101 protein-coding genes, 1 tRNA gene and 1 riboswitch are annotated in these 114705 nt (G+C 71.9%); of the genes, 48 read left to right on the top strand and 54 right to left on the bottom strand.

Going from position 1 to position 114705, the window contains the following annotated elements; translation table 11 throughout:
• The first annotated feature begins 131 nt into the window (after nt 1–131).
• The 4 genes from ACXN5W_RS06895 (at nt 132) to ACXN5W_RS06880 (ending at nt 4367) form a co-directional block, all read left to right on the top strand.
• Entirely contained in the window at nt 132–1157 is a 1026-nt protein-coding gene (locus ACXN5W_RS06895; protein WP_473157307.1) for an ATP-binding cassette domain-containing protein, read from the top strand.
• Nucleotides 1154–1924: an ABC transporter permease gene (locus ACXN5W_RS06890; protein WP_473157306.1), complete on the top strand. Its 771-nt coding sequence runs from the start codon at nt 1154–1156 to the stop codon at nt 1922–1924. The genes ACXN5W_RS06895 and ACXN5W_RS06890 overlap by 4 nt, the downstream gene beginning before the upstream one ends.
• 155 nt (nt 1925–2079) lie before the next feature.
• Entirely contained in the window at nt 2080–2760 is a 681-nt protein-coding gene (locus ACXN5W_RS06885; RefSeq protein ID WP_473157305.1) for a response regulator transcription factor, read from the top strand.
• A complete protein-coding gene (locus ACXN5W_RS06880; RefSeq protein ID WP_473157304.1) occupies nt 2757–4367 on the top strand; it encodes a sensor histidine kinase in 1611 nt (536 codons plus the stop codon). The genes ACXN5W_RS06885 and ACXN5W_RS06880 overlap by 4 nt, the downstream gene beginning before the upstream one ends.
• Here the strand turns inward: ACXN5W_RS06880 and ACXN5W_RS06875 are convergent.
• From ACXN5W_RS06875 to ACXN5W_RS06855, 5 genes are all read right to left on the bottom strand, one after another.
• Nucleotides 4351–4677: a DUF1416 domain-containing protein gene (locus ACXN5W_RS06875; protein ID WP_473157303.1), complete on the bottom strand. Its 327-nt coding sequence runs from the start codon at nt 4675–4677 to the stop codon at nt 4351–4353. The genes ACXN5W_RS06880 and ACXN5W_RS06875 overlap by 17 nt on opposite strands.
• A gap of 2 nt (nt 4678–4679) precedes the next feature.
• Nucleotides 4680–5528 (bottom strand): sulfurtransferase, encoded by an 849-nt coding sequence (locus ACXN5W_RS06870; RefSeq protein WP_473157302.1) that lies wholly within the window; start codon nt 5526–5528, stop codon nt 4680–4682.
• A gap of 205 nt (nt 5529–5733) precedes the next feature.
• A complete protein-coding gene (locus ACXN5W_RS06865) occupies nt 5734–5811 on the bottom strand; it encodes an Ms5788A family Cys-rich leader peptide (RefSeq protein ID WP_342745687.1) in 78 nt (25 codons plus the stop codon).
• 198 nt (nt 5812–6009) lie between these two features.
• Complete coding sequence (locus tag ACXN5W_RS06860; RefSeq protein WP_473157301.1) at nt 6010–6789, bottom strand: LmeA family phospholipid-binding protein; 780 nt, start codon at nt 6787–6789, stop codon at nt 6010–6012.
• Between the two features lie 58 nt (nt 6790–6847).
• On the bottom strand, nt 6848–7852 hold the full coding sequence (locus ACXN5W_RS06855; protein WP_473157348.1) for a hypothetical protein: 1005 nt from the start codon (nt 7850–7852) through the stop codon (nt 6848–6850).
• 610 nt (nt 7853–8462) lie between these two features.
• Here ACXN5W_RS06855 and ACXN5W_RS06850 point away from each other — a divergent pair.
• The 7 genes from ACXN5W_RS06850 to pstB all read left to right on the top strand — a co-directional run bounded on the left by ACXN5W_RS06850 (nt 8463) and on the right by pstB (nt 15871).
• The gene (locus tag ACXN5W_RS06850; protein WP_473157300.1) at nt 8463–9182 is read left to right on the top strand and encodes a winged helix-turn-helix transcriptional regulator; all 720 of its coding nucleotides are present in this window, start codon (nt 8463–8465) and stop codon (nt 9180–9182) included.
• Nucleotides 9183–9384: 202 nt separating this feature from the next.
• Nucleotides 9385–10464 (top strand): polysaccharide deacetylase family protein, encoded by a 1080-nt coding sequence (locus ACXN5W_RS06845; protein WP_473157299.1) that lies wholly within the window; start codon nt 9385–9387, stop codon nt 10462–10464.
• 93 nt (nt 10465–10557) lie between these two features.
• Nucleotides 10558–11541, top strand: a complete 984-nt coding sequence (gene mshD, locus ACXN5W_RS06840) for a mycothiol synthase (RefSeq protein WP_473157298.1) — start codon at nt 10558–10560, stop codon at nt 11539–11541.
• Nucleotides 11542–11756: 215 nt separating this feature from the next.
• The gene (pstS, locus tag ACXN5W_RS06835; protein ID WP_473157297.1) at nt 11757–12860 is read left to right on the top strand and encodes a phosphate ABC transporter substrate-binding protein PstS; all 1104 of its coding nucleotides are present in this window, start codon (nt 11757–11759) and stop codon (nt 12858–12860) included.
• Between the two features lie 49 nt (nt 12861–12909).
• Nucleotides 12910–13992: a phosphate ABC transporter permease subunit PstC gene (pstC, locus tag ACXN5W_RS06830; protein WP_473157296.1), complete on the top strand. Its 1083-nt coding sequence runs from the start codon at nt 12910–12912 to the stop codon at nt 13990–13992.
• Nucleotides 13989–15074: a phosphate ABC transporter permease PstA gene (gene pstA, locus ACXN5W_RS06825; protein WP_473157295.1), complete on the top strand. Its 1086-nt coding sequence runs from the start codon at nt 13989–13991 to the stop codon at nt 15072–15074. The genes pstC and pstA overlap by 4 nt, the downstream gene beginning before the upstream one ends.
• A gap of 20 nt (nt 15075–15094) precedes the next feature.
• The gene (gene pstB / locus ACXN5W_RS06820) at nt 15095–15871 is read left to right on the top strand and encodes a phosphate ABC transporter ATP-binding protein PstB (protein ID WP_473157294.1); all 777 of its coding nucleotides are present in this window, start codon (nt 15095–15097) and stop codon (nt 15869–15871) included.
• 93 nt (nt 15872–15964) lie between these two features.
• Here pstB and ACXN5W_RS06815 read toward each other — a convergent pair whose 3' ends face one another.
• Both ACXN5W_RS06815 and ACXN5W_RS06810 read right to left on the bottom strand, forming a co-directional pair.
• Complete coding sequence (locus tag ACXN5W_RS06815; RefSeq protein WP_473157293.1) at nt 15965–16879, bottom strand: GNAT family N-acetyltransferase; 915 nt, start codon at nt 16877–16879, stop codon at nt 15965–15967.
• Between the two features lie 166 nt (nt 16880–17045).
• The gene (locus ACXN5W_RS06810; protein WP_473157292.1) at nt 17046–18230 is read right to left on the bottom strand and encodes an epoxide hydrolase family protein; all 1185 of its coding nucleotides are present in this window, start codon (nt 18228–18230) and stop codon (nt 17046–17048) included.
• A gap of 63 nt (nt 18231–18293) precedes the next feature.
• Here ACXN5W_RS06810 and ACXN5W_RS06805 point away from each other — a divergent pair, with 63 nt between their 5' ends.
• Nucleotides 18294–19250, top strand: a complete 957-nt coding sequence (locus ACXN5W_RS06805; protein ID WP_473157291.1) for a helix-turn-helix transcriptional regulator — start codon at nt 18294–18296, stop codon at nt 19248–19250.
• Between the two features lie 55 nt (nt 19251–19305).
• On the opposite strand, the gene ACXN5W_RS06800 is transcribed toward ACXN5W_RS06805, so the two are convergent.
• A complete protein-coding gene (locus tag ACXN5W_RS06800) occupies nt 19306–20169 on the bottom strand; it encodes an NUDIX hydrolase (protein ID WP_473157290.1) in 864 nt (287 codons plus the stop codon).
• A 169-nt stretch (nt 20170–20338) separates the two neighbouring features.
• On the opposite strand from ACXN5W_RS06800, the gene ACXN5W_RS06795 reads away from it, so the two are divergent.
• Nucleotides 20339–21307 (top strand): Gfo/Idh/MocA family protein, encoded by a 969-nt coding sequence (locus tag ACXN5W_RS06795; RefSeq protein WP_473157289.1) that lies wholly within the window; start codon nt 20339–20341, stop codon nt 21305–21307.
• Nucleotides 21308–21419: 112 nt separating this feature from the next.
• Here ACXN5W_RS06795 and ACXN5W_RS06790 read toward each other — a convergent pair whose 3' ends face one another.
• The 3 genes from ACXN5W_RS06790 to ACXN5W_RS06780 form a co-directional block, all read right to left on the bottom strand.
• Nucleotides 21420–22424 carry an anion permease gene (locus ACXN5W_RS06790; protein ID WP_473157288.1) on the bottom strand — a complete coding sequence of 335 codons (1005 nt, stop codon included), beginning with the start codon at nt 22422–22424 and terminating at the stop codon, nt 21420–21422.
• A gap of 4 nt (nt 22425–22428) precedes the next feature.
• Nucleotides 22429–23055: a DUF47 domain-containing protein gene (locus tag ACXN5W_RS06785; RefSeq protein WP_473157287.1), complete on the bottom strand. Its 627-nt coding sequence runs from the start codon at nt 23053–23055 to the stop codon at nt 22429–22431.
• 185 nt (nt 23056–23240) lie between these two features.
• Entirely contained in the window at nt 23241–24209 is a 969-nt protein-coding gene (locus ACXN5W_RS06780; protein ID WP_473157286.1) for a PPK2 family polyphosphate kinase, read from the bottom strand.
• A gap of 125 nt (nt 24210–24334) precedes the next feature.
• On the opposite strand from ACXN5W_RS06780, the gene sigJ reads away from it, so the two are divergent.
• Nucleotides 24335–25345 carry an RNA polymerase sigma factor SigJ gene (gene sigJ, locus ACXN5W_RS06775; protein WP_473157285.1) on the top strand — a complete coding sequence of 337 codons (1011 nt, stop codon included), beginning with the start codon at nt 24335–24337 and terminating at the stop codon, nt 25343–25345.
• 109 nt (nt 25346–25454) lie between these two features.
• Here sigJ and ACXN5W_RS06770 read toward each other — a convergent pair whose 3' ends face one another.
• Nucleotides 25455–25958: a DUF402 domain-containing protein gene (locus ACXN5W_RS06770; protein WP_473157284.1), complete on the bottom strand. Its 504-nt coding sequence runs from the start codon at nt 25956–25958 to the stop codon at nt 25455–25457.
• A gap of 138 nt (nt 25959–26096) precedes the next feature.
• Between ACXN5W_RS06770 and ACXN5W_RS06765 the strand changes: the two genes are divergently transcribed.
• Together ACXN5W_RS06765 and ACXN5W_RS06760 are read left to right on the top strand one after the other, a co-directional pair.
• Nucleotides 26097–26324 (top strand): DUF2188 domain-containing protein, encoded by a 228-nt coding sequence (locus tag ACXN5W_RS06765; RefSeq protein WP_473157283.1) that lies wholly within the window; start codon nt 26097–26099, stop codon nt 26322–26324.
• 190 nt (nt 26325–26514) lie between these two features.
• Nucleotides 26515–28569: an ATP-dependent DNA helicase gene (locus ACXN5W_RS06760; protein WP_473157347.1), complete on the top strand. Its 2055-nt coding sequence runs from the start codon at nt 26515–26517 to the stop codon at nt 28567–28569.
• A 103-nt stretch (nt 28570–28672) separates the two neighbouring features.
• Here ACXN5W_RS06760 and ACXN5W_RS06755 read toward each other — a convergent pair whose 3' ends face one another.
• Nucleotides 28673–30013 carry an AI-2E family transporter gene (locus ACXN5W_RS06755; protein ID WP_473157346.1) on the bottom strand — a complete coding sequence of 447 codons (1341 nt, stop codon included), beginning with the start codon at nt 30011–30013 and terminating at the stop codon, nt 28673–28675.
• 187 nt (nt 30014–30200) lie between these two features.
• On the opposite strand from ACXN5W_RS06755, the gene ACXN5W_RS06750 reads away from it, so the two are divergent.
• On the top strand, nt 30201–30539 hold the full coding sequence (locus ACXN5W_RS06750; RefSeq protein ID WP_473157282.1) for a GroES family chaperonin: 339 nt from the start codon (nt 30201–30203) through the stop codon (nt 30537–30539).
• 67 nt (nt 30540–30606) lie between these two features.
• Here ACXN5W_RS06750 and ACXN5W_RS06745 read toward each other — a convergent pair whose 3' ends face one another.
• A complete protein-coding gene (locus ACXN5W_RS06745; RefSeq protein ID WP_473157281.1) occupies nt 30607–32229 on the bottom strand; it encodes a PrsW family intramembrane metalloprotease in 1623 nt (540 codons plus the stop codon).
• A gap of 4 nt (nt 32230–32233) precedes the next feature.
• Nucleotides 32234–33739 (bottom strand): FUSC family protein, encoded by a 1506-nt coding sequence (locus tag ACXN5W_RS06740; RefSeq protein ID WP_473157280.1) that lies wholly within the window; start codon nt 33737–33739, stop codon nt 32234–32236.
• Nucleotides 33740–33932: 193 nt separating this feature from the next.
• Here ACXN5W_RS06740 and ACXN5W_RS06735 point away from each other — a divergent pair, with 193 nt between their 5' ends.
• Entirely contained in the window at nt 33933–35327 is a 1395-nt protein-coding gene (locus ACXN5W_RS06735; protein ID WP_473157279.1) for an FAD-binding oxidoreductase, read from the top strand.
• Between the two features lie 58 nt (nt 35328–35385).
• Here the strand turns inward: ACXN5W_RS06735 and ACXN5W_RS06730 are convergent, their stop codons facing one another.
• Nucleotides 35386–37209: a glycerol-3-phosphate dehydrogenase/oxidase gene (locus ACXN5W_RS06730; RefSeq protein WP_473157278.1), complete on the bottom strand. Its 1824-nt coding sequence runs from the start codon at nt 37207–37209 to the stop codon at nt 35386–35388.
• Nucleotides 37210–37289: 80 nt separating this feature from the next.
• Here ACXN5W_RS06730 and ACXN5W_RS06725 point away from each other — a divergent pair, with 80 nt between their 5' ends.
• Nucleotides 37290–40001 carry a S8 family serine peptidase gene (locus ACXN5W_RS06725; RefSeq protein WP_473157277.1) on the top strand — a complete coding sequence of 904 codons (2712 nt, stop codon included), beginning with the start codon at nt 37290–37292 and terminating at the stop codon, nt 39999–40001.
• A 365-nt stretch (nt 40002–40366) separates the two neighbouring features.
• On the opposite strand, the gene ACXN5W_RS06720 is transcribed toward ACXN5W_RS06725, so the two are convergent.
• On the bottom strand, nt 40367–40960 hold the full coding sequence (locus tag ACXN5W_RS06720; RefSeq protein WP_473157276.1) for a hypothetical protein: 594 nt from the start codon (nt 40958–40960) through the stop codon (nt 40367–40369).
• Between the two features lie 715 nt (nt 40961–41675).
• On the opposite strand from ACXN5W_RS06720, the gene ACXN5W_RS06715 reads away from it, so the two are divergent.
• On the top strand, nt 41676–41876 hold the full coding sequence (locus ACXN5W_RS06715; protein ID WP_473157275.1) for a hypothetical protein: 201 nt from the start codon (nt 41676–41678) through the stop codon (nt 41874–41876).
• Between the two features lie 112 nt (nt 41877–41988).
• Here ACXN5W_RS06715 and groL read toward each other — a convergent pair whose 3' ends face one another.
• The 3 genes from groL to ACXN5W_RS06700 all read right to left on the bottom strand — a co-directional run bounded on the left by groL (nt 41989) and on the right by ACXN5W_RS06700 (nt 45395).
• Nucleotides 41989–43611 (bottom strand): chaperonin GroEL, encoded by a 1623-nt coding sequence (gene groL, locus ACXN5W_RS06710; RefSeq protein WP_473157274.1) that lies wholly within the window; start codon nt 43609–43611, stop codon nt 41989–41991.
• Nucleotides 43612–43942: 331 nt separating this feature from the next.
• A complete protein-coding gene (locus ACXN5W_RS06705; RefSeq protein ID WP_473157273.1) occupies nt 43943–44800 on the bottom strand; it encodes a hypothetical protein in 858 nt (285 codons plus the stop codon).
• Between the two features lie 391 nt (nt 44801–45191).
• Entirely contained in the window at nt 45192–45395 is a 204-nt protein-coding gene (locus ACXN5W_RS06700; RefSeq protein WP_203864050.1) for a cold-shock protein, read from the bottom strand.
• A gap of 546 nt (nt 45396–45941) precedes the next feature.
• Here ACXN5W_RS06700 and ACXN5W_RS06695 point away from each other — a divergent pair.
• Nucleotides 45942–46079 (top strand): hypothetical protein, encoded by a 138-nt coding sequence (locus ACXN5W_RS06695; protein ID WP_473157272.1) that lies wholly within the window; start codon nt 45942–45944, stop codon nt 46077–46079.
• A gap of 20 nt (nt 46080–46099) precedes the next feature.
• The gene (locus tag ACXN5W_RS06690) at nt 46100–46555 is read left to right on the top strand and encodes a GNAT family N-acetyltransferase (RefSeq protein WP_473157345.1); all 456 of its coding nucleotides are present in this window, start codon (nt 46100–46102) and stop codon (nt 46553–46555) included.
• 93 nt (nt 46556–46648) lie between these two features.
• Here ACXN5W_RS06690 and paaN read toward each other — a convergent pair whose 3' ends face one another.
• Nucleotides 46649–48322 carry a phenylacetic acid degradation protein PaaN gene (gene paaN, locus ACXN5W_RS06685; protein WP_473157271.1) on the bottom strand — a complete coding sequence of 558 codons (1674 nt, stop codon included), beginning with the start codon at nt 48320–48322 and terminating at the stop codon, nt 46649–46651.
• Nucleotides 48323–48559: 237 nt separating this feature from the next.
• On the opposite strand from paaN, the gene ACXN5W_RS06680 reads away from it, so the two are divergent.
• Complete coding sequence (locus ACXN5W_RS06680) at nt 48560–49096, top strand: hypothetical protein (protein WP_473157270.1); 537 nt, start codon at nt 48560–48562, stop codon at nt 49094–49096.
• Nucleotides 49097–49234: 138 nt separating this feature from the next.
• Here ACXN5W_RS06680 and ACXN5W_RS06675 read toward each other — a convergent pair whose 3' ends face one another.
• The 3 genes from ACXN5W_RS06675 to ACXN5W_RS06665 all read right to left on the bottom strand — a co-directional run bounded on the left by ACXN5W_RS06675 (nt 49235) and on the right by ACXN5W_RS06665 (nt 53411).
• Nucleotides 49235–50257, bottom strand: a complete 1023-nt coding sequence (locus ACXN5W_RS06675; RefSeq protein WP_473157269.1) for a GNAT family N-acetyltransferase — start codon at nt 50255–50257, stop codon at nt 49235–49237.
• 468 nt (nt 50258–50725) lie between these two features.
• Complete coding sequence (thrC, locus tag ACXN5W_RS06670; protein WP_473157268.1) at nt 50726–52027, bottom strand: threonine synthase; 1302 nt, start codon at nt 52025–52027, stop codon at nt 50726–50728.
• Nucleotides 52028–52037: 10 nt separating this feature from the next.
• Nucleotides 52038–52168: riboswitch (SAM riboswitch) on the bottom strand.
• Nucleotides 52169–52277: 109 nt separating this feature from the next.
• Entirely contained in the window at nt 52278–53411 is a 1134-nt protein-coding gene (locus ACXN5W_RS06665; protein WP_473157267.1) for a DMT family transporter, read from the bottom strand.
• Between the two features lie 90 nt (nt 53412–53501).
• Here ACXN5W_RS06665 and ACXN5W_RS06660 point away from each other — a divergent pair, with 90 nt between their 5' ends.
• Together ACXN5W_RS06660 and ACXN5W_RS06655 are read left to right on the top strand one after the other, a co-directional pair.
• Nucleotides 53502–53825, top strand: a complete 324-nt coding sequence (locus ACXN5W_RS06660; protein WP_473157266.1) for an ArsR/SmtB family transcription factor — start codon at nt 53502–53504, stop codon at nt 53823–53825.
• Nucleotides 53826–53929: 104 nt separating this feature from the next.
• Nucleotides 53930–54547 (top strand): hypothetical protein, encoded by a 618-nt coding sequence (locus ACXN5W_RS06655; RefSeq protein WP_473157265.1) that lies wholly within the window; start codon nt 53930–53932, stop codon nt 54545–54547.
• A gap of 89 nt (nt 54548–54636) precedes the next feature.
• Here the strand turns inward: ACXN5W_RS06655 and ACXN5W_RS06650 are convergent, their stop codons facing one another.
• Complete coding sequence (locus ACXN5W_RS06650; protein WP_473157264.1) at nt 54637–55527, bottom strand: ABC transporter permease; 891 nt, start codon at nt 55525–55527, stop codon at nt 54637–54639.
• Entirely contained in the window at nt 55527–58466 is a 2940-nt protein-coding gene (locus tag ACXN5W_RS06645; RefSeq protein ID WP_473157263.1) for an alpha/beta fold hydrolase, read from the bottom strand. Before ACXN5W_RS06645 ends, ACXN5W_RS06650 begins: the two co-directional genes overlap by 1 nt.
• A gap of 389 nt (nt 58467–58855) precedes the next feature.
• Here ACXN5W_RS06645 and ACXN5W_RS06640 point away from each other — a divergent pair, with 389 nt between their 5' ends.
• The 6 genes from ACXN5W_RS06640 to ACXN5W_RS06615 are packed head-to-tail and all read left to right on the top strand — an operon-like array spanning nt 58856 to nt 65574.
• Nucleotides 58856–60160: a hypothetical protein gene (locus ACXN5W_RS06640; RefSeq protein ID WP_473157262.1), complete on the top strand. Its 1305-nt coding sequence runs from the start codon at nt 58856–58858 to the stop codon at nt 60158–60160.
• On the top strand, nt 60147–63266 hold the full coding sequence (locus ACXN5W_RS06635) for a sensor histidine kinase (RefSeq protein ID WP_473157261.1): 3120 nt from the start codon (nt 60147–60149) through the stop codon (nt 63264–63266). Before ACXN5W_RS06640 ends, ACXN5W_RS06635 begins: the two co-directional genes overlap by 14 nt.
• The gene (locus ACXN5W_RS06630; RefSeq protein WP_473157260.1) at nt 63266–63739 is read left to right on the top strand and encodes a roadblock/LC7 domain-containing protein; all 474 of its coding nucleotides are present in this window, start codon (nt 63266–63268) and stop codon (nt 63737–63739) included. Before ACXN5W_RS06635 ends, ACXN5W_RS06630 begins: the two co-directional genes overlap by 1 nt.
• Nucleotides 63736–64203 (top strand): DUF742 domain-containing protein, encoded by a 468-nt coding sequence (locus tag ACXN5W_RS06625; protein WP_473157259.1) that lies wholly within the window; start codon nt 63736–63738, stop codon nt 64201–64203. Before ACXN5W_RS06630 ends, ACXN5W_RS06625 begins: the two co-directional genes overlap by 4 nt.
• Nucleotides 64181–64822, top strand: a complete 642-nt coding sequence (locus ACXN5W_RS06620) for a GTP-binding protein (protein ID WP_473157258.1) — start codon at nt 64181–64183, stop codon at nt 64820–64822. Before ACXN5W_RS06625 ends, ACXN5W_RS06620 begins: the two co-directional genes overlap by 23 nt.
• A 35-nt stretch (nt 64823–64857) precedes the next feature.
• The gene (locus ACXN5W_RS06615; RefSeq protein WP_473157257.1) at nt 64858–65574 is read left to right on the top strand and encodes a hypothetical protein; all 717 of its coding nucleotides are present in this window, start codon (nt 64858–64860) and stop codon (nt 65572–65574) included.
• Nucleotides 65575–65742: 168 nt separating this feature from the next.
• Here ACXN5W_RS06615 and ACXN5W_RS06610 read toward each other — a convergent pair whose 3' ends face one another.
• Together ACXN5W_RS06610 and ligD are read right to left on the bottom strand one after the other, a co-directional pair.
• Nucleotides 65743–66237: a GNAT family N-acetyltransferase gene (locus ACXN5W_RS06610; protein ID WP_473157256.1), complete on the bottom strand. Its 495-nt coding sequence runs from the start codon at nt 66235–66237 to the stop codon at nt 65743–65745.
• 256 nt (nt 66238–66493) lie between these two features.
• Nucleotides 66494–67816, bottom strand: coding sequence for a non-homologous end-joining DNA ligase (ligD, locus tag ACXN5W_RS06605; RefSeq protein WP_473157255.1), 1323 nt, complete (start codon nt 67814–67816; stop codon nt 66494–66496).
• Nucleotides 67817–68229: 413 nt separating this feature from the next.
• On the opposite strand from ligD, the gene ACXN5W_RS06600 reads away from it, so the two are divergent.
• Nucleotides 68230–68442 carry a hypothetical protein gene (locus ACXN5W_RS06600; RefSeq protein ID WP_473157254.1) on the top strand — a complete coding sequence of 71 codons (213 nt, stop codon included), beginning with the start codon at nt 68230–68232 and terminating at the stop codon, nt 68440–68442.
• Between the two features lie 74 nt (nt 68443–68516).
• On the opposite strand, the gene ACXN5W_RS06595 is transcribed toward ACXN5W_RS06600, so the two are convergent.
• From ACXN5W_RS06595 to ACXN5W_RS06580, 4 genes are all read right to left on the bottom strand, one after another.
• Nucleotides 68517–68957: a DUF3263 domain-containing protein gene (locus tag ACXN5W_RS06595; RefSeq protein WP_473157253.1), complete on the bottom strand. Its 441-nt coding sequence runs from the start codon at nt 68955–68957 to the stop codon at nt 68517–68519.
• Nucleotides 68958–69136: 179 nt separating this feature from the next.
• Nucleotides 69137–70150, bottom strand: a complete 1014-nt coding sequence (locus tag ACXN5W_RS06590) for an ABC transporter permease subunit (RefSeq protein ID WP_473157252.1) — start codon at nt 70148–70150, stop codon at nt 69137–69139.
• Nucleotides 70147–71148, bottom strand: coding sequence for an ATP-binding cassette domain-containing protein (locus ACXN5W_RS06585; RefSeq protein WP_473157251.1), 1002 nt, complete (start codon nt 71146–71148; stop codon nt 70147–70149). Before ACXN5W_RS06585 ends, ACXN5W_RS06590 begins: the two co-directional genes overlap by 4 nt.
• A gap of 154 nt (nt 71149–71302) precedes the next feature.
• The gene (locus tag ACXN5W_RS06580; protein ID WP_473157250.1) at nt 71303–72088 is read right to left on the bottom strand and encodes a DeoR/GlpR family DNA-binding transcription regulator; all 786 of its coding nucleotides are present in this window, start codon (nt 72086–72088) and stop codon (nt 71303–71305) included.
• A 196-nt stretch (nt 72089–72284) separates the two neighbouring features.
• On the opposite strand from ACXN5W_RS06580, the gene ACXN5W_RS06575 reads away from it, so the two are divergent.
• Genes ACXN5W_RS06575 through nagA form a run of 3 tightly spaced genes read left to right on the top strand, consistent with a single transcriptional unit; the run spans nt 72285 to nt 75252 of the window.
• Nucleotides 72285–73217: an SIS domain-containing protein gene (locus tag ACXN5W_RS06575; RefSeq protein ID WP_473157249.1), complete on the top strand. Its 933-nt coding sequence runs from the start codon at nt 72285–72287 to the stop codon at nt 73215–73217.
• Nucleotides 73214–74131 carry an ROK family protein gene (locus tag ACXN5W_RS06570; RefSeq protein ID WP_473157248.1) on the top strand — a complete coding sequence of 306 codons (918 nt, stop codon included), beginning with the start codon at nt 73214–73216 and terminating at the stop codon, nt 74129–74131. Before ACXN5W_RS06575 ends, ACXN5W_RS06570 begins: the two co-directional genes overlap by 4 nt.
• Nucleotides 74131–75252, top strand: a complete 1122-nt coding sequence (gene nagA, locus ACXN5W_RS06565; RefSeq protein ID WP_473157247.1) for an N-acetylglucosamine-6-phosphate deacetylase — start codon at nt 74131–74133, stop codon at nt 75250–75252. Before ACXN5W_RS06570 ends, nagA begins: the two co-directional genes overlap by 1 nt.
• A gap of 63 nt (nt 75253–75315) precedes the next feature.
• Here the strand turns inward: nagA and ACXN5W_RS06560 are convergent, their stop codons facing one another.
• The 3 genes from ACXN5W_RS06560 to ACXN5W_RS06550 all read right to left on the bottom strand — a co-directional run bounded on the left by ACXN5W_RS06560 (nt 75316) and on the right by ACXN5W_RS06550 (nt 78548).
• Entirely contained in the window at nt 75316–76566 is a 1251-nt protein-coding gene (locus ACXN5W_RS06560) for an APC family permease (RefSeq protein ID WP_473157246.1), read from the bottom strand.
• A gap of 513 nt (nt 76567–77079) precedes the next feature.
• The gene (locus tag ACXN5W_RS06555) at nt 77080–77697 is read right to left on the bottom strand and encodes a DUF3455 domain-containing protein (protein ID WP_473157245.1); all 618 of its coding nucleotides are present in this window, start codon (nt 77695–77697) and stop codon (nt 77080–77082) included.
• 68 nt (nt 77698–77765) lie between these two features.
• Entirely contained in the window at nt 77766–78548 is a 783-nt protein-coding gene (locus ACXN5W_RS06550; protein ID WP_473157244.1) for a phosphatase PAP2 family protein, read from the bottom strand.
• 133 nt (nt 78549–78681) lie between these two features.
• Between ACXN5W_RS06550 and ACXN5W_RS06545 the strand changes: the two genes are divergently transcribed.
• The gene (locus tag ACXN5W_RS06545) at nt 78682–79890 is read left to right on the top strand and encodes a DUF4032 domain-containing protein (protein WP_473157243.1); all 1209 of its coding nucleotides are present in this window, start codon (nt 78682–78684) and stop codon (nt 79888–79890) included.
• A gap of 118 nt (nt 79891–80008) precedes the next feature.
• On the opposite strand, the gene ACXN5W_RS06540 is transcribed toward ACXN5W_RS06545, so the two are convergent.
• The 9 genes from ACXN5W_RS06540 to ACXN5W_RS06500 all read right to left on the bottom strand — a co-directional run bounded on the left by ACXN5W_RS06540 (nt 80009) and on the right by ACXN5W_RS06500 (nt 92132).
• Complete coding sequence (locus tag ACXN5W_RS06540) at nt 80009–80977, bottom strand: NAD-dependent epimerase/dehydratase family protein (RefSeq protein ID WP_473157242.1); 969 nt, start codon at nt 80975–80977, stop codon at nt 80009–80011.
• On the bottom strand, nt 80974–82278 hold the full coding sequence (locus ACXN5W_RS06535; protein WP_473157241.1) for a nucleotide sugar dehydrogenase: 1305 nt from the start codon (nt 82276–82278) through the stop codon (nt 80974–80976). Before ACXN5W_RS06535 ends, ACXN5W_RS06540 begins: the two co-directional genes overlap by 4 nt.
• A 43-nt stretch (nt 82279–82321) precedes the next feature.
• Complete coding sequence (locus ACXN5W_RS06530; protein WP_473157240.1) at nt 82322–83197, bottom strand: glycoside hydrolase family 191 protein; 876 nt, start codon at nt 83195–83197, stop codon at nt 82322–82324.
• 5 nt (nt 83198–83202) lie between these two features.
• A complete protein-coding gene (locus tag ACXN5W_RS06525; RefSeq protein ID WP_473157239.1) occupies nt 83203–84096 on the bottom strand; it encodes an NAD-dependent epimerase/dehydratase family protein in 894 nt (297 codons plus the stop codon).
• The gene (locus tag ACXN5W_RS06520; protein WP_473157238.1) at nt 84093–84821 is read right to left on the bottom strand and encodes a sugar phosphate nucleotidyltransferase; all 729 of its coding nucleotides are present in this window, start codon (nt 84819–84821) and stop codon (nt 84093–84095) included. Before ACXN5W_RS06520 ends, ACXN5W_RS06525 begins: the two co-directional genes overlap by 4 nt.
• A gap of 9 nt (nt 84822–84830) precedes the next feature.
• The gene (locus ACXN5W_RS06515) at nt 84831–86261 is read right to left on the bottom strand and encodes a hypothetical protein (RefSeq protein WP_473157237.1); all 1431 of its coding nucleotides are present in this window, start codon (nt 86259–86261) and stop codon (nt 84831–84833) included.
• The gene (gene pelF, locus ACXN5W_RS06510) at nt 86258–87739 is read right to left on the bottom strand and encodes a GT4 family glycosyltransferase PelF (protein WP_473157236.1); all 1482 of its coding nucleotides are present in this window, start codon (nt 87737–87739) and stop codon (nt 86258–86260) included. Before pelF ends, ACXN5W_RS06515 begins: the two co-directional genes overlap by 4 nt.
• Nucleotides 87736–89970, bottom strand: coding sequence for an Agd3-related carbohydrate-binding protein (locus tag ACXN5W_RS06505; protein WP_473157235.1), 2235 nt, complete (start codon nt 89968–89970; stop codon nt 87736–87738). The genes pelF and ACXN5W_RS06505 overlap by 4 nt, the downstream gene beginning before the upstream one ends.
• Before the next feature lie 356 nt (nt 89971–90326).
• Entirely contained in the window at nt 90327–92132 is a 1806-nt protein-coding gene (locus ACXN5W_RS06500; protein WP_473157234.1) for a potassium channel family protein, read from the bottom strand.
• A 148-nt stretch (nt 92133–92280) separates the two neighbouring features.
• On the opposite strand from ACXN5W_RS06500, the gene ACXN5W_RS06495 reads away from it, so the two are divergent.
• Entirely contained in the window at nt 92281–92772 is a 492-nt protein-coding gene (locus ACXN5W_RS06495) for an MSMEG_6728 family protein (RefSeq protein WP_473157233.1), read from the top strand.
• A gap of 83 nt (nt 92773–92855) precedes the next feature.
• Complete coding sequence (locus ACXN5W_RS06490) at nt 92856–94442, top strand: FAD-dependent oxidoreductase (RefSeq protein WP_473157232.1); 1587 nt, start codon at nt 92856–92858, stop codon at nt 94440–94442.
• Here the strand turns inward: ACXN5W_RS06490 and ACXN5W_RS06485 are convergent.
• Nucleotides 94375–94608 (bottom strand): hypothetical protein, encoded by a 234-nt coding sequence (locus ACXN5W_RS06485; protein ID WP_473157231.1) that lies wholly within the window; start codon nt 94606–94608, stop codon nt 94375–94377. The genes ACXN5W_RS06490 and ACXN5W_RS06485 overlap by 68 nt on opposite strands.
• Nucleotides 94609–94870: 262 nt before the next feature.
• On the opposite strand from ACXN5W_RS06485, the gene ACXN5W_RS06480 reads away from it, so the two are divergent.
• Nucleotides 94871–95527 (top strand): hypothetical protein, encoded by a 657-nt coding sequence (locus tag ACXN5W_RS06480; protein ID WP_473157230.1) that lies wholly within the window; start codon nt 94871–94873, stop codon nt 95525–95527.
• 239 nt (nt 95528–95766) lie between these two features.
• Entirely contained in the window at nt 95767–96372 is a 606-nt protein-coding gene (locus ACXN5W_RS06475) for a hypothetical protein (RefSeq protein ID WP_473157229.1), read from the top strand.
• A gap of 322 nt (nt 96373–96694) precedes the next feature.
• Here the strand turns inward: ACXN5W_RS06475 and ACXN5W_RS06470 are convergent, their stop codons facing one another.
• The gene (locus tag ACXN5W_RS06470) at nt 96695–96937 is read right to left on the bottom strand and encodes a hypothetical protein (RefSeq protein WP_473157228.1); all 243 of its coding nucleotides are present in this window, start codon (nt 96935–96937) and stop codon (nt 96695–96697) included.
• Between the two features lie 565 nt (nt 96938–97502).
• On the opposite strand from ACXN5W_RS06470, the gene ACXN5W_RS06465 reads away from it, so the two are divergent.
• Nucleotides 97503–97643 (top strand): hypothetical protein, encoded by a 141-nt coding sequence (locus tag ACXN5W_RS06465; RefSeq protein WP_473157227.1) that lies wholly within the window; start codon nt 97503–97505, stop codon nt 97641–97643.
• A 75-nt stretch (nt 97644–97718) separates the two neighbouring features.
• On the opposite strand, the gene ACXN5W_RS06460 is transcribed toward ACXN5W_RS06465, so the two are convergent.
• A tRNA-Thr gene (locus tag ACXN5W_RS06460) sits at nt 97719–97795 on the bottom strand.
• A 364-nt stretch (nt 97796–98159) separates the two neighbouring features.
• Here ACXN5W_RS06460 and ACXN5W_RS06455 point away from each other — a divergent pair.
• Nucleotides 98160–99251, top strand: coding sequence for an ABC transporter ATP-binding protein (locus ACXN5W_RS06455; protein WP_473157226.1), 1092 nt, complete (start codon nt 98160–98162; stop codon nt 99249–99251).
• 183 nt (nt 99252–99434) lie between these two features.
• On the opposite strand, the gene rlmB is transcribed toward ACXN5W_RS06455, so the two are convergent.
• Nucleotides 99435–100571: a 23S rRNA (guanosine(2251)-2'-O)-methyltransferase RlmB gene (gene rlmB / locus ACXN5W_RS06450; protein ID WP_473157344.1), complete on the bottom strand. Its 1137-nt coding sequence runs from the start codon at nt 100569–100571 to the stop codon at nt 99435–99437.
• Nucleotides 100571–101986 (bottom strand): cysteine--tRNA ligase, encoded by a 1416-nt coding sequence (gene cysS / locus ACXN5W_RS06445; protein WP_473157225.1) that lies wholly within the window; start codon nt 101984–101986, stop codon nt 100571–100573. Before cysS ends, rlmB begins: the two co-directional genes overlap by 1 nt.
• Before the next feature lie 68 nt (nt 101987–102054).
• On the opposite strand from cysS, the gene ACXN5W_RS06440 reads away from it, so the two are divergent.
• The gene (locus tag ACXN5W_RS06440) at nt 102055–102702 is read left to right on the top strand and encodes an IclR family transcriptional regulator (protein WP_473157224.1); all 648 of its coding nucleotides are present in this window, start codon (nt 102055–102057) and stop codon (nt 102700–102702) included.
• 36 nt (nt 102703–102738) lie between these two features.
• Here the strand turns inward: ACXN5W_RS06440 and ACXN5W_RS06435 are convergent, their stop codons facing one another.
• Both ACXN5W_RS06435 and ACXN5W_RS06430 read right to left on the bottom strand, forming a co-directional pair.
• The gene (locus ACXN5W_RS06435; protein WP_473157223.1) at nt 102739–103746 is read right to left on the bottom strand and encodes a fibronectin type III domain-containing protein; all 1008 of its coding nucleotides are present in this window, start codon (nt 103744–103746) and stop codon (nt 102739–102741) included.
• 271 nt (nt 103747–104017) lie between these two features.
• Nucleotides 104018–105418, bottom strand: coding sequence for a class II fumarate hydratase (locus tag ACXN5W_RS06430; RefSeq protein ID WP_473157222.1), 1401 nt, complete (start codon nt 105416–105418; stop codon nt 104018–104020).
• Nucleotides 105419–105727: 309 nt separating this feature from the next.
• Between ACXN5W_RS06430 and ACXN5W_RS06425 the strand changes: the two genes are divergently transcribed.
• A complete protein-coding gene (locus ACXN5W_RS06425) occupies nt 105728–106246 on the top strand; it encodes a hypothetical protein (protein ID WP_473157221.1) in 519 nt (172 codons plus the stop codon).
• A gap of 62 nt (nt 106247–106308) precedes the next feature.
• Here the strand turns inward: ACXN5W_RS06425 and ACXN5W_RS06420 are convergent, their stop codons facing one another.
• The 3 genes from ACXN5W_RS06420 to ACXN5W_RS06410 form a co-directional block, all read right to left on the bottom strand.
• Nucleotides 106309–107979, bottom strand: coding sequence for a fumarate hydratase (locus ACXN5W_RS06420; protein ID WP_473157220.1), 1671 nt, complete (start codon nt 107977–107979; stop codon nt 106309–106311).
• Nucleotides 107980–108140: 161 nt separating this feature from the next.
• Entirely contained in the window at nt 108141–109568 is a 1428-nt protein-coding gene (locus ACXN5W_RS06415; RefSeq protein ID WP_473157219.1) for an outer membrane protein assembly factor BamB family protein, read from the bottom strand.
• 180 nt (nt 109569–109748) lie between these two features.
• A complete protein-coding gene (locus tag ACXN5W_RS06410) occupies nt 109749–110243 on the bottom strand; it encodes an Lrp/AsnC family transcriptional regulator (RefSeq protein WP_473157218.1) in 495 nt (164 codons plus the stop codon).
• A gap of 128 nt (nt 110244–110371) precedes the next feature.
• Between ACXN5W_RS06410 and hppD the strand changes: the two genes are divergently transcribed.
• The 4 genes from hppD to ACXN5W_RS06390 all read left to right on the top strand — a co-directional run bounded on the left by hppD (nt 110372) and on the right by ACXN5W_RS06390 (nt 114604).
• Nucleotides 110372–111586 carry a 4-hydroxyphenylpyruvate dioxygenase gene (gene hppD / locus ACXN5W_RS06405; RefSeq protein ID WP_473157217.1) on the top strand — a complete coding sequence of 405 codons (1215 nt, stop codon included), beginning with the start codon at nt 110372–110374 and terminating at the stop codon, nt 111584–111586.
• Nucleotides 111587–111755: 169 nt separating this feature from the next.
• Nucleotides 111756–112832, top strand: coding sequence for an RDD family protein (locus ACXN5W_RS06400; protein ID WP_473157216.1), 1077 nt, complete (start codon nt 111756–111758; stop codon nt 112830–112832).
• Nucleotides 112829–113938: a histidinol-phosphate transaminase gene (gene hisC / locus ACXN5W_RS06395; RefSeq protein WP_473157215.1), complete on the top strand. Its 1110-nt coding sequence runs from the start codon at nt 112829–112831 to the stop codon at nt 113936–113938. Before ACXN5W_RS06400 ends, hisC begins: the two co-directional genes overlap by 4 nt.
• A gap of 111 nt (nt 113939–114049) precedes the next feature.
• Nucleotides 114050–114604 carry a hypothetical protein gene (locus ACXN5W_RS06390; RefSeq protein ID WP_473157214.1) on the top strand — a complete coding sequence of 185 codons (555 nt, stop codon included), beginning with the start codon at nt 114050–114052 and terminating at the stop codon, nt 114602–114604.
• Nucleotides 114605–114705 lie beyond the last annotated feature (101 nt).

Genomic DNA, 114705 nt, shown 5'->3' with positions numbered 1-114705 from the left:
GAGTTTCCTGAGGATCGTCCGGCGCTCACCGACGCCGCCGCCCGGTCAGCGGGGCTCCGGTGGTGGCGAACACACAGAGAACACCCAGATCCGGCGCCGACCGCTCAGGTCGCCGACTCAGGCTGCCGGGCATGATCGAGCTGCACGGCGTGACCAAACGGTTCGGCCCGACGCCGGCCGTCGACGACCTGACCGTCCGGATCCTCCCCGGCCGGGTCACCGGCTTCCTCGGCCCCAACGGCGCCGGCAAGACCACCACGATGCGGATGATCCTGGGCCTGCACCGGCCCAGCGCCGGCACCATCCGGGTCGGTGGCCGGCGGTACGTCGACCTGCCCACCCCGCTGACCGAGGTGGGCTCGTTGCTCGACGCCCGGGCGGTGCACGGTAGCCGGACGGCGTACCACCACCTGCTGTGCCTGGCCCAGAGCAACGGCATCGGCCGACGCCGGGTCGGCGAGGTGCTGGATCAGGTCGGGTTGTCGACGGTCGCCCGCAGGCGGACCCGGACCTTCTCGCTGGGCATGAGTCAGCGGCTCGGCATCGCCGCGGCGCTGCTCGGCGACCCGGCGGTGTTGATCTTCGACGAGCCGGTGAACGGTCTGGACCCGGAGGGCATCCGCTGGCTGCGCGAGCTCACCCGAGGGTTGGCGCACGAGGGCCGGACGGTCCTGCTCTCCAGCCATTTGATGAGCGAGATGGCGTTGACCGCCGAGCATCTGATCGTGATCGCCCGGGGCCGGCTGGTCGCGGACACCGACCTCGACGGGTTCGTCTGGGCCAACGCCGAGCACACCATGCTGGTCCGGACGCCGGAAGCCGACCGGCTGGCCCGTGGCCTGACCGCGGCCGGGGCGGTGGTCGACCAGCGGCCGGACCGCGCGCTGGTCGTCTCCGGCATGGACGGTACGGCGATCGGGGAACTGGCGATGGCGCACTCCGTACCGCTGTCCGAGCTGACCCCGCAGCAGTCCTCACTGGAGGACGTCTTCATGGCACTGACCAGGGAAGGCGTCCAGTTCGCCGCCCGCGACACGGCACCGACGACCAACCGCCCGGCGCCGGCGTCCAACAGCGCGGCAGCGGCGTCCAACGGCGCCGCGGAATTCGGCGGTACGAGGGCATCCGGCGCGACGACGACGGGAGGGCAGCGGTGAATCTGCTGGCGTCCGAGTGGACGAAACTGCGCAGTCTCCGCTCGACCGCGTACACCCTGGGGGTCAGCGTGCTGCTGGCGGTGGGGCTCGGCGCGCTCCTGAGCCGGGCCGGCGCGCTGCGGTATCCCGGCCTGACCCCCGCGCAGCAGGCCGCGTTCGACCCGACCGCGGTGAGTCTGCAGAGCTTCATCCTGGTCCAGCTCGCCGTCTCGGTGCTCGGGATCCTGGTCATCACCGCCGAACACGCCACCGGCATGATCCGGACCAGCCTGGCCGCCGTACCACGCCGAGGCCGGCTGCTGACGGCGAAGGCCGCCGTGTTCGCGGTGCTGGCCCTGCTCACCGGTACGGTCGCCGGACTCGGCTCGTTCCTCGCCGGCCAGGCGGTGCTGGCCGCGAACGGCGCCCCGCACGTCGGACTCGGCACCCCGGCGGCCGCCCGGGCGGTGTTGGGATACGGCCTGTACCTGGCCGTGGTGGGACTGCTCGGGGTGGCGGTCGGCGCCCTGGTCCGGGCCACCGCAGGAGCCGTGTTCGTGCAGGTCACGATCACACTGCTGGTTCCGATGTTCTCCCCCGCGCTGCCGGACGTGCTGGCCCGTTGGGTGACCCGGTACTCGCCGGCGATGGCCGGCGGCCAGATCATGACGACGCTGCCACCGGATCCCCTGCACCTGGGTCCGTGGTCCGGCTTCGGGCTGCTCTGCCTTGAGGTGGCGGCGGTGCTGGCCGCCGCGTACGCCACGTTCCGGGTCCGCGACGTCTGATGCGGCTCCCGGCGGTCGGGCCCGGGCTGCGGTGGCTGGCCGGAGGCCGGTCGTGGGAAGCGTGACAGTCAGTCTCCGGTCCGTCAGCAGCGCCGCTGAGCTGGCTTCGGGGACGTCCTGGGCAAGTACGGTATGGGCCGGGGGAGGTGGTGCGGATGCAGCGGCTCCTGGTCGTCGACGACGAGCCGACCGTCCGTGAACTGCTGTCGGCCACGTTGCGCTTCGTCGGGTTCCGGGTGGTCTCCGCCGGAACCGGGGCGGAGGCCGTCTCGGCGGCCGGACGGGAGCCCCCCGATCTCGTGCTGCTCGACGTGATGCTGCCGGACGCCGACGGCTTCGAGGTCGCCCGCCAGCTCCGCGACGCACCACGAACGGCCGGCCCGGTACCGATCCTGTTCCTGACCGCGCGGGACGCCCCCGAGGACAAGATCACCGGGCTGTCGGTGGGCGGCGACGACTACGTGACCAAGCCGTTCGACCTGGAGGAGTTGATCCTGCGGATCCGGGCCATCCTGCGCCGTACCAACGGTTCGGGGGCCGCGCTCGTCGTCGGTGACCTGGAGTTGGACCCCGACGGCCACCAGGTGCTCCGGGCCGGCCGGCCGGTCCGGCTGTCGCCCACGGAGTTCAAGCTGCTGCACTATCTGCTCCGGCACACCGACCGGGTGGTGTCCAAGGCCGACATCCTCGAGCACGTCTGGCGGTACGACTTCGGCGGTGACGCGAGCATCGTGGACACGTACATCAGCTACCTGCGCCGCAAGGTGGACTGGGCCGAGCCACGGCTCATCCACACCGTCCACGGGGTCGGGTACGTGCTGCGGCGGCCCCGGTGACGGCGGCCCGGCCCCGGGTCGTCGCGCGGCTGTCGCTGCGCGCCCGACTACTGTCCACCTGTGCGGCCCTGCTGGTGACCGGTTTGACGCTCAGCGGGGCGGTGATGCTGTCCAGCCTGCGCGGGCACCTGGTGGACCGGGTGGACAGCCAGCTCCGACCGGTGGCCACGCTGCTGTCCCGGCTGCCGCCCGGGATCTTCCGGGCCAACCCGCCCGGCGACGCGGGCACCGACCTCACCCGGAACATCGACCTGGTCAACACCGGTTACGCCGCGTACCTCGATCCGAACGGGTCGGTCCAGCTCGCTCTGAGCACGCCCGGCCGGCCGGCGGGTTCGGAGCCGGCGCTGCCGCACCTGGACTCGGCCGCCGTGCTCGCCCGGGCCGGCGGCGTGTTCGAGGTGCCGGCCCGGGACGGTTCGGGGCGGTGGCGGGCGGTGGTGCTGCCTCGGAGCGGTTCGGAGGAGTCCGCCGACGGCGGAGCGGTGGTGGTGGCCAACTCACTGGACCAGGTCGACCGGACCATCCACGGGCTGGTCCGGACCTTCGTACTCAGCGGGGGCGGGCTGGTGGTCCTGCTGACCCTCGTCGGGTGGTTCGCGATCCGGGCCGGACTGCGGCCGTTGCGGCGGATCGAGCGGACCGCCGCGGCGATCGCCGCCGGCGACCTGACGCACCGCATCCCGGTTGACACCGGCCCCCGGACCGAGGTCGGTCGGCTGTCCACCGCGCTGAACGGCATGCTCACCCAGCTCGAACGGGCCTTCTCGGCCCGCGCCGACTCCGAGGCGCGGCTGCGCCGGTTCGTGGCGGATGTCAGCCACGAGCTGCGGACCCCGCTGTTCGGCATCCGTGGCTTCACCGAGCTGTACCGGATGGGTGGCCTGCCGACCCGGGCGGACGTGGACCGGACCATGGAACGGATCGAGCACGAGTCCGGCCGGCTGGCCAGGCTGGCTGAGGACCTGCTGCTGCTGACCCGACTGGACGAGGACGCGCGGCTGCACCCGACCCCGATGGATCTCCGCTCGCTCGCGGCGGACGCCCGGCACGACCTGACCGCGCTCGATCCCACCCGCACGGTCCGGCTCACCGGCCCGGACGGTACGGGGAACCCGGGCAGCGCGCCGGTCCTCGGTGACGAGGCCCGGCTGCGCCAGGTGGTCAGCAACCTGATCGGCAACGCGGTCCGGCACACCCCGGCGGGTACGCCGGTGCGGATCGCGGTCGGCACGCTGGGCGAGGTCGCGATCCTGGAGGTCGTCGACCGTGGCCCGGGACTGACCGCCGAGGCGGCCGAGCGGGTTTTCGAGCGCTTCTACCGGGTGGACAGGTCCCGGAGCCGGTCCGACGACAGCGGTGCCGGGCTGGGACTGGCCATCGCGCAGTCGCTGGCGGTCGCCCACGGCGGTCGGGTGGAGCTGCGGACCGGTCCGGGTGCCGGTGCCGCGTTCCGGTTGGTGCTGCCGGCCGCCAACCCGGACGACCCCGCCACCGGACCGGACGATTCCGCCACCGGATCAACCGGTACGTCCGGTTGGCCCGCCGTCACCTCGGGCGAGGCGACGGCGGACCGGGTCGGACGACGGGTCAGCCGCCGACGGTGACGCCAACCTCGTTGACGCCACGGGCGGCGTTCACCGCCGTGTCGCCGTTGCCGTACCGGGACAGCGCCCGCAGGGTCCAGCTGCCGGGCGCGGCGAAGAACCGGAACTGTCCCGCCGGTGAGGTCACCACCTCGGCGGTGAACTCACCGGTGGCGTCGAGCAGCCGGACGTACGCACCGGCCACGGCCTCGCCCGACTCGGCCCGGACGATGCCGGTGATCACGGTTTCCTTTTCCAGATCCAGGCTGGCCGGCAGTGGCGCGGCCTGATCGGGCGCTGCGCAGCCGGCCGCGGTCGGTAGTGTCGCCACGGTCACACCTCCCCGGGCTCGTCGCCGAGCGCCACCGGCACGCCGACCAGCGAGCCGTACTCGGTCCAGGAGCCGTCGTAGTTCTTCACGTTGCGGTGCCCGAGCAGCTCCTGGAGCACGAACCAGGTGTGCGAGGAGCGCTCGCCGATCCGGCAGTAGGCGATGGTCTCCCGTCCGTCGTCCAGGCCGGCGTCCGCGTAGATCTTGCGCAGCTCGTCGTCGGACTTGAAGGTGCCGTCCTCGTTGGCGGCCTTCGACCAGGGCACGCTGATCGCGGTGGGTACGTGCCCGGCCCGCTGCGCCTGCTCCTGCGGCAGGTGGGCGGGGGCGAGCAGCCGGCCCGCGTACTCGTCGGGGGACCGGACGTCGACGAGGTTCTTGGTGCCGATGGCCGCCACGACCTCGTCCCGGAAGGCCCGGATGGTGGTGTCCGGCTCCTGCGCGACGTACCGGGTGGCCGGCCGGGACACCGGGTCGGTGACCAGGGCGCGGGCGTCCAGCTCCCACTTCTTGCGTCCGCCGTCCAGCAGCTTGACGTCGCGGTGGCCGTAGAGCTTGAAGTACCAGTACGCGTAGGCCGCGAACCAGTTGTTGTTGCCGCCGTACAGGATGACCGCGTCGTCGTTGCCGACGCCCCGCTCGGACAGCAGCGCCTCGAACTGCGCCTTGTTGACGAAGTCCCGGCGTACCGGGTCCTGCAGGTCGGTCCTCCAGTCCAGCTTGATGGCGCCGGGGATGTGCCCACCGTCGTAGGCCGAGGTGTCCTCGTCGACCTCGACGAAGACGACGCCCGGCGCGCCGATGTTCTTCTCGGCCCAGTCGGCCGAGACGAGCGCGGTGTCGCGACTCATCAGATCACTCCTTGGGGGTCAGGATGGTGGTGGTGAGTCAGCGCGTGCCGGGCCGGTGTTCCGACCGGTGCCGGCGTGCGCGGGACCCAGGACGGATAGATCACGGGTTCGTGCGACGGCGCCGGTGCCGGGATGCGGTACGGGGATGGGGAACGGGACCCCACGTGCCGATGGCCGCGTCAGGCGGCCGGAATCGGTCGCGCCGTCAGCTGACGGGGCGACACAGGCAGGTGGCCACGCGGCACAGGTCGACCGCGCGCCGCTTGGTGAGGAAGGTCCCCATGAAACCGGAGCCTACCAGCGAGACCATGCTCCGCCCTACCCTCAACCACCATCCGGGAGATGGTGACCCCCGCCACCAGCACCTCGATCATGCCCGGGTCCGGGCGGGAGGGTGCGGGCGCACGGGAAGGTGCGGGCGCGCGAGAGGGTGCGGGCGCGCGGGAAGGTACGGCGCGCGGAGCGGTGGGAACGGCGGGGGTCAGCCGGAGACGGAGCGGAGCGGGACGTTCTCGGCGTCGGCCGTGACGGCCAGCCCGTCGGTCTGGGCCTTGACCTCGGATACGGATAGCTGGAACGGCAGCTTGGGCAGCGGGATCTTGATGGAGATCTGGTTGGCGTAGTTGCGCAGGGCCGCCTGGGCCAGCGGGATGTTCGGCAGCTCGTCGGCGGTGAGGTCGGTGAAGCGTACGGAGACCTGGCCCTTGTCGACGGTGAGTTCCGCCGCGCCGCGCACGGTGAACTTCTGACCGAGCACGTCGACCGGAGCCGTGACGGCCAACTTGCCGTTCTGCTCGGCCAGCTTGAGGCCGGGGCGGTTGATGAGCTTGGCGACGCTCTCGTACGAGATGGTGCCGGTGCCGTGGACGGTCCCGGCCGTCACGTCGCCGGAGCCCGAGCGCAGCGTGTCGAGCGGGGCGTTGACGTTCCGGGCGTCGATGTCGACCCGGGGCAGGCTGACCCCCCTGCCGTTCACGTCGTTCAGTTCCATCGAGATGGATTCGTACCGCCCGGCCAGCACCTGGGTCAGGAACGGGAAGCCGCCCACCGACACCGACTTCACCTGTGCGGTGGCGTCCTGCTTGGCGACCTCGGTGCGGACCCGCTCGGCGATGGCCCGCTCGGCGAAACCGGCGGCCACCCGGTCGGCCACCACGAGCAGGCCGACCACCACGACGAGCAGGACCAGCAGCCCGATCAGGAACCGGCGTCCCCGTCGCCGTGGCCGTGGTCGCTCCTCGTACGCATAGCTGTCCGCCACGCCGACTCCCGTCCTCGTCCCGGTCGGGTGCCTGTTACCCGAACGTGGCTCGATTGAATCAGAGGAAGAACATGGTTACCGCATACGCGATCGGCACCGCCAACGCGAAGCCGCCGAGCGGTCCCTGCATGTGCCGGGCGAGCCACATCGTCGGCGCGTCCCCGGCCATCTGTCGACCCGCCTCGGCGTACCCGACCGCGAGGTCGGCCAGCACGGCGGCACCGGCGGCCACCAGACCGATCACAGCCGAACCGGTGGGATGGAAGCCGACAAGGTAGATGCCGGTCACGGCCGCCGCGAGGGTGCCGACCATCGCTCCGAGCACCACCCCGGTCGCCCCGCGCGGGACCTGGGGCGCCAGCCGGGGCCGGGGCAGCACCGCGTCGGCGAGCCGCGCCACCACCAGGGCCACCGCCGCCGAGCCGAGGCAGACGAAGATCGCCTGGGTGCCGCCCGGCTTGCGGCTGAGCACGATGAGCGTCCCGAACGCCACCACCCCGATCACGATCAGCAGGGTGGCGCCGAGCGACTCGGTGACCCGGGTCCGGTCGGCGGGTCGTACCAGCTGGCCGAGCACCGCGATCGCCAGCCCGCCCGCCGCGACGTAGCCGAGCGGCGCCAGCACGGCCAGCGTCGGCAGCACCGCCGCCGCGTCCGCGCCGGCCGCGACCAGCACGCCGACGCCCGCGACCAGCGGGAGCGCGGGCGGGCGCATGGCCATCGTCCAGGCCAGCACATAGAGCACCTGTACGCCGAAGACGACGATCGCGAAGGGCAGCCGGTGACCGGGCCCGGCGGTGTGCACCCCGAGCACCAGGCCCACGCCCAGCAGCGCGGCGAAGCCGGCGACCGACAGCGCGAGGGACCGGCGTACCGGCACCACGACCGGCTCGTCGGCGCCGTCACCGGACTGTCCGGCGTCGTCCTCCCGGCCCGTGGAGCCGGCCGCCGCGTCGTCCCGACCGGGACGTCCGGGACCGCTGCGGTGCCCGGCGGACTCGCCACGTCCCGGCTGCCCCGGCACCGTCGCCCAGGGCTCGTCCCGGCCCGGGCCACCGGTCACCGGCCCCCGGCCCGGTCCACCGGCCTGACCGGGCCCACCGGCCTGGCTGGGTCCACCCGCCCCGCCGGGCGCACCGGTCTGGCCGGGTGCGGGGCGGGGCACCCCAGCCTGGCCCGAACCACCGGACCGGTCCGGGGCGCTCGGCTGGCCCGGGGTGCCGGAGCGACCCGGGGCGCCCGGTTGACCCGGGGTGCCGGGTCCGGGTGGGCGCCGGCGCGGGTCGCCGTACGGCGGATTCGGCCCCGGTCCGGCGGGGCGACCCCGGGGGTCCCGGTCGGGTTGGGGGCCGACGCGCTGCGACCGGTCACCGTCGGGCTCCGGTTGCCGGCCGCGACCGGTCTCGGATGGCGTGGAGGGGAACACGCCCCGATCGTGCCAGACCAGCGGCGCAACACGCCGGCCACGGTTTCAGCCAGGAAAATTATCGTGACGATGTAGCAACCAACCAGCGCATTCTGGGCACATTGCGCGGAGGCAGGGCGCGATCGATCCGCTAGGCTCGCATCACCTGCCCGTCAATGCAGCCGGGACCGACGGGTCGCATCCGCCGGACACGGCCCGATGCGACAGTCTCGGCGAGGCCCACCGGCCCGCCCGGACGGAGGTGACTGTGCAGATTCTCCTGCTGGTGACCGCGCTGCCCGGCGATCCATCCGCCGTGTTGCCCGCGCTCGACCTGCTACCCCACGCGGTGCGTACCGCACCCCGGGACGTCCGCACCCTGGTGTCCGGGCCCAGCCCGGACGCCGTGCTCGTGGACGCCCGGTCCGACCTCAGCGACGCCCGCGCCACCTGCCGGATGCTCCAGGCCACCGGCCTGGGCGTGCCGCTGGTCGCGGTGGTCACCGAGGCCGGCCTCATCGCGGTCAACGCCGACTGGGGGGTCGATGACGTCATCCTCGCCGGAGCGGGACCCGCCGAGGTGGAGGCCCGGCTGCGGCTCGCGATCGGCCGGATGACCGCCTCGGCCACCGCCACCAGCGGACTGGTACGGGCCGGTGAGCTGACCATCGACCCGGACACCTACGCCGCCCGGCTCAAGGGCCGGCCACTGGACCTGACGTACAAGGAGTTCGAGCTGCTGCGCTTCCTCGCTCAGCACCCGGGCCGGGTCTTCACCCGCGACCAGTTGCTGCGTGAGGTCTGGGGCTACGACTACTTCGGCGGCACCCGGACCGTGGACGTGCACGTCCGGCGACTGCGGGCGAAGCTCGGCTCCGAGTACGAGTCGATGATCGGCACCGTGCGGCAGGTCGGGTACAAGTTCGTCCTCCAGTCCGTCCGATCGCTGACCGAGGTGGAGGTGGAGCAGGCGCCCGCGTCGGTCTGACCGCGCGCCAACCACCACCACATCCGAGGGCCGGATTTGCCGGATTTCCCTCTTTTGTGGCTCTTGCCGGCAAAAGAGGGAAATCCTACGTTCCTCCGTTTAGTGCGCCATAGGCTGACCCCGAACCGGCAGTACGGACCGGGCGGGGGCAGCCAGGCGACTGGCGTGCGTCCGCCGGTCCCGGCGACACGGGGGCGCGAGGATGAGGTCAGCTGCGGCGGTACGACTCTGCACCCTGGTCGCCCTGGTCGTCGTCGGTGCGCTCGGCACGGTGTACGCGATCGGCCGCTCGATCGGCGCCAGCCGACCGAGCGACGCCGGTCACCCGGTCAGCGCGAGCCGAAGCCACCCGGTCGACCCGAGCCGACCAGCGGGGTCCGGGCAGCGGGACGCCCGCCCGCCTCGGACGGCCGTCCCGCCCGCCACCGACGCCCCGGAGATCCGCGTCGACAACCGGCCACCGCTGCCCGCCCAGCCGAGCGGCGCGGCCGGTAGCCGGTGGACCACCGGAACCAGCCGGGTGGCACTCACCTTCGACGACGGCCCCGATCCCACCTGGACCCCGCAGGTGCTGGCGATACTTCGGACGTACCACATCAAGGCGACGTTCTGCATGATCGGCCGGAACGCCCAGGCGTACCCGGCGCTGGTCCGGGCGGTGGTGGCCGACGGCCACACGCTGTGCAACCACTCCTGGACCCACGACCTGACGCTGGGCCGCCGCACGGCCGCCGTGATCCGGGCGGACCTGTCCCGGACCAACGCGGTGCTCACCGCCGCCGCCCCCGGCGCTCGGGTGAAGTACTTCCGCCAGCCGGGCGGCAACTGGACGCCCACCGAGGTCCAGGTGGCCCGGGAACTCGGGATGACCTCGCTGGGGTGGGCCGTCGATCCCCGGGACTGGTCGCGGCCCGGCTCCGACACCGTCATCCGAGTGGTGCTGGACGGGACCGAATCGGGCTCGGTGGTCCTGATGCACGACGGTGGCGGCAACCGGGAGCAGACCGTGGACGCGCTGGCGACCATCCTGCCGAACCTGTCGGACCGGTTCGAGCTGGCCGCGCTGCCGACCTCGTACCAGACCGCGGTCTACGCCGCCGCCGCGACCACCGGGCCACCCCCGCCGACCACCGGGACCACGACGGTCACCGGGTCGCCCCCCGCCACCACCGGGCCGGCGCCCGCCCCCGCCGAGTGGACGGAGCCGGCGAGCCAGGCGGGGCAACCGGTGAGCGCAGGGCCCGCCTGGCCGGCCGAGCCGGCCCGACCGCCGGGGCCGTGAGGCCGACCGGCCGGCGCGAACCGGCTCCGAGGTCACGGTCACGCGGATGTCCACGCGACCGGTGACCCGCTGCGCAGGCGATACGGTGGAGAGATGACCAGGGCAGCCTCGTCGGACGACATCCGGGTTTCCCGCACCGCCCGACCCGAGCCCGCGGACGTCCGCGCCGTGCTCGCCCTGGCCGAGGCCGCCGGGACCAGCGACGGCGCGGCGCCGCTCTCCGAACAGGTCCTGCTGTGGCTCAGCAACGGCGACAAGGCCGGCGCCAGCCATCTCATCGCGCGGTCACCGAGCGGTGATCTGGTGGGTTACGCCCACCTCGACGCCGAGCCCGGGCGGGACAGCGTGGTCGCGGAACTCGTCGTACATCCGGACAGCCGGCACCGGGGCCTGGGCCGGGCCCTGGTCGACGCCGTGCTCGGCGCGGCGGCGGGGTCGGTGGCCGGGCACGCCGCCGGCCCGGACGGCGGGACCAACCTGGACCTCTGGGCGCACGGCGATCACCCGTCGGCCGCGGCCCTCGCCCTCGATCTCGGTTTCCGGCGCAACCGGGTGCTGTGGCAACTGCGCCGGCCGCTGGCCGGCGCGCTGGCTGAGCCGGCCCTCCCGCCCGGGGTGGTGCTGCGCCCCTTCGTGCCCGACGCCGACGAGCCGGCGTGGCTGGCCGTCAACGCCCGAGCCTTCGCCGACCATCCCGAGCAGGGCCGCTGGACGATGGCGGACCTGCGCGCCCGGATGGCCGAGCCCTGGTTCGATCCGGACGGCTTCCTGCTCGCCGTCGCGGAGTCGGACGGCCGGCTGCTGGGCTTCCACTGGACCAAGGTGCATCCACCGGCCACCGACCGGGGCGAGCCGATCGGCGAGGTGTACGTGCTGGGTGTCGACCCGGACACCCACGGCACGGGGCTGGGTCGGGCGCTGTCCCTGGCCGGCCTGTGGCACCTGCGCTCCCGTGGCCTGCGCCGGGCCATGCTCTTCGTCGACGAGTCGAACACGGCAGCCATGGCGCTCTATGCCCGGCTCGGATTCGGGCGGTGGACGGCGCACGTCACCTACCGGCGCGCCCTCCCCCAATAAATCCGGATATACCTCCATAGGGGCGTACGAGTTCACGTAACGGACAACTTACCCTCAGCCGTCTGTGACCTATTCGGCCGGACCTGTTCATCTCGCGTTCACCCGCGTCCGGCAAACCGTCCACCTGGCCCTCCTAACTTGCGTCGTAGCTGGTCAGCGACCAGTGCCCGGGACCCCTCCCGGGGGAATCGACCATGTGAAGGGAAACCCCTCAGGTGAAGCTCCAGCGGCACGGCGCCCTTGCCTGCCTCGCTATGACCGCGGTTCTCGCGCTCAGCGCCTGCGGCTCGGACAATAACGGAGGAAGCGGTTCGCCCGCGGCCTCCGGTTCCGCTGCGGCGGACTGCGCGACCGGCACGATCAACGCCCAGGGCTCCTCCGCCCAGAAGAACGCGATGGCGGAGTGGATCAAGTCGTACCAGCAGAAGTGCTCGGGTCTGACGATCAACTACGAGCCCTCCGGCTCCGGCGCCGGTGTCCAGGCGTTCACCGCCGGCACCGCCGACTTCGCCGGCTCGGACTCCGCGCTCAAGCCGGAGGAGAAGCCGAAGGCCGACGCCCGCTGCGCCGGTGGCGAGGCCGTCGACCTGCCCATGGTGACCGGCCCGATCGCGGTCACCTACAACGTGCCGGGCGTGGACAGCCTGCAGCTCAAGCCGGCCACCATCGCCCAGATCTTCGCCGGCAAGGTCACCAAGTGGGACGACCCGGCGATCAAGGCCGACAACGCGGACGCCAAGCTCCCGTCGGCGACCATCCAGACGGTCCACCGCAGCGACGAGTCGGGCACCACCGACAACTTCACCAAGTTCCTGTCCAAGACCGCCCCGTCGGACTGGACCTTCGGCAACGCCAAGATCTGGAAGGCGCCGGGCGGCACCGGCCAGGCCAAGTCGGACGGCGTCACCAACTTCGTGAAGAGCACCCAGAACTCGATCACCTACACCGAGCTGTCGTACGCCGAGAACGCCGGGCTGAAGATGGCCAAGCTGCAGAACGGTGCCGGCGAGTTCGCCGAGCTGACCGCGGAGAACGCCGGCAAGGCCGTCGCGGGCGCCAAGGTCAGCGGTCAGGGCGACGACCTCGCGCTGTCGATCGACTACAGCACCAAGGAGGCCGGCGCCTACCCGCTGGTCCTGGTGACCTACGAGATCGTCTGCACCAAGGGTCTGCCGGCGGACAAGGGCAAGGCCATCAAGGGCCTGCTGACCTACACCGCCAGCACCGAGGGCCAGCAGGCACTCAGCGACCTGGGCTACGCCCCGCTGCCGGAATCGGTCCGCACCAAGGTGGCCGACGTCGTCAGCAAGCTGGCCTGAACCACCCCCACCCCGTTGTCCAACCCTTCGTTACGGAGCGAGCGAGCAGATGGGTGACATCCCCCGCTCGGCCGACGCCGCCACCGGCGGGCCTGCCGTGACCATCGGTCACGACCGGCCCGCCGGTTCGGCGCGTACGGCCGATTCCCCCTCGACCGGGAACGGCCCGGCTGCCTTCGGCGGTGGCGGTGGCGCGCTGCCCCGCCGGCGAAGGTTCGGCATGGAGACAACGTTCCGCCTGCTCAGCATGTCGGCCGGCGCCGTGGTGCTGATCACCATCGCGGCCATCGCGATCTTCCTGGTCAGCAAGGCCATCCCGGCGCTGCGGGCCGACACCGAGAACTTCTTCAGCTACCCGGGCTGGGACCCCAACGCCGACCAGCCGAAGTTCGGCATCGGGGCACTGGCCTTCGGCACCGTGCTCTCCTCGCTGCTCGCCCTGCTCGTCGCGGTGCCGATCGCGCTCGGCATCGCCCTGTTCCTCAGCCACTACGCGCCACGCCGGCTGGGCAACGCGCTCGGCTTCCTGATCGACCTGCTGGCCGCCGTACCGAGCGTGGTCTACGGGCTCTGGGGCCGGGACTACTTCGTCCAGCCCGTCACCGACCTCTCGACCTGGCTCAACAAGTACTTCGGCTGGCTCCCGATCTTCGGCGGCGACGGCCCGTTCGGCCGTTCGGTGCTGCTCGGTTCGCTGGTGCTGGCCATCATGGTGCTGCCGATCGTCACCTCACTGTCCCGCGAGGTGTTCCGGCAGACCCCGACGGCCAACGAGGAAGCCGCGCTGGCCCTCGGCGCCACCCGGTGGGAGATGATCCGCACCGCGGTCCTGCCGTACGGCCGGCCCGGCGTGATCGGCTCGATCATGCTCGGCCTGGGCCGCGCGCTGGGCGAGACCATCGCCCTCGCCCTGACCCTCAGCTTCGCGTACAACATCTCGTTCAACCTCATCGAGAACGGCGGCAACTCGATCGCGGCCAACATCGCCGTCAAGTTCGGCGAGGCCGGTGACGTCGGCCGGGGCGCGCTGATCGCGTCCGGCCTGGTGCTGTTCGCCATCACGCTGGTGGTCAACATGACCGCACGGGCGATCATCTACCGCCGCCGCGAGTTCACGGAGACCGCCGCATGACCACGATGTCCCCTCCCCTGCCCGCGCCGGGCCAGTCCACCGACCTGCGCGGCCGCCGCCTGCCGGTGGTGGCCGTGCTCGGCATCGCGGTCGCGGCGCTGGCCGTGGCCGCCGTCATCGTCTACGGCACCGGCATCGGTGGCGCCGTCCTGGTCCTCGTCCTCGGCCTGGTGCTGCACCTGGTCGGTACGTACACCGCCAGCCGGGTGGTCGAGGATCGCCGGAAGGCCCGCAACCGGATCTGGACGACGCTCATCCACAGCGCGTTCGTGCTGGCGGCGCTGCCGCTGATCTCGGTGACCTGGACCCTGCTGAACAAGGGTCTCGACCGGTTCGACGGCAACTTCTTCCAGACCTCGATGAACAACATCGGGCCACGCGACCCGAACGGCGGCGCGTACCACGCCATCGTCGGGACGCTTGAGCAGGTCGGCATCGCCACCCTGATCACCGTGCCGCTCGGCATCCTCTGCGCCATCTACCTCGTCGAGTACGGCCGCGGCCGGTTCGCGTTCGCCATCCGGTTCTTCGTGGACGTGATGACCGGCATCCCGTCGATCGTCGCCGGCCTCTTCGTACTGGCCTTCTGGGTGCTGATCGTGTCGCCGCACCTGACCGCCAGCGGCCAACCGGGCTACTCGGGCTTCGCGGCCGCGCTCGCGCTGAGCGTCCTCATGCTGCCGCTGGTGGTCCGCTCCTGCGAGGAGATGCTCCGGCTGGTGCCCGCGCCGCTGCGCGAGGGTGCGTACGCCCTGGGCGTACCCAAGTGGAAGACGATCCTGCGGATCGTCCTGCCCACCGCGCTGCCCGGCATCGTCACCGGCGTGATGCTGGCCATCGCCCGCGCTGCCGGCGAGACCGCGCCGGTCCTGCTGGTCGCCGGCGGTACGGCGGCGATCAACTTCAACCCGTTCGAGAACAACCAGTCGTCGCTGGCGCTGTTCGTCTACCAGCAGGCGGGCGAGGCGTCGAAGTACTCGCCGGCCCGCGCCTGGACGGCCGCGCTCACCCTGGTCGGCCTGGTCCTGATCCTGACGATCGCGGCGAAGTTGCTCGCCCGCCGCAACCGGCTGAGCCGATGATCACCCGAGAGAGGTCCACCATGGCCAAGCGAGTCGAAGCCTCCAACGTCACCGCCTACTACGGGTCGTTCAAGGCGATCGAGAACATCAACCTCACCGTCGAACCGAAGAGCGTCACGGCGCTGATCGGTCCGTCCGGCTGCGGCAAGTCGACGTTCCTGCGTTCGATCAACCGGATGCACGAGGTGCTGCCCGGTGCGCGGGTCGAGGGCCGGCTGACCATCGACGATCAGGACATCTACGACCGGGACGTCGACGTCACGGCGGTCCGCCGGACGATCGGGATGGTCTTCCAGCGGCCCAACCCGTTCCCCACCATGTCGATCTTCGACAACGTGGTCGCGGGGCTCAAGCTCAACGGCGTACGCAAGAAGTCCGTGCTGACCGAGGCGGCCGAGCGGGCGCTGCGTTCGGCGAACCTCTGGGACGAGGTGAAGGACCGGCTGGCCAAGCCCGGTGCCGGCCTGTCCGGCGGTCAGCAGCAGCGGCTGTGCATCGCCCGGACCATCGCGGTCGAACCCCAGGTCGTGCTCATGGACGAACCCTGCTCGGCGCTCGACCCGATCTCCACGCTGGCGATCGAGGACCTGATGTTCAAGCTCAAGGACGAGTTCACGATCATCATCGTCACGCACAACATGCAGCAGGCGGCCCGCGTCTCCGACCGGACGGCCTTCTTCTCGATCGACCGCACGGGTGAGCCGGGCCGGCTCATCGAGTACGACAACACCCAGAAGATCTTCAGCAACCCGAGCCAGCGCAAGACCGAGGACTACATCACCGGCCGCTTCGGCTGACCCCCTGAAAGGAAGGGCACCTTGTTATCGCTTTTCGTATAGGAAGGGCCCCCTCTTACGGTCTCAGCGGCGGGGCCGGGCGCTTGACGTCGGTCAGCCGGCGGTGAGTTGCTTCTTGTGGACGGTCGAGCTGCGCCGCACCGTCATGCCGACCCGCTGGTAGAGCCCCAGCGCGCCGGTGTTCGAGTGCGTCCACAGCGCGCAACTGGGCTGCCCGGCGCGGTGGAACGCGCGGAAGGCGTGCCGCAGGAGCAGCCGGGCGATGCCCGCGTTGCGCTGGTCCCGGCGCACCGCGACCCGCTCCACGTACCCCTCGCCAAGCTGCGGGTCGTCCACCGAGAGCACCGCGCCGACCAGTTCGTCGCCGGCGAACGCGAGCGGCGACATCCGCGGCGCGAAGGTCGCCCGCCCGACCGTCGTCATGGCCCATTCCTCGTACGACTTCCGGCGCTGCTGCCACTCGTCGAAGGCGTCCTCGATGAGCCGGTGAACGGCGCGCGCGTCGCCGGGCCGGAACATCCGGACCGTGATCCCGGCGGGCGGCTCGGGCAATTCGGGCTCCGCCGTCAGGCCGATCGCCAGCAACCACGCGGTGACCGTGGGCTCGAACCCGTGGGACCGCAGCAGCGCGGTGGCCGCGAGGTCCCCGTCCGGGACGATCTGCGCGAGCTGGGGCGTACCCGTCTCGCGGGCCCGCCGTTCGATCCAGTCCAGCAGCGCGGTGCCGAGCCCTCGACCACGATGCTCCGGGTGTACGTCCGCCTCGGAGCGCCGGTTGACCCAGGCGCGGGCGACCAGTTCGCCGGAGCTGTCGTACCCGAGCACCGTGTCGGCGGCCGGGTCCAGCCCGGGCCGGGCCAGATCGGCGGCGATCGTGTCGGCGTCGGTCTCCACCCGGCCGTACCTGTCGAGTTCGCACGCCGCGACCAGCCGGTGGATGGCGGGTACGTCAGCGGCGTCGGCGGGTCGTCCGGCATAACCAGCCGGCCAGTATGGCTGCTCGGGCATCCCGAGAGCCTGGCGCGGACCGACGCCGTTGTCGACCTGATTAGCCGGCACCCGGCGCCGTTCAGGTTGCTCGGTGCTCCTGCCGGCGCCGGGTGCCCGGCCCGGTGCCGGGGCTGTTAACAGGGGGCCCCTGCTATACGAAAAGCGATAACAGGGTGCCCTTCCTTTACAGCGCTCGGTAGAACTGGCGCAGGTCGGCGACGAGCAGGTCCGGGGCGTCGTGTGCGGCGAAGTGGCTGCCCCGGTCGTACACGTTCCAGGACACGATGTTGGCGTGGTCCCGTTCGGCGAACGGACGGACCGACTGGTAGTCCCAGGCGAAGTTGGCCAGACCCAGTGGCACGGTGGTCGGCCCGGTCGGCTCGGCGCCCCGGCCGTTGGCCTTCTGGGTCGGTGAGACCGCCACGGCGTCCTCGTAGTAGTACCGCGCCGAGGAGGCACCGGTGTTGGTCAGCCAGTAGATCATCGCGTTGGTCAGCACGTAGTCCGGGTCGAGGAACTCGCCGAGCAGCTGGGCGCTCCAGCCGAGCTGGCCGACCGGGGAGTCCGCCAGCGCGTGCCCGACGCTCTGCGGCTCGGTGGACTGGAGCTTGTCGTAACCGCCGCGGGCCTGCCGGAACCAGTCGCCGAACCGCACCCGCTCCCGGTCCTCGGCGGAAAGACCGGCCAGCTCGTCCGGGTCGCCCGAGGCGAACGAGAAGACCTGCGTGACGTGGACCCCCACGCAGTGCTCGGGGTCGACCCGGCCCACCTCGGGCGAGATGAACGAACCGGCGTCGTTGCCGGCCGCGCCGTACCGCCGGTAGCCGAGCCGGCGCATCAGTTCGGCCCAGGCCCGAGCCACCCGGAAGCGGTTCCAGCCGCGTTCGGTGGTGGGCCCGGAGAAGCCGAAGCCGGGGATCGACGGGATGACCAGGTCGAAGGCGTCCGCCGGATCGCCGCCGTGTGCCCGGGGGTCGGTGAGCGGCCCGATCACGTCCAGCCACTCCACCACGGTCGTCGGCCAGCCGTGCGTCAGGATCAGCGGTGTCGCGTCCGGCTCGGGCGAACGGACGTGCAGGAAGTGCACGGTCTGACCGTCGATCTCGGTGGTGAACTGCGGGTACGCGTTCAGCCGCGCCTCCCAGGCCCGCCAGTCGTAGCCGGTCCGCCAGCGCTCGACCAGGCGCTGGAGGTAGCCAACGGGGACGCCGTACTCCCAGCCGGGCGGGATCGGGCCGGCGGGAGCCGCCGCCGGGTCCGCGGGCAGTTCCTGCGCCCATCGGGTACGCCCCAACCGCTGCTGAAGGTCGTCGAGGTCGGCCTGCGGAACGGCGACGCGGAACGGCGTGAGCGCGCTGGTGTCAGTCATGCCTACGACGGTAGAGACTTATTAGGAACATCTCGTTCCTAATAAGCGGGCAGAATCCGGGGAATGTTGGAGACCTCGGCGCGACTGCTGCGCCTGCTGTCCCTGCTGCAGACCCGGCGCGAGTGGACCGGGACCGAACTGGCGGACCGGCTCGGGGTGACCCCGCGTACGGTCCGCAACGACATCGACCGGCTGCGCGGGCTCGGCTACCCGGTACACGGCACCCGGGGCGCGGTCGGCGGCTACCGGCTCGGCGCCGGGGCGGCACTGCCACCCCTGCTGCTGGACGACGAGGAGGCGGTGGCCGTGGCGGTCGGCCTGCGGACCGCGGCGGGCGGCAGCATCGCCGGTGTCGAGGAGACGTCGCTACGCGCGCTGGCCAAGCTGGAACGGGTGCTGCCGGAGCGGCTGCGCCGCCGGGTCAACGCGCTGCAGACGTACACCGTGCCGGTCCCCCGGGACGACCCGGGACCTCGGGTGGCGGCCGCCACCCTGAGCGCCCTGGCGGCCGCCTGCCGGGACCACGAACGGTTGCGGTTCGACTACCGGGACCACGACGGCGCGGTCAGCCGGCGCGGCGTCGAACCGTACCGGCTGGTCAACTGGGGTCGCCGGTGGTATCTGGTGGCCTTCGACCTCGATCGGGACGACTGGCGGACCTTCCGGGTGGACCGGATCGACCCGGTGGTGCCCACCGGTCCCCGGTTCAGGCCGCGTGAACTGCCCGAGGACGTCACCGACCGGGTCCGGCGCGGGGTGTCGGCCGCCGCGTGGCGGTACCGGGCCCGCATCACCGTGAACGCCCCGGCCGAGGTGGTGACGGAACGTATCAACCCGGCCGTGGGCACGGTGGAACCCCTCGACCCGCACACCTGCGTCCTGCACACCGGGGCCGACCGGCTGGAGACGCTCGCCGTCTGGATCGGCCTGCTCGACGCCGACTTCACCGTCGACGACCCACCCGAACTGGTCGAGGCGATCCGCGCCCTCGCCGCCCGCTACCACCGGGCCACCTCCTGAAAGGAAGGGCACCTTGTTATCGCTTCTTGTATAGGAAGGGCCCCTTCCTAACCTCCTAGCCGAGCCGGAACCGCGGGCTGCCGTCGGGAGCGGTGCCGAGGCGGGGGGTGATGGGGCTGGCCGGGTCTCGTTCGGCCGCGGCCCCGGCGAGGGTGGCCAGGTCCGGGTGGTCGGCAACCTCGGCGAGGGTGACCAGGGTCGGTGGCAGCATCGTCAACTCACCGTTCCCGGCCTGCGCCAGGGCGTCCGCCGGCCGGATCCACATCGTGTGGTCGGCCTCCCCGCTGACGTCCCGGGTCCGCTGCCCGTCCGGCAGCAGGGCCAGGAAGAAGTACGTGTCGAAGCGGCGCGGCTCGAACTCGGGGGTGATCCACCGCGACCACGGCAGCAGCAGATCGGAGCGCAGCGTCAGGCCCCGCTCCCGGAGCAGGTCCGCGAAGCCGGTCCGGCGGGCCACCAGCGCGGCACGGTCGGCCTCCCACTCCGGGCCGCTGACATCGCCCACCACGTCGGCCGGACCCGGGCCGGCGAGCAGCACGCCCGCCTCCTCGAACACCTCCCGGGCCGCCGCGCAGACGACCGACTGCGCCGGCTCGGTGGCCAGGCCGAGGCGCTGTCCCCACTCGGCGGGGGTCGGACCGGACCAGTCCAGGTGAACCCGTGAGTCGGAGGGGTCCACGCCGCCGCCCGGGAAGGCGTACACCCCGCCGAAGGTCATCGCGGCGAGCCGGCGGATGACGTACACCTGGAAGCCACCGGTCGCGGGCCGCAGCAGCAGCACGGTGGCCGCCACCCGCGGGGTCGCCGGCGGCCGGTCCTCGGCGGCGAATCGGCGGGCGTGCTCGACCATCGCGTCCGTTGCCGGGAGGGACCAGCCGTCCGGGCCCAACCCGACGGAACCCAGCCCGTCGATCGTCATCCCGCGAGGTTAGCCTGCTCACCGCCCCCGCCGCGATCTTGCCAACCCGACGCGGACCTGGTCCGGGACATCGCGACGCCCGGACCCACGGCCTGGCTCGGCGCCCGGTCGGGGCACCTCAGGTGGGGCGGCGGTGGAGGTTCCGGGGCGCACACCGTAGCGTTCCGGCATGACTCGATGGGGCATCCTGGCCACCGGTGGCATCGCCGCCTCCTTCGTCGCCGACCTGCGGCTACTGCCCGACGCGGAAATCGTCGCCGTCGGCTCGCGCACCCCGGAGGCCGCGCGCCGGTTCGCCGACCGGTACGGCATCCCGCGCGCCTACGGCTCGTGGGCGGAGTTGGCCGCCGACGACGACGTCGACGTGGTGTACGTGGCCACTCCGCACTCCGCCCACTACGACGCCACGATGACCTGCCTGACGGCCGGCCGGGCGGTGCTGTGCGAAAAGCCGTTCACGCTCGACGCGGTCAGCAGCGAACATCTGGTACGGACGGCCCGGGACCGCGGCGTCTTCCTGATGGAGGCGATGTGGATGCGGTGCAGTCCGGGCGTACTGCGGATGGTGGATCTGATCGCCGACGGCGCGATCGGGCCGATCACCACCGTGCAGGCCGACTTCGGGGTCGGCGGGCCGTTCCCACCCGAGCACCGGATGCGCGCCCGCGCACTCGGCGGCGGCGCGCTGCTGGACCTGGGCATCTACCCGATCAGCCTGGCCCACCTGCTGCTCGGTCTCCCCGACCAGGTCCGGGCCTGGGCGCGGTTGTCGGACGAAGGGGTGGACGAGAACACCGGCGTGCTGTTCGGCTACGAATCCGGCGCGGTGGCCGCGCTGACCTGCGGTATCACCGGGGCCACCCCGGTGGCCGCCACGATCACCGGTACCACCGGCCGGATCGAACTGCCCAGCCCGTTCTTCCGGCCGGACCGGCTCGTCCTGCACCGCGCGGGCGCCGAGCCGGAGGTCGTTCCGGCGGGGTTGACCGGGGGCGGCTACCAGTACGAGGCGGCGGAGGTGCAGCGCTGCCTGGCGGCCGGGCTGCTGGAGAGCCCGATGGTGCCGCACTCGGTCACCCTGGAGGTGATGGGCCTGCTGGACGACATCCGGGACCGGATCGGCGTCCACTACGCCTGAAAGGAAGGGCCCCTTGTTATCGCTTTTTGTATAGGAAGGGGCCCTTCTTATCAGCAGACCGGCCGGTCAGCAGATCGGCCGGTCAGCAGGACGGCCGTCAGGGGATCGGCCGTCAGAAGATCGGCCGGACCACCAGGTATGCCAGGCAGGCGATGGCCGCGGCGGCGGGGAAGGTGATCACCCAGGCGATGACGATGTTGCCGGCCACGTTCCAGCGCACGGCCGAGAGCCGCTTGGTGGCGCCCACGCCCATGATCGCCGAGGTGATCGTGTGCGTGGTGGAGATCGGTGCCTTCAGCACCAGCGCGTTGAAGTAGAGCACCGCGCTGGCCACCGTCTCGGCGGCGAAGCCCTCCGGTGGCCCGAGGTCGATGATCTTCCGACCGAGGGTACGGATGATCCGCCACCCGCCCGAGTAGGTGCCCAGGGCCAGCATGGTGGCCGAGGTCCAGAAGACCCACTGCGGAATGTGCGTCTTGTCCGACTGGTACCCACCGGTGTAGAGCGCCAGCACGATGATGCCCATGGTCTTGGCGGCGTCCTGCATGCCGTGGCCGACGGACATGGCGGCGGCCGACGCGGTCTGCGCGTACCGGAAGCCGCGGTTGAGCTTGCCCGGCTGGCCGCGCCGGAACAGCCACAGCAGGGCCAGCATCAGGAGGAAGCCGAGCACCAGTCCGACGACCGGCGACAGCACCATCGGGATGATCACCTTGTCGAGGATGTTGCCCCACTTGACGTGTCCGCCGCTGGCCAGCAGCGTGGCGCCGACCAGGCCGCCGAACAGGGCGTGCGAGGACGACGACGGCAGGCCGAAGTACCAGGTGATCAGGTTCCAGGCGATGGCGCCGAGCACCCCGGCGAACACCACGCCGAGGCTGGCCAGCCCGGTGGGCAGGCCGACCAGGCCGTCTCCGACGGTCTTGGCGACCCCGGCGCCAAGGTGGGCGCCGGCGAAGTTGCCGACCGCCGCCATGGCCAACGCGACCCGGGGGGTCAGGGCCCGGGTGGAGATGCTGGTGGCGATCGCGTTGGCCGCGTCGTGGAAGCCGTTTGTGAAGTCGAACAGCATCGCGGCGGCGATCACCGCGAGTACGGCGATGAGATTGGTGTCCACGCGATCAGGACTCCTTGACCGCGATTGTCTCGACGGTGTTCGCCACGTGCTCGAAGGCGTCGCAGGCCGCCTCCAGCTCGTCGGCGACCTCCTTCATCTTGAGCACGGTGAGCGCGTCGTACTCGCCGCTGAACAACCGAACCAGCAACATCCGGTACGCCTGGTCGCCCTCGTTCTCGAGCCGGTTGCACTCGATCCAGTACTGCTCCAGGTCCTTCATCGCCCGCAGCCGGGGCATCGCCTGGGCGGTCAGCTTCGCCTGCTGGTCGAGCACGTTGACCAGCTCGTGCAGTTCTCGGGGCAGCGCGGGCAGCTTGGTCAGCCCGTACAGGTAGACCAGGTTGCCGGCGGCCTCCAGGTGGTCCATCACGTCGTCCAGCAGCGAGCCGAGGGAGTAGATGTCCTCCCGGTCGAACGGGGTGATGAAGGTGGAGTTGATCTTCTTGTACAGCTCGTGGGTGATCTGGTCGCTGTCGTGCTCGACCTCGGTCAGCCGCTCGCTCACCGACTGCACCTCGACACCCGGCAGGCCCAGTTCCTGGAGCAGCTCGGTGCCCCGGACCAGATTCTGCGCCGCCCTGGTGAAAAGCTCGTAGAACGCGCCCTCGGTCGGGCGGAAGGAAAACTTCACGGCAGGGACCCTCGTCGTCTCGATCAGCATGGTCAGTGGGCGGCACGACGCGGCCCGCCGGGGGGAATGCTAGGTAACGCAAAACCACGGCTCCGCGCGGCCTACCCCTGGTCAGGGGCCATTAACCGCTAGTTCATCCAATGTTCACCTTGCCCAACGCTCCGCGGCGCGGCGTCGGGGCCAACTCAGCCCTCCTCCGCGCCGACCCGACTTCCCTCCCCGGCCGCACCGACCCGGCTTCGCTCCCCCGCCACACCGACCCGGCTTCGCTCCCCCGCCACGCCGAGTCGGCTTCGTTCCCGCGCCACGTCGAAGTCCGCCGGGGGATAGCTCAAGCCGAGCCCACCGAACGTCTCCACGAGCAGGTTCGCGACGGCCCAGTCGCGGTACCACTTCCGATCCGCCGGTACGACGTACCACGGGGTCGCCGGACTGTCACAGCGAGTGATCGCCTCGGCGTAGGCCGCCTGGTACTCATCCCACCGGGACCGCGCGTCGAGGTCCGCCGGGTTGTACTTCCAGTGCTTGGCCGGATTGTCCAGCCGCTTGAGCAACCGCTCCCGCTGCTCCTCGGGCGAGATGTGCAGAAACACCTTGATCAGCGTCAAACCACCCTCGGTAAGGTCCCGCTCGAACGAGTTGATCTCGTCGTACCGGCTCCGCCACACCGACTCGGGCACCAGCGACTCCACCCGGGCGATCAACACGTCCTCGTAGTGGGAACGGTTGAAGACCCCCACGTACCCCGGTCGGGGCAGCGCACGCCGGATCCGCCACAGAAAGTCGTGCCGCAGCTCCTCCTCGGTCGGCGGCCCGAACGAACGGATGTGCAGTCCCAGCGGATTCATCGCCCCGGCCACCCGCCGGATCGTCCCGTCCTTGCCGCCGCAGTCCATCGCCTGGAGCACCAGCAGCACCCGCCGGTCGGCGGACGGGTCCACCTGGGCGCCCGCGTACAACATCTCCTGCTGGACCGCCAGCTGGGCGGTCAGGTCGGCCGTCCGCTCCCGGGCCCACGCCTTGGCCTCCCGGCCGGCCAGCTCCACCGGCATCCCGGGCGTCGACCGGGGATCGATCGCCGCCAGGTCGACGGGCGCGCCTTCGGTCAGCGGTACGCGCAACAGCTCGCGGAGGTGGTTCGCCGGGTGGTCCATTCGACGATCATCGCCCGGCCGGGTGGGATCGGCCACCCCAGGCTTCCGCCCTCCGGCGTTAAGCGGGGACCCTTGCTATACAGAAGGCGATAACAGGGGGCCCTTCCTTACAGGGGGTGCGGGGCGTGCCGGGAGATGCGGCGGGGCGGGCGACCGATGGGGCACGCGACCTCGCGACCGAGTTCGAGGCGGAACGCGGCCACCTGACCGCGGTGGCCTACCGGATGCTGGGCAGCCACGCCGAGGCCGAGGACGCCGTCCAGGAGACCTGGCTGCGCTGCGCGAAGGCCCTCGGCAGCCCGCCGGCCCGCGCCGAGATCCGTGATCTGCGCGGCTGGTTGACCCGGACGGTCGGCCGGATCTGCCTCGACGTGCTCCGCTCGGCGCGGACCCGGCGGGAGACGTACCCGGGTCAGTGGCTGCCCGAACCGGTGGTCAGCCGGCTGGCCGGGGCACCCGAACCAGCCACCGGCGCCGGCTTCGGGCCCGACCCGGCCGACCGGGCGGTGGTCACCGAGCAGGTCGGGCTCGCCCTGCTCGTGCTCCTCGAACAGCTCTCTCCCGAGCAGCGGATCGCCCTGGTGCTGCACGACGTCTTCGCGGTGCCGTTCGCCGAGGTCGCCGCCACGTTGGGTACGACATCCGAGGCGGCCCGGCAACTCGCCTCCCGGGCCCGCCGGGCGGTGGCGGACGCCAACTCGCCGCGACAGACCGCCAATCCGAGCGAGCATCGCCGGGTGGTGGCGGCGTTCCTCGGTGCCGTCGAATCCGGTGACCTCGACGGGTTGCTCCAGGTCCTCGCACCGGACGTGGTCCTGATCGGCGACGGCGGCGGTCACTTCCCGGCCGTCGCGCGCCCGGTCAGCGGCGCGCTGCGGGTGGCCCGGTTCCTGAGCGGGCTGTTCCGGCACAGCCACGTGGACCTGCGGGATCCGCGAGCCGGGTTGGTGCTGGTCAACGGGACGCTCGGGCTACAGGTCGACGCCGACTTCGGGGACGGACGTCCGTGGCGGCTGGTGATGTCGTTCGCCGTCGACCAGGGGCGGATCACCGGCATCTTCAACCAGCTCAACCCGGAGAAGCTGACCCGGGTGCCGGCGCTCGGCCCGGACTCAACCTGGCCACCCTCGCTCTGACCGCGCCGGTCGGTCCCGGTCCGCGCCCCGGCCGCAGGTTCCGACCGCCGATCCGGGTGGGACCTGGGCACACCTGCGGGCCTTCCGGCGACCCGCTCCGGCCGCCGGGTCAGACCACCAGGGCCAGCCACTTCCGGTACGTCGAGGCGAACGGCTCGGTGCCGTCGCCGAGTGCCCCGAGCAGCCAGTCCACCGCGGCGTGCGCGTGCTCGACGAGGTCGTCGGGATAGCCGTACCGGACGCGGTTCTCGGCGAACTCGTCCTCGTCCCGCAACTCCACCACGCCGGTGGCGCGGCGGCGCACCACGTCCAGATCGAGGTCGAACAGGTGCACGGTGTCACCGTCCCACCGGGCCGGGCTGGTGATGTCGCAGTAGACCTCGCTGGTCCGTGGCGGCGGGTTGAACATGCCGGTCCACCAGGCGTGGTGCGGGACCAGGAGCACGAACGGGATCTGCTCCACCGATGGTCGTCCGTGGTAGACCGAGGCGGTGCCGACCGTGACGCCGAGCCAGGTCCCGAGATCGTCCTCGGCGAGCCGGCGGGCGGGATAGTCGCGGTGCGCGCTGCCGTCGTACTTGCGGTAGACGACCCGGACCACTTCGCTCGGCATGTTTCGCACCCTAACCGATCGGGATTACGCACCGAGGAAGGAAGCCGACCGTACGCCGCCGCTCGTTTCCCCCAAACCGGCCTGGGGTACGTCGATATGCCACATAGCCGGTGACTCGACCGATCCGAGGAGGCAACCATGGCACGCGAGCAATATCACGTCGTCCCAGATAGCGACAATGATCAGTGGAAGGTTGAGCGGGGTCAGCGGACCGTCGGCACCCACGACACCAAAAAGGACGCCGTCCAGGACGGGCGTGACACGGCCCGCCAGCACGAACCCAGCCAGGTGATCGTGCACAAGGAGGACGGGAAGATCGCGGACGAGTCGACGTACCGGGACGATCCGTACCCGCCCGCCGGTTGAGCCGGCGGCACGCGCGCCGGGGGCGGATGGGCGCGGTGGTGTCGCCCGCGGCGGGTACGGTCGCACGGTGACCGCGCCCGCCACCGACACCGGTTCCACAACCACCGCCACCACCCCCGGCCGGACCGCCGGACGTCGACGCGGCTCCCGGCCGACCGGCCCCGAGCTGCTCGCCGCCGCCGTCGGCGCCGTGCCCAACGGCACCGCCCGACCGGGCCAGCAACAGATGACCGAGGCGATCGCCGAGAGCATCGCCACCCGGGAACACCTGCTGGTCCAGGCCGGCACCGGCACCGGCAAGTCGCTGGCGTACCTCGCGCCGGCGCTCACCGTCGACGGCCCGGTCGTGATCTCCACCGCCACCTTGGCCCTACAGTCCCAACTGGTCGACCACGACCTGCCCCGGCTGGCCGACGCGGTCCGGCCGGTCCTCGGCCGCCGGCCGACCTTCGCGGTACTCAAGGGGCGTCACCACTACCTGTGCCTGGCCCGGCTGGACAACTCGGCCGAGGAGGAGCCGGCCGACGCGCTGTTCGACGAGCCGCGCGCCGGGCAGACCAAGTGGCTGGGCGCGGCCGGCCGGCTCGGCAAGCAGATGCAGCGGATCCGTGACTGGGCCGACGAGACGGCGACCGGTGACCGGGACGAGTTGGATCCGGGGGTGGACGACCAGGTCTGGCGGTCGGTGTCGATGCCGGCCCGGGAGTGTGTCGGCGCGGCCCGGTGCCCGTTCGGTGACGAGTGTTTCGCGGAGGCGTCCCGGGTGCGGGCCCGGGAGGCCGACATCGTGGTCACCAACCACAGCCTGCTGGCGGTGGACATGCTCGCCGGCCGGCACATCGTGCCGCCACACAAACTGCTGGTCATCGACGAGGCACACGAACTGGCCGACCGGGTCTCGGCGGCCTCCCAGGCCGAACTGGTCCCCGAGGTGATCGACCGCGCCGCCCGGCGGGCCCGCCCGCTGCTCAAGCCCGAGACGGCCGAGGCGCTGGTGGAGGCCGGCGACGCGCTGACCGTGGGGTTGGCCGAGGCGCCGGCCGGGCGGCTCACCGCGGGCCTGCCGGACCCGCTGCGTGAGGCGTGCACCCTGCTCGACTCGGCCACCCGGGTCGCACTGGAGGGCATCGGCGACGTCAAGGCGGACGATCCGGACCCGGTCCGTAAGCAACAGGCCAAGGCGGTGCTGGACGAGCTGTCGAAGACCGCCCAGCGCCTGCTCGCCGCCGAGGACCACGACGTGGCCTGGGTGGAGAAGCCCGAAGGCGCGGGCAGTGGCCGGCGGGCGCTGGTGGTCGCGCCGCTGTCGGTGGCCGGCACGCTGGCCACCCACCTCTACGAGGAACGCACGGTGGTGGCCACCTCCGCCACGCTCACCCTGGGCGGCCGGTTCGACACGGTGGCCCGGGCCCTCGGCCTGGAGGCACCGCCGGCCAGCCCGCCCTCCCCCGCGGCGGCGGCCCTCGCCGGCTCCACCGCCCGGACCGGTGGTACCCGCCCGGTCGGGGCGACGGAGCCGGGCCGAGCCGGGCCGGCAGCCGGCCGGGAAGCGGACGCGCCGGCCGAGTCGGGCCCCGGCTGGCGGTCGCTGGACGTCGGTTCACCCTTCGACTACGGCCGGCAGGGCATCCTGTACGTCGCGGCCCATCTGCCCCGGCCGGCCGCCTCCGGGTTGCCGACCGCGGCGGGCGAGGAACTGGTCTCGCTGGTCAGCGCGCTCGGCGGTGCCACCCTCGGGCTGTTCTCCTCGCGCCGGGCCGCGACCCAGGCCGCCGAACTGCTGCGTTCCCGCACCGACCTGCCGATCCTGTTGCAGGGTGAGGAGTCGCTGCCGCTGCTGGTCCGCCGGTTCCGCGAGGACCGGGCGAGCTGCCTGTTCGGGGTGATGTCGCTGTGGCAGGGCGTCGACGTACCGGGGGACGCCTGCCAGCTCGTGGTGATCGACCGGCTGCCCTTTCCCCGGCCGGACGAACCGCTCGCCGCGGCCCGCGCGGCGGCGGTGGACGCGACCGGCGGCTCGGGATTCGCGGCGGTCAGCGTGCCCATCGCCGCCATCCGGCTGGCCCAGGGGGTGGGCCGGCTGATCCGGGCCAGCGCCGACCGGGGTGTGGTGGCCGTGCTCGACTCCCGGCTGGAGACCGCCCGCGGCTACGGACCGTTCCTGCGCCGGTCGCTGCCGCCCTTCTGGTACACCACCCGGCCCGAGGTGGCCCGCGGCGCGCTGGAGCGGCTCCGCGGCAGTTGAGCCGGTCCGTCATCAGTCGGTCGACCCGGACCTGCCCGGTGTCCCGGGCCGACCCCGGACCTGCCCGGTGCCCCCCGGGCCGGACCGGGCCGACCCGGTCGCGTCAGGGCGCCTGGGCGGCCACCACCACGGCGTCCGGCGGCACCTCGGGCACCCGCCGGGCGGTGAGCCGCCGGATCGCCGTGTTGAGCACCGCGATCAGCGGTACGGCGACGATCGCGCCGACGATGCCGGCCAGCACGGCGAACGCGGCGATCCCGACGATCACCCCGAGCGGATGGATGGCCACCGCACGGCCCATGATCAGCGGCTGGAGAACGTGTCCTTCGATCTGCTGGACCAGGATCACCCCGCCCAGGATCACCAACGCGATGACCCAGCCCTGGTCGACCAGCGCCACCAGCACCGCCACCGCGCCGGACAGCGCGGCGCCGACGATCGGGATGAACGCGCTCAGGAAGACCAGCGCGATCAGCGGCACGGTGAACGGGATCTTGAAGACCAGCAGGAAGATGCCGATGCCCACGGCATCGATGAAGGCGACCAGCACGGTGGCCCGGACGTAGGCCACCAGGGTCGCCCAGGCGGCGGTGCCGGCGTCGTCCACCCGCCACCGGGCGTTCACCGGCAGCAACCGGACCAGGAACCGCCAGATCTTGCGGCCGTCACGCAGGAAGAAGAATGTGGCGAAGAGCACCAGCAGCATGCCGGTGAGCACCTCGAACAGGGTGGCGGCGGTGGACAGCGCCCCGCTGGTCAGCGACTGGGTGTGCTCGTTCACCCACTGCTGCCCCTGGTCGATGTACTTGTTCAGTTGATTGTCCGACAGGTGCAGCGGGCCGGTCTTCAGCCACTCCTGGATCTGCCGGACACCCGCCGTCGCCTTGTCGCTGAGCTCGGGTACGCCCGCGATGAACTCGTTGACCACCGCCGTCAGCGTGCCCACCACGGCCGCGATACCGCAGATCAGCACCACCGCGGTGGCCAGCGAACGGGGCAGGCGGGCCTTCAGCAGCCACCCCACGGCCGGTGCCAGCAGCGCGGACAGCAGCAGGGCCACGGCCAACGGAATCATCACGACCCGGATGGCGCCGACCACCCTGATCAACGTCCAGGCGACGATCCCCACCACGATCAGCCGCCACGACCATGCCGCGGCCAGGCGCAGCGCGTGTGGCACCTCGGCGTCGTCCCGGCTGATGACCGACGGTTGCGCCGCCGGTTCGGGTTCCGGGCCGGGAAGGGTCAGCGCCGACGCGGCGACCGTCGGTTCGGCGTCCACACCGGTACCACCGGCCTCGGCGTCGTCGCGGGCCCTGCGGGCGGAACGGACCGAGTCGCGCCCGGACTCGTACGCCCGGCGCAGCCGGGTCCGGGCCTGCTCGAAGCGGCTCAAGCGCACCTCCTGGACGAGAGTCGGGCCCCCATACCGTAGCCGGCTGATGCTCGCCCGAGCGTCCCGCGTCAGCAGGGAATCCGCCCTCCCTGTTGCCCCGTCGGCGGGTCCGCCAACCGCTTCCGGGTCCACGGATCCCCGCCGGCACCCGGAATCCGGACCGCTGATCCCCGCCGGCACCCGGATGCGGGTCCACGAGCGAAGCCCGGTGGGCCGGCACGGTAGCGTCTGCGACGTGACCGCCGACCCGAACACCGACTCCGGCCTGCCCATCCGCCTGTTGCACGATCGCGTGCTGGTCCGGCTTGAGGGCGCCGAGGGCGAACGGCGCTCCACCGCCGGCATCGTCATCCCGGCCACCGCCTCGATGGGGCGGCGGCTCGCCTGGGCGACCGCGATGGGCGTCGGACCGAACGTCCGCTCCATCGTGACCGGCGACCGCGTGCTGTTCGACCCGGAGGACCGCTCGGAGGTCGAGTTGCACGGCCGCGATTACGTGCTGCTCCGCGAGCGGGACGTGCATGCCGTCGCCGCCCAGCGGATCGAGACCGACGGCACCGGCCTCTACCTCTGAGGGGCCGCGCGTACCGCCGCGTACCGCCGATCAGCGTTGGGCACCGTCGAAACCGGCTGGTCGGACGCTACCTCGGGGACCCACCCCAACCGGCCGGTGGACCGCCCTGACCCGGACCGCCATAGCCCGGACCGCCGTAGCCAGGACCGCCGTAGCCAGGACCGCCGTAGCCAGGACCGCCATAGCCGGAACCGCCGTAGCCGGAACCGCCCTGACCCGGACCGCCGTAGCCGGGACCGCCGTAGCCGGCCGGTGGGGCGACGGCAACCGCGCCGAACCCGCCGCCCGGCGGGGTGAGCACCACCGGGATCGGCACCACCGGTTCGTCTGGCGCGTCGAGGGTACGGCGGACGCCGTCCGGAAACATGACGTGGTAGCGGTTGCCGTCCCACAGCGCCGCTGGCGCCTGCGGATCGCGGCCCACGAAAACCGAACGCAGGGCGGCGATCCGAGCCAGCAGGTCACGTTCCTCTGCGGTGCTGCGGGCCACATCGACCGGGCGGGTGTCCAGACCACGACGCAGTCCGTCCCGCAGCAGCGCCAACCGGGTCGCCGCGAACTGGTAGTCGCGCATCGCCCGCACGCCCGCGTCTCCGGCCACCCGCCGGGCCCACTGGCGGGCCGCGTGCCGCCGTCCGAGGCTGCCCAGGGCGGCCACCTCCGGCGGGGTCAGCCAGCCGGCCCGGACGTAGTCGGTGAGGGTCCGCTCGGTCAGCCGGCCCTCCCAGCTACGCAGCCAGATGGCCAGCCCGACCATGCCGAAGAAGATCGGCACCATGATGTTGAGGTAGCCGTAGACCAGGATCAGGTTCTGCTTGAGAGCCACGGCGAGCGACGGCACGAGGTTCCAGGTGCCGTGCATCATCATCGCCACCAGCAGGCCGGCGATCGGGGCGAGAATCCGCACCCGCCGGTCGGCGGCCCGCGCGGCGAGACCGAGTCCCACACCGGTCATCGAGGTGAACAGCGGATGCGCGAAGCCGGAGAAGAGGATCCGGACGATGAACGTGGCGAACAGGAGCTGCGCACCCGTCGCCGGACCGTACTGCTGGGCGCCGGCGGCATATCCGTGCCCACCGAGATAGAGGATGTTCTCCACCATCGCGAAACCGACGGCCGACAGTCCGCAGTAGACGATCCCGTCGACGACGCCCGACCATTCCCGCCGACGGAAGATGAGCAGCAGGATCGGGAACGCCGCCTTGGTCAGTTCCTCGATGAACGGCGCCACCAGCACCGCGACCAGCGCGTCCGGCAGGCCCGCCGCGGCGAACTCCTTGGCCGCGAACGTGTTGACCTGCAACGAGGCGTACGTGGCCACGGCGGCGCCCCAAGCGAAGCACAGCACGAGGTACCGGGTCGGTTCCGGCTCGTACCGGTCCAGCCAGAGGAAGCACGCCACCAGCACCGGTACCGGCACGACGGCGGCGGCGATGCCGATGAGCAGCGCCTGGGCGCCGAGATCCTCGCCCAGGGTCTTCAACAACGCGACGGCGCAGCCGGCGATGGCCAGGATGACCACCGCCAGGACCAGCACCCGCTGCCAGCCCCAGCGGCGGCGCAGCACCAGGTCAGGGTTCGCCGGAACGCCCATCGACGGAACGGGGTGCGACGGCGGAGCGGGTGCCGGCGGAGCGGGATGCGGCGGCGACGGCGGAGCGGATCCGCTTCCGGTCGGGGTGTCGGCCATGACGTCAGCGTAGTTCCCGCCGACTGGTCGGTCCGGTCGCGTCGACGTCGCCACCCTCCGGACGCCCGTCGCCGGGGCGCGGTGGCTCGCCGTCCGCCGTCGGATCCTGGTCCCGGACCGGAGAGGACGCCCGGCCGGCGGCCTCGACCGCCGCGGCCGCCGCCTCGGTGTGTTCCCTCGGGTCGGCCCGACCGCCCCGGTTCGGGATCGGTTCCGGGGCGTGAGCGGCGGCACCCTCGGTCGTCCGCCGTTCGCTGGCTTCCTCCGCCGATCCGGTGTCGGCCGCCGGATCCGGATGTGACCTGCCGGCCTTCCCGGTCTCCACGGCCCGGCGGACCTGCCGGTTCGCCTCGACCCGGTCGACACCGCTGGCGCGCAGCAGGTCACTCGCGGTTGTCCGGATCTGCGCCACCACCACGCTGCCGGAGAAGCCCACCCCGTCCGCGTACGCCCGGCCAGCCTCGGCGACGGCGCGCAACGATCGGTCCCGGGTCGCCTCCGGCTCCAGCCCGGCGCCGAGCTCACCCAGCAGTTGCCGGACCGCGTCGGCGAGTTCGGCGACGGCTGCGGGCAGCGAGTCCGGGATCGGTTCCTCGTCCTCCAGCGCGGTCACGGTACGCCGGATCATGGTGCCGGCGTTCGCCACGGCGTGCTCGATGTACTCGGCGCTCTCGACGTACTGGGTGAGCGCGCCGCGCCGCCTCCACTGGACCGGCGCCAGCGTCGCCGTCTCCCGGCCACCTTCCAGCGCCTCCTGCAACCCCGCCATGTGCTGCTCCACCTCCCGCACCCGGTCCAGCGCCGCCTGGGCGCGGTCCGGGTCACCGTCGGCCATCGCCTTCGCGGTGACGTCCAACTCCCGGGCCAGGGTCTCCAGCGCCGGCCGGGCGGCCCGGTCCACCACCCGCAGCGGGTTGAACGGCAACAGCACGAGGCCCACGCCCAGCGCGACGAGTCCACCCACCAGGGCGTCGATGACCCGGGGAAACTCCAGGTTCGAGGACTTCGGCGAGAGCGCCACCAGCAGCAGCGCGGTGACGGCCGCCTGGGTGACCACCGCCGGACCGCCGCCCAGGAAGATCGTGATCAGGACGGCCATCGTGGTGATCGCGCCGAGCTGCCACCAGCCGACCCCGAACGCGACGATGAACAGGTCACCGATTGCGATACCGACCGACACCCCGATGATCAGCTCGATCGTCCGCCGGATCCGCTGACCCACGGAGGCCGCGAGGGTACCGACCGCCGAGATCGGGGCGAAGACCGGATCGGGATTGCGCAGCACGTAGAAGACGAGCGCCCAGGACAGGCTGGCCGCCACCCCGGCCTGGACGGCGAGCACCAGGTTGTACCGGACCCGGTGGACACGGTCGTGCAGCGTGGGACGGACCTGGCTGCGCAACTCCCGGACGGCGATCGCCGCACCTTGCCGGTCCGCCGGCACCGGCACACCGGCGATCCGCGCCCCCGCGATCCGGGCCCTGATCGGATCGTCCCGCTGCGACGGCATGGGCCGGACTACCCGTCCCGGACCGGCTGAATCATCCCGCCGGCAACCGCTCGCCCGCGATGGGACGCGGCCGGACCGGCCCCGTCGACCGGTACCCGGGGATACCCGGCCGGCCCCGTCGACCGGTACCCGGGGATACCCGGCCGGCGTACGACGTGGTCGGCGCGGTGCCGTGCGGGCTAGCCTGCCACCCATGCCGGAACTCATCGAAGACCTCCGGGCCGCGCTCGGCGCGACCGTCGTCCTCACCGACCCCGACCTGCTCGCGGGGCACCGGCGGGACGAGGCTGACCTGTGCGCCGCGGGCACCCCCGCGGTCGTGGTACGCCCGCGCGCCACCGAGGATGTCCGTACGGCCGTCCGGCTGGCGGCCCGGCACGGCGTACCCGTGGTGCCGCAGGGAGCCCGGACCGGGCTGGCCGGCGCGGCCAACGCGGTGGACGGCGCGCTGGTGCTGTCGATGACCTCGATGGCGGAGATCCTGGAGATCGATCCGGTGAACCGGATCGCGGTCGTGCAGCCGGGCGTGGTCAACGCCGCGCTGGCCGCCGCGGTGGCCCGGCACGGGCTGCGCTATCCGCCCGACCCCGGCTCCTGGGAGTCGTCGACCCTGGGCGGCAACGTGGCCACCAACGCCGGCGGGATGTGCTGCGTCAAGTACGGCGTCACCACCGAGTACGTGCTCGGTCTCGAGGTGGTGCTGGCCTCCGGCGAGGTGTTGCGGACCGGACGGCGGACCGCCAAGGGCGTCGCCGGGTACGACCTCACCCGGCTCTTCGTCGGCTCGGAGGGCACCCTCGGGGTGATCACCGAGATCACCGTGGCCCTGCGGCCGGCCGCCGAGGAGGCGCTGACCCTGGTCGCGGTCTTCGACTCGACAATGGCGGCCGGTACCGCCGTGGCGGAGATCGCCGGGCAGGGGCTCACCCCCAGTCTGCTGGAACTGCTCGATCGGACCCACCTGGCGGCGATCGAGGCGTACCGGCCGATGGGGTTGCGCACCGACGCGAGCGCGCTGCTGCTCGCGGCGGTGGACACCGGTTCGCGGGCCGCGGCGGACCTGGACCGGATCGCGAAGGTGTGCGCGGCGGCCGGGGCCGCCGAGGTGTTCGCCGCCACCGACCCGGTGGAGGCGGCGGCCCTGTTGCAGGCCCGCCGGCTGGCCCATCCGGCGATGGAGCGGTTGGCCGCCGAGACCTATCCGGCCGGCAACGGCGGCCTGGTGATCGACGACGTGGCCGTGCCCCGCGACCGGCTGGCCGTCCTGCTCGACGGCGTCGAGCGGATCGCCGCCGAGTACGAGGTGCCGATCGGGGTGGTCGGGCACGCCGGGGACGGCAACATGCACCCCAACATCGTGGTGGACCGGGCCGATCCGGCCAACCTGGAACGTGGCCGCCGGGCCTTCGACGCGATCATGGAACTGGGGTTGTCCCTCGGCGGCACCTGCACCGGCGAACACGGTGTGGGCCTGCTCAAGCGGGACTGGCTGGCCCGCGAGGTCGGACCGGTGGGCATGCGGGTGCAGCGGGCCATCAAGGACGCCCTCGACCCCACCGGCCTGCTCAACCCCGGCAAGGTCCTCTGACCGCACGGTCCTCAGACCTCACGGGGCTCTGACCTCACGGTGCTCGGACCGGTACGGGTCAGGCGGGCTGCCGGTCCGCCGAGGGCTCGTCGCCGCGGTCGGCGGCGAAGCCGCGGACGTCCAGCGCGCCCAGCCGGGCCGCGTCGGCGGTGGCGTCGTCGGGCATCCGCTGCGACTGCCGTTCGGCGGCCACCCGAGCCAGGTAGTGGGCCACCTCGCGGGCCTGCACCGCCGCGTCCCAGCCCAGCACCGCACCCATCAGCTCGGCCGCGTGCTCGGCCGACTCGGTGCCCCGGTGGTCGGTTTCGAAGGAGATCCGGGTCCGCCGGGTCAACACGTCGTCCAGGTGCATCGCACCCTCGGCGCGGGCCGCGTACGCCACCTCGGCGGCCAGGTACTCCGGTGCGCCGGCCAGCGGCGAACCGAGCAACGGATCCGCGTCGACCAGCGCCAGCAGGTCGGTCGCGAGGGTGCCGTACCGCTCCAGCAGGTGCTCGACCACCCCGACCGGAACGCCGTGCCGGCGCGCCAAGTCGGCGCGGTCCCGCCACATCGCCGGGTACCCGTCGGCGCCCAGCAGGGGCAGGTCGGCGGTGCGGGACGGCCGGACGCCACCCAGCCGGCGCGCGGCCCGGTTCACCACGTCGGCCGCCATCACCCGGTACGTCGTGTACTTGCCGCCGGCCACCAGCAGCAGCCCGAGCATCGGCTCGACCACGGCGTGTTCCCGGGACAGTTTCGAGGTCGAGTCCGCCTCGCCGGACAGCAGCGGGCGCAGTCCGGCGTACACGCCCTCGATGTCGGCGGCCGTGAGCGGCCGGTCGAGCACGGTGTTGACCTGACCGAGCAGGTAGTCGATGTCCCGGGCCGAGGCGGCCGGGTGGGCCCGGTCCAGCCGCCAGTCCGTGTCGGTGGTGCCGATGATCCAGTGCCCGCCCCACGGGATGACGAACAGCACGCTGGTGGCGGTACGCAGGATCAGGCCGGTCTCGCCGGTGATGGCGGAGCGGGGTACCACCAGGTGGACCCCCTTGGACGCGCGTACCCGGATGCCGGGGCGCAGCCCCACGTCGTTGAGCATCCGGGACATGTCGTCGCTCCACACGCCGGTGGCCGCGATGATCGTGCGGGCCCGTACCTCGAACTCGGCCTCCGGCGATCCGGCCGGCGCCTCCAGGTCCCGCACCCGTACCCCGGTCACCTCCCGGGCCTGGCGCAGCAACCCGACGGCACGGGCGCTGGTCACCATGACCGCGCCCTGACTGGCGGCGGTCCGGGCCAGTGTCACCACCAGCCGCGCGTCGTCCACCTGGCCGTCGTAGTACCGGATCGCCCCGGCCAGCACGTCCGGGCGCAGGCTGGGAAAGAGCCGGCGGGCGCCCTCCCGGGTCAGATGCCGGTGCAGGGGCATCCCCCGGCCCCGGCCGAACAGACCGGCGAAGGCGTCGTACGCGGCGACGCCCGCGCCGTAGTAGGCACGGCGCCACGCCCGAGCGGGCAGTCCCCGCGCGCCGGGACCGGCCGGCAGCGGCACCAGGAACGGCACCGGCCGGACCAGGTGCGGCGCCAGCCGGGTGGCCAGCAGACCCCGCTCGGTCAGCGCCTCGTGTACGAGATGGAACTCCAGTTGCTCCAGGTAGCGCAGGCCGCCGTGGATCAACTTGCTGGACCGGCTGGACGTGCCGGCCGCGTAGTCGCGGGCCTCCACGAGGGCCACCTTGAGCCCTCGGGACGCCGCGTCCAGGGCCGCTCCCACCCCGGTCACCCCACCCCCGATGACCAGGACGTCGAACCGCTCCGCGCGCAGTCGGCGCAGGTCGTCGGCTCGGCGGCCCGGGGAGAGCTGGCCGGCTACGAATCGGGAAACGGACGGATCGCGCACCTCTCCACGGTAACCGGCACTGTCCCGAACGGCGCCGCCACGACCGACCCGCAAACCGGACCACCCGTACTCTTCGGCTCATGCAGATCGGTCCGCCCCCACCATCGGAGCCGCCCGAGCCGCCCCGACCACCCGGTCCGCCCGGCCCATCGGGTCCGGTCAGCCCACCGGGTCCGGTCGGCCCGGGCGGATCGCCCGGTCCGGGCGCGGGCGCGACGGTCGCGGCCGTGTTCGTCGGGCTGTGGGCGGTGGCGGTCGCCGTGGCCAGCCAGACACTCGGTTGGCTGGTGGACCAGGTGCTGCTGGTGGGCGAGCTGACGGCCCCGGCCTGGACCCGGCCGCTGCCGGCGGTCGTGTCCGCCGTCCTGACCGGCGTACCGGCGGTCCTGCTGGCCCGGATTCCGCGCTCCGCGGGGGTCCGGGCGGCCGGTCGAACCTGGCTGTACGGTTCGGTCGCGCTCGGAGCTCTGGGGCTGCTCCGGCTCGTCCCCACGACCTGGTCGGAGCTGTACCTGGCCGCCCTCGCCATCGTGTCCGCCCTCGCGGCCCGGACGATCGCCCGGCTCCGGCCGGCGCCGCCGAAGCCGGGCCAACCCAGCCTGGTCAGGGCGGGCGCGGTCGAACCCGGCCCGCTCGAACCCGGGCTGGTCAAGCCCAACCCGGCCGGGTCCGGCCCGCTCGAACCGGGGCTGGTCGAGCCCGGACCGGCCGGACGGTCCTGGCTGCCGCCCGCGCCCGTCGGCCTGGCGACCGCGGCCGGGCTGCTGGTACTGCTGCCCTGGACGCTCGCCGGGGGTCTGGGTGGCGCGCTGGAAACCGTGCTCGCAGGCGTGGCGGCGGTCGCCGTCGGCTGGCTGGGCAGTGCCCTGCTCGCCCCGGCCCGCCGGCCCGGCTACACCCGGCGTAGGGACGGGACGCCCGCCGGACCGGCGCGCACGGTGCTGCTGGCCGGCCTGGTCGGCGGGGTGGGCCTGACGCTGCTGGCGGCCGGCACCGGGCAGGACGGGACGCAGCTCGCCGAGCTGCTGGTGCTGCCGCCGCTCGGCTTCACCGCCGCCGCGCTGGCGGTGCTGGCCGCCCGGTCCCGGGCCGGCGCGACCGCCGCGGTCGGAGTGCTGCTGGGGCTCGCGGCGGCCGGCCCGCTGGCCTTCGCCGATCCCGAGGAGATCTCGCTGCTGCTGGTCGAAGGCCGGGACGTACCGTTCTGGGTCGCGGTGGCCGCCGCCGGGTCGCTGGGGCTCGCGCTGCTGCTGGGACTCGGCTACGGCGCCGGCTTCGCCCGCCGCCGGGTCGTGCTGCCCGGCCGCGGGACCGGGGCGATCGCCGCCGGCCTGCTACTGGTTGCCACGATCGGCGGGTACGTCGGCGCGGGCCAACCAGGTCTGCACGGCGAGCGGCTGTTCGTGATCCTCAAGCAGCAGGCGGACCTGTCCGGGGTGGACGCCACCCGGACCGGTCCGCAGGGACGTGCCGAGCGGGGTCGAGACGTGTACCGGGCGCTGGTGGCGCAGGCCGAAAGTTCTCAGGCGGGTCTGCGGCGGAAGCTGGACCGGCTGCACCTGGCCTACACGCCGTACTACCTGGTCAACGCCATCGAGGTGGACGGCGGGCCGGCGACCCGGGCCTGGTTGTCGCGCCGTCCCGAGGTGGATCGGGTGCTGCTCAGCCAGGAGCTGAGGCCACTGCCCGAGCCGGTCCGACCGCGGCACGGCTCGTTGTCGGCGCCCGCGCAGACGCCGTGGAACATCTCGATGATCGGCGCGGACCGGGTACGCACCGGGCTCGGCGTGGACGGCTCGGGCATCGTGGTCGGCAGCTCCGACTCCGGCGTGGATGGCGGACATCCCGCACTGGCCGGCAACTTCCGAGGCGGCGACGACTCCTGGTACGACCCCTGGAACGGCACCAGCCGGCCCACCGACGGCGGCGGGCACGGCACCCACACGTTGGGCACCGCTGTCGGTGGCGAACAGGTCGGCGTGGCACCCGGCGCCCGGTGGATCGCCTGCGTGAACCTGGATCGCAACCTCGGCAATCCAGCGCGCTACCTCGACTGTCTCCAGTTCATGCTGGCGCCGTTCCCGGTCGGGGGCGATCCGTTCACCGACGGCCGACCGGAGCGGGCGGCTCAGGTGCTCACCAACTCCTGGGGTTGTCCGCCGATCGAAGGTTGCGACCCGACAGCCCTGCGACCCGCGACCGCGGCGCTCGCCGCCGCCGGCATCTTCGTGGTGGTGGCGGCCGGCAACACGGGTCCGCGCTGCGGTTCGATCAGCGATCCCCCGGCACCGTACGACGATGTGTTGACAATCGGTGCGGTGAACCGGCAGCGTCGGGTGACCGCCTTCTCCAGCCGTGGCCCGGCGGCAGGTGGCAGGGACAAGCCGGATCTGGTGGCTCCGGGCGCCGCGGTGTTGTCGGCGCTGCCGGGCGGCGGGTACGGCACCCTGGACGGCACCTCGATGGCCACCCCGCACGTCGCCGGAGTGGTCGCGCTGATCTGGTCGGCCAACCCGACCCTGATCGGCGACCTGACCCGGACCCGGCGAATCCTCGCCGACACCGCCACCCCGGTGAACCCACCCGCCAGCATCGGCCCCCCGAACAGCGATCGAACGGACCGACCGGGCAGCACGGACAGCACGGACAGCACGGACAGCACGGACAAGGACCGAACGGACCGACCGGGCAGCACGGGCACCGACCGGTCGGGCAGCCGCTGCGCGATCGGTCCGGACGCGAGCGGTGCGGGTCTGGTTGACGCGTATGCCGCGGTCCGAGCCGTGAGGTGAGGGCGAGGGCTTCTGACGAGTTGAGGGGTCCTTCGCAAGTGGAGGATCCTTGGTGACGGTGCGTGAGTTTCATCGGGTCGGTGTGCCGACCTGATGTCCATGTCTGAGAGGCACATATATGACTCGCAGACATGGGCGCCTAAAAGGGTCTGGCTCGTCGTCGCCGTTACCGGTTGTGACTGGATGAGGTTGGCGGGCTGTGGTGGGGTGGGTCGCCTGCTGGCGCCGGTCCCGTGGTGGTGAGGTGGCTCGTTGGCGGGCCGGTCCGGTGGGAGTTTCGGGTGTGGGGATGCTGCTGGCCGGGCCCCGGGGGTGGGGTCCGGCCAGCAGCGTGGTGGTGTGGGTGTGGGGTTGGTTGGGGTGGGTCAGCTGTTCCAGTAGTGGGTGACCAGGTCGGTGGCCTGGGTTTCCCATTGGGCGTAGGCGTCGGGGTAGGCCGAGACCTGAACCTTCTGGGCGGCGTCGGTCAGGGGCAGGTTGTGCCAGTCGGGGACGTCCTTGAGGGCCTTCTGGAAGGCGGTGGTGGCGTATTCGGGGTTGGTGATCTGCTCGGGTGTGCCCCAGCCGGAGGTGGGACGCTGTTGGAACAGGCCCAGGGAGTCGTGGTCGTTGGCGTCGCCGAGGTCGCCGAGGTTCTGGAGTTTGGATTCCTGCAGGGCGGTGGCGATGGAGATGACGGCGGCGCGCTGGTCCAGGCCGTTGTGCTTGGTGGCGGCGATGATCGCCTTGGCGTTGGTCGTCTGCTCGTCGGTCAGGTCGATGTGACTCTGTGCGCCCTGCGGCGACGAGGCGGCGGTGGGTTGGCCGGCGGTGGCGACCGCAGCAGCAGTCGTGTGGGCGGTGGTGGGGGTGGCGAGGGCGGTGGTGACGGGGCCGGCGATCAGTCCGCCGGTGATGCTCAGACCGGCGATGCTCAGCAGGCTCTTACGCAGCAGGGTGTTACGCAGGATCGTGTTCATGGTGGGGGCTCCAATCCACAAGGGGGTTGGGGGAGACGCCGACGCACACGCGGGCACGCAGGGCCACGCGGACGCGGGCAAGAAGATCAGGGGGAAACTCGAACCGGGGGGATGACTCGACCCGTGGTTCACGCAGGCCGGGGGCGCTGCTCACGCTCTCGGGCGAACCCGGTACAACGACCGGCCCGCCCCCGGCATTCCCGGCCGGAGCAGGCACCACGGGCCGCTCACAGACCGACCGCGACTTCCAGGACCTCGTCGCGCCGCGTGGACCCAAGGGCGCTGCCGGTACTCGGTCGTACGGTGGATGTAACCACCGCCCGGCCCCCGGGATTCCACCCGAGCCGTGTCGCCCGTCACCCCAAAACCAGACAATCCGGTACGTTATTCCGGCGCGATCCGGACATGCCGACCGGACGACACCTCCGGCGTTCAATGCGGACCTGGAACCGCCCTGCTCCGCCAGCTCCGTGACTGCCGGCGTCGGGCTCAGTTCGCCAGGTTTCGACCCGGATGTCCGTGCCGAGGCCGTCGCGCCCGGATGGGATGCAGTGGGATGTTGTGCTCCCTGCCAGGCCAACCGGTCCGCAGTCCAGTGCGAGGCCGCAGGCGGGTCAGCTCCACAACGGGACGAACGGGAGTCATGATCCGATAGCGCCATTCGCCGCTTCGTCCGGCGTTGGCCGCCCTACCGTTGCCTCGGGGGTGTTCGACCATGACAACGCACCAGGAGACGCCCGACGACCCGATCGGGGCACCACCGGGACCGGCCCTGGATCGGCCGGCCATGGATCGACTCGACCTCGGTGACGTCGACCAGTTGGCTGAGGCTGACGGTTCGGATCAGGAGCCGCCGGCTGAGGTGGCGGAGCTGGTCGACGCTCCCGTACCCGCTCCGGAGCCGACTCCGGAGTGATGCGGACGGCCACCGGCGTGGGTCCGGCTGACGCGGCCGAGCCGGCCGGGCCCAGTGGACCCGACCGGCTCGGCCGTGATGGTGCTCGTGGAACTCGCGTTCCGGGGTGGACTCAGAAGTCCATGTCCCCGCCGCCCGGGGCGGCCGGTGCGGCCGGGGTCTTCTCCGGCTTGTCCGCGACAACGGCCTCGGTGGTGAGGAACAGGGCCGCGATCGATGCTGCGTTCTGCAGCGCCGACCGGGTGACCTTGGCCGGGTCGATGATGCCGGCCTGGAGCAGGTCGACGTACTCGCCGGTCGCGGCGTTCAGGCCGTGACCGGGGTCGAGGTTGCGAACCCGCTCGACCACGACGCCACCCTCAAGACCGGCGTTGACGGCGATCTGCCGCAGCGGGGCGTCCAGCGCGATCTTGACGATCTGCGCGCCGGTCGCCTCGTCACCGGTCAGGTCCAGCTTCTCGAAGGCGGTCTTGCCGGCCTGGACCAGCGCGACGCCACCACCCGGGACGATGCCCTCCTCGACGGCCGCCTTCGCGTTACGCACGGCGTCCTCGATGCGGTGCTTGCGCTCCTTCAGCTCGACCTCGGTGGCCGCGCCGACCTTGATCACCGCAACACCGCCGGCCAGCTTGGCCAGGCGCTCCTGCAGCTTCTCCCGGTCGTAGTCGGAGTCGCTCTTCTCGATCTCGGCGCGGATCTGGTTCACCCGGCCGTTGATCTGCTCGGCGTCGCCGGCACCCTCGACCATGGTGGTCTCGTCCTTGGTCACCACGACCTTGCGGGCACGGCCCAGCATGTCGATGCCCACGGCGTCCAGCTTGAGGCCGACCTCTTCGCTGATGACCTGGCCACCGGTGAGGATGGCGATGTCGGTCAGCATGGCCTTGCGGCGGTCACCGAAGCCCGGCGCCTTCACGGCGACCGACTTGAAGGTGCCACGCACCTTGTTGACGACCAGGGTGGCCAGGGCCTCGCCCTCGACGTCCTCGGCGATGATGACCAGCGGCTTGCCCGACTGCATGACCTTCTCGAGGATCGGCAGCAGGTCCTTGACCGACGAGATCTTGCTGTTCACGATCAGCACGTAGGGGTCGTCGAGGACGGCCTCCATACGCTCCGCGTCGGTCCAGAAGTAGGGCGAGATGTAGCCCTTGTCGAAGCGCATACCCTCGGTGAGCTCAAGCTCCAGGCCGAAGGTGTTGCTCTCCTCGACGGTGATGACGCCTTCCTTGCCGACCTTGTCCATCGCCTCGGCGATGATCTCCCCGACGCTGGTGTCACCGGCGGAGATGGAGGCGGTGGAGGCGATCTGCTCCTTGGTCTCGATGTCCTTGGCGAGCTTGGACAGCTCCTCGGACACGTTCGCGACGGCGGCCTCGATGCCCCGCTTCAGGGCCATCGGGTTCGCGCCGGCCGCGACGTTGCGCAGGCCCTCCCGAACCAGCGCCTGGGCCAGGACGGTCGCCGTCGTCGTGCCGTCACCGGCCACGTCGTCGGTCTTCTTGGCGACCTCCTTGACCAGCTCGGCGCCGATCTTCTCGTACGGGTCCTCGAGCTCGATCTCCTTGGCGATGCTCACACCATCGTTGGTGATGGTGGGCGCGCCCCACTTCTTCTCGAGCACGACGTTGCGGCCCTTGGGGCCGAGGGTCACCCTGACGGCGTCAGCGAGCTGGTTCATGCCCCGCTCGAGGCCGCGGCGCGCCTCTTCGTCGAACGCGATCATCTTGGCCATACGGCGTTGTCCTCCTGGACACTCGCGGCCGCCCGGGACCGGTTGGCCCGAACCTGCCGCCTGACTACGCACCTTCGGACGTCACTACTGCGCTTGTTCGCGGCGTCGCCGGCACCTGTGGTGCTCGGTCGACTCCGACGCACAAGGCGACAGTGACGTCCGTCGGCCGGGCGGACAGCCCGCGACGACCGGCCATGTGCCGCGTCTCCCCGTTCCTCCGGGTCCTCGCGACCGTGGCCCTACCGCCCCGACCATTGGCACTCACACTACGCGAGTGCCAATCCCTTGTTTAGCACTCTCCCCCATCGAGTGCAAGCGCCTACCGAGCAGATCAGTCCAGTTCGTCCGCGAGTTGGCCGGCGTTCACCGGCGCCTCCACAGCCCGCTGTTCGGCGTACGTGATCACCAGCCCGATCAGCACGAGAAGGTAGATCGGGGCGTAGAGCAGCCCCACCAGCACGGTCGTCAGGACGAACACGGGTGAGAAGGCCGGCACGCCGGTTGGCCCGGTTCCACCTGTCGCCTGCCCGATCACCTGGATGATCACGACCACCACGCCACCGGCCAGGGCCAGTCCGACCACCGTCGCCACTCGACCGAGCACCATGCCAAACCGGGCATGGACCATGCCGAACGAGCGGGAGATCGGGTTGACGCGCTCGAAGAGGTAGACCGGGCCGGCGAGGCTGAGCGCGAACCCGAGATAGACGGCGGGCAGGAAACAGGCGCAGAATCCGGCCAGCACGATCACGTCGCAGAGCAGGTACCAGCCCCAGAGGGCAGGTGCCCGACGCAGGCCGTAGCGGAACGCCGCTCCGATCGCCGCCGGGTGACCGGCCGCCTGCCGGGCGAGGATCCATGTTCCGCCCGCCCAGCCGACCGCCTGGACGAGGCTCATCACGACGGCGGCGGCCAGCACGACACCCTCGTAGGCCAGCAGTTCCCGCAGCAGGGCCGCGGCCTCACCCGGGTCGGCCCCAGCCATGGGAGTGGGCCCCCCGGTCATGGACGCCGGCGTGTAGAGCGGTGACAGCAGGCCGAAGACGATCGCCGGCAACGCCCCGGTGATCAGTATGAGGACCACCAGCGGACGCCAGCTCCGCTGGGCCGCCGACCAGCACCGGGCGAACCAGCCGCCCATCCCGGCACCGGGCGGATTCACCAGCGGGTCGTTCCAGTCATACCCCACCGGCCAACCTCCGGGGTACGCCCAACCAGCCGCGGCGGGTTGGGCCCAGCCGCCGTGGGCAGGCCAGCCGGCAACACCCGGTTGACCCACGTCGCCTGGTACGCCGCCGGGAGCCGGGTGCGGCCAGCCGGATGACCCGACCGGATCGTCGCCGACCCGCATCGGTGAGGCCGGCGGCTGCGTTCCGGGTGCCGACGGCAGCCCGGAAGCCGGCTGCGGTTCAGGCGCCGACGCGTCCGGCACACCGGACCGGGAAGCCGGTCCCTCCGCAGGCGGGTACGACTGGTCTGGTGACTCGCTCACATGGGCTCCTCGGCGACTGATGTGGGCACGATCTTCCCGGATCGTCTGCCCACGCCGCTGCCCTGGGGGCCGCGCCGAGGAGGCCGGTTCAGGCTATGAGGCGGACCTGCTCGGCCTGCGGGCCCTTCTGCCCCTGCGCGATCTCGAACTCGACGCGCTGTCCGTCGTCGAGGGCCTTGTAACCGTCCATCTGGATCGCGGAGAAGTGGACGAACACGTCCTGCCCACCGTCGACGGCGATGAACCCGTAGCCCTTTTCGCTGTTGAACCACTTCACGGTGCCCTGTGCCACGGTGCACTTCCTCACTTCGATGACGCGGGGTCCTGAGGACCACGGTCCAGCCTGCGCCGAGCCGCGCCGCCGGACGAATGACCCGTGGCGGGCCTTCGAAACCGGCGGCCGAAATCGCACGCTACACGAGGCGTGACGAGCGCGCACTACCACAAAACGGACGGGGGCCAGACCTGTTCCAGGACAGGCCGACAGCGCAGCGAAACCAGCGCCCGGACCAGGCCCGGAAGGCAGTCCCATAGATGAGACTCGAAATCTTGGGACCCGGACGAGGCCGATCCGACGGTCCCTGACACCACTGGAGAGCCGTACCGGACTCCGCCGGTGACCCGACCGGGTTGCCGGCGCCGGACGTCACCGGTAGGCATGCACACATGACGAGCGCCCGCGCCGCGAGGCCGGCCACCCACACCCACCAGCCCGGGCCCGATCCGGCCCACCCCTCCAGGCCGGCCTGCCCCTCCGGGTCCCACCCGGCCCGCCCCTCCGGAGCCGACCCGGCCTGCCACTCCGGGTCCGACCCGGCCCACCGCACCGGAGCCGACCGTGCCCACCGCACCGGAGCCGGCCCGGCTCGGCGACAGCCCTCCGGGGCGGAACACGATCGCGGCGCCCGAGGTCGTCCCGGCGACGGCGCACCGCGCCGGTCAGGCGGCCGGGACCCGGTCACCGTACGCCGGGTGACCAACGCCGATGCCGGTCGGATGCGGGCGCTTCGGCTGGAGATGCTGGCCGACTCCCCCTTGGCCTTCCTGGAGACCGTCGCCGAGGCGGCGGCCCGCCCGCACGCCGAGTACGCGGCACGGATCGCCGAATGCGCCACGGGCCCGCGACGCGGACAGTTCATCGCCGACCCCGGCGGGCGGCTGGTCGGGCACGCGGGCGGCGCGGTGGCCCCGCACGACCCGGACCTCACCGTGATCTTCGCCGTCTACCTGACCCCGGCGTGGCGGGGCAGTGGCCTGCTCGGCGACCTGATCGACGCGGTGGCCGCCTGGTCGCGGGAGTGCGGTCGGTCGGAGCTGCTCCTGGAGGTCGTCGTCGGTAACGACCGCGCCGTCCGGGCGTACCAGCGGCTCGGCTTCGTCGACACCGGGGTACGGGTTCCGCACCCCATCGTGCCGGCGCTCACCGAGTTGCAGATGCGCCGGTCCGTCTGAGCCGGCAGACGCGCCGGCCCGGCTGAAACCCACCGCGTCAAGAAGGGGCCCCTGCTATACGAAATGCGATAACAAGGGGCCCTTCCTTAACGCTCAGGCGGGGCGGCGGCTCTGGACGATGCGGAACCGGTTCGCCACGTACGCGCCGTCGGTGAGAGCCGCGTTCGCGGCCGGGTTGGCACCGCTGGCGTGGAAGTCGGAGAACGCCGCGGACTGGTTGACGAAGACGCCGCCGGTCAGGTTGCAGGACAACTGGACACCCACGTCCAGGGCCGCCCGCTCGGTGGCGTCCAGCACCTCGGCGTCGGTCGAGTAGACCCCCGCGGTCAGCGCGCCGCTGCGACCGACGGTCTCCCGGAGGATCTCCAGGCTGTGGTCGGTGGAATCGGTGCCGATGACGAACGAGATCGGTCCGAACCACTCCTGGCCGTACGTCCCGGCCGCGTCCGCGTCGAGCCTGACGATCGTCGGGGTCCGCACCACCGCCTCCGGGAACTTCGGGTGCTCGACGGCCCGCGACGGCAGCACGGTCTCGCCCACTCCGGAGACCTCGTCCAGCCGCTTGAGCACCCCGTCGTTGACGATCGCGCCGGTCAACTCGACGCCCCGCGCCGGGTCGGCGGTGAGCTTCCCGACCGCCGCCGCGATCCCCTCGGCGACCTCGTCGAGGCTCTTGTGCCCCTGGTCGGTCTCGATGCCGTCACGGGGAACGAGGATGTTCTGCGAGGTGGTACACATCTGGCCGCTGTAGAGGGTCAGGGTGAACCCGAGGTTGCGGCACATCCCGGCGAAGTCGTCGGTGGAGTCGATGATCACCGCGTTCAGGCCGGCCTTCTCGGTGTAGACCGCGGCCTGCCGGGCGTTGGCCTCCAGCCAGTCGCCGTACGCGGTGGAGCCGGTGAAGTCGACGATCCGGACGCTCGGGTGCAGCGCGAGCGTCGAGGCCAGCTTCTCCCCGGGCGCCTCGGCGGCCAGCAGCACCAGGTTCGGGTCGAACCCGGCCTCGGCCAGCACCTCCCGGGCGTACCGCACGGTGATCGCGAGCGGCAGCACGGCCCGCGGGTGCGGCTTGACCACCACCGGGTTGCCGGTGGCCAACGAGGCGAACAGCCCGGGGTACGAGTTCCAGGTCGGGAACGTGTTGCAGCCGATGACCAGGCTGATCCCGCGCGGCACGACATGGTACGTCTTGGTCATCCGCAGCGGCTCACCCTTGCCGGCGGGCTTCTCCCAGTCCGCCGTGCCCGGGTGCCGGGTCATCTCGGAGTACGCGTAGGCGATCGCCTCCAACGCCCGGTCCAGAGCGTGCGCACCGCCGGCCTGGAACGCCATCACGAACGCCTGGCCGCTGGTGAACTGCACCGCGTTGGCCAACTCGAAGATGTGCCGGTGCAGTCGGGCGAGGATCTCCAGACACACCCCGACCCGGGTCTGCGGGCCCGCGTCCCGCCAGGCCGGCAGCGCGGCCCGGGCGGCGGCCAGCAGCTCCTCCGGGTCGGCGTGCGGGTAACGCACCCCGAGATCGATCCCGAACGGGCTGTCCTCGGTGGCCACCCGGTCCCGGGTGCCGGGCTGGTCCAGCGGGAAGTCGGTGCCCAGGTACGCCTGGAACGCGGCCTCGCCCTCGGCGGCGGCCGTCTCGCCGTACACCCGAGGGCTCGGCGACTCCGGAAAGGCGGACCAGTAGCCGCGCTCGGTGATCGCGTGCAGCGCCCGGGTGAGGGTCTCGGCATGCGCGGCGTAGAGGGGATGCGGGGTCTCCGTCATGTCCGCCATCATGCCCCAGCCCGCGCCGGACCGGTAAGCCCCGCCGGCCCCGCACACCTGCAAGGAAGGGCCCCCTCTTATCGCTTTTTGTATAGGAAGGGCCCCTTCTTAACGGCCATGGCCGTTCTACACCGCCAACCGGCAGCGCGCCGGGTGGGCGGTGGACTGTCGCGGACCGGACCACACCGAGCTCTCGGCCCGACAGCTGATCCGACGCCGCTGGCTCATCCTGGGGACATGTCCCCCGCCAGACACCGGGTACGCACCGCCGCCACCTGGGCCAACGGCACCACGCTGGCCGGGCTGGCCGTGGCCGCCGCCACCCGGACCGTCCGGCGGCGTACCCCGGAGGGTCTGATCATCGCCGGCGGCTACCGGTGGCCGGTGCCCCGGCAGGACTGCTTCACGGTCGGTTCGGTGATCTTCACCCGACGGCCGGCCGACTGGTTGCTGCATCCCGACCGGGCCGGCCTGCTGGGGCACGAGGTCCGCCACGTCGGCCAGTACGCCGGGCTGGGCCCGCTGTTCTGGCCGGTCTACTGGCTCGCCTGCGTCTGGTCCTACGCGCTGACCGGTGACTACGGTGCCCGGAACGTCCTGGAGCGACGGGCCGGGCTGGCCGCCGGCGGCTATCGCGAACTGCCACTGCGTCCGTGGGCGGCCCGGGTCGCCGCCCGGATCGCCCGACCGCGCCGCGATCACCCCGCCAAGCCTGACCAACCCGCTGGCCCGCGAGGAAGACCCGACCGCCCGCCAAACCGACCGGCCCCCTGACCGACGAGGAAGACCCGACCACCCCCCTGACCGGCCGCGAAGACCCGACCACCCCGCAAACCCGACCAGCCCCTGACCGCCCAGGAAGACCCGACCACCCCGCCAACCCGACCAGGCCCCCGACCGGGGAGAACCGGATCAGAGGGCGAGTTGCCAGGCGGCCCAGGTGTCGACCGGTCGGTAGCCCAGCGTCTCGTTGATCGAGATCATGTTCCGGTTGACCGCCGCGTTCCAGGTGTCCATGGCCCGCACCTCCGGCTCCCGCTCCACGACGTAGCGCAGATTTTCGATCTTGACGAGGGTGCCCAGCCGGTGTCCGCGATGCTCGGGGTCCACCAGGGTGATCTGCTGGAACGCGTGCCAGGGCTCGGTCGCCGCGAAGTCCACCAGGGTCCATCCGACCAGCCGGCCCGTGGCGTCGTGCCGGGCGGCCGTGCTGTAGAGCCGGCGCCCCCGGTCATTGATGATCAGTTCTTCCACGGCGGCCTGGCGGGAGGCGTCGATCTTCTCCGCTTCCCACGCCAGGTCGCCGATGGGCGCGTCGGACATCAGCCGGCCGTTGAGGTACGCGACATCGGCCAGATACTCCGGCGGGGTGAACCCGGACCACGACACGATGGAGTAGCCGGCGGCCTGGTCCCACGCGCCCGCCTGCGCGGCGTCCAACGCGGCCCAGTCCACGGCCGTCACGTCGAGCCGCCGGCGTACCTCGAGAAGCGCCTCGACCGCACCGGTGGCGGCGGCGAACGCCCCACCCGCCGGGTCCCGGGCGGGCCAGTCCGGCAGCGCGGCGACGGTCTCGCTGGTGAGCCACTTGCGGCCGAGATCCCGGGCGATCGCCGCCACCCGGTCGTGCAGCGCCCGGCCCACGCCGCGACGACGGAAATCGGGATGTACGTCCAGCTCGATCTCGGAGTTCTCGGTGTTGTCCAGCAGCGGCAGCTGGAGTTGGGCGAAGCCGGCCGGCACCCCGTCCAGCAGGGCCAGCAGGGCCCGGGAGTCCTGACCCGGCATGGGCCGGCGCAGGGAACCGACGAACCCCCGCCGGGATGGCCTGGGAAAGTCGGGCACGGTAGCGGCCAGACTGGCCACCCGGATCTGGTACGCCTGCTCCACGGCGGCGTCATCGCTCGGGTCGAGCGGTGCCACTTCGATGCTCACCTGCCGACCGTGCCCCAGCCCGGCCCCCAGCGCGACCGATTTTCCCGCCGCGATCTCGGGTTTCCCGAGAGAACACCGGCGCGGAAGGCTGGACGGCTCAATACGCGGAAAGATCAGCCACGGATGAGTCAACGCGCGTACCGGTCACGGGCGCACCGCACCGCCGGGCGCACCGCGAGAAATTTTGGTCGGGAGGGGCGTGCGCACAACGCCTCCGGCGCTGGGTCGGTAGAACTCGAAAAGTCTCCGGCGCTACGCCCTCCCGCACGGAGCATCTTGCGCCCGCTCGAAGTGTCCAGTCAAGCCCTCGAAGGGGGTTTTTACTCTACTCTCGGCGAATTCCCAGCTACCAACCGCAGTTGCCGGCTCCGCCGACCGGACGGCTGTCCACCATCCGGTCGGCGGATGTCGGAGCCGCACTAACCGGACGGTTGTCCACCATCCGGTCGGCGAGTGTCGGAAGCGTGCTCAGCCGAGCAGGCCCGCCTCGCGGGCCGCCCGCAGCGATGGCCGGACCCGATGCGTCGGGCGGGCCGTTTCGGCCACCGCGTCCAGCGTCTTGAGCCCTTCGCCCGTGTTGTAGACGACGGTCTCCCGCGCCGGGTCCAGCCGGCCGGACGCCACCAGCTTGCCGAGCACGGCGACGGTCACGCCGCCGGCCGTCTCCGCGAAGATCCCGGTGGTCCGGGCCAGCCGGCGGATGCCGTCCCGGATCTCGTCGTCGGTGGCGAAGTCCATCCAGCCACCGGTCCGGCGCACCGCCTCCAGGGCGTACAGGCCGGCGGCCGGATCGCCGATGTTCAGCGACTTGGCGATGCCGGTCGGTCGGACCGGCGTGATGACGTCGGTGTCCCCGTGCAGCGCCGTGGCGATCGGGTTGCAGCCCGCGGACTGCGCGCCGAACACCCGCCAGCCACCCTCGGGCGCCTCGGCCAGCCCGATCTCCACCAGCTCGGTGAAGGCCTTGTCCACCTTGGTCAGCAGTTCCCCGCTGGCCATCGGGATCACCACCTGCTCGGGGATGCGCCAGCCGAGCTGCTCGGCCACCTCGTACCCGAGGGTCTTGGAACCCTCGGCGTAGTAGGGCCGGACGTTGACGTTGACGAACGCGGTGTCCTCGAACTCGTCGGTCTCGACCAGCTCACCGCACAACCGGTTGACGTCGTCGTACGACCCCTCCACGGCGACCAGCTGACCGCCGTAGACGGCCGTGGTGATCACCTTGCCGGCCTCCAGGTCGGCGGGGATGAAGACGATCGACGGCACTCCGGCCCGGGCCGCGTGGGCGGCCACCGAATTGGCCAGGTTCCCGGTCGAGGCGCAGGCGAAGCGGCTGAAACCCAGGCCCTTCGCGGCGGTGAGCGCCACCGAGACGACCCGGTCCTTGAACGAGTGGGTGGGGTTGGCGCTGTCGTCCTTGATCCACAACGGCGCCGTGATGCCGAGTTCGGCGGCGAGCGCGGCGGCCGGCACCAGCGGGGTGAGCCCGGGATCCAGGGTGACCCGGGTGGCCGGGTCCTGACCCGCGGGCAGCAGCGGGGCGTACCGCCAGATGTTGGCCGGCCCGGCCTCGATGTCGGCCCGGCTGACCCGGGCCAGCTCCGCCTGGTCGTAGCCGACCTCCAGGGGGCCGAAACACTCGTAACAGGCGTGCTGGGCGATCAGTGGGTACTCGGCGCCACAACCGCGACAGACCAGAGCCCGGGCGGGCGTGACGGCGGGCGCGCTGTCGACGGACCGGGAGGAGACGGATTCGATGATCGACGTCATGTCGAGATTCCTCTCATCTTTCCCCGCGTCGCACCCTGCGGCGGGGACGGAATTGGCACCTGCCCCCGCGGTCGTCGTCGAGCGCGCGGGTGGTTGCCGGGGCGTCATCGGGCCGTATCCCTCAGCCCCTCTGGATGAGGTATGCAGTTGTGCCACCCAGCTTACCCGGCTCCCCTGCCGAGCCACCCCCACCTCCCACATGCAAGGAAGGGCCCCCTGTTATCGCTTTCGGTAGAGCAGGGGTCCCCGGTTAACGCCGAGCGCTCGCCGTAACCCGCTCCGGAGCCGGCCGGGCGGGCGTTCCCGACCGATCCGGCGCGACACCCTCCCGACCAGACGCGGCGACCACCGGAGCACCGGCGATACCGGCACCGGGCGCGGCCGCCCGTACCGAAGCACCGGCACCGACACCGGTCACGGCCGCCCGCCCGCCGGGCGCCGAAGCACCAGCACCAGCACCAGCACCAGCACCGGCATCGGCGGGGGCGTTGGTCGTACGACCGAGCAGGTTCGACGCGACCAGGGCCGCGATGGTCAGCGCGGCGCCGGCCAGCTCGGCCGCGACCGGCCGGTAGCCCCGGACGATCTGCACCGCGAAGGTGATCACCGGCACCAGGTTCATGAACAGCGCGGCGTTGGCCGCGCCCAGCCGCTGCACCCCGGTGTTCCAGGCCAGCACGGCCACCACGGCGGCGATCAGGACGGCGTACGTCAGTTGCGGGGCGACCGCGACGAGGTCGGCGCCGCTCGGTCGGTGCTGCCAGCCCACGGCGTCGGCGATCGCCGTCAGCACCAGGATGGCCAGGGTCCCCGAGGTGGCCGTGAGGGTGGTGTACCGCAGCGGCGACCAGCCACCGAACCGGCTCGCGCCGTAGGTGTAGATCGCCCAGCCGAGCACGGCACCGGCCATCATCAGTTCACCGACGCCGAACCCGACGAACCCGTCGAGCCGACCGCGGGTGATCACCAGTCCGACGCCGACCAGCGCGAGCAGCGACAGCCCGAGGAGCACCGGTCGCGGTCGTACCCCGTCGAAGGCCCACCTGACGAGTTGGGTGACGACCGGGGCGGTGGCCACGAACAGCGCGATGTGCTGCGGGGCCGCATGTCCGAGGGCGAGGCTGCTCAGCCCGTTGAAGCCGGCGAAGCCGACGACGCCGAGCACCACCAGGGGTACGGCCCGGCCGGCCGGCCGCAGCGCGGCGGTGCCCTCCCGCAGCACCAGCAGTCCGAGCAGGATCAGGGCGGCCGGCAGGTACCGGGCGGCCACCATGTTGAGCGCGTCCACCCGGGTCAGCGCGCTGGCCAGCACCGGGAACATGATCCCCCAGCCGACCGCGGCGGCCAGCGGGAAGGCGAGGTTGCGGGGCGAGGTCGCCAGCATCCGGACTCCTATGTTCGAGGGTTTTCGAACCAACGCGAACGACCATAGGCCGATGTTCGATGATTGTCGAACATGAGTTACACTGGTCACGTGGCGCTTGACGAACCGGAGCTTTCCGACGTACCGGTCACGGCCGTGCTGGCGGCCCTGGCCGACGACGTTCGGCTGCGGATCCTGCGCGAGCTGGCCGGCGGTGGCGAGTACGCCTGCGGCACCTTCGAACTGGGGGTCTCCAAGGCCACCCGGTCACACCATCTCCGGGTGCTCCGCGAGGCCGGCCTGACCCGTACCCGGGCGGCGGGCACCACCCGGTACGTCCGGCTGCGCCGCGACGAGATCGATCGGCACTATCCGGGCCTGCTCGACGCCGTCCTCCGGCCCGTCACCCCGGAGGCATCTGCCGAACGCTCCTGAAGATCCACCTTCCGGAGGTCACCCCGGGAACATCGGCCGAGCGCGTTTGAGATCCACCCGTACCGATGGTGCCGACCTGGATCCGGGCTGTCACGCTGGGCGGCATGGCGATCCGCGCGACCCGGTCCGGGCTGATCCTGCTGATGTCCCTCACCACCGCGGCGGCGGCCGGTTGCGGCCAGACCCCGTCGGCCGACCCGACACCGGCCGGCACCGCGGCCACGGCCGACGCGGCGGGCACCGGGTCACCGTCGGCGTCGACCAACCCGGCGCCGTCCGACGCCACGGGACCGACCGACGGAACGCCGCCCTCGCCCGCCGCGACCGGCTCCCCGCTCCCCGACGGCCGCTCGCCGGTCTACCTGCGGGCGATCGACGTCGGCGGTCGGACCCTCACGGTCGACCTGATCCGCTTCCTCACCGGCGATGAGGCTCGAACCGAATACCAGAAGGCCCATCCGAACGAAGACGGCCCACCGAACGACTACCTGATCGTCAACGAGAATCCCCTGCTACGCACCGTCCCGGTGGCCAACCCGGTGGACATTCTCGTGCTCGCCGACGGCTCCCCGACCCTGCACCCGACGACCTTCGCCGAGCTGCCCGGATATCTGGCCGCGAAGAAGCCGGCCAACTCCGGTCCGGCGCTGTCGCCGCTGCCCTTCTGGCTGATCCTGGTACGCGGAAAGGTCGTCCGGATGGAACAGCAGTACCTACCCTGACCACACACCCGGGCCGGGCCCGTCGCGGCCTCCGTGGCAGCCGGGCGGGACGACGAGCCCGAGCGTGGCGTGAGCTTGCGCCCGGACGGTCAGCTCGTCACGTCCTTGCGGGTGAACCGCCGGAAGGCCAGCGCGCTGAAGACGGTCGCGTACGACAGCGCCGAGACGCAGCCGCGCACCACGTCGTCGGTCTGCACGGGCGTCGAGAGCAGTCCCAGCCAGGCCGTGCTGTAGTGGGTCGGCAGGAAATCCCGCAGCACCCCCAGCGCGGTGATCTGGTCGAGGATGCTGGACAGGATCCACAGCAGCACCGCGCCGCCCACCGCACCCAGCGCGGCATCCGTGGTAACCGACAGCAGGAAGGCCAGCCCGGCGACCACCAGCAGCACCACCGCGAGGTAGCCGAGGATGGCGAGCAACCGCAGGACCCCCTCACCGGTGGGGATCTCGGCGGCCACCGTGCTGCGCAGCGGGTGCCAGCCGTACCGCAGGGTGCCGGCCAGCAGCGCCGTGCCGAGCAGCAGGACCAGGGCCAGTCCCGAGTACGCCAGCGCCACCACCAGCTTGACCGCCAGCAACCGGGCCCGGGGCACCGGCACCGCGAGCAGGTACCGCAGGCTCCCCCAGCTCGCCTCACTGGCCACCGTGTCGCCGCAGAACAGCGCCACCACGACCACCAGCAGGAACGACGCCGAGACGAAGAGCCCGAACAGGGCGAAGTTCAGTCCGCCCGAGGTCGCCAGGTCCACCAGGCTGGCGAACTCACCGTTGCCGTTGTCGTCGTCGCCACCGGAGTTGAACTGGAAGGCCACCAGCACGATCAGCGGCAGCAGCACCATGCAGCCGAGCGCGAGCTGGGTACGCCGGCGCGCGGCCTGCCGGCGTACCTCCGCCCAGATCGGCATGGTGGCTCCGGGCCGGTAGCCGGGCGCGGCCCCGGCATCCGCACCGGACGTACGACCATTCGGTGTACCCGACATCAACGGTCCCCACTTCCCCGTGAGTTCTCCCCGACCAGTGCCAGGAACGCGTCCTCCAGGCGACGGCGGGGCATCACCCGGTCAACTCCCACGCCGGCGTTGACCAACGCGGCCACCACCTCGCTGCGGGCCGTGCCATTGGTGTCCACCACCAGCGCGCCGTCCTCGTCGGGCAACACCCGGACACCCTCCAGCCGAGCCAGCACCGTCCGCGCCGCGCCCGGATCCGAGACGTCGAACCGCACGCTCGGCGACTCGCCGACGATCTCGGCCACCGGCCCGGCCGCCACGATCCGGCCCTTGTTGACCACCACGGCGTGGGTGCAGGTCTGCTCCACCTCGGCCAGCAGGTGGCTGGAGACCAGCACCGCCCGGCCGCCCGTGGCGTACCGCTGGAGCACCCGGCGCATCTCGGCGATCTGCGGCGGGTCGAGCCCATCGGTGGGTTCGTCCAGCACCAGCACCTCGGGCAGACCCAGCATGGCCTGCGCGATGGCCAGCCGCTGGCGCATGCCGTGGCTGTACGTGCGCACCTTGCGGTGCACCGACTCGCCCAGGCCCGCGGTCTCCAGCGCCTCCGTGAAGTGCGCGTCCTCCGCCGGGCGACCGGTGGCCCGCCAGTACGCCCGCAGGTTCGCCTCACCGGACAGGTGCGGCAGGAAACCGGGGCCCTCGACCAGCGCGCCGATCCGGGACAGCACCGGCGAGCCGGGCACCAGCCGGTGCCCGAACACGTATATCTCCCCAGCCGTCGGCTGGGTCAGTCCCATCAGCACCCGCAGCGTGGTGGTCTTGCCGGCGCCGTTCGGGCCGAGCAGGCCGACCACCTGTCCGGGCCGGACCTCGAAGTCGACCCGGGACACCGCGACGAAGCCGTCCGCGTACTCCTTGCGCAGCTCCCGGACGACCAGCGGAACATCCGCGTACTCCGGTCGGATGGTGTCGTCGCGGCGGCGGGCCCGCAGCCGGACGACCAGGATCGTCGCGACGAGCCCGAGCAGGATGGCGGCGACCAGCCCGGCCAGCACCCAGCGCCAGATGGCGGCCGGGGTGGCGATCGGCGTCCCGGTCACCGTCGGCAGGATCACCGCGTCGCCGCCCAGCCCCACCTGGTAGACGGCCGGCTGGGCCGGCGTGGCGTACCCCTGGTCGGAGGTCGCCACGGTGATCCGCAGTCGGTGCCCGGCGTCGATCCGCCGGACGATCGCCGGCAGCGTCACGGTGACCGGCCTGGCGTCCGCCAGGTCGGCCGGCAGGCCGGTCAGCCGGACCGGCGCGACCAGCCCGTCCGGCAACGTGACCCCGCCCTTCGGGTCCACGTCGTACAACTTGACGAAGAACACGGTCTCGCCGCCGGGCGCGGCGGCCCGGATCGACACGGTCGGGGCCCCGGCCACGTCGACCGCCGTCGCCAGCGGGGCGGACTCGAAGGAGGCGTGCTGGCCCGGCAGCTCTCCGGCGATGCCCGCCAGCCCACCGAGGCCGCCGGCCGGGCCGGCCGCCGCGGCCAGGCCGCCGAGCCCGGGCAGCGCCGAGATGGCCGCCGGGTTACCGCCGGGCGGGTTCGCGATCTGTTGCGGTGGCCCCGCGACGGGCACCGTCCGGGTCGCCGTGCCGGTCAGTCCCGGGTACCGGTCGGTGGAGTACCCGGTGGCGACCAGCCCTCGGTCCAGCGCGTCGAACCCGGCCAGCCGGGACCAGGTGAAGCTGTCGGCCGGAGCCGGACCGGTGCCCTTCACGTAGTGGTCCAGCCACTGCGCGGTCAGGTAGCGCACCCGGTCCTGGTCGCTCTTCGGCCCGGCGCCACCGTCGTGGCCACCGGTGAACCAGGCCACCCGGACCGGCGTGCCGGTGGCCGCGATGCCCCGGGCGTTGGCGTCCGCCTCGGCGAGCGGGAAGAGGGTGTCCGCCTGGCCCTGGACGAGCAGGGTCGGCGCCTTGATCCGGTCCAGCACGCCGGCCGGGCTCGACCGGCGCAGCAGGGCCACGGCGTCCGCGCTGGCCCGCCCGTTGGTGGCGATCTCCAGGTACGCCCGGCACACGTCGGCCGCGAACCGGCCGCACGCCGGATCGGCCGCCCCCGGCTGCCCCGCCGCCGGCTGCCCACCCGGCCGGGCGGTCGGATCGGCCGTGCCCACCGGTCCTGCGGGCCCGGCTGTCGGATCGGCCGAACCGCCCGGCCGGGTCGGCTCGGTCGCCGTCGGTTGCCCACCGGCTCCGGGCGCCACGCCGGGGCCGACGCCCGGGTCGGCGGCGGGGCTGCCGCCGAAGAAGATGCCGGCCCAGCCCTTCTTGAAGACGCCGTCGGTCACCGGTCGCCCGGTCGACTCCGGCAGGAACGACCGGGCCAGGTCGTTCCAGGTGATCATCGGAACGATCGCGTCCACCCGGGGATCCTGGCCGGCGAGCAACAGCGCGAGGCCGCCGCCGTACGACCCGCCGACCACCCCCACCCGGGGATCGCCGGGACCGTCCCGGCGGATGTCCGGTCGGGCGGCCAACCAGTCCAGCAACCGGGAGGCGTCCCGCACCTCGTAGTCCGGACTGTCCAGGTGGATCCGGTCGCCGCTGCGGCCGAAGCCGCGCGCTGTCCAGGTGAGCACCGCGTAGCCCCGGTCGGCCAGGTCCTCCGCGTCGGACCGGACCGACTCCTTGGTGCCGCCGAACCCGTGCCCGAGCAGCACCGCCGGCACGGGCCGGGCCGCCGACGCGGCCGCCGGCAGGTACAGCCGGGTGTCCAGCTCGACCGGCTCGGTCCCGGCCGGCCCGGACAGCACGGTCAGCATCGCGTCGGTGGTGCTGAACGCCCGGCGTTCCGGCCAGACCGCCCAGCCCACGAGGCCAGCGAGGACGACGGTCACCGTCGCGGTGGCGACCACGCGCCGCGTGGACATCCGGGGCAGGACCCGGCGCAGTCGCGCCGGCACGGCGGTTGGCATGCGCCCACCGTACGGGCGTCCGCCTGTGGCCCGGCTGAGATCCCCCGTACGGGTGGCCGGGCTCGCCATTTCGGCAGCTCCGGCCCGGCGAACGCCCATCGTTCACGCCAGCTGGTGGGACAACTTCGGATCGCGTGAATTCCGATGTTTCGTACACACCCCCTAATCCGCCGAGCCACCTCCACGGTTCGCCACCTAGGGCGCGAGCAGCGGTACGTACGGTCACCAAAGTCCAGAGTGACGGAAACCAGACCGTTAGGAGTGGATCGTATTAGCTGGACATCAGTTAGGTTTCCGGTCCGGTGCATGGGACTGATCGGCTCCCGTCGCCCGAACTCCGGGCCCACCCAGCCGCGCCCGCCCGACTCCCGTGCCGGAGGAGACCGACGATGGACAACCGTGCGACCCTGGCCGCCCGCCGGCCGCCCGCACCGGGGATCACCCTGCCACTGGTGCTGGCCGTCGCCCTGCTGGTACCGGTGGCCGTCCTCTTCGTACAGGTTTGGCGGGACACCGGAGACAACCGGTCGGCCGCGGCCGGAGAGCGGAACGGCATCACGTACCTCCAGGCGCTCTGGCCGGTGACCAGCGCCCTCGCGGACGCGCAGTCGGCCGCCGTGACCGGCCGGCCCGCCTCGCGGGACACGCTGGCCCGGGCGGTCGAGGAGGCCAGCGCCGTGGATCAGCGGCTGGGCGACGACCTGCGGACCACCGAGCGCTGGTCGAGCCTCCGAGCCAAGATCAACAAGCTGCCCGAGCGGGCCGGTGGGGCGCCTCAGGAGACCCTGGCGGCGTACCAGGAGGCGACGGACCTGCTGCTGGCCCTCTACACCAAGGTCCAGGACAGCTCCGGACTGGGCCGCGACCCCGATTCGGACTCGGCGAAACTCCAGGACGTCGCCGCGAAGGACCTCCCCACGGCGCTCATCTCCGCCGGTCGACTGTCCGACGTGGTCGCCCTGGCACCGGCCCGGCCCGCCACCGAACGGCTCGCCGCGCTGGGCGAGATCACGGCCTCCCGACTGTCCACCTTCGTTCCGGCCAACGACGCCGTGACGGACCTCCAGGAAGCCGTCGACAGCACCCTGAGCACGAATCTCGGTGGCAACCTGCTGAGCCGGCTGGACAACTACCAGCGGGCGATCGGCGCGCTGGCCGGGACCGTCACGCTGCCCGGGGAGTCCGGTGGCGGAACGGCCGGGCGGAAACCGGGCATGGTCCTGCCGGACCCGACCATCGTGGCGCGGGCCCGGTCCACCGCGCAGCAGACGGCCGTCGAACTCGGCACGATCATCCTGTCCGAACTCGACGATCTCGTGCGGGACCGCTCAGCCGGCGTCGACGCCCGACGCTGGCTGGCCGTCGGAGCGGCCGCCCTCGCGGTGCTGCTGTCCATGGCCGTGGTCACGACCGCCGTCATCACGGCCCGGCGCCGGGCGACCCGGGCGCGGCGGGCGGCGGCGGCGCTGGCGGCCGGGCTGGACAACAGCTCCGACGACATCCGGCCGCCGCGGACCCCTGGCGACCCACCCGGCGGCGCCGGACAGCCCGAGCCGCGCCGGTGGGAGGCGATGGACTGGGCCCAGCCGGTCCCGGCCGGCTCCGGTCCCGGCGCCAACGCCCGCACGCCGGTCAACACCGGCGCCCGGGACAACCAACCGACACGGTGGGGACGTACCGATGCTGCTCGGTAGGCTCCGGATCCGCGGCAAGCTCGCGCTGCTGGTCATCGTGCCGCTGCTCAGCATGGTCGCTCTCGCCGTGCCCGTCGCCGGCAGCCGGATCAGCGCGGCCACCCGGGCCGGGAAGATCGCGGACAACGTCCGGCTCGCCAACCGGGTCGGCACCCTGATCCAGGACCTCCAGCAGGAACGCATGCTGTCGGTCGGTTATCTGCTGGGCCTGGTGGATCGCGGTCAGCTCGTACAGAAGTCCGCCGTCGTCGACGACCGGATGTCCGACCTGCGGGCCGAGTTCCACGGACAACTGACCGACCGGGTCCGGACCGCCCTGGACGGCGTACGCAAGCTGGCCGATCTGCGGGCGGCCGTGCTCGCCCGCAAGGCCAGCACGGACCAGGTCATGTCCGCGATCGGCCCGCTCGACCAGTCCCTCATCGACTCGTTGCGGTTGCAGTTCGACGTGGACACCCGGACCACCGCGGGCCGGCAGATCCTCGCCCTCGACGCCCTGCTGCGCAACGACGAGGGCATCGGAACCGGCGCCACCCTGATCCTGCTGGTGGTGGCCAGCCGGGGCGACCCCGTTGCCACCCAGCGGGTCGGTTCCGCGTTCATCGCGAACCTGGCCTCGCTGATGGTCAACAACCAGCGCTTCACCTCCCTCGCCACCCAGGAACAATGGCAGTTGCAGGTGCTGGAGCAGGACGCCGTGATGGCTCGGACCAGCAAGGACTTCCTCACGACCGGCGCCATCGACCCGGCCGGCGCGATCGCCGGGGTCGATACGAAAACGCTGTTCCCCGCGGTGGCCTCGATGATCACCCTGGGCCAGTTCGTCGAGAAGAAGGTGGCGGCCGACGTCATCGCCGAGGCGACCGCACAGCAGCGTCGGGCACTGACCGAGGCGTACCTGGTGGGCGCCGCCGCACTGCTGACGCTGGTGCTGGTCGTCGGCCTCAGCCTGGCGGTGGCACGGACGGTCGCCCGACCGCTGATCCGACTGACCCGCTCCGCCGAACGGGTGGCCCGGCTCGCCGACGCCGAGCTGACCCGGGTCGCCGACGACGAGTCGGAGTCCGCGAGCGCGGTCCGGTTGGACCATGTCGATATCCGGGGCCGGGACGAGATCGGCGACCTGGCCCGAGCGTTCGAACGGGTCCAGGGCACGGCCGCCCGGCTGGTCGAGCGGCAGGTGGTGAGCCGCCGCAACGTGGCGCAGATGTTCGGCCACGTCGGACGGCGTACGCAGAACCTGGTGGGCCGGCAACTCTCCCTGATCGACCGGCTGGAGACCCGGGAGACCGACCCCGGCCGGCTCCAGCACCTCTACCGACTCGACCACGTCACCAGCCGGTTGCGCCGCAGCGCCAGCAGCCTGGTGGTGCTCTCCGGATCGACCGGTACCGACGGGCACACCGCGCCGGCGTCGCTGGCCAACATCGTCCGGCTGGCACTCGGCGAGATCGAGGACTACACCCGGGTTGACGTCCGGGTGGAGCCGGACATCCTGGTGGCACCGGCCGTGGTGGGTGATCTGGTGCTCGCCCTGGCCGAGTTGATGGAGAACGCCACCGCCTTCTCTGCGCCGCACACCCGGGTCACGGTCGGCGGCGAGCGGGTGCCGGGCGGGGCCCGACTCACGCTCGTCGACCACGGCATCGGGATGCCCGAGCGGCGGATGGCCGAGGAGAACTCCCGGTTGGCCCGCCGGGAACGGCTCGACCTCGCACCCACCGAGGTGCTCGGCCTGTTCGTGGTCGGCCGGCTGGCCCGACGGCACGGCTGGCAGGTGCGTCTCTCGGCCACCCCCGGTGGGGGCGTCACCGTACACCTGGACCTGGCCGAGCGGCTGTTGACCACGGCTCGGACCGACACCCCGGCCATCACCCCTGGTTTCACCCCCGCCCTCACCGCCGGTCCCATCCCGGCCAGCGCTCCTGACCTCGCCCCGGCCAGCACCGCCACCGAGCCGGTCGCGGGAGCGACGGCCGCTGCCGCCACCGCCGAACTGTCCGCCCCGACCGCGCCGCCCGCCGGGGTCGGCGGCGCCACCGGAAGCCGGACGATGACCGGCCGGACCGAGCAACCGACGGGTCTCGCGGTGGGACAGGCACCGGGTGATCCGGGCGGCCGCGTACCGGTTGATTCCGCCGCGGACCCGGCCCCGGTTGATCCCCCGGCCGACCGGACCTCGGTGGGCCTCGCGGTGGGCCAGGCACCGGTCAGCGACCGGGACGCGCCGGCACCCACCGATGCCCCATCCGTCCGGCCGGGCCCGTCCGCCGGGCTGGGCGGGTCGGCTGATCAGGCCGGTCCGTCGCCTGCCTCCGGGATACGGTCCAGGCCCGAGCCGGTGTTCAGCGCGGACCTGGTCGACCGGGCCACCCGGTTGATGGTCGGCCAGTCCTGGAACGCCTTCGACCTGGTCACCGGGGAATCCAGCGGCACCCGGAGCGGTGCCGGACCGGGTGAGTCCCGCCCCGGTCCCGACCTCGGCGGCCGGCCGGTACCGCTCACCGGGGCCGACGCCGAAACCACCGAGATCAACCCGGCCCGGGGTACGGCCAGCGTCCGCTCCCAGCGCGCCCCGCTGCGCCAGCGGGTACCCGGCTCCCACCTGCCGGCGCGGCCAACCACGGGCCAGCGCGACGGTGCCCGGACCGACCCGGGCACCGGGGTGCCACCGGCCGGCGGAGCTGCGCCGGGCAGCGGAGCCGCCCCGGACAGCGGCCGTGAGCCCGCCGATCCCGCCGCCGTGCGCGCCCTCGTCGAGCAGTTCGAGGACGGCGTACGTCGGGCGCAGGAGGAATCGGTGACCCGCCTCGGCACCGGCGCCAACGGCGGGCTCGGCGCCACCGGCGGGTCCGGCGCCAACGGCGGGTCCGGTGTCAACGGCGGGTCCGGCGCGGCACCGGGAACCGGCACTCCCGGGCAGCTCAGCCGACGGGTGCCGGGCAAGTCACTGACCTCCTCGATGATCCGGATCGACCGCCCGCCAGCCCTGGCCCGCCCCACCGACCCCGAGGAGGCACGTAGCCTCGTAACCGAGATCGAGTCCGGGGTCGCCCGTGCCCTGCGCGAGATCAGATCCGAACACCGCGACGAAGAGGGATCATGATGACCAGCCCCTTCACACAGAACCATGTGGACCGTCCCGAACAGCACGGACCGGCCGACCTCAGTCCGGAGGCCCGGACCTTCAACTGGCTGCTGGATTCGTTCACCTCCAGCACGGCGGGCGTGCTCGAGGCGATCGCCGTCTCCTCGGACGGTCTGCTGATGGCAATGTCAGCAATCCGGGACAGGTCCAACGCCGAACGGCTCGCCGCGGTGGTCTCGGGGCTGACCAGCCTCGCCGGTGGCGCGGCCAACTGGTACTCGCTCGGCAACCTCAACCGGGTCGTGGTGGACATGACCGACGGCTACCTCCTGGTCAGCTCGATCAGCAGCGGCTCGGTGCTGGGCGTCGTCGCGGACCGGTCCGCGAACCTGGGCACCGTCGCCTACGAGATGACCCTTTTCGCCGGTCGGGCCGGGGCCGCCCTCACGCCACGGCTGATCGTCGAGCTGAAGAACTCTGTCCAGTCGTGACCTGGCCCGCCGGTGACGACGAGCCGGATCCGGAGCACAGGCCCCGGATCCGGCCCTTTCTCGCGGCTTCGCAACCGGTCAGCGAGGATCGCCGGCTGACGGAGGCCATCCAGGCCGCACCGTCCGTCACCCCGCGCCCGTTCGTCCTCACCGCCGGCCGGGTAACCGGCGCCGACCCGGCGATCGGGTTGGAGACGCAGGTGACGACCCGCGACGGGTACCGCCCGACCGGGCCACCCTTCGCCGATCTCGCCCCCGAATGCCGAGGCATAGTGTTGCTGTGCCACGAGCCACTGTCGGTCGCCGAAATCTCGGCCCGGCTCCGCCTGCAGATCGGCGTCGCCCGCGTGCTGGTCGGCGACCTGCGGGCCGCCGGCTTCCTCGACGTACACGTCGAGGTCGATCCGTCCACGAATCCCAACCTCATCCTGAGAGTTATCGATGGACTCCGTGCGCTCTCCTAACTGGCGGGTCGTCGACCCTGGACCCGAGCCGTACCGGCCGGCGCGACACGCCGCCAGCACCCCGCCCGTACCGGTCAAGGTGTTGATCGCCGGCGGCTTCGGCGTGGGCAAGACCACCACCGTCGGCGCCATCTCGGAAATCGCCCCCCTCACCACCGAGGCGGAGATGACGGCCGCCAGCCTCGGAGTGGACGACCCGGGTACCACCTCGGACAAGACCACCACCACGGTGGCGATGGACTTCGGTTGCGTCACCATCGACCAGAGCCTGAAGCTCTACCTTTTCGGTACGCCCGGACAGGCTCGATTCGGATTTATGTGGGACGATTTGGCTCGGGGCGCGTTGGGCGCTCTCGTCGTGGTGGACAGCAGCCGGCTGGACGACTGCTACCCGGCCATCGACTACTTCGAGCGAGCCGAACTGCCGTTCGTGGTGGGCGTGAACGCGTTCCACGGGCGGTTGGAACACTCCCTCGACGAGATCCGCTGGGCGCTGGCCATCAACGAGCAGGTACCCATCACCCGGTTCGACGCCCGGGACCGGTTGTCGGTACGCGACGCGCTGCTGATGGTATTGGAGCGGGCACTGGCGCGGGCCCTGCGGGACGGGTCAAGCTGATTCCGCGCCGGACGCATAGCGAGGAAGGGAGCCTGGTGCGAGGCGAACTGGACGACGCGCTGGACCGGATGGCCAGGATGGAGGAGCTGAACCGGCGTCGGGCGACCGAGCGCGCTGGACAGCCGAGCGGGGACCGATCCGCCATCGACGAGGTGATCGAAGCCGTGCGCCGGGTGGTCGCGCACCACCCCCGGCTCCGGGTCGCGTTGTGGGCCGAGGAGGGTACGGCCGGAGCGGGCGTCCGGGTCGAGTGGCTGGACGGTCAACTCACCGTCCTGAGCGACGACGAGCCCCCGCCCGCGCCGGCGTCCACCTCGCCGCCCACCCCGCTCCCGGCGTCCGGCACCGGCATCGCCGCCGCGCAGTTCCAGCCGACCGACACCGGCACCGGCACCGGGTCGGGCTATCCCGACGCCAGCGAGCACAACTTCACCCAGCCCGACGGCGGGCACCACGGGTTCGTCCCAACGGACGGCGGAGCGCTGCCCGTGCGACCGGTCGCCGCGACCCACTCCGAGCCGGACGGCCGGCACGAGGCATGGCCGGTACCCGAGGCGTGGTCGGCGCCGCCGCCGGTACCCTGGGCATCCGACCCGGAACCGACCGTCTGGCTGCCCGATCGGGAACCGACGACCTGGACGCCCGACCCGGATAGTGACACCGACGAATCCGCTGCCCGACTGGCCGAGTTGATCCGGCAGGATCCGTCCCTGCTGCGCGCGCCGCAGGACCCGTACCGGCGGCGGGACTGACCGACCGGCCGCGTCGGATCGGCAAACCACCCGGCCGGGGCGTCGGCAATCACCCGATCGGTACGTCGACCCCGTCGGCCCGGGTGCGTCGGCAACCGCCCGGCCGGCCCGTCGACACCGTCCGGGCCGGCGGCGAGCCGGCGGTACACCAGGCGACGGCGCGCGGGCTCAGGCGTCGAGCCGCAGCTCGGCGCGCACCACCTCGCCATCGGGCCGCAGGACAGCGCCACACCGGGCCAGCACGGCCAGTGCCGCGCCGTTGTCCGAGGTGGTGTTGGCGACCACCCGGGCCGCGCCGACCTTGACAGCTTCCTGGAGCAGGGCCCGGAGGGCGGCCGGTCCGATCCCCTGGCCCCGGGCCGAGCGGCCGAGCCACATCCCGGTCTCGACGCTGTCCGGCACTTTGGTGCGGCTCATCCGGATCATGCCGACCACCTCGCCCCCGACGTGGATCGCGTACATGACCGTGCGGGTCGGCCCGTCCAGGCCGCCGTAGCTGGCCCGGTGGAACGCCCGGAACGCATCCCGGCGCGCCTGCGACCACCCGGCCGGCGCCTCGACGGGTGGCATCACCTCGTCCGGCTCGGCCTCGGCGGCGGCCACCGACAGCAGCGGTTCCAGGGTTTCCTCGTCAACCGGCGTGAGCCGGACGTCACCTGCCACGAACCGGGATTGTATGGCCGCCGCGGCACCCTGTCCGCCACGCGTCAGGGAGCGGATCCGTCTGGGCGCACAACGGAGCCGATCCGTCTGGGTGCACAACGGTTTCGATCCGTCTGTGCGCATAACGGTGCCGATGCGGTCCTGGTGTGCTCCACCCGACGGAGCGGATCCAGTCATGGTGTGCGCCACTCAACGGAGCGGATCCGCTCCTGGTCCGCCGCATACAACTGAGCGGATCCGGTCCCGGCCCGGGGTGCTACGGCGGGGATCCGGTCCGGCCGGCCCAGGGGTCGTAGTCGACCTCCAGCGGCTCCTGTCCGGGCCGTTGTTCCTCGGGCACGTGCCGAAGGTTGATCCGGACCCGGTACCAGACCGAACTGCTGCCCCGCATCCCGTCCACCAGGGTGTCCGCCGGCCGCAGGTAGGGGATGACGGCCGGATGCCGTTCCCGCCACCGGGCCAACCCGGCCAACGCCTCGTCCCGGGTCCGGGCCCGGGCGACCTCGACGAGTGGCATGGTTGGCGTCCGCCGTCCACCGGTGGCACCCCGGCCGGACGACGAATCACGGTCGGACGAATCACGGTCGGACGAATCACGGTCGGGCGAGGAACCGGCGCCGGACGGCGTCCTGCGGCCGGACGACGACTCGCGGGCCGGTGGCTTTTCCGCCGGACCGAGCCGGCGGGCCAGGTCGAGCAGCGGTTCCAACGAACCGGCGCCGGACGCCATTTCGGCCCACGGGTCACCCTGCTCGGCGTACCGCTGCGGGACGGTGCCCAGCGTGCCCTGTCTCGGGTCGAAGGTGGTGGCCTCGTCCCAGCTCAGCGGCGTGGAAACCCGTGCGTCAGGAGTGGGTCGCACCGAGTAGGCCGAGGCGACCGTACGATCCTTGGCGTTCTGGTTGAAGTCCACGAAGACGCCCTCCCGCTCCTCCTTCCACCACCGGCTGGTGGCCAGGTCGGGCGCCCGTAACTCGACCTCCCTGGCCACCGTCTCGGCCGCCAGTCGCAGTTGCCGGTACGACCAGTCCGGGGTGATCGGTGCGTAGATGTGGAAACCTCGGGACCCGGAGGTCTTCGGCCAGCCCACCAGCCCGTGGTCGGCCAGCACCTCGCGGACGACGACCGCCACGTCGAGGATCTGCGCCCACTCGACACCCGGTACCGGATCCAGGTCGATCCGCAGTTCATCCGGGTGGTCGAGGTCGTTGGCACGTACCGGGTGCGGGTTGAGGTCGACGCAGCCCAGGTTCACCACCCAGGCCAGCGCCGCGGCGTCCCGAACCACCACCTCCTCGGCCGACCGCCCCGAGGCGTAGCGCAGCTCCGCCACCTCCACCCAGTCCGGCCGGTTGGTCGGCGCCCGCTTCTGGAAGAACGCCTCCTCGGTGATGCCCTTCACGAAGCGCTTGAGGATCATCGGCCGGCCATTGACGCCGCGCAGCGCCCCCTCGGCGACCGCCAGGTAGTACCGGATCAGGTCGAGCTTGGTGTGCCCGGCAGCCGGAAAGACGACCTTGTCCGGGTTGGTGATCGTCACCTCCCGGCCGGCGATCTCCAGGGTCCGTGCCGCGGCCACGTCCTTACCATAGGCCGCCCGACCACACGCCGCCCGACCACGCGCCCCTCATCACCCGCGGACCACGCGCCCCCTGACCACGCGCCCGATGGGTCCGCGTCGGTCCTTCGGTCGCCGGCACGCGCTCAGCGTCACTTCCGGACGAGCGAGGAACGGTGCAACCTCCATGTCTGTGGGGTCATATTTATGGCTCATAGACATAGCAGGCAAAGGGCCTGGCCTGCTCGCTCGGGTTACCGAGCGTGACCAATGCCGGGTCGGTCTGCCTCACCAGAAACCTCATCGGAACCTCGTCGGGATCCGGTCGCGATCCGAGAATCGGGAAAACCGCCGGTCGTCGCCCGGTAGCGTCCGTACCAGGTGGGCGACCGTCTGGGCGGTGGCCGCCAGTGGCGAGGATGGGGGATCGCAGGATGTTGAAACAACTGCACGACCTGGGGTTGCGGGCTGAGCACTGCTACATCGCGGGGATCGCCAGCATCGGCATCTCGTTTGTCACCTGGGCCGTCTCAAACCGGTTCGAGCATGCCGGGATGGACCGGGCCGACCGCTGGGGCATCTTCGTTGGCGAATGGGCACCGACGTTCATCGCTCTCGGTAACGGACTGCGATCTTACGAACGGTAGTCAGCGCCGCCGACCACGGGCGCGGGTCGACGGCGGGTCACACCGCCAACCGTTGGCCCGGGTCGACGGCAAGGTCACCGCCGTCGGCCGCGAGCGCGGGTCGCGCGCAGCCGGCGCAGCCGGCCGATCAGGACCGGTTCGGCGGCGAGCGCCGCCGGATTGTCCAGCAGGCCGTTGAGGAGCTGGTAATAACGGGTGGCGGACAGCTCAAAGGTGTCCCGGATCGCCTGTTCCTTGGCGCCGGCGTGCCGCCACCAGCGCTGTTCGAAATCCAGAATGGCGCGTTCCCGCTCGGTCAGCGTCGGGCTCTCGGCACCGGACGGACGGCCCGGAACATCGCGATCGGCGGCGCCGGCCGGACGATCCAGATCATCGCCTTCGGCGGCGGGCCCGTCCTCGACATCGGGCGCTCCCTCGACATCGGACCCTTCCTCGACACCGGGCCCCCTATCGACACCGGGCCCCCTCTCGACACCGGGCGCTCGGCCGGCGTCGGCTTCGGCGGGCGGTGGCATGGCGCTCCAGGGGTCCAGAACCGGTCGGGGCACCATCCAGCCTAATCCGCCCCTCCGACACCCCGGTCCAGCGTGACCACCCCGCCCGGCATCCCGACGATCCGTGCTCACCAGGGCACCAGCTGTTAAGAAGGGCCCCTTCCTATACAAAAAGCGATAACAAGGGGCCCTTCCTTTCGTCAGGTGATGTCGCGGCGGCGCATCGTCCAGAACGCGGCGACCAGCACGACGGCCGTGCCCAGCCCGAGCAGCCAGGCGGACTGCTGCCAGGTCACCACGAACTCGGCGGGCCGGCACTCGCCCTGGGTGAAGTTGCAGGCGTTGTAGTCCTGCAACACCCATTTCTTGTTGAACCAGGCCACCGCGTAGGTGGACAGCACGAACCGGTCGCCGAAGCGGACGCCCGCGATGTTCAGCGCGATCCGCAGGCCGATCTCACTGATCACCCCGACCGCGACGGCCGCGCCGAGCGCCATGGCGGTGTGCCGGCCCAGCGAGGCCAGCCCGAAGGCGACCACGGCGATCGCCAGCACCAGGCCGATCCCCCGGGCACCGGTGAGGGCGAACGACTGCCACACCCCGCTGGTGAGCTTGCCGGTCACCCCGTCGTACCGGCCGATCAGCCAGAAGGCGAGTGTCCAGAGCGCGCCAAGGCCCACCGCCAGGCCGGCCACCCCGGTCAGCAGGGCGGCCAGCTTCGTGCCCAGCACCCGTAGTCGTCTGGGCCGCCAGAGCAGCAGGTTCATCATCCCGCCCGTGCTCCACTCGGCGCCGACGTACGAGGCGCCGACGATGAACGCGAACAGCGCCAGGACGCCGGCGAACACCGAGATGAAGATCGCGAACTCCTTGCGGAATTCGAACTGGTACGGCAGGTACCACTCGGCCCGGAAATTCTCCCGGGTCGGGCCGAAGTCCCGGCCGCAGTCCGGCGGGAACTTGTCCTTGATGTCCTCACCCCGCTGCTTGGCCGCCTCGCAGTCCCGCACCGACTGCTCGAAGTACCGCAACTGTTCCTGGTACTCGGCATCGGCCCGCTGCTCGGCGACGGCCATCTGCGCGGGACCGAGCTTGTGACTGGCGACGCTGAACGCCACGGTGATGCCGGCGAGCGTGAGGACGAGCAGTGCCAGCATCAGCCGGGTGAGCCGGCGCTTGAACAGCCGGCGCAACTCGGTGCGGTACAGGCTCATACCCCCCACCTCCCCTTGGCCGTCCCGCTCTCGTCGGGTACGGCGGACTGGTCGACCTGGCGGTGCTGACCGGGTACCGGCGCGGTGCCGGTGAGTTCGAGGAACACGCTCTCCAGGTCGACAGTGACCGGCGCCAGTTCGCTGACGTACAGGTCGTGCGCGGCGAGGGTGCGGGTGATCGAGGCGGGCTTGTCCACGCCGTGTACCAGCAGGTGGTCCTCGGCCACCGTGGTCCGGGCACCGGCCCGGGTCAGCTCGTCGGCGGCCGTCGGCAGGTCGGCCACGGCTTCCAGGCGGACCCGGTAGCCGCCTCCGGAGTGCTGGGCCAGCACCTCGGTCACCGGCCCCGCGGCGACCCGGCGGCCGAGCGAGATGATGGTGACCGAGTCGCAGATGAGCTGCACCTCGCCGAGGATGTGGCTGGACAGCACCACGGTCATCCCGGCGGAGGCGAGGTCGCTCATCAGCGACCGCATCTCCCGGATGCCGCCGGGGTCCAGGCCGTTGGCGGGCTCGTCCAGGATGAGCAGCTTCGGGTCCTTGAGCAGCGCCGACGCGACCGCCAGCCGCTGTTTCATGCCGAGCGAGTACGTCTTCACCCGCTCCCTGGCCCGGTCCCGCAGACCGACCAGTTCCAGGACCTCGCCGACCCGGCTGGGCGGCACCTGACCGGCGCCGGCGAGCAGCGAGAGGGTGTCCTGGGCGGAGAAGTTCGGGAAGAACTGCGGGCTCTCCACGATGGCACCCACCTGCCCGGCGACCTGGGGCAGTGCCAGTGGCACCTCCTGGCCGAGCAGCGCCATCCGGCCGCTGTCCGGCCGGATCAGGCCGAGCAGCGTACGCAGCGTCGTCGTCTTTCCTGATCCGTTCGGACCGAGGAAACCATGCACCTGACCGGCTTCGACGTGCATGTCGAAGCCGTCCAACGCCCGCCGGGTGCCCCGGCGACGGCCACGGTAGGTCTTCCGTAGCCCTTCGATCTCAAGTACGGCGGCCAAGGCCCCTCCCGGGTCGCTGATATGACGGGAGGAACAATAGTCTGCTATCCGAAATAGCGGTGCCCCGAAACGCTCGGCCGGGGCCACCCACCTCTTGGGGCAGGCGCACCTCAGCCCTGGGGCAGACGGGCATCAGCCCCGGGGCAGACGCGCATCAGGCGCACACCACGTGCACTCCGGCGTCCCGGAACGACTGGACGGTCCGCGGGTCCCCGCCCGAATCGGTCACCAGGATCTCGATCCGCTCGACCGGGCAGATCCGCGCGAAGGCGTGCCCGCCCAGCTTCGACGAGTCCGCGATGATCACGACCCGCTTGGCCCGGGCCACCATGAGGTTGTTCATCGCCGCCTCACCCTCGTGGTGCGCCGCCGCGCCGAGATGCGGGTCGACGGCGTCCACCCCGAGCAGGGCCACGTCCAGGGTGACCTCGCGCAGCAACGCCCCGCCGAGCGGTCCGACCAGCTCGAACGACTTGGGCCGGACCACCCCGCCGGCCACCACCACCTTCATCCGGGACCGCACCAGCAGTTCGTTGGCGATGTTGAGGGCGTTGGTGACCACGGTGAGCTGGGCGCCCTCGGCGCTGGTGTTCAGGTCCGGCCGGACCGCGAGCGCGCGGGCCACCTCGGTACTGGTGGTGCCGCCGTTCAGCCCGACCACCATGCCCGGGGAGACCAGCGCGGCGGCCGCCGTGCCGATGCGCTGCTTCTCGGCGGAGTGCTTGGCGGTCTTGTAGCGCAGCGGCAGGTCGTACGAGACGCCGTTGGCCACGGCACCACCCCGGGTACGGGTGATCATCTGCTGCTGGGCGAGCTGGTCGAAGTCCCGCCGGATGGTGGCCTGCGAGACACCCAGCTGGTTCGCGGCGTCCTCGACGCTGACCCGACCGCTGTCGGTCAGCAGTTCGAGCAGGGCGTTCCACCTGGCGTACCGGTCCACCGGAGGCCCCTCCCTGCACGTACCGTGATGGAATGGCTGCACGATAGTGCGCGAAACTATCGGGACGCAAACGGTTGACCTGCGCGATCGGCGGCCCTATTGCCACCGCGTTACGAGTTCGCGCAGAATGATGCGCCAAAGACGGCAGAACCAAGCCGTTTCGCGCAGTGGTGGCGCGGAGTTCCGAGGAGCAGAGATGTCGTACGTCGAAGCGGAGATCGCCAGCCAGCCGGAGTGCTGGATCCAGGCCGGCGAGCTGGCCGAGCGGTCGACGGTGGACCTGCCCCGTCCCGGCGAGCGGGTCGCCGTGGTCGGCTGCGGCACCTCCTGGTTCGTCGCGATGGCGTACGCGGGACTGCGGGAGAGCCTCGGGCAGGGCGAGACGGACGCCTTCCAGGCATCCGAGTTCCCGATGAACCGGCGGTACGACCGGATCCTCGCCATCTCCCGCTCCGGGATGACCACCGAGGTCGTCGACCTGCTCCGGGCGGTACGCGGACAGCGGCCGACCACGTTGTTCGTGGCCGACCCGGCGTCCCCGGCGGCGGACCTCGCGGCGGCCACCATCGCGCTGCCGTTCGCCGACGAGCGTTCGGTGGTGCAGACCCGCTTCGCCACCAGCGTGCTCGCGCTGCTGCGGGCCCACCTGGGCACCGACCCGCAGGCCCTGGCCGCGGACGCCGAGGTCGCGGTGCGCTGCCCGGTGCCGGCCCGACCCGAGTTGGTGGACCAGGCCACCTTCCTCGGCACCGGCTGGACCGTCGGGCTGGCCCACGAAGCCGCGCTGAAGTGCCGCGAGGCCGCCAACTTCTGGGCCGAGGCGTACCCGGCGATGGACTACCGGCACGGGCCGATCGCGATCTCCGGACCGAACCGGCTGGTCTGGGCGTTCGGCACCGTCCCCACCGGACTGGAGGAGGACGTCGAGGCCACCGGCGCGACGTTCCTGCACAGCCGCACCCACGGCTGTCACACGGTGCTCGGCCGGTGGGCGGCCGGACGTACCCCGCTGGACCCGATGGCCGACCTCATCCTGGCCCAGCGGTTCGCGGTGGCCCTGGCCACCGTTCGCGGGCTGGACCCCGACGCACCCCGGCACCTCACCCGCTCCGTGGTACTGACCGGATGACCGACGTCGTCCTCGCGCTCGACGTGGGCGGCACCGGTATCAAGTCCGCCCTCGTCGGCGCCGACGGCGTTCCCCGACACACCGCCCGGCACCCCACCGGGGCCGAGCGTGGCCCCGAGGCGGTCGTGGACACCGTCTGCTCGGTCGCGACCGAGCTGTCCGAGGCCGCCCGGAACCGTGGCTGGACCCCGGTCGCCGTCGGCGTCGTCGTACCGGGGGTGGTGGACGAGGTCCGTGGTCGCGCCGCCTGGTCGGCGAACCTGGGCTTCCGGGACGTACCGCTGCGGGACCTGGTGGGTGACCGCCTGGGGTTGCCGGCGGCGCTCGGCCACGACGTGCGTGCGGGTGGGGTGGCCGAGGCCCGGCTCGGCGCCGGACGTGGCCACGACCACGCGCTGTTCGTGGCGATCGGCACCGGGATCGCCGGGGCGCACGTGGTGCGCGGGTCGGCCGCCGCCGGCGCCCACGGCGCCGCGGGTGAGCTGGGCCACCTCGTGGTACGCCCCGGCGGACCGCGCTGCGGTTGCGGCCAGCTCGGCTGCCTGGAGGCGGTGGCGTCGGCGTCGGCCGTCGCCCGCGCCTACGCCGCCCACACCGGCGCCCTGGCCACCGCCGCCGAGGTGGCGCGGCGGGCCCGCTCCGGTGAGCCGGCGGCCGGGGCCGTCTGGCGCGCTACCGTGGACGCGCTCGCCGACGGCCTGCTCGCCGGACAGACGCTCTACGACGTCTCCGTGATCGTGGTCGGTGGCGGGTTGGCCGAGGCGGGAGACCAGCTGCTCGGCCCGCTGCGCACCGCGCTCGCCCAGCGGCTCACCTTTCAGCGGGAGCCCGCCCTGGTGGCCGCCGCGCTCGGCGACGAGGCCGGCTGCCTCGGCGCCGCACTGCTCGCCCTCGACAGTTTGGAGAGTTACTGATGGTGCTGCGCGTCGCCGGCAAGGTGGTGACGCCGTCGGGCGTCATCCGGCAGGGCTGCGTGGAGATCGACGGGGAACGGATCACAGCGGTGGCCGAGTACCCGTCGATCCAGGACGGGCACTGGATCATGCCCGGCTTCGTCGACATGCACACCCACGGTGGGGGTGGGCACAGCTTCACCACGGGCGATCCCGACTCGGCCCGTCGGGCCGCCGACTTCCACCTGCGGCACGGCACCACCACGCTGCTGGCCAGCCTGGTCAGCTCGCCCACCGAGGCGATGCGCGCCGCCACCACGGCGTTCGCCCCGCTGGTGGCCGAGGGGGTGCTCGCGGGCATCCACTACGAGGGCCCGTACCTGTCGACGCGGCGCTGTGGCGCGCAGCATCCCGAGCACCTGCGGGACGCCTCCATCGACGAGCTGACCGAGCTGCTGGACCTCGGTAGCGGCACGGTGAAGATGGTCACCCTGGCCCCCGAGCGGCCCGGTGCGCTGGACGCGATCAAGCTGCTGGTCTCCCGGCGGGTGGTCGCGGCGATCGGGCACACCGACGCCACCTACGACGAGACCAGGGCCGCCATCGACGCGGGCGCCACGGTCGGCACCCATGTCTTCAACGGAATGCGCCCGCCGCACCACCGTGAACCGGGGCCGGTCTACGCGCTGCTCGCCGCTCCCGACCTGATCTGTGAGCTGATCGCCGACGGTGTCCACCTGCACGACGGCACCCTGTCGTTCGCGGCCGGCGTGACCGGGCCGGACCGGGCCGCGCTGGTCACCGACGCGATGGCCGCGGCCGGCATGGCCGACGGCGACTACGAACTCGGTGGGCAGGCCGTCGTGGTGGCCGACGGGGTGGCCCGGCTGGTCGAGCCGGACGGCACCCCGGGGGTCATCGCGGGCAGCACCCTCACCATGGACGCTGCGCTGCGCCGGGCGGTTGGCGCCGGCATCGCGATCCCGGACGCCAGCCGGATGGCTTCGGCCACCCCGGCCCGGGCGCTCGGCGTGGACGGTCAGGTGGGCTCGCTGCTACCGGGCTGGCGTGCCGACCTCGTGGTGCTGGACGACGACCTGCGGGTGGTCCGGGTGATGCGCGGCGGCGCCTGGGTGGACTGACCGTGGCCGGGTGAACTGACCGTGCCTGGGTGAACTGACCCGTGCCCGGATGGACTGACCGGGTCAGCGCGACCCGGTCAGCCGCCGGCGCAGGGCGTACCCGGCAGCACCCGCGGCGAGCACGCCGAGGCCGGCCAGCACGCTGCCGGTCGGCAGGTTGACGGCCAGCAGCAGGCAGCCGAGCAGGCCGAGCAGGGCCAGCAGCCGGACCGGGAGGCGCCGACCGGGCTCGCGGCCCAGGGTGAGCGCCGCGGCGTTGGTGATCGCGTAGTACACCAGCACCGTGCAGCTGGAGAAGCCGATCGCGCCGCGCAGGCCGCCCAGGCAGACCACCACGACCACCACGGCCGCCACCGCCAGTTCGGCCCGGTGCGGCACCCGGAACCTCGGGTGTACGGCGGCGAGCGCGACCGGCAGATCGTGCCGGCGGGCCATCGCCAGTCCGGTCCGACCCACCCCGGCGATCAGCGCCAGCAGCACGCTGGTCACCGCCACCACGGCACCGGCCCGGACCACCCAGGCCAGTCCCGGCTGCCCGGCGGCGCTCACCACGTCGGCGAGCGGGGCGGTCGAACCGGCCAGTCGAGCCGGCCCGAGCACCGCGAGCGCCACGACGGCCAGCACCAGATAGACCGCCAGCACCGCGCCGAGGGCCAGCGGCACCGCCCGGGGAATCGTCCGCTCCGGATCACGGACCTCCTCGCCGAGCGTGGCGATCCGGGCGTACCCGGCGAAGGCGAAGAACAGCAACCCGGCGGCAGTGAGCACGCCCCGGGGCGTGCCGTCGGCGAAGCCGCCGATCCGGGCGGGGTCGGCGGCGCCGGTCAGCCCGCCCACCAAGGCCACCAGCGCGAGCACCGCCAGGGTCAGCCCGACCAGCACCCGGGTGACGAGCGCGGTCCGGCCGATGCCGCGCAGGTTCACGGCGGTGAGCACGAGTACGGCCACCACCGCCACCGGCCGGGCGTGTGCCGGCCACAGGTAGGCGCCCACCGTCAGCGCCATGGCGGCGCAGCTCGCCGTCTTACCGGTGATGAAGCTCCAACCCGCGACGAAGCCGGCCAGGTCACCGAGGCGTTCCCGGCCGTAGACGTACGTCCCGCCGGACTCGGGATACCGGGCGGCGAGCCGCGCCGAGCTGGTCGCGTTGCAGAACGCCACGAATCCGGCGAGCGCCAGCGCGACGAGCAACCCGAGGCCACCCGCGCTGGCCGCCGCCGGGGCGAAGACCACGAAGACCCCCGCGCCCAGCATCGAACCGAGACCGATCACCACGGCGTCCGGTACGCCGAGCCGCCGAGCCAGGGAGGTCACGGCCCAACCCTAGGCCCAGATCAACGTCCCGTTGTCCCCGGTGCGACTCCGACTCCACCAACTTCCACCGGATGCCACAACCCACAAACTCCACCGCGGCCCACCAACTCCACCCGGAGCCCACCAACTCCGCCGGGCGCCGCACGCCCACCGACCCCGCCAGGTAACGCACGGTCCGATCATCACTTGCAGTGACCGATCCGTTGACCGACCTGAAGCTGTTCCGAGAGACTTTGCAATGCTTCCCTCAAGGCGACGCACACCGAGGGTGAGAACTCACTGGCCTTCTACCCCCAGCGAGCATCGGCATCATCGCAGCTCAATCATGATGTAGCCGATAGGGAAGCATTGCAAAGGAGGTGCGACCGACCCCGGCGGGCAGCAACTGCGGTTACTCAAAGTAGCGACCGAGGTTATCGTAGAGCCATTACTCAGAGCACTCATCCGGGCCGTCGGACACCGGGTTACCGGGCACCAGGCGCCGTGGCACCGGGGCACCCGGGCGCCGACATTTTAACCTGCGGCCGGTACGTAGAACCGGTACTCGGCCCGGTACGCCACGCCGGTCGTCTGGCCGTCCGGACAACCGCCGACGGGCGCCACGCCGCCGCTGGTCGCGATCCGCTGCACGTAGTCGACTCGGCCGAACACCCCGTCGCCCCGGTTACCGGTCGCCTGCAACAACAGTTGCGGAATGGAACCCGGCACCGGGACCGAGGCGACGACCCGGGCTTCGACCAGCGAGCCGTCCTCGGTGGACTCCCAACTCGGTCCCCGGAAGTGGATCGCGGTCCCCACCCCGATCGGCTGCCACATCCAGCCTGCCAGGTTCGCGGCCGGCTCGACAAAGGCCCACATACCGCCCGTACACCGGTAGACCTGGACGCCGCGGGCGAGGAGGTCAGCCCGTCGGAGGTGGCCAGGCGGCGGTTCGAGGACCGGCGGCAGATCCACCGCCCCGACCGCGACGGGCTGGACCAGCGGCACACCCGACACCAACGACGCCTCCGGCGTACCCGGTGAAGCAGCGTGACCGGCGCTGCCGCCGATCGTCCCCAGCAGCACAGCACCCAGGGCGGCGGCGGTGAACAACCGGAGCGGTCTCGTGGCATGAATCGTACGAATCGTCATATTGAGGAGAACTGACCCGAGGCCGGTGCGGACCTTCCGAGTCGACTTGCCGACATCCGTCTCCGGGGTCAGCGGGGTGGGTCGACGGCGAACAGCGCGGGACGGTCCCACCGGTGCAGAAGTGCCGGCAGCGGGATGTCGTCCCAGGGCACCCGGCCCAGCAGCCGGTCCAGCAGCAGACCCAGCAGCAGACCGGCCACCGAATCGGTCAACCAGTGCCAGCTCAGGTAGGTCGTGGTGATCAGCAGCACCGCTGGCGGAAGCACCCGGATCAGCCGGATCAGCGTGGCCGGCGCCGTCCGCCCGTGACTGCGCAGCAGCGCCGCCACCAGCAGGGCGATCGCCCCGTACCAGACGATCGCGTTGGCCAGGTGCCCGGACGGGTACGACAGGCCGTACCGGCCGGCGGTGTGGAACAGCTGCACCGCGTCGTCGGGCGGCAGGTACGGCGGCTTGTCGGTGGCGCTCGGCGCGGCGCGGTCGGTCCACAGCTTGAGCGGTCCGACCCCCAGATAGAGCAGCAGAAACGCCCCGGCGAACACCAGCACGGGCCGGATCGAGCGGGTGCGCAGCACCAGCAGCCCGCCGACGATCCCGGCGACCGGCATCAGGATCAGGCCACCCTGGCCAACCGTGTTGAGCACCCGGGCGATCCAGTAGGCCGCCGGGGGGCGGTGCCCGTCCGCCCAGTTGGCGACCGCGCGGTCCAACCCGTACAGGTGGCCGCTGACCAGCGCCAGGGTCAGCGCGACGAACGCGACCGCCAGGACCAGGTCGAACCACCACCCGGCCGGACGGACCGGGCGGGCCCGTGGCCAAGGCTGCCGTCGGATCACCGGGGTCTGGCGCATCAGACCACGCTACCGGCCCGCCACCCCGGCACCGGCACCCAGACTGTGGCCCCAGCCACACGCCGGGCCGGCAGGACTGTGGCCCCAGCCACGGTGGGCAGCGGCGGGGGCGAGCAGGCGGCATGCTTGACCCGTGCGGATCACCTCGGCCCTCATCGACCCCGCGCTGCTCGACCTGCCCTGGTCGACGCCGCTCGAAGAGTGGCCCGCGGATCAACTCGTCGCACTCCCCCAGGGCATCTCACGGCACATCGTGCGATTCGTCCGGCTCGGCGAGACGGTGTACGCGGTGAAGGAGACCGGTGAGCGGGTCGCGGAGCGCGAGTACGACCTGTTGCGGGCGCTGGAACGGATCGACTTCCCGTCCGTGCAGGCGGTCGCCATCGTCGCCGACCGGCAGAGCGATGCCGGCGAGCCGCTGGATCCGGTGCTGATCACCCGGCACCTCCAGTTCTCCCTGCCGTACCGGGCGCTCTTCTCGCACACGCTGCGCCCCGAGACGATGACCCGGCTGCTCGACGCGCTCGCCGCACTGCTGGTCCGGATGCACCTCACGGGCTTCTTCTGGGGCGACTGCTCGCTGTCCAACACGCTGTTCCGGCGCGACGCCGGCGCGTTCGCCGCGTACCTGGTGGACGCCGAGACCGGGGCACTGCGCAGCCGGCTGTCGAACGGGCAGCGCGGCGAGGACCTGGAGATCGCCCGGGTGAACATCTTCGGTGAGGCGCTCGACCTGGCCGCCGCCGGCCTGCTGCACGAATCCATCGACCCGGAGACGGTCTGCGAGGAGGTGGTCCGCCGGTACGAGCGACTGTGGCACGAGATCACCTATGAGCAGCAGATCGAGCGGGACCATCGGCACGACATCGAGGGCCGGATCCGCCGGCTGAACGACCTCGGTTTCGACGTCGCCGAGGTGGCCATGTCGATGTTCGACGACGGGCGCTACCTGGTCCGACCCAAGGTGGTCGACGCCGGGCACCACACCCGGCGGCTGCTCCGGCTGACCGGCCTGGACGCCGAGGAGAACCAGGCCCGGAAGCTGCTCAACAACCTCGACGCGTACCGGGCGGAGAGCCACCTGACCAACGAGGAGCAGGCCGCGCACCGCTGGCTCACCGAGGTCTTCGAGCCGGTCGTCCGGGCCGTGCCCGCGCACCTGCGCCGCAAGCTCGAACCGCAGGAGGTCTTCGCGCAGATCATCGAGCACAAGTGGCTGCTGTCGGAGCGCGCCGGGCGGGACGTGGGGATGGCGCCCGCGGTCCACTCCTACCTCGCGGACGTGCTGGCGCACCGGCCGGACGAGCAGGCGATCCTCGGCGCCGAGGCACCGGTCGGCTGACCCTCCGCCACGAACCGACCGGCCCGTACCGACCCGACCGCCAGCCGTCCCGCCGCCCAGGCCAAGCCCAGCCGTCCCGCCGGCCCAGGCCAGGCCCAGCCGGCCCGGCCAACCACCCTCAGCGGCCCGGCCAGAACTCCCGGTACCAGTCGTAGGTCCAGCGCACGCCGTCGACCAGCGCGACCGCCGGCTGGAAGCCGGTGAGTTCCCGCAGCAGCGACAGGTCCGGGCAGCGTCGGGCCACCGAGCCGGCCGGCGCGGCGATCACCTCCAACGCGGGACTGCTCCCCGCGACCTGGAGCACCAGCTTGGCCAGGTCGCCGATGTTGGTCTCCTGGGTGTCGTTCCCGATGTGCACGATCCGTCCGGCCGCCGCCGGGGTCGCCATCAGCCGGACCATCGCCTCCACCGCGTCGTCGACGTGGCAGAACGCCCGATGCTGGTCGATCCCGTAGACCCGGAACGGGTCCTCGGCACGGATGGCCCGCAGGCACAGCTCGGGGATGACATGGTCGGCCCCCATCCGGGGGCCGTAGACGTTGTGGAACCGGCCGACCACGGCGGAGAAACCCCGCTCCCGCGCCCCGTGCAGGAACGCCGCCTCGCCGAGCAGCTTGCTGACCGCGTACGCGAACCGGGGCGCCGTCACGTCGGCCACCACCACCGGTACGCCCTCGGCGGTGGGCACCGGTACGACCCCGAGGTCGACGCCGCCGGCGTACACCTCGCTGGTGGACGCGAAGAAGACCCGGTCCCCCGGCGCCAGCCAGTCCACCAGGTGCAGCGCGGCCAGCGAGTTGACCCGGACCACGCGGGCCGGATCGGATTCCACGTTGCGGACGCCGACCACGGCGGCGAGCAGGTAGATCTGGTCCCAGCCGTGCGGCAGGTCGGCGAACGTGCCCGGCTCGGTCAGGTCGGCCGTGCGCACGGTGACCCGGGAGTCGGCGCCGAGCAGGTCGAGTTCCCGGTCCGCCCGGCCCCGGGAGAAGTCGTCGACGATGGTGACCGAACAGCCGTCCGCGAGCAGCCGCCGGGCCAGGTGCAGCCCGATGAAGCCGGCCCCACCGAGCAGCAGCGCCCTCACGACCGGGCCGCCGCGAGGTAGCCGATGCCGGCGTACCGGACCCCGGCGGCCCGGACGGCGGACTCGTCGAGCACCCGCCACGAGTCGAAGATCAACCGGGGTCGGCCCGCCGCGAGGAGACCCGAGATCTCCAGCGCGCGGTAGTCGGGGTGGTCGTTGATCACCAGTACCGCGTCGGCCTCGGTGAACGCCTTGTCGAGGCTGATCGGGTCGCCCCCGTACCGGCGGATCAGCTCCGGCGCGACCAGCGGGTCGTGGCCGGAGACCACCAGACCGGCCGCGCTGAACACCGGCATCATGGCCGCGATCGGCGTACCGCGCATGTCGTCGGTGGGCGGCCAGCCCTTGTACGCCCAACCGAGCACGGCCAGCCGGGCCCCCTCGCTGCGGCCGAGTTCGGCCCGGATCAGCTCGACCACCCGACCGGCCACGTGGACCGGCAGGTGCTCGTTGAGCCGTCGGGCCTGGCCGACCAGGAACGGTTCCCGCCCACCGGCGCTGCTGACCATCAGGTACGGGTCCTTGGACAGGCAACCACCGCCCACATAGCCGGGACGGGCCAGGTCGGGCCGGGGATAGCCGACGTTGGTCGCCCGGATGACCTCCAACGGGTCCAGGCCGTGCCGCTCGGCGATCAGCGCGATCTCGTTTCCGTAGGCGTAGATCAGGTCCGTGTGGCAGTTGTTGGCGAGTTTGACCAGTTCCGCGGCCTCCAGGCTGGAGACCGGCACCAGCCGGGCGGCGAGGCCAGCGAAGAAGTCCAGGCCCGCGGCGAGGCTGGCCTCGTCGAGTCCGCCCACCACCTGTGGCAGCTCCACCAGCTCGCGCAGGGCCTGCCCCTGGATCGTCCGCTCCGGCGCCATCACCAGCCGGGCCGCCTGACCCCAAGACTCGACGAGGGCGGGCAGCACGATCCGCCGGCTGGTGCCCACCGGTACGGTGCTGCGCACCACGACCAGGGTGTCCGGGGCGCAGGTGGTGGCGACCTGCCGGGCGCCCGCCGCGAGGTTGCTCAGGTTCGGCTGGTTGGTCTGCTCGTCGACCGGCGTCGCGACGCTGAGCACCGCGACGTCGACGGTGTTCTTCGGCAGCTCGACGTCGACGAAGATGGCGGTGCCGAGCAGGTCCCGGAACACCTCCTCGACACCCGGTTCGAAGATGTGCGGCCGGCCCCGGGACAGGCTGGCCAGCACGGTGGGGTCGATCTCGGCCCCGTGTACGGTGAATCCCCGGCTCGCCAGGGCGGCGGTCAGGGTCAGGCCGACGTAGCCCATCCCGACCACACCGATTGTCTGTGGCATCGCGATTCCCTCTCGTCACCGCCCGGAGCGGTGCTCGTTCCCGTCACCGCTCGGAGCGGTGCTCGTTCCCGCAGCTCGCGGTGATCTGGTCGAGTGGCAGCGTGGTCACGTAGCCGGCGAATCCCTCCGCCCGGTAGCGGTCGCAGGCGCGCCGGATGTTCGCCGGTCTGGTGGCGTAGTCGACGGCCAGGACGAACTTGCCGGCCGCCCGCAACGCCCGGACATGGGCCAGATTGGTCACGCACCAGCCCGCCGTGCACGGCAGGTCGGTGGCGCGGTAGAACAACTCCTCGATGCCGATGCCGTCGATGACCGGCAGGTAGTTGTGCCACTCGCGTAGCTCGGGCGAGTTCTGCGGCACGACCAGCAGGCCGGGCCTGCGGGCCTTGGCGTGGTGGCTCACCTGGACGATCAGGTTGACCATCCGCCGGGCCAGGGTGGCCCGGGTCTCCCGGGGCACCAGCTTCAGGTCGATCTCCTCGTACGCGAGCGGGGTGTCCAGGTAGACGCCGTCGAACCCGGCCCGGACCGCCTGGTCGATCCGGGGCCGGATGACGAGATCCCACCAGCGCCGGTCCCAGTACCGGACGAAGTGCTCCTGCGGCCAACTCGGCCACCGGTTGAGGATCAGATCCGGGTTCCGGTCCCGCAGCAGCGGATACTCCGGCCGGTACTCCTCGATGCTGCCGATCTCGAAGTAGGCCAGCACCCACTTGCCGGCCGCCCGCAGCCGGCCGATCTCGCGAGCCGTGAACCAGTCCCGGCCGGCGTCCCGGGCCAGGTCGATCACCACGAGGTGCTGGGGACAGGCGACGAGTTCGGCGATGCCGCCCCCGGCGTAGTTCTGTAGCTGGTAGACCCAGTCGCGGATCTCCGCCAGCGGCGGGCGGGGCACCGCCGCGCCAGCCGGCGCGTCCACCGCGCTCAGCTCCCGTCCGGCCCGGCGAGCACGGCCTTGACCGACGAGGTCAGGTCGTGTTCCGGGTACCAGCCGAGCAGGTTTCCCGCCCGGGAGATGTCGGCCTGGATCCACCGTACGGCGGCGGAGCGGGCCGGGGGCGCCTCCCGTTCCCGGATCCGCCCGTCGAAGCCGGCGGTCTCGGCGAGCAGCCGGACCACCTCGCGGGTGGCCACCGTGGATCCGCTGCCCACGTTGATCACCCGGGCCGGCAGGGGACCGGCGAACACCGCGGCGACCACGGCCGACGCCACGTCACGGACGTCGACGAAGTCCCGGTACGCGCCGAGCGGACCCAGGTTGATCTCGTGCTCGTCCGACCGTTGCGCCCACCGGATGAGGGCGGCGGCCCGGCCCAGCAGGTTGGCCTCGGGCACCCCGGCGCCCAACGGGTTGAACACCCGCAGCGCCACCGCGTCGATCCGTCCGGCGGCACCGGCCAGTTCCACCAGCCGGGTCCCGGCGAACTGGCTGAGGCCGTACTCGCTGATCGGCAGGGCCGGATCGTCCTCGGTGACCGGCCGGTCCTCGGGTACGAGACCGTACTCGGCCGCCGATCCGAGCCGCACCAGGCGGGCGGCCGGGGCGGCCACGGCCAGCGCCTCGACCAGTTTCGCGGTGACCTCGGCGTTGGCCCGGATCAGCTCCGGACCGGTGCCGACCATCTGACCGGTGCAGTTCACCACGGCGTCCGGGCGGTCCCGCGCGATCAGCGCGGCCAACTCGGCTACGCCGACGGTCCGCAGGTCGCACTCGGTCCGCCCCGGGCAGTGGACCGTGTCCACCCTCGGCTCGGCGATCAGGTTCGCGTGGACGTGCCGGCCGATGAAGCCCGACCGGCCGTACAGGATGACCTTCATACCCTCTCCTCGGAATACTGGGGAAGCAGCAGGTGACGGAGTCGGGCAAAGCTGAGATTCGCCTCGTCGTAGTCCTCCGGACGACCGATGTCGAGCCAGTAGCCGGTGAAGTCGTAGCTCGCCGGTGGTTCGCCACGGGCCAGGAGATCGAGGATCAGCTGGTCGAATCCGAAGGGCAGACCGGACGGGTAGGGCGCCAGGGTGCGCCGGGACAACCCGTACAGGCCCATGTTGACCCGGTAGTCCAGGCTCGGCTTCTCGGTGAATCCCGTGATCCGCCGATCCGTCACGTCCAGCACGCCGAAGTCGATGTGGATGCTGCGCAGCGCCGTGGCGACGGTGACCGGGGCGCCGGACGTCTCGTGGACCCGCAGCAGGTCGGCGAAGTCGAGGTCGGTCAGCACGTCCCCGTTCATCACGAGAAAGTGCTCGGGTAGCCGGTTCCGCAGGTGGAACAGCGGTCCGACGGTGGACAGCGGGATGTTCTCCTCGACGTAGTCGACCCGCAGGCCCCACCGGGACCCGCCACCGACGAACGCCTTGATGAGTGGGCCGAGATGGTTGATCGCCAGCGTCACCGAGTCGAACCCGTACCGACCGAGCTGTTGCAGGAGGATGTCCAGGATCACGTGGTTGTCGCCGATCGGCACCAACGGTTTCGGCAGTGCCGTCGTGAACGGCCGCAGCCGGACACCCTTTCCTCCCGCGAGAATCACCGCGTGCATATGCTCCCCTCACCTGTACCGCCAGGCCTGGCCGACGAGATCGGCCAGGCACACCAAGAGCAGCGCCTGTAACAGCACGACGCTCCCCAGGAAGACGACCGTGTCCGGCAACGGCCCGCGCAGCTGGGCGACCAGGGTCACCAGGCCGGCGTGCACTCCGAAGGCCGCCCCGAACGCCCAGCTCAGCCGGCCGTAGCGGGCGTGCCCGGCGAGGATGAAGGCCAGGAAACAGGCACCGCCGACCGCCACGTGCGCGGCCGCCATCACCGCCACCGCCGGGCTCAGCAGGCCCATCCCGCGCAGCACCAGCAGCAGCGGCACGGCCAGTACGGCCAGCGCGGCCATGCTGGCGACCAGCCCGCCGACCAGCCCGGTCCAGGCCCGCCGGACGAACTGCCGAGGGTCGCGGAGCCCGTTCAGCATCGCCCGGGTGCCCTCGGTGTACCGCCGGGCGCGCCACTCGACCACCCCCATGCCGAGGTAGAGGGGTATCGCCGTGTAGAGCAGTTCGTAGTGGGTGGTGAGGTAGCGGCCCTGGCCGTAGATCAGCACCGCCGCCGTCAGCGCGGTGGAGAACACCACCGCCGGCAACTGGCGGCCGTGCCGCCGGCCCACCTCGGCGGCGGCTCGCGCGGCCGGTCCGGTGGCCGATCGAACGGCCGGGTCGTACCGGCTGGTCAGCACCAGGCCGGCCGCCACACAGATCGCCGCCACGCCGGTCGCCAGCACCGCGTCGGGCACGCCGAACAGCAGGTATCCCGACGTGGCGGCCACGCCCGGGAACATGGCGAGCATCAGCCGTACCTCACGGCGGTGGAACAGGGCCAGCGTCATCGCCAGCTGGTACGCGGCCTGGCCGACCGCCAGCAGCCCGACGGCAGCGGCGTCGAGCAGCCCGGCCGGCGTTGTCCGGTCCGCCACCGTGCACAGCCGGACCACCGCCCCCAGCACCGCGACGACCGGCAGGGCGGCCAGCAGGCACCGGCGCAGCCAGCGGGCCGCCGCGACCGGCAGCCCCCGCCCGAGGATCTGGTAGGCCGACCAGGCCGCGCCGCCCGACCACACCCAGCCGACCGCACCGGTCACGATGACCACGGCCACCGGCCAGGGCCGGAACACCTCACCCAGCGGTGGGAACAGGATGAGCGGCACCAGATACAGGCCGCCGTGCGAGATGTCGCGCAGCGCCGGCCGCCAACCACCCGTCCGCACGTGGCGGCGGTCGGGTGGGTCGGACCGGCCGCGTACCCGATCGAGCACCTCGTCGGCCAGTGCGAACACGTCCGGGTGGCGGTACGTCGCCGTGGCGATCCGATCCGTCACGCCGGCCGATTCGAGTGCCGCGGCGACGTGCAGCGCGTCCACCGGATTGGCCAGCCCCGGGAACAGCCGGTCCACGAGTTCCTCGACCGGGTCCGGGGCCGGCAGGATGCCGGTCATCCGACCGCCCCGAGCACAGACTCAGCCGCTACCCCGGCGTCGATCCCGGTGCCGGTGCCGGCCAGCTTGTCGTACACCTGGCGGTATTCGTCGATCCAGCGGGCGAGGGTGAAGTGTTCGAGCACCCGGGCGCGGGCGGTGGTGGCCATCCGGGCCCGGCGCTCGTGATCGGTCAGCAGGGCCACGCAGGCCGACGCGATCGCCGCCACGTCGCGGGCCGGCACCACGATCCCCGCGTCGCCGACCGCCTCGGCGACCCCGCCGACGTCCGTACAGACCACCGGCCGGCCGCAGGCCATGGCCTCGATGACGGTGTACGGGAAACCCTCGGAGATGCTGGTGAGGGCGACGATGTGACCGTCCTGGTACGCCTCGATCGGCCGCTCGACCCGCCCTTCGAGCACCGCCCGGTCGGTCAGCCCCAGCTCCGCTATCAGCTTCAGGCAGCTGTCCCGATAGCCCAGGTTCTCCTCGGGGGTGTTGCCGAACACCCGCAGCCGGGCGTCCGGCAGCTCCCGCACCACCTCGGCGAAGGCGCGGATCAGCGTGTGCAGGTCCTTGAGCGGGTCGACCCGGCCCATGAAGATGATCGTGGGTTCGGCGGGCTCCGTTCCGGCCACCGGAAAGGACGCCGGGTCGACCCCGTTGTACATGGTCCACAGCCGGTCCGGGTCGGCGCCGTTGCGCAGTTGCCAGCGCCGGTTGTAGCGGGAGTGCGGGGCGATGACGTCGGCGGTCACGTACGACGTCGAGGCCAGGGCCCGGAAGAAGCCCAGCAGCGCCACCTTGACCGGCTGCGCGACGTCCTCGCCGGGCTGGGCGAGATAGCGTTCCCTCAGGTAGATGCCGTGCTCCGAGAGCACCAGCGGGGTGCCGCGACTCCACTTGGCGACCAGGCCGGGCAGCATGCTGAGCCCGTTCATCGCGGCGTGCACCACATCGGCCTCGACCGGTGGCGCGGACAACGGTCGCAGCATGTGCTCGATCAGGTTGGCCGTGTCCACCGCGTCGGCCAGGGTGAGCGCCCCGTCGTGCCGCTCGGTACGCCGGTCCCGCCAGACGTCCGCGAGTACGGCCAGCCCGGCGTTGGAGGTGAGCGCCGGGCCGAGGGCGTGCCAGCGGCCGTACTCGTACAGCGATCGCAGGGCCGAGCCGAACCGGTGCCCGGCGTCGGCCGCCCGGGCCCCGTCCACCGGCAGCGGGGCGAGCAGCAGCTCGACGAAGCTGCGGTAGGCGGCCGGGAAGCCCGGGGCGATCCGGAGTCGGCCGCCGGTGGGGCGGGGCCGCCACAGCGGCACCGGCCGCACCGCCGTGAGGTTCGGCGGTCGCTCGTAGATCTCGGGCTCGGTGCCGTCCACCACCAGCGACACCATCTCCCAGCGGTGCTCCGGCATCCCGCGGATGAGCTGGTCGCACCAGACACTCACCCCGCCCAGCGCGTACGGATAGGTGCCCTCCGACACCAGCGCGATCCTCACGGACGCTCCCGCCCCGCGAACGTTGCCGGTACACCGGCGGCGAGGGTCAGCACGGCCGAGATGTCGGTGCCGTATGCGGTGGAACCGGTGGTCTGCGCGCCACTCACGATCAGCCGGCCGGCCAGCGGTGACGTGACGGTGACCGCGCCGGTGCTCCGGTCCAGGACGGCGTCCACGCCGGCCGCCAGCGCCGCCGCGTGCGCGTTGCGGGTCCGCGCGTAGTCGGCGATGTGCGTCCAGTCGGAGCTGAGCAGCGGCACCCGGTAGTACGCCGTGTACCTGGCCAACAGCTTGGCCAGGTAGTCGGTGAGCAGCGTCCGGCCCGCGCCGTAGTCCTTGAGGTTCGCGATGTGGAAGGTGTGGCTGTAGATCGACCCGCTGGTGACGTGCGCGAGCGCGACGTCGGTCTCGGCCGAGATGATCTCCTCGTACGTCAGGTCGCGCGGCCAGTACGGGAACAGCCCGCCGGGTCCGTAGTACGAGTTGTAGTACGACGTCTCCTCGGCCGGGTTGGTGACGTGGTACGCGAGGTTCGTCGGCCAGTCGGGCACCACCAGGATCCCGGGGGCCAACGGATGGTCGATGCCCCCGTTGAACACCCCGGGTACGTGGCTGGGAAACGACATGTTGCCGTGCAGCACCCGTACCCCCAGGTCGCTGGCGGCCCGCAGCAGTGCCGGATTCGACGCTTCGAGACCGTGGTCGACCGGCGGCGGCAGGTCGGAGTCCGGATCGTCGGCGTAGACCCCCAGTCCCGAGTACTCGGGTGTCTTCAGCACCGTCGGATCGGTGGGCAGCCCCAGGGTCGCCGCGACGGCCAGGTTGCTGGTGATCTGGTCGCGGGTGGTGGCGTAGTCGGTGAAGTTCAGTTCCGGGTGGGACAGGGTGTGGTTCACCCAGCGGAACTGCCGGGACAGGCACCGGGTGGTGCTGGTGAGCTGCGCGGCACCGCCGGACGGATAGCACCGGTCCCCGGCTCGCAGGTCGGCGGCGCCGCCGTTGAACGCCATGTTCATGGTCAGGTCCCGGGCGAGCGGGTACTGCGCCCGCAGCGCCGACTGCCGCTGATACCCGTTGTACGCGTCGTGCGCGGTCAGCTGGACCGTCGGGCTGGTGGGCGGCGCACCCGGTATCTGATAGTGGTCAGCCCCGTTGAACCAGTCATCGACATCGATATTGAGGTGGTGGCGGAGTTCGCCCAGGAACAACCCTCGACTGGCCCACCGGAACAGCCCGTAGACCAGGAGGTCCGACTGCGGGAGGGCCTCGTCGAAACTGAACGTGAGCGCCAGCCGCTCCCGCCCGTCGGTCGACGTGCCGAGCACGCCCAGCACGTCGCCGCCACCGGACCGGAGCACCGGCTGCCCGGCGCACCCCGACCGGACGGCGGTGCGGTACACGTACGAGTACGTGATCGGAATGCGGGCCGTCGGCGCCAGGTAGTCGAAGACGGCCGCACCGGTCGAGGTCAACTGGGCGTACAGCGGGGTGTCGGTCACCCCACCCTCGCCACGCGGTTGCAGGCAGTAGTCGTCCGCTCCACCGCCCGGCGCGGTGTACAGCACGGCCTGCCGCACCCCGTGGTCCCGCTCGTAGGCCCAGAGCGCGTTCCACTCGTCGACGTCGAGTCCGCTGGCGTAGCCGCTCCCGTCCGGATAGAGCTGGTCGGAGTTGGTCAGCAGGACGGCGTTGTACCGACCGGCACCGTCCGGACGGACCAGGCCCGCGCCGTTCAGCGGCTCGGTACGGGTCCGCACCACGTCGTACGCCGCCCCGACCCGGTCCAGTGTGGACCGCCAGACCGCCAGGCCCGGATCATCGTCGTCCACCGCCAGCACCAGGGCCCGCAGGGCCAGCCGACCGCGCGCGGCGGTCGCGGTCACCGGGGCGGAGGGCGCCGGCACGGTGACCCCGGGCGCGGAACCGAGCGGTCGACGGGTGGTCGGGTCGGGACGGGATGGTGCCACGGGCGGGTGTCCGATCGAACGGGCCGGCCGCACGGCCGACTGCACGGTGGTCAACGCGATGGCCCGCACGGCGGTCAACGCGGCCGACGGCCCGGCGGTCAGCCCGACCGGCGGCCCGGCGGCCCCGACGTCGCCCCGGGCCGGGGTGGCCGGGTCAGCGGCCCCGACGTCGCCCCGGGCCGGGGTGGCCGGGTCGATGTTCGACATCAGGAAGAGCGCGCCGAAACAGGCGACGAAAAGCACGGATGATCGAGTGATATACATAGCCGACTACCTCCGGATAGCGGCGCCTCAGCGTCGCGGTGTGGTAGAGGCAGCATTCAACCGGCGCCACTGCCGATTGCCTGGACCTAAACGGGGATCATTTCTGCGGTACCGGCTTCAGGACGCTCGACCGCAGGTCAGCCACATTGATAGCATCACCGACGGCGGGTGACGTGTCGGCAAGTCGTCAGTTCGAATCAGTGAGAAAAATCTAATTAGGATTCGTCGATCACGTTCACGTGAATTGTGGAATTTTCGGCTACGAAACTTCCTACCACGGAATTTTCATGCACCGGGCCACGCCGGGGCGCCCGCCAATTCTGGCCGCCGACGCCAATGCCCGAGCACCGGGTCGGTCAGTCCTCGACCGGCGCGGCCGGTGGGTCGGCGACCGGATCCGGCGGCGCCGCGACCGGTGCCTGCGTCTGCTTGACCAACCAGCTCAACCCGGACCGGCGGGCCACCACGGTGAGCCGGTCGCCGGCCGCGAGCACCGCCGAATCCGCGGGCGACCAGTCCGTTGTCGTGCTGCCGGCCCGGCTCACCGCGACCACCCTGATCGACTCGGGTCGCTCGGCCGCGCGTACCGGACCGTCCACCAGGGCGGAACCGACCGCCACCGGGACCTCGGCGACCAACAGCACGTGCCGCTGCACCGGGATGGTCGCGATGACCGCGCGGTCCAGCAACGCGGCGGCGAACGCGGGCGCCGCCAGGTAGGAGACGCTGCGCGAGATACCGATGTTGAACGCCTTCTGGATCCTCGCCGCGAAGTCGCCGTCGAACAGTCGCAACACCACCCGCAGGTCCTCGCGGGCCGCCCGCCCGTGCAACGCGGCCTGGAGGTTCGTCACGTCGTCGGTGGTCAGCACCAGCAGCGCGCGGGCGGTGCCGGCGGACGCGCTGGCCAGCACCTCCTCGGACCCGCCGTCGCCGATGATCAGCGGGACGTTCATCCGGCGGGCCAGCGAAGCGCCCCGGGCGTCCCGGTCGGTGTCGATGGCCACCACCTCGACACCGAGGTTCCGCAGCTGGGCCATCACCCGGGTGCCGACGTTGCCCAGGCCGACCACCACGATGTGGTCCTCGCGGTACGGCTGGAGCCGGTCGGTGGCCAGCGCCAAGCGCGCGTTCACGATCCCGTCCACCACCGCGGCCGTGATCAACGGCACCAGGGCCAGCCCCGCGACGGTCAGCACCACCTGCATGACCTTGGCCATCGGCGCCTGGCGCGGATCCGGATCGGGATCTGCCCCGCTCAGCGTGGTGAGCAGGACTCGGAACAGCCCGTTGCCCACGCTGATGTGCTGGGTGTAGGCCAGCACCACGCCGAGCGCCAACACCACCGCCAGCACCGTGAGGGTGGCTATTCCGATCTTGCGGGTGGCGAACGAGCGGGCCGCCCGTACCGCCAGTCGCAGCGGCCGACGCCGGCGACGGTCCCGGGCGATCCGGCGGGCCGCCACCTCGGTCCCGGCCGGCTTGCCGTTCGCCTCGGCCAGCACCACGTCGGCCTGCTCCTGATCCGGTGGCAACACCCGGGGCCGGCCCGGATCGCGGGTGTCGGCCAACCCGCACAGCACGGTCTCCGGCGGTACGTCAGCCCGCCGGGCCACGTGCAGGGTTCGCCCACCGTGCCGGAAGTGCGTCGGATCCACCTCGCCCAGCGCGGCCGCCACGAAGGCCGGCGCCGCCATCGAGGCGTCGGAGAGCACGGTCAGGTCCGGCAGCAACCGCCGGATCCCGCTCGCCAGGCCGGTGTTGAACATCCGCAACACGGTCCGCAGCCGTGGCTCGACGGCCTGGGCGCAGAGCGCGGCATGGATGTTGCCCACGTCGTCCTGGTGCAGCAGGGCCAGCCCGGCCGCCCCGGTCAGGCCGGCCCGCCGGAACGTGTGCTCATCGAGCTGGTCGGCCTCGATCCACCTGATCCCGGGTACCTTCCGCACCTCCGGGCCATCGTGACGCGGCCGGGACGGAACGATCACCGTGATCCGGACCGGTCCCGTCGGCAGCTCGGCCGAGAGCAGCGAGTTCACCACGTGGTACGCCAGCGCGTCCTGCCCACACACCACGTAGTGCGGCCGGACGTCACCGGTGGGACGAAGCAGACGGCTCGACTCGACCGCGCGCCGCGCCCGGTCGCGCCAGGGATCCGCCATCCGCAGATGGTAGCCAGCCCGAGCTGAAAGGAAGGGCCCCCTGTTATCGCTTTCGGTAGAGGAAGGGTCCCCTGTTAACCGCCGCCCGGCCGGCGGAGCAGCCGAGCGCGGCGGGTGTGTCCCCGCTCAGGACGGGTAGTGCGGGAGTGTGCAGACGTTTCTCCCGTACCCGGACTTTCTTCGCAGCGCGCACGCGCTGGACCAGCGCCGGCTCGGCAAGCAGCGGGTGGAGACGATCCAGGTGCTGCGCGGCCTCACCCGCCCGGGGTACGGCTGGCGCAACCATCCGGCGGTGAAGATGTGGGCCGGGTACGAGGAGGCCCTGGTCCGGTACGGCCTCGACATCTGCACCGTGTGGTGTGCGGCCGGTCGGGCCGACACCTGCGCCGGCACGCTCGCCGCCGATCTGGCCGCCGGCTGCGGGATCGGCTCGGTACGCAGCCAGTACGAGCTGTCCCTGGCCGGTGACCTGCCGCCCTGGCTCGGCCGGGAGGAACTGCACCTGAGCCACCGGTCCTCGCTGCTGCGGAAGGACCCGGAGTTCTACCAGCCCCGGTTCGGTGGTGATCCGGACGATGTCGAGTACGTCTGGCCCGGTTCGGACCGCGAGCCGACTTGCCGTACCCGGGCCGTGCCCTGACGCTGGGTTCCAGGCGTTAAGGGGGGACCCCTGCTATACAAAAAGCGATAACAGGGGGCCCTTCCTTCAACCAGGAGGGGTGCATGGATCTGTCCCGACCGATGGGTCGGCTGCTCGGCGTACGGCCGGAGTGGGTGGACGTCGGCGGTGGCGGTGCGGCACGGGTGCCCGGCGAGGCCGCGGCCATAGTGGTCGGTGCCGGCATCGCCGGGATGTCCGCGGCCGTGGTGCTGGCCGAACGCGGGGTCCGGGTGACGCTGTTGGAGGGGCGGCCCTGGCTCGGCGGTCGGCTGGCGGCCTGGCCGGATCGGCTGGCAGACGGTACCCCGCAGATGGTGGAGCACGGCTTCCACGCCTTCTTCCGGCAGTACTACAACTGGCGGGCCGTGCTCCGCCGGATCGATCCGGAGCTGGATTTCCTCCGCCCGGTGCCCGGCTATCCGGTGCTGTCGGCGCGCTGGCCCGCCGAGGAGTTCGGCCGGCTGCCCGCGGCGCCGCCGCTGAACCTGCTCACCCTGGTCGCCCGCAGCCCCAGTCTGCGGCTGCGGGATCTGCGCACGATGGACGGTCAGGCCGCCCTGCCGCTGCTCGCGTACGACCCGGAACGCACGTTCGCCGAGTTGGACGGCACCAGCGCGGCGGCGTTGCTGGACTCGCTGCGCCTGCCGGACCGGGCTCGGGCGATGCTGTTCGAGGTCTTCTCGCACTCGTTCTTCAACCTTGAGGCGGACTACTCGGCCGCCGAGATGGTGGCGAACTTCCACTTCTACCTGCTCGGCAACCCGGAGGGGCTGGCGTTCGACGCGCCGTACCGGGACTACGAGGCGGCGATCTGGCAGCCGCTCGCCCGCTACGTCGAGGGGCACGGCGCGCGGGTGGTGACCGACCGGCCGGTGCGCGCGGTCGACCGGGCCGGCGCCGGCTGGCAGGTCCACACCGACAGTTCCGGGTACGTCGCCCCGCACCTCGTCCTGGCGCTCGACCCGCCCGCGCTGACCACCCTGGTCGGCGACTCCCCGGCGCTGGCCATGGCGCTGCCCGGCCTGGGCGCGCCGGACACCTTCCCGGCCGGCCCGCCGTACGCGGTGGCCCGTTACTGGCTGGGCGGTGACGTGCGGCGGGATCGGCCGATCTTCTCGGGCGTCTCCCGCCAGCCCACCCTGGACTCGGTGACCCTCTACCACCGGCTGGAGTCCGAGGCCGGCCGGTGGGCCCGGCGGCACGGTGGCGCCGTGATCGAGCTGCACGCCTACGCCTGCCCGCCGGGCGTGCCGGCCGAGGAACTGGCCGCGCGGATGCTGCGGGAGCTGGCCGCGCTCTGGCCGGAGGTGGCCGGGCTGCCGGTGGTCGAGCTGCGGGCCCGGGTGGAGGCCCAGGCACCGGCGTTCCGGCCCGGAGCCCACCCGGCCCGTCCGGGGGTACGCACCGGAGCGGCCGGGCTGTACCTGGCCGGCGACGGGATCCGGGCCCCGTTCCCGAGCGCCCTGATGGAACGTTCCGCCGTCACCGGCATCCTGGCGGCCAACGAGATCCTGCGGTCGTACGGCACCGCCACCGAATCGTTGCGGTCGATCCGGCCGCGTGGCCTGCTCGCCGACCGGGTTACCGGCCGACCGCCGCGTACCCCATCGCCGCGAGGCAGATCAGCACCACCACACCGCCCTTGGTGAAGGCCGCGCGGAGCAGGGTCAGCGCGGTCTTCCGGTACTTCGGGACGCTTGCCTTGGTGGCTGTGTAGTCACCCCAGGCGCGCCGCGCGGTGGCCCAGGACCTGCCGGCGGTGACGCCCAGTACGACTCCGATCACGAGCAGCACGACGGGGAGTGGACGGTCCATCGAGACATCTTCAGATAGCCGTCAGCGGTCCGACATCAGCCGTTCGGCGACTACTCAGAGATGCTGCCCGGAAACCGAAAAACGCGCCCCGAATCTGACTTTCAGCATCATTGCCGTTACTCGTTGTCATCGCTGTGCCGGGTCCACGTACCCCGCTGGTACGACCCGGAAAGTGGCTCCGTGGGGTGATCCGGCGACCGCGGATCCCGCCGTACGGTCCAGCCGTCCGGCAACCAGGATCACCCCCGTCCGAGGAGAAACGATGGTCAGTACCGAAAATCCGCGCCCGGCCCGGCCCGCACCGGGCCCACCGACCATGGGGCGGTCCGGATCCGCGTACCGGATCGGTCGTACCGTCGGATGGAGCGTGCTGTACTGCGCGGCACTGCCGCCGGTCGCCCTGGCCGCGAGCGGCGGCGCGCTGCTCGGCCGGCCGGCCACGGCGGCGGCCTGGTGGCGGTCCCTGTCGGCCCGGCTTCCCGGCGGGCCGGAACCGGTGGGCCAAGGGTCCCGGGGCCCCGGCCGGCCGGAACCGGTGGGCCCGGCGTCCCGGCCCGGCTGGGCCCGGTTCGTCACGCACGACCTGCTCAGCCTGCTGCTCGCGGCGGTCGCCCTCATCCCGCTGGGTTGCCTGGTGCTGTTCGTCGCCCGGGGAGTGCTGTACGGCATCGTGGATCCCGGACCGTACGACCATTCCTGGGGTGGCCCGGGTCGGGCCGGCGCCTGGCTGGCCCACTTCCTTGTCGGGGTGCCCATCATGCTCGCCGCCCTCGGTGCCGCCACCGGCCTCGCCGCCCTGCACCGACGGCTCACCCGCTGGATGGACGAGCGGCCGACCGGGCGGTGGCTCATCCCGGTGACGCTGCTGATCGGCCTCGCCGGCGGGCTGCTCTTCGTCGCCTGGCTCCGGCAGATCTGAGGACCCGCCCGCAGATCCAGGCCCGGCGGCAACTCCAGGCCCGGCGGCAGCTCCAGGCGCCTCAGGTTTCAGCTCCCCTCAGGTTCAGGTCCCACCCGCGCCTCAGTGGGCCGCCGGCGATGGCGCACCGCTGTTAGCCTCGCGGACAACCAGTACGGGGGCCGCCCCGCCGGCCGCCGCCGTCCCACGAACCATCCGTGGGCCCGGGCGAGGACGGCGCGTCGGATGAGGGAGTCATCATGTCCGCATCGTCGAGCACCGCCGCGCCAACGCCGATCCGGCTGGCCGCCACGCTACTGGCGTGCGCCGCTGCGCTGGCCGTGCTCGACTCCGTCACCTCGGTCATCGGCCTTCGGCATCTGGCTGCCAACGGTGACGCGCTGCTGAGCGTGATCGACGAGCCGGCGGCGGGCCGGCACATCATCGCGTCGATCCGCGGTGGACTCCAGAACACGCTCGCGGTCGCCATCCTGGCGGCGGTGCTGCTCACGCCGCTGTCCCTCGCGGTCCGCCGCCCGTCCAGCACGGCCCGCCGGCTGGTCTGGGTGTTGACCGCCGTGGCGTGGGCCGCGGTGTGCGGCGGGCTCGCCAATGGCCCTGAGATCGATTCGATCCCGGCCGGCGCCCAACCCCCGCCCGTCCAACAGGCCTGGCTCGCCCTGCTCCCCGGGTGGTACGACATCGTCCACGCCTGCACGGCGTTTCTGATCCTCGCCGCGACGGCCGGCGCCGCGCTGCTACTCACCCGGCGCGAGCTGGCTACCTTCTACGACGGCGGTCAGGAACCGGCAGTGCCCGGCGACCGCTGGTCGCACCTGCGCCGCGACGACGCCCGGCCCGGCTGACCCGGCGGCGCCACCCGGCCCGGCCGCGACGCCCAGTCCGGCCGACCCGGCGACGGAGCGCCGCGACGAAGGTCTCGGCGGTTCCTGGAGCCCTCGGCCGGGGATCGAACCGGCGACATCTCGCTTACAAGCTCGGTGCGCCCCGCCCGCCCTCGTTCGTCAACTCCACGGTCCTGGGCCGTAATCCGCTTCGAGTCGCTGATGGCTGCCCTCGTCTCGGTCGGTTGCTGTCACCGCCGCTGGCGGCCAGACGCCGTTGGCCCTGATCTGAGCATGGGGGACCCGCTGTGGCGCGTGCGGGTCCCCCGGGTGCCAACCGCTTCTATCGCTTCGGTAGGAGCTTGTGCAGGCTGGACGCAACGGTGAGGCTGGTCATGGTCAACATGACGAGACCGCCGGCGGCTCCGAGTCCGGTGCCCGCTCGTGGCTCGATGTTCGCGTAGCTGACCGCTCCTGCGAGTAGTCCTACCGTGAAGGCGATGGCGACGATGATGAACCCGCGTACGGAGATGAGATGACCTGGGTCGTCGTCGCTGGTTGGCGGATCAGAAGGGCGTTCTGACATACCCCTCCCCCTCGTGTCTCTGTTGGCCGCCATCGAAGCGGCAAACGCTTGCTACTCGGACAGTTCGGACCCCGACCCGGTCATGAGTGTCCACTTTGGTTACCGCCGCAGAGGACACCGAGCGCAAGGTTCCACGGTGGAAACGACCATCAGGGAGAGGGGGTTGCGGGGTATAACGATCACAGTTTCACATCTGAGGCATTCCGCCGTATGGAACTTGCACGTTGCGGATTTCGGTCTGCCTCGTTGCCCTTGTCAGAGGAAGAGCGGTGTCTCACTTGCGACCCTCGGACAGGGACGGCTCCCTTGTTACCGCAGGGGAGCCGTTCGTGGGCTTACCGGGCCGACCCGCCTCGCCAAGCCGGCCGGCAGGCAGGCAGCCAGGCAGGCAGGCAGGCAGGCAGGCACCCGATGATGGTTGATCGTCACGCGGGCACGGCGACCGCTTCGGTTCTGCCGCTGCCCGATGGCACCTGGGGTGGAGTTGCCGACGAGGTCCATCCGGGTGCAGTGCCCGCAGTGTGTCCGCCTGCATGATCTACGACACATCGTCGTATCGCCGCTGATGGAGTTGGGCGTTCCGCCGCATGCCGTCCAGGCCATCGCTCGGCACGCCGATGTGAAGATCACACTCGAGGTCGACGCTCACGCGAACCTTGACGCCACGCGCCAGGCGCTGGGCAAGCTCGACGGGCGGCTGTCATGAGCCGGTCGCTCTGTCAGCGCTGCTGTCAACCGACGGTCTCGCGGCGGCTTCCGCGCGGAAACCCCTTATGGTGCTTGGAGCCCCCGGCCGGGATCGAACCGGCGACATCTCGCTTACAAGGCGAGTGCTCTGGCCAACTGAGCTACAGGGGCGCTGTTTCGAGGCCAGCATAGCCACACATCTGCGCTTCGGAGGGCATCCATGGGCCGATCGACCAGGGACATTCTTCCCGGTAGCTGACCGGTCCACGCAGCGGAACCGTACTCCGACCGATTGATGCCCGACAGTAGGTGCCTGCCCGTTATGCCGGAGGCAGCCGTGTCTTGGGCTCGTCACACCGCCGTGGGAGCACCTTGGCAGCAAACGGGAAACCGTTTACGGTGCAGTGACACGGACGACACCCGCCGGCTCTCCCCGACCGCGAGCGGGCCGACCGTTGACCGGGGCAGCCGCCCTGGTCGCTCCTTCACTCGGATCGTCCGGCACGTTCCTGCCGGTGAAAGGAAGCGCCGCACCATGGCTACCGTCTCGTACCAGAAGGCCACCCGGATCTATCCGGGTACCGAGCGTCCCGCGGTCGACCACCTCGACCTGGAGATCGGCGACGGCGAGTTCCTCGTCCTCGTCGGCCCGTCCGGTTGTGGGAAGTCGACCAGCCTGCGGATGCTCGCTGGCCTGGAGGACGTCGACGACGGCTCGATCTACATCGACAGCCGGGACGTCACCCACCTGCCCCCGAAGGCCCGCGACATCGCGATGGTCTTCCAGAACTACGCGCTCTACCCGCACATGACGGTCTACGAGAACATGGCCTTCGCGCTCAAGCTGCGCAAGACCCCGAAGACCGAGATCGACCGGCGGGTCAAGGAGGCAGCGGCGCTGCTCCAGCTGGACGACTACCTCAACCGGAAGCCCAAGGCGCTCTCCGGTGGCCAGCGGCAGCGGGTCGCGATGGGCCGCGCGATCGTCCGGGAGCCGCAGGTCTTCCTCATGGACGAGCCGCTGTCGAACCTCGACGCCAAGCTGCGGGTCCAGACGCGTACCCAGATCGCGAGCCTGCAGGCCAAGCTCGGCATCACCACCGTCTACGTGACGCACGACCAGGTCGAGGCCATGACCATGGGCCACCGGGTCGCGGTGCTGCTCGACGGCGTACTCCAGCAGGTGGACACGCCGCGGGCGCTCTACGACACCCCGGCGAACGTCTTCGTGGCGGGCTTCATCGGCTCCCCCGCGATGAACATCAAGACCGTGCCGCTGACCGAGTCCGGCGCCGACCTGTCCGGTCTGCACGTGCCGCTGACCCGCGAGCAGGTTCAGGCGGCGCGCGGCGAGGGTGGCACCGGCACCGTGACCGTCGGCTTCCGGCCGGAGGACGTCGACCTGGTCGGCGCCGCCGACCAGGGCATGCCGATGATCGTCGAACTGGTCGAGGACCTCGGCTCGGACGCCAACGTCTACGGCCACGCCGACATCAACGGCTCCTCGGAGCGGTTCGTGGTCCGGACCGACCGGCGCACCATGCCGAACATGGGTGACACCGTGTACGTCAAGCCCCGCACCGGCCAGAACCACGCCTTCCACGCGGTGAGCGGCGTCCGCATCTGACGCCACCAGCAACATCGGAAAGGGGCGGTCCGCACCACGCGGGCCGCCCCTTTCCGGTACGTCGAACCCGACGATCCGCGTTGCCTGCGCACGACGGAGCCGCGCTCGGGCGCGACGGAACGACGCCGTCAACAGGGGCCCCTTCCTATACCGGAAACGATAAGAGGGGGCCCTTCCTTACACCTACAGCTCGGCGCGGCGGCGGGCGATCTCGGCGAGCGTCACCGCGGCGGCCACGCTGGCGTTCAGCGACTCCACCTCGGAGACCATCGGGATCCCCACCAGCAGGTCGCAGGTCTCACCGACCAGCCGGGACAGCCCCCGGCCCTCGGAACCGACCACCACCACCAGCGGGCCGACGGCGGCCTCCAGGTCGTACAGGCTGGTTTCGCCGTCGGCGTCCAACCCGACGACCGTGAAGCCGGCCTGCTGGCACGCCTTGAGCGAGCGGGTGAGGTTGGTCACCTGGCTGACCGGCACCCGCGCGGCGGCCCCGGCGCTGGTGCGCCAGGCGGTCGCCGTGATGCCAGCCGCCCGGCGCTCGGGCACGAAGACGCCCTGCGCGCCGAACGCCGCGGCCGACCGCAGCACCGCGCCCAGATTCCGTGGGTCGGTCACCCCGTCCAGCGCCACCAGCAGCGGTGCGGTCTGCTCCAGCGCCGCGGCCAGCAGGTCGTCGAGCGGCAGGTACGCGAACGGCGGCACCTGGAGGCCGACGCCCTGGTGCAGCACCCCGCCGGTCATCCGGTCCAACTCGGCCCGGCTGATCTCCAGGATCGCCATGCCACGGTCGGCCGCCGTGCGCACGATCTCGTTGATCCGGTCGTCGATCTCGATGCCCTGCGCGACGTACAGCGCGGTCGCCGGCACCTGGGTGCGCAGCGCCTCCAGCACGGGATTGCGGCCGAGGAGCAGTTCGGGGGTGTCCTTCGCGGGGTTGGAACGCCGGCCCGGTGCCACCCGTGGACCGGACCGGGTCGGGGTGCCCCGGCCGGCGCCGGCCGCGCCCCGGGCGGCGGTGCGCCCACCGGCCACACCCCGTCCGCCACCCCGGCCCCAGGTGGTGTCCTTGCTGCCGGGTTTGCCGATCTTGGGACTCCGTCCCTCCTCGGCGGCCGCCCGGCGCTCCTTCTCCTGCTTCCAGGCGGTGCGCTCGGGCAGCTTCTCCGTCCCCGAGTAGCCCTTGTGCCAGGGCCGTTCGTCCGCGGGCAGGGTACGGCCCCGGCCCGCCAGCGAGTCCCGGTTCTTGCCGCCGGACCCCTTGCGGGCGCCCTGCTTCGGTGTCAGTCGCCGGCCGCGGCGCTGCGAGTTGCCGGCCATCAGTCCCGTTCTCCGATCGTCCATCGAGGCCCCTGCGGGGTGTCCTCCACCACCACACCGGCCTGCTTGAGCTGGTCCCGCACCGCGTCCGCGGCCGGCCAGTCCTTCCGAGCCCGAGCCTGCGCCCGCTGCTCCAGTGCCAACGCCACCAGCGAGTCCACCACACCGTGCAGGTCGTCCGCCCGCTGGTCACCGGTCCAGGCCGGGTCGAGCGGGTCGAGACCGAGGATGTCCAGCATCGCCCGGGTGGTGGCCAACGCGGTCCGCGCGCCGGCATCGTCTCCGGCGGTCAGGGCCGAGTTCCCGTCCCGCAGCACCTCGTGCAGCACGGCGAGCGCGGCCGAGGTGTTCAGATCGTCATCCATCGCCGCCACGAACGGCGCCGGCAACTCGCCGGGCATCCCCGCGCCCACCCGCTCGGCGGCGCGCTGGACGAAGCCCTCGACCCGCCGGAAGGCCACCGCCGACTCGCGCAGCGCCTCCTCGGTGTAGTCGATCCGGGACCGGTAGTGCGCCGACACGATGTAGTAGCGCAGCTCGATCGGGCGGACCCCGAGCGCGGCGACGTACGCGAGGTCGAGCGCGTTGCCCGCCGACTTGCCCATCTTCACGCCGGCCAGGCTGAGCAGGCCGTGGTGGACCCAGTAGCGGGCGAACGGCAGCCCGGCGGCGTTCGACTGGGCGATCTCGTTCTCGTGGTGCGGGAAGATCAGGTCGAGCCCGCCGCCGTGGATGTCGAACTCGTCGCCCAGGTAGCGCCGGCACATCGCCGAGCACTCGATGTGCCAGCCGGGCCGACCGCGACCCCAGGGCGACGGCCAGTACGCGTCGGCCGGCTCCTCCGGCTTGACGCCCTTCCACAGGGCGAAGTCCCGGGGGTCGCGCTTGGCCCGGGCCGGCGCGTCGTCATCGGCCAGCATCGCGTCCGGCTGCTGGCCGGAGAGCGATCCGTACGCCGGGAAGGACGCCACGTCAAAGTAGACGTCGCCCGAGTCGTCACCGGCCGGATAGGCGTGGCCGGCCGCGATCAGCTCGGCGATCAGCTCGTGCATCTCCGGGATGTGCCCGGTCGCCCGAGGCTCGTACGTCGGGGGCAGCACGTTGAGCGCCCGGTAGTCGGCGGCCAGGATCAGCTCGTTGGTGTACGCGATCGACCAGAACGGGCGACCCTGCTCCACCGCCTTGACCAGGATCTTGTCGTCGATGTCGGTGAGGTTGCGGACGAACCGGACCTGGTACCCCGAGCGCGTCAGCCAGCGCCGGAGCACGTCATAGTTGACCCCGGAACGAAGATGACCGATATGTGCCGGTGCTTGCAGGGTGAGACCACACAGGTAGACCCCCACCTTGCCGGCTTCCCGCGGGACAAAGTCCCGCACCGATCTGGCGGCGGTGTCATACAGGCGTAGCGTCACCCGACAAGGGTAGCCGCCACCGTCACGGCGCGGTGAGCCGAGGCGAGCGCCGGCCGTACCCTGCGGGGATGGAGAAGGCGGCCCCGCGCGGCGAGTCGGCGCAGACCCTCGACCGTGGGTTGCGGCTGTTGCACCTGGTCGCGGAGACCCCGGCCGGGCTCACCGTCACCGAGGCGGCGGCGCGGCTCGGGGTCGGGCGGGCGGTGGTCTACCGCCTGGTCGGTGCGCTGACCGAGCACGGGATGGTCCGCCGGGACCCGACCGGGCGGCTCCGGCTGGGGGTGGGGATCCTCCAGCTGGCCCGCCGGGCGCAGCCACTGCTCGCCGAGGGCGCGCTGCCGGCGCTGCGCCGCCTGGCCGAGCGGGCCGGCGCGACCGCGCACCTGACCGTGGTCGAGGGCGGCGAAGGCGTCGCGCTGGCCGTGGTCGAGCCCACCTGGACGGCGTTCCACGTCGCCTACCGCACCGGCTCGCGGCACCCGCTGGACCGGGGCGCGGCCGGCCAGGCGATCCTGGCCGGCCGGGCCGGACTGTCCCGGCCGGTCACCACGAGCGGCGAGCTGCAACCCGGGGCGTACGGGGTGGCGGCGCCGGTGCTCGGCGTGCCGGGCCTGGAGGCCAGCGTGGGGGTGGTCGCTCTCGCCCCGCTGGATCCCACCACGGTCGGTGATCAGGTGCTGGCCGCGGCGGACGCCGTCGCTCGCGCCCTCGGCTGAGGGCACCGGAGCCGGAGCCGCCCGCACGGGACATCCCTAGGGTGTCCGGACCTCGATCGGCCGGCAGAACGCCGACGTGCCGGACTGGTTGGCCGCCCGGAGCCGATAGTGGTACGTCGTCGAGCGCCGCCCGGCATCGGTGAACGCGCGGCGCGGACCAGGCACGGCGACGGTGACCAGGTCGGTCTGGAAGTCCGGATCGGTCGCCCGGTGCAGCAGCCATCCGGTGACGACGCTACCCACGTCCTTGGACCAGCTGATCGTGACGGTGGCGGCGCCACCACGATCGGCGACCGCCCGGGCGACCAGCCCGACCGGTGGATCCGGGACCCGTGGCATGGTCACCGTCGCCACGTTCGACCAGGCGGACGTCGCGCCGAGGAACTGGGTACGGACCCGGTGGTAGTACGTGGTGTCGACGGCGACCGTGGCGTCCACCCAGCCGGTCGTCAGCGGGAGGGACAGCGTCACCAGCCCGGCGGTGAAGGTCGGGTTCGTCGCCCGCTGGAGCTGGATGCCCGTCGCGTACGAGTGGTTGCGCCAGGACAGCTCCACCCGCAGCGGACCGCTCGGGGCGACCGTCGCCAGCAGCCCGGCCGGCGGCGGCAGCAACGCCTTCGCCGAGGCCACGTCGGACCACGCCGAACAACCGGTCGGGCCCTCGGCCCGGACCCGGTAGTGCCGGGTCTCACCGGCGATCACCGGAGCATCGGTGTACGTGGTCGTGCTCGACAGCGTGGCCAGTTCGACCACCCCCGTGGTGAAGCCACGATCCGCCGCACGTTGCAGCCGGATCACCGTGGCCGCCGACCCGGTGACGTTGTCCGTCCAGGCCAGCATGATCGCCGGCGGCTGACTGGGCGAGCCGGGTACCGGCGTCGCGGACAGACCCGTCGGGGCCGGTGGCGCACTCCGGCCCGTCGGTGCAAGCGGTGCGGTCAGGTCGGTCGAGGTCAGCGGCGCGCGCTGGCCCGCCGGTGCCGGCGGCGGGCGGCCGACCGCTGGCGGCTGGAGTTCCGGGTTACCGATCAGCTTCTCGGACATGGGCCCGCTCCGTCTCCCGCGAGGCTCGGTCGCTCGAAGACCGCGTTGTCGCCTGACCGAGCCCGATCAGCAGAGGTGACTATCCGTAATCATTACAGCGCTATTTCGTCGTCTGCGGGATCGGTCGGAAACGACTACACCGGAGTGTAGCGACACAAACGGCTATACGGACAAATGGAACAATCCACCCACGAGCCCAGGGTGAATCCTGGACGTGAACCGCCCTGCGAACGGTTCACGTCCAAGATTCACATTCGAGCGGGGCGCGGCGTCAGGGGTGGGTCATCCGGAGCACGTCAAGAGCCTCGTCGAGCTGCTCCTCGGTCAGTTTGCCCGAGTCGATGTGCCCACGGCCGACCACCACCTCACGGATGGTCACCTGCCGGGCCAGGGCCTCCTTGGCGATCGAGGCGGCCTCGTCGTACCCCAACTGGCGGTTGAGCGGCGTGACGATCGACGGCGAACCCTCCGCGTACGCCAGGCAGACCTCCGCGTTCGCGGCGAGGTCGACCACGCAGCGGTCGGCCAGCAACCGGGCGACGGCGGCCAGCAACCGGATCGACTCCAGCAGGTTGCGGGCCATCACCGGGAGCATGACGTTCAGCTCGAAGTCGCCCTGACTGCCGGCGAACGTCACCGCCGCGTCGTTGCCGATCACCTGGGCGCACACCTGGCGGACCGCCTCCGGGACCACCGGATTCACCTTGCCCGGCATGATCGAGGAACCGGGCTGGAGGTCCGGAATCCGCAACTCCCGCAGGCCGGCCCGGGGGCCCGAGCCCATCCAGCGGATGTCGTTCGCGATCTTGTAAAGGCCCACGGCTACGGTCTTGAGCTGGCCAGACGTCTCAACCAGGGCATCACGCGCTCCCTGGGCCTCGAAGTGGTTGCGCGCCTCGGTGACCGGCAGGCCGGTCTGCTCCCGAAGCCTCTCGATCACCCGCGCCGCGAAGCCGAGCGGGGTGTTGATCCCGGTGCCGACGGCGGTGCCGCCCAGCGGCAGCTCGGCCAGCCGGGGCAGCACGCCCTGGATCCGCTCGACGCCGTACCGCACCTGCGCCGCGTACCCGGAGAATTCCTGACCGAGCGTGACGGGCGTGGCGTCCATCAGGTGGGTCCGGCCGGCCTTCACCACGGTGTCGAACTCCTCCGCCTTGCCCTCCAGCGCGCCGGCCAGGTGTTCCAGGGCCGGCAGCAGATCGTGGACGACCGCGTACGTGGCCGCCAGGTGGATCGCGGACGGGAAGACGTCGTTACTGGACTGCGACGCGTTGACCTGGTCGTTCGGATGCACCTCGCGACCCAGTTCCCGGGCCGCGAGCGTGGCGATGACCTCGTTCGTGTTCATGTTCGACGAGGTGCCCGAGCCGGTCTGGAAAACGTCGATCGGGAACTGGTCGTCGTAGCCGCCGTCGGCGACGTGCGCCGCGGCCGTCGCGATCGCCGCGGCCACCTCGGGGTCCACCACCCCCAACTCGGCGTTGACCTGTGCGGCCGCACCCTTGATCTGAGCGAGCGCGCGGATGTGCGCCGGTTCCAACCCACGGCCCGAGATCGGAAAGTTCCGCACCGCGCGCTGGGTCTGGGCCCGCCACAGCGCGTCGACCGGCACCTCGACCTCGCCCATGGTGTCGCGTTCGATCCGGAATCCGGCAGCCTCTGGAGTCGTCACGCCCTCCATCCTGCCCCGGTCGCGGTCGACCCGCAGGCGAGCGCGGATCCGACGGGTCGGTGGTTCACCGCAGGCGAGCCGCGAGAACAGCGAGAACCCTGCCAGGAACACCTGTCCGGGCTCTGGAAACGTTGCTCGATCGGCCGCCATCCCTGGATCGCGCTGGACGTGCAGAGTGCCGAGCTGGGATGCCCGTCAGCACGAATGTCCGCGAGGGCCGGCCGATTAGCGGGTGGACGGCAAGGCTTCGGTGCCCGTACGGTGCCTCGGCACACATTCACCTATCAGACTGTGAACGGGGACCTACTGATGCGACGCGCCACTCTGGCGATCACCCTGGCCGGCGTCCTGATCGGCACCGCCGCGTGTGGCGGCCAGAAGGACGACACGGCCGCCGCGCCGAGCTCGGCGACGACCTCGGCCGCGCCAACCAGCGCCGCACCGAGCCCGTCCGACTACACGGCGGACACCGAGAAGGTCTGCAAGGACCTCGAGAAGTCGCTGGACACCGGGCTCAAGAGCTTCGGCACCGAACTCGGCAAGATGATCGGCTACCGCCAGGCGGGCAACAAGGCGCTGGCCGACAAGGCCCGGACCAACGCCCAGAAGAAGGCCGACAGTCTGGCCACCACGGTCCGGACCAAGACCGCGAAGGCGCAGGATCCCGAGTTCAAGGCCGCCGGCGCGGAGGCCGCCGACAACATCGCCACGAGCGCCGACAACAAGGCGTTCTTCGACAAGATGAAGACCGTCAAGGACCTGGACAAGCTGGAGAGCGAGATCTCCGGCTGGGTCACGCCGCTCGCCGGCTACTGCTCCCTGAGCTGACGAAAGGAAGGGCCCCCTGTTATCGCTTTTTGTATAGCAGGGGGCCCTTCTTAACGGGCCGGTCAGCGGCGGCCGACGGTGAGGACCGGCTTGGTGACCTCGGCGAAGAAGTCGTTGCCCTTGTCGTCCACCACGATGAAGGCCGGGAAGTCCTCGACCTCGATCTTCCAGACCGCTTCCATCCCCAGCTCGGGGTATTCGAGCACCTCGACGTGCTTGATGCAGTCCTGGGCCAGCCGGGCCGCCGGACCGCCGATCGACCCCAGGTAGAACCCGCCGTACTCGGCGCAGGACCGGGTCACCTGGGCCGACCGGTTGCCCTTGGCCAGCATCACGTACGACCCGCCGGCGGCCTGGAACTTCTGCACGTAGGCGTCCATCCGGCCGGCCGTGGTCGGCCCGAACGAGCCGGAGGCGTACCCCTCGGGGGTCTTCGCCGGCCCGGCGTAGTAGACCGCGTGGTCCCGCAGGTACTCCGGCATCGGCTCACCGGCGTCCAGCCGCTCGGCGATCTTCGCGTGCGCGATGTCCCGGGCCACCACCAGCGACCCGGTCAGCGACAGCCGGGTCTGCACCGGGTACTTGGACAGTTCGGCCCGGATCTCGGCCATCGGCCGGTTGAGGTCGACGCGGACCACCTCCGAACCGGCGTCGAGCTGCCCGTCGGTGATGTCCGGCAGGAAGCGCGCCGGGTCGGTCTCCAGCCGTTCGAGCCAGACCCCGGACGGGGTGATCTTCGCTACCGCCTGCCGGTCGGCCGAGCAGGAGACCGCGATGGCCACCGGGCAGGACGCCCCGTGCCGCGGCAGCCGCACCACGCGCACGTCGTGGCAGAAGTACCGACCACCGAACTGCGCCCCGATGCCGAACTGCCGGGTCAGCTCCAGTACCTCGGCCTCCAGCTCCAGGTCCCGGAACCCGTGCCCGGTCATCGAACCGGCGGTGGGCAGGTCATCGAGGTACTTGGCGCTGGCGTACTTGGCGGTCTTGAGCGCGTACTCGGCCGACGTGCCGCCGATGACGATGGCCAGGTGGTACGGCGGGCAGGCGGCCGTGCCGATCAGCCGGAGCTTCTCCTCCAGGAACTGCATCATCCGGGTTGGATTCAACAGCGCCTTCGTCTCCTGGTACAGGTAGGACTTGTTGGCCGAACCGCCGCCCTTGGCCATGAAGAGAAACTTGTACGCGTCCGGATGCCCGTCCGGGTCCTCCGCGTACAGGTCGATCTGGGCCGGCAGGTTCGTCCCGGTGTTGCGCTCGTCCCACATCGTCAGCGGCGCGAGCTGCGAATACCGCAGGTTCAACCGGGTGTACGCCTGGTAGACGCCCCGGGCGATGGCCTCGGCGTCGGACCCGTCGGTGAGCACGTGCCGCCCACGCTTGGCCATCACGATCGCGGTGCCGGTGTCCTGGCACATCGGCAGCACTCCACCGGCCGCGATGTTGGCATTCCGGAGCAGGTCGAGGGCGACGAACCGATCGTTCGGCGAGGCCGCCGGGTCGTCGATTATCGACCGGAGCTGGGCCAGGTGGGCGGGGCGGAGGAAGTGCGCGATGTCGTGCATCGCCTCGGCGGTCAGCGCCGTGAGCGCGGCGGGTTCCACCGTGAGGAACCGCCGGCCTCCCGGCCCGTGTACGACGTCCACGCCCTCGTCCGTGACGAGGCGGTAATCGGTCCGGTCCGGCCCCACCGGCAGCAGGGGCGCGTAGGAGAAGTCGGCGGCACTGCTCATGAGGGGCAAGCCTAGGCCAGGCCGGTCGATCGGTGACAACCGACGGGTGGCGACCGCGACACTCCAGGTCAGGGTGGTGACGGATCTCGCAGGACGGCGGCCGCGGCACCCCGGTCAGGAGGGCGGTGACGGATCTCGCCGACGCGGCCGTGACACCCCGGTCAGGAGGGTCGGCAGATCTCGTTCTTCGGGCCGCCGCAACTCGATCCGGCCGGACTCGGCTGGCCGCCCGCGGGTGGATTGCCGACCGGACCGCCGGCGCCAGGTCCGGGCGCTCCCTGCACCGCGCCGAACCGGAGGTAGCCGATGTCCCGGCCGTCGCTGATCACCATCCCGGCCGGTCCGACGGCGAGCACCTTCGCCGTCGAATGCACGTTGACCAGCTCCCGGCCGGTCCCCGGGTCGAGCGCGATGATCCGGTCCGGGTCCTCGTCGACGACGACCGTGGCGTACGGGGTCAGCGCGACCGAGCCCTTCGGGTTCACCTGTCGGGTCCACTTGACGGACGAGAAGGCCAGCTCGTGCGCGTTTACCGAGGCCCGGTCCGCGGACCGGGCGAGAGCGTACCGGTCGTCGACCGCGAGCAGCTTCTCCCCGGCCGCCCCGGTCCAGAGCTGCCGTCCGTCGTACGCGTCGAGGACCGTTTCGCGGGCGTCGCCGGAAACCCCGACGATGACGTTCTGGCCGCCCTGCGGGTTCTCCCGCTGGGCACAGCCGGCGCCGTCGGCGGTCCGCAGGTTGAGGCCGGTCCGCTGCCACACCTGTTGACCGGTGGCCGGGTCGGTGGCGGTCACGGTGAAATAGCAGGTGCCGTCCGCCGAGCGGGCCTGCACCCGCAACACCCGACCGCCGACCACGACCATCCGGTCCTCCTGGGACGGCTTGGTGTCCTGCACCGTCCTGCCGGTGGCCGTGTCCACCACGACCATCCGGCCGTCCACCGGCAGGCCGAGCAGGGCCGGCATCAGCTGCGGCCCGGCGGCGTGGTCGTCCACCTGTCGGGCGTTGACCGGCCGGGGAGTCAGGCCCTTCGGGCTGTCCGCGGTGAGGCCGGTGCTGACGCCCGGCACGTAGGTGCTCCACAGCGGGGTGCTGCCCCGCGGGTCCCAGGCGGTGAGCGTGCAGTCCGTGGAACTGCTGCACCGGGCGTCCAGCAGCGCGTTGCGGTACGCCCAGACGGCCACCGCGGAGGTGTCCTTGCGCCGGACCGCGCCGCTGGTCGGGTCGAGCAGGTCGTACCCCTTGGTCAGCAGCTTGCCGACGGCGATCACGGCGTCCGGACCCTCACCGGCCACCGCGGCCCAGTCGGCCTTACGCTGCCAGAGCTGGACCCCGGTGGCCAGGCTGCGCGCCTCGACCACGGTGCGTTCCTCGACGACGAGGGCGTCGCCCGCGATGGTCGCGCTGGTCGGAGTGCCGCCGACCTGCTGCTGCCAGGCCGGCGCCGGGTCGGAGAGCGACCGGCCGGAGCTGGCCCAGCTCCAGATCTGGGGGAACGGATTCCACACCCCGGTGGCGGCCAGGATGACGATCGCCACCAACGCGAAGGCCAGCCAGCACTTCACGCAAGGGCCGTTCCCCTTCGCCACCGGATCACCGTAGCCAAGTTCACCAACATCCGTGGAACCACCTGGGCGTGTCGCGCTTGTTTCCCGGCGGCCAGGGGTCTCTGGGTTCCGCCGGCCGGGTTTCCGCCGACCTCGCCCACTCTGGGCGGTCAGGCTTGATCCCGACGTGGGCGAGGTCGGCGGAAACCCTGTGCGGGTAGGTCAGGGCGTTACCGCGCCGGCCGAGCGGACCAACGGCAGGGTGCGGTACGGGATCTGTTCGGCCAGCGCGATCAGGCTCGACGACCGGGTGATGCCCTCGTACGACACGACCTGGTCGATGACCCGTTGCAGGTCGGTGTTGGACCGGGCCACGATCCGGCACAACAGGTCGCTCGCGCCGGTGATGGTGTGCGCCTCCAGCACCTCGGGGATCCGGGCCAGGTGCCGGGTGACCGCCTCGTGACCGTGCCGCTGGCTGATCTCCAGGGTGACGAACGAGGTGACCGCGAACCCGATCGCGGCGGGGGCGATCTCCGGGCCGAATCCCCGGATCACGCCCCGGGCCAGCAGCTTGTCCAGCCGGGCCTGCACCGTGCCGCGGGCCACGCCGAGTCGCCGGGAACACTCCAGCACCCCGATCCGGGGTTCCGCCGCGAGCAGATCGACGAGACGGACATCTAGCGGATCGAGCTGGTCAATCTGTACAGCAGTCATGCCGGATCACCATACGGAATGTGCAACATGACCACCAGATCAGCCGACGGTTGCCCAGGCGTCCGGCACCCGCGATTCTCGCCCCAGGACGCCGCCCACGAAGCGGGCGCCAATCGGAGGGAGTCGCGATGACCCAGGCGATCGATCGGCCGACAGTCGGCGGAGCGGGCGACGAGGTGGATGTCGACGAACTTGTCGGCGCCGTCGGCCACGACATCACGCACGACCCGTTCCCGGTCCGGGGCCTCGACCACGTGCGCTTCCTGGTCGGGAACGCCAAGCAGGCCGCCCACTACTACTCCACCGCCTTCGGGATGACCTGCGTGGCGTACCGGGGGCCGGAGCAGGGCTACCGCGACCACGCCGAGTACGTGCTGACCAGCGGCTCGGCCCGGTTCCTGGTCACCGGTGTGGTCCGACCGGACGCCCCGGGCGCCGAACACGTGGCCCGGCACAGCGACGGTGTGGACGACATCGCGCTCGAGGTGCCGGACGTGGACGCCGCGTACGCGCACGCCACGGCGCAGGGCGCGACCGGCCTGACCGAGCCGCACGACGTCAGCGACGAGCACGGTACGGTCCGGATGGCGGCCATCGCCACGTACGGCGACACCCGGCACACCCTGATCGACCGGTCCCGGTACACCGGCCCGTTCCTGCCCGGTTTCGTGGCGCGGGGCCCGATCGTGGACCGCCAACCGATGATCTCCGCCGGGATCCAGCCGAAGCGGTTCTTCCAGGCCATCGACCATGTGGTCGGCAACGTCGAGCTGGGCCGGATGGACGAGTGGGTCGAGTTCTACCGGCGGGTCATGGGCTTCACCAACATGGCCGAGTTCGTCGGTGACGACATCGCCACCGATTACTCCGCGCTGATGTCCAAGGTCGTGGCGAACGGCAGCCGGAAGGTCAAGTTCCCGCTGAACGAGCCGGCGATCGCCCGCAGGAAGTCGCAGATCGACGAGTACCTGGAGTTCTACCAGGGTCCGGGTGCCCAGCACATCGCGGTGGCGACCAACGACATCATCGCCACCGTCGACGCGATGCGGGCGGCCGGTGTCGAGTTCCTGGACACTCCGGACTCCTACTACGACGACCCGGAACTGCGGGGCCGGATCGGCAAGGTCCGGGTGCCGGTCGAGGAGCTGAAGTCCCGCAAGATCCTGGTGGACCGGGACGAGGACGGCTACCTGCTCCAGATCTTCACGAAGCCCGTGCAGGACCGGCCGACGGTGTTCTTCGAGCTGATCGAGCGGCACGGTTCGCTGGGCTTCGGCAAGGGCAACTTCAAGGCGCTGTTCCAGGCCATCGAGCGCGAGCAGGAGGCCCGCGGCAACCTGTGACGAGCCCGTACGTCGGCCCGGCGGTCGGTGACGACCGTCGACGTACCCACCGGTTCGCGGCCGTCACGAGTCGCCGACCGGTGGGTACGGATGGACATGGGACGCCGCACCAACCGCTCGACGGGTGGCGCGGATAGGGTGCCAGCGTGAGAATGTCGAGGTCCGCGCCGTGACGGTGCAACCGGGCTGGTACCGCGATCCGGCCGAGCCGACCACCCAGCGTTACTGGGACGGCGAGGGCTGGCTCGGCGAGCCGCTGCCCGCGGACGCCACCCCTCCCCCGGGCCCGCCCGCCGAACCCGAACCCCAGCCGGAACCCCCGGCCACCGCCGGCGGACCGGCCGGTGTCCCGACCGCGCCGGGTTCCGAGCCGACCGGCTCGACCGGCCAGCCCACGACGGGTGGACCGCCGGGCTGGACCGGTGGACCGCCACCGGGTTGGACCGGTGGACCACCGCCGGGCTGGACCGGCCCACCACCCGGTGGACCGCCCCCCGGTTGGACCGGCGGACCGCCCCCCGGCTGGACCGGCGGACCGACCGGTGGACCACCGCCCGGCTGGACCGGTGGACCACCGCCCGGCTGGACCGGCGGACCACCGCCCGGTTGGACCGGGAGTCCCGTCCCGCCCGGATTCCGGTTGCCCGAGCCCCGGCCACACGGCCTGGCGCTGGCCGCGCTCGGCCGGCGGCTCGCCGCCCGCCTCATCGACATCGGCGCCCTCCTGCTGCTCAACCTCTTCGTCAACGGCTGGTTCATCTGGCGGTACGTCCAGGAGGTCGCGCCGGTCTACCGGGAGATCTTCCGGCGGTCGCTGGCCGGTGACTCGTCCACGGAAAACCTGCCGCAGGCCGGCGAGCAGGCCGCCGGGCTCCAGATCGCCATCCTGCTGATCCTGGTGGCGCTCTGGTTCGCGTACGAGGTACCGGCGTTGGCCACCACCGGCCAGACCTTCGGCAAGCGGGTGATGGGCGTCCGGGTCGTCTCGCTGGGCGCCGATCCGGGGCTCACCTTCGGCCGCTCGATGCGCCGGTGGAACGTCCTCGGCGGTATCCCGGTCTTCCTGTGGGTCTGTTGCATCGGTTTCGTCATCCAGTTCATCGACAGTCTCTATCCCGTGTTCGACCAGCCGCTCCGACAGGCGTTGCACGACAAGGCGGCGCAGACCGTCGTGGTACGGATCCCGCGCGCGGTCACCCCCGCACCGAGCGGTGCAGGCACCAGTCCCCCAGGAGGTTCCGAATGACCACCCCCGGCGAGTCCACGCCAGTCGTCCGGCTCACCCGCGCCGACCTGGACGCCCTGCCGAACTACGTGCCCGGTCGCAGCCCGGCCGACCTGGCCCGGGAACTGGGTCTGCCGGAGGCGGTGAAGCTGGCCAGCAACGAGGTGCCGTACGGCCCGCTGCCCGGCGTGGTCGAGGCCGTGGCCGAGGCCGCCGCCACCGCACACCGCTACCCCGACATGGGGGTGGTGGCGCTGCGCGACACCCTCGCCGGGATGCTCGACGTCGACGCCCAGCGCATCGCCACCGGCTGCGGCTCGGTCGCGCTGGCCGAACATCTGGTCCGCACCACCTGCGTGCCCGGCGACGAGGTCGTCTACTCGTGGCGGTCCTTCGAGGCGTACCCGATCATCGCGGCGACCAGCGGCGCGACCAGCGTGCGGGTCCCGAACACGCCCGAGCACGGGCACGACCTGGCGGCCATGGCCGCGGCCGTGACCGACCGGACCCGGCTGGTGCTGGTCTGCAACCCGAACAATCCGACCGGGACCAGCCTGCGCCGGGCCGAGTTGGACGCCTTCCTGGCCGCGGTGCCGGCCAGCACGCTGGTGGTGCTGGACGAGGCGTACCGGGAGTTCGTCACCGACCCGGAGGTGCCGGACGGGCTGGTCGAGTACGGCGACCGGCCCAACGTCGTCGTGCTGCGCACCCTGTCCAAGGCGTGGGGCCTGGCCGGGCTGCGGATCGGCTACCTGATCGGGCAACCGGACGTCGCCGCGGCCGTCCGCAAGGTGGTGACGCCGTTCTCCACCAGCGCCGTCGCGCAGGCCGGCGCGCTGGCCGCGCTCGGCCAGGCCGAGGAGGTACGCCGGCGCTGCGCGCTGGTGATCGCCGAACGGGACCGGGTGACCGCCGCGCTGCGCGAGTTGGTGCCGGACGTGCCGGAGAGTCAGGCCAACTTCGTCTGGCTGCCGCTGGGCGACCGATCGGTGGACTTCGGCCGGGCCTGCGAGGCGCGCGGGGTGATCGTCCGGCCGTTCGGCAACGACGGCGTACGGGTCACCATCGGTACGCAGGTCGAGAACGATCTGTTCCTGGCGGTGGCCGAAGCCGCTTTGAAGGGCTAAATAGCACATCGTCCGATTCGTGCCTTAAAGGCACTGTTGCCCCGATAAGCTGAGGCACGATGGCGTGTTTGCGCGCCACCTGACCGAAGCTTCGAGAACGGGGTAACACCAGTGCGTACTGCCAAGATCTGTACCGCGGCCGCCGCCGCGGCCGCGATGATCGGAATCGTCGCGGCCCCGGCCACGGCCGCAACGACCGACAGCACAACGGTGACCTTCGAGGTACTCGTCGGCACCCTCGACATCGACGCCCCCGCGACCGCCGACCTCGGCACCGGGGCGCCGGGCGACGACATCACCGCCCAACTGGGTGCGGTGACCGTCACCGACTCCCGGGCCGCGGCGGACGCCTCCTGGGAGGCCTCGGTGACCTCCACGGTCTTCCAGACCGGTGGCGGCAGCCCGCCGGAGACCATCCTGCCGGCCGAAATCGACTACTGGTCGGGGGCGGCGACGGCAACCACCGGTGACGGCACCTTCACGCCGGGCCAGGCGACGTCCGCCGACGCCGAGCCGCTGGACAGCACCACCCCGCTCACCGCGTTCACCCACGCCGGAGGAACCGGCGGCAACACCGCCACCTGGAATCCCACCCTGATCGTCCACGTCCCGCTGGACAGCATCGCGGGCATCTACACCGGCACGGTGACACATTCGGTGGCCTAGCCGCCGGGGCCGGGGGGGCAGTCCAAACCGAACCTCGCCTCTTGTCCCCTCGGAACCCAGCCTCTTTCACCCCCCGTCATCCGCAGGAACCACCAGCACAA

It is taken from the genome of Plantactinospora sp. A48 (assembly GCF_055793945.1).
Note: the sequence above shows the minus strand (reverse complement) of the source record. Positions and strands in the feature narration are given on the sequence as shown.

Excerpts from the sequence above, each read along its gene's own strand:
- ACXN5W_RS06680 (WP_473157270.1), top strand. The coding sequence starts at position 48,560 with ATGTCCCCCGCCAGACACCGGGTACGCACCGCCGCCACCTGGGCCAAC.
- ACXN5W_RS06865 (WP_342745687.1), bottom strand. The coding sequence starts at position 5,811 with ATGGGGACCTTCCTCACCAAGCGGCGCGCGGTCGACCTGTGCCGCGTG.
- ACXN5W_RS06435 (WP_473157223.1), bottom strand. The coding sequence starts at position 103,746 with ATGTCCGAGAAGCTGATCGGTAACCCGGAACTCCAGCCGCCAGCGGTC.
- ACXN5W_RS06635 (WP_473157261.1), top strand. The coding sequence starts at position 60,147 with ATGCTGCTCGGTAGGCTCCGGATCCGCGGCAAGCTCGCGCTGCTGGTC.
- ACXN5W_RS06505 (WP_473157235.1), bottom strand. The coding sequence starts at position 89,970 with ATGTATATCACTCGATCATCCGTGCTTTTCGTCGCCTGTTTCGGCGCG.
- ACXN5W_RS06655 (WP_473157265.1), top strand. The coding sequence starts at position 53,930 with ATGGCGATCCGCGCGACCCGGTCCGGGCTGATCCTGCTGATGTCCCTC.
- ACXN5W_RS06490 (WP_473157232.1), top strand. The coding sequence starts at position 92,856 with ATGGATCTGTCCCGACCGATGGGTCGGCTGCTCGGCGTACGGCCGGAG.
- ACXN5W_RS06725 (WP_473157277.1), top strand. The coding sequence starts at position 37,290 with ATGCAGATCGGTCCGCCCCCACCATCGGAGCCGCCCGAGCCGCCCCGA.
- ACXN5W_RS06525 (WP_473157239.1), bottom strand. The coding sequence starts at position 84,096 with ATGAAGGTCATCCTGTACGGCCGGTCGGGCTTCATCGGCCGGCACGTC.
- ACXN5W_RS06720 (WP_473157276.1), bottom strand. The coding sequence starts at position 40,960 with ATGAACACGATCCTGCGTAACACCCTGCTGCGTAAGAGCCTGCTGAGC.
- thrC (WP_473157268.1), bottom strand. The coding sequence starts at position 52,027 with ATGACGTCGATCATCGAATCCGTCTCCTCCCGGTCCGTCGACAGCGCG.
- ACXN5W_RS06520 (WP_473157238.1), bottom strand. The coding sequence starts at position 84,821 with ATGCACGCGGTGATTCTCGCGGGAGGAAAGGGTGTCCGGCTGCGGCCG.
- ACXN5W_RS06745 (WP_473157281.1), bottom strand. The coding sequence starts at position 32,229 with ATGGCCGACACCCCGACCGGAAGCGGATCCGCTCCGCCGTCGCCGCCG.
- ACXN5W_RS06630 (WP_473157260.1), top strand. The coding sequence starts at position 63,266 with ATGACCAGCCCCTTCACACAGAACCATGTGGACCGTCCCGAACAGCAC.
- ACXN5W_RS06645 (WP_473157263.1), bottom strand. The coding sequence starts at position 58,466 with ATGCCAACCGCCGTGCCGGCGCGACTGCGCCGGGTCCTGCCCCGGATG.
- pstA (WP_473157295.1), top strand. The coding sequence starts at position 13,989 with ATGACCACGATGTCCCCTCCCCTGCCCGCGCCGGGCCAGTCCACCGAC.
- ACXN5W_RS06620 (WP_473157258.1), top strand. The coding sequence starts at position 64,181 with ATGGACTCCGTGCGCTCTCCTAACTGGCGGGTCGTCGACCCTGGACCC.
- ACXN5W_RS06640 (WP_473157262.1), top strand. The coding sequence starts at position 58,856 with ATGGACAACCGTGCGACCCTGGCCGCCCGCCGGCCGCCCGCACCGGGG.
- ACXN5W_RS06535 (WP_473157241.1), bottom strand. The coding sequence starts at position 82,278 with ATGCCACAGACAATCGGTGTGGTCGGGATGGGCTACGTCGGCCTGACC.
- ACXN5W_RS06810 (WP_473157292.1), bottom strand. The coding sequence starts at position 18,230 with ATGACTGACACCAGCGCGCTCACGCCGTTCCGCGTCGCCGTTCCGCAG.
- groL (WP_473157274.1), bottom strand. The coding sequence starts at position 43,611 with ATGGCCAAGATGATCGCGTTCGACGAAGAGGCGCGCCGCGGCCTCGAG.
- ACXN5W_RS06515 (WP_473157237.1), bottom strand. The coding sequence starts at position 86,261 with ATGACCGGCATCCTGCCGGCCCCGGACCCGGTCGAGGAACTCGTGGAC.
- ACXN5W_RS06600 (WP_473157254.1), top strand. The coding sequence starts at position 68,230 with ATGTTGAAACAACTGCACGACCTGGGGTTGCGGGCTGAGCACTGCTAC.
- ACXN5W_RS06715 (WP_473157275.1), top strand. The coding sequence starts at position 41,676 with ATGACAACGCACCAGGAGACGCCCGACGACCCGATCGGGGCACCACCG.
- ACXN5W_RS06470 (WP_473157228.1), bottom strand. The coding sequence starts at position 96,937 with ATGTCAGAACGCCCTTCTGATCCGCCAACCAGCGACGACGACCCAGGT.
- ACXN5W_RS06650 (WP_473157264.1), bottom strand. The coding sequence starts at position 55,527 with ATGTCGGGTACACCGAATGGTCGTACGTCCGGTGCGGATGCCGGGGCC.
- ACXN5W_RS06410 (WP_473157218.1), bottom strand. The coding sequence starts at position 110,243 with ATGACTGCTGTACAGATTGACCAGCTCGATCCGCTAGATGTCCGTCTC.
- ACXN5W_RS06805 (WP_473157291.1), top strand. The coding sequence starts at position 18,294 with ATGTTGGAGACCTCGGCGCGACTGCTGCGCCTGCTGTCCCTGCTGCAG.
- ACXN5W_RS06735 (WP_473157279.1), top strand. The coding sequence starts at position 33,933 with ATGCCGGAACTCATCGAAGACCTCCGGGCCGCGCTCGGCGCGACCGTC.
- ACXN5W_RS06570 (WP_473157248.1), top strand. The coding sequence starts at position 73,214 with ATGACCGACGTCGTCCTCGCGCTCGACGTGGGCGGCACCGGTATCAAG.
- ACXN5W_RS06765 (WP_473157283.1), top strand. The coding sequence starts at position 26,097 with ATGGCACGCGAGCAATATCACGTCGTCCCAGATAGCGACAATGATCAG.
- paaN (WP_473157271.1), bottom strand. The coding sequence starts at position 48,322 with ATGACGGAGACCCCGCATCCCCTCTACGCCGCGCATGCCGAGACCCTC.
- ACXN5W_RS06500 (WP_473157234.1), bottom strand. The coding sequence starts at position 92,132 with ATGGCGGATCCCTGGCGCGACCGGGCGCGGCGCGCGGTCGAGTCGAGC.
- ACXN5W_RS06475 (WP_473157229.1), top strand. The coding sequence starts at position 95,767 with ATGTCCGCATCGTCGAGCACCGCCGCGCCAACGCCGATCCGGCTGGCC.
- ACXN5W_RS06420 (WP_473157220.1), bottom strand. The coding sequence starts at position 107,979 with ATGAGCAGTGCCGCCGACTTCTCCTACGCGCCCCTGCTGCCGGTGGGG.
- ACXN5W_RS06665 (WP_473157267.1), bottom strand. The coding sequence starts at position 53,411 with ATGCTGGCGACCTCGCCCCGCAACCTCGCCTTCCCGCTGGCCGCCGCG.
- ACXN5W_RS06815 (WP_473157293.1), bottom strand. The coding sequence starts at position 16,879 with ATGCCCGAGCAGCCATACTGGCCGGCTGGTTATGCCGGACGACCCGCC.
- ACXN5W_RS06870 (WP_473157302.1), bottom strand. The coding sequence starts at position 5,528 with ATGAGTCGCGACACCGCGCTCGTCTCGGCCGACTGGGCCGAGAAGAAC.
- ACXN5W_RS06425 (WP_473157221.1), top strand. The coding sequence starts at position 105,728 with ATGCGACGCGCCACTCTGGCGATCACCCTGGCCGGCGTCCTGATCGGC.
- ACXN5W_RS06595 (WP_473157253.1), bottom strand. The coding sequence starts at position 68,957 with ATGCCACCGCCCGCCGAAGCCGACGCCGGCCGAGCGCCCGGTGTCGAG.
- mshD (WP_473157298.1), top strand. The coding sequence starts at position 10,558 with ATGACCAGGGCAGCCTCGTCGGACGACATCCGGGTTTCCCGCACCGCC.
- ACXN5W_RS06455 (WP_473157226.1), top strand. The coding sequence starts at position 98,160 with ATGGCTACCGTCTCGTACCAGAAGGCCACCCGGATCTATCCGGGTACC.
- rlmB (WP_473157344.1), bottom strand. The coding sequence starts at position 100,571 with ATGGCCGGCAACTCGCAGCGCCGCGGCCGGCGACTGACACCGAAGCAG.
- ACXN5W_RS06800 (WP_473157290.1), bottom strand. The coding sequence starts at position 20,169 with ATGACGATCGACGGGCTGGGTTCCGTCGGGTTGGGCCCGGACGGCTGG.
- ACXN5W_RS06795 (WP_473157289.1), top strand. The coding sequence starts at position 20,339 with ATGACTCGATGGGGCATCCTGGCCACCGGTGGCATCGCCGCCTCCTTC.
- ACXN5W_RS06485 (WP_473157231.1), bottom strand. The coding sequence starts at position 94,608 with ATGGACCGTCCACTCCCCGTCGTGCTGCTCGTGATCGGAGTCGTACTG.
- ACXN5W_RS06480 (WP_473157230.1), top strand. The coding sequence starts at position 94,871 with ATGGTCAGTACCGAAAATCCGCGCCCGGCCCGGCCCGCACCGGGCCCA.
- ACXN5W_RS06740 (WP_473157280.1), bottom strand. The coding sequence starts at position 33,739 with ATGCCGTCGCAGCGGGACGATCCGATCAGGGCCCGGATCGCGGGGGCG.
- ACXN5W_RS06885 (WP_473157305.1), top strand. The coding sequence starts at position 2,080 with ATGCAGCGGCTCCTGGTCGTCGACGACGAGCCGACCGTCCGTGAACTG.
- pstB (WP_473157294.1), top strand. The coding sequence starts at position 15,095 with ATGGCCAAGCGAGTCGAAGCCTCCAACGTCACCGCCTACTACGGGTCG.
- ACXN5W_RS06770 (WP_473157284.1), bottom strand. The coding sequence starts at position 25,958 with ATGCCGAGCGAAGTGGTCCGGGTCGTCTACCGCAAGTACGACGGCAGC.
- ACXN5W_RS06465 (WP_473157227.1), top strand. The coding sequence starts at position 97,503 with ATGGAGTTGGGCGTTCCGCCGCATGCCGTCCAGGCCATCGCTCGGCAC.
- ACXN5W_RS06895 (WP_473157307.1), top strand. The coding sequence starts at position 132 with ATGATCGAGCTGCACGGCGTGACCAAACGGTTCGGCCCGACGCCGGCC.
- pstC (WP_473157296.1), top strand. The coding sequence starts at position 12,910 with ATGGGTGACATCCCCCGCTCGGCCGACGCCGCCACCGGCGGGCCTGCC.
- hisC (WP_473157215.1), top strand. The coding sequence starts at position 112,829 with ATGACCACCCCCGGCGAGTCCACGCCAGTCGTCCGGCTCACCCGCGCC.
- ACXN5W_RS06780 (WP_473157286.1), bottom strand. The coding sequence starts at position 24,209 with ATGGACCACCCGGCGAACCACCTCCGCGAGCTGTTGCGCGTACCGCTG.
- ACXN5W_RS06690 (WP_473157345.1), top strand. The coding sequence starts at position 46,100 with ATGCGGGCGCTTCGGCTGGAGATGCTGGCCGACTCCCCCTTGGCCTTC.
- ACXN5W_RS06575 (WP_473157249.1), top strand. The coding sequence starts at position 72,285 with ATGTCGTACGTCGAAGCGGAGATCGCCAGCCAGCCGGAGTGCTGGATC.
- ACXN5W_RS06590 (WP_473157252.1), bottom strand. The coding sequence starts at position 70,150 with ATGAGCCTGTACCGCACCGAGTTGCGCCGGCTGTTCAAGCGCCGGCTC.
- ACXN5W_RS06845 (WP_473157299.1), top strand. The coding sequence starts at position 9,385 with ATGAGGTCAGCTGCGGCGGTACGACTCTGCACCCTGGTCGCCCTGGTC.
- hppD (WP_473157217.1), top strand. The coding sequence starts at position 110,372 with ATGACCCAGGCGATCGATCGGCCGACAGTCGGCGGAGCGGGCGACGAG.
- ACXN5W_RS06440 (WP_473157224.1), top strand. The coding sequence starts at position 102,055 with ATGGAGAAGGCGGCCCCGCGCGGCGAGTCGGCGCAGACCCTCGACCGT.
- nagA (WP_473157247.1), top strand. The coding sequence starts at position 74,131 with ATGGTGCTGCGCGTCGCCGGCAAGGTGGTGACGCCGTCGGGCGTCATC.
- ACXN5W_RS06555 (WP_473157245.1), bottom strand. The coding sequence starts at position 77,697 with ATGACGATTCGTACGATTCATGCCACGAGACCGCTCCGGTTGTTCACC.
- ACXN5W_RS06550 (WP_473157244.1), bottom strand. The coding sequence starts at position 78,548 with ATGCGCCAGACCCCGGTGATCCGACGGCAGCCTTGGCCACGGGCCCGC.